The sequence below is a fragment of the Microbacterium sp. CGR1 genome (genome assembly GCF_051062835.1).
In the GTDB taxonomy this organism is placed as follows: Bacteria; Actinomycetota; Actinomycetes; order Actinomycetales; family Microbacteriaceae; genus Microbacterium.
Genome location: NZ_JAOTPG010000002.1, coordinates 57672 through 170633, shown reverse-complemented (window position 1 = coordinate 170633; position 112962 = coordinate 57672). Strand labels below are relative to the sequence as shown.

Sequence of the window (112962 nt, the reverse complement as noted above, 5' to 3'; positions counted from 1 at the left end):
GCGCTGAGATCAGATCGGTCACGAACATCACCCCCCGGTTTCTCGCGTGTCCTTAGCGATATGCTACGCGATCGCAGGTAACGGGGAGGCAACGGTCCACAGCTCGGGGGTGAATCCCCCCGTCGATCAGTCCGAGACGACCGCGAGCCCGTCGATCTCGACCAGCATCTCTTCACGGGGCAGACCTGTGAAGACCGTGGTCCGCGAGGGCAGCGGCACGCCGCTGGTGGTGTGCGCCGTGACGAACTCGCCGTACGCATCGTTCATGATCGAGAAGTCCTCCCGCTTGGTGAGGTACACGCGCAGCATCACGACGTCGTCGAACGTCGCGCCGGAGGCCTCGACGATCGCCTTGACGTTCTCGAGGGTGCGAGTGGTCTGCGCGGCGACGTCGCCGGGGAAGAGATACTCGTTGGTCTGGGGGTCGACGGGCCCCTGGCCGGAGACCTGCACGATCGGACCCTTGCGGATGCCCTGGGAGAACGTGTGGGCGGGAGCGGGGGCGGCGTCGGTCGAAACGCGGATCTTCGCAGTCATGTGACCAGCCTAGTAGCCTTGTTAGATGCCTCTACAAATCCCGGATCCTGTTCTCGGCCCCTGGACCAAAGGTTTTCCCGCGCACGCCTCGGGCCTGCGTCTCTCGGAGGTGCCGGGGGCGGATCTGCACCTGTCGGACCTCGTGACCCCTGTGCTGACCGTGCATGAGGCGGCGCTCGCCCACAACGAGTCGACCGTGTTCGGCTGGGCGGCGGCGCAGGGGGTGCTGCTGGCCCCGCACGGCAAGACCACCATGGCGCCGGCGCTCTGGCAACGACTGCTCGATGCGGGGGCGTGGGGCATCTCGGTCGCGACGCCGTGGCAGGCCGAGGTTGCCGTCGACGCCGGGGTCAGAACCGTCCTGATCGCGAATGCCGTCACCGATGCTGCGGCGGCGCGCCACCTCGGCGACCTGCTCGCCGAAGACGACGGCCTCCGCATCCTCTGCTGGGCGGACTCAGAGGTGACCGTCGGCATCCTCGCCGGCGCGCTCGTTGACGCACCGCGTCCCCTCGACGTCCTCGTCGAGCTCGGCGGGGCCGGAGGCCGCACGGGAGCGCGCACCCTGGAGGAGGGGGAGCGCATCGCGCGGGCGATCACCGCCTCACCGGGCCTCCGACTCGCCGGAGTCACGGGCTACGAGGGGCCGTTCGGTCCGGATCGTAGTGACGCGTCAGTCGCATCCGTCGATGCGTATCTGTCGACGCTCGTGCAGCTGCACGAGCGCCTCACCTACCCGAGCGGCATCCGCCCCGTGCTCAGCGCCGGCGGAAGCTCGTTCCCCGATCGCGCTGCCGCGATCCTGGCCCCTCACCGCGACGACGCCGACATCGTGCTGCGGTCGGGGGCGTTCCAGATCCACGACGACGGCTTCTACTCGCGGATGTCCCCGTTCGGCGCGCTGACGTCGACGGATCCGCTCCGCTCGGCCATGCATGCCTGGTCGAGGGTCGTGTCTCAGCCCGAGGACGGGCTCGCCCTGCTCGACGCCGGGCGCCGCGATGTGCCGTTCGATCTCGACCTGCCGGTGCCGCAGAGCGTCGAGGGCGAGATCACGGCGCTCAACGACCAGCACGCCTTCCTGAGCCTCGCGCCCGGGGCATCGGCCTCGCAGGGCGACGTGGTGCGACTCGGGCTCTCGCACCCGTGCACCGCCTTCGACAAATGGCGGGTCGTCGCGGTCATCGATGACCCGGATGCGGCGGATCCGCGTGTCATCGGAGCGGTGGCGACATGCTTCTGAGCAGCGAGAAGCCGGTGAGGATCTACCGAGGCGCCACAGTGGTGGACGGCACCGGGGCGGACCGCTTCATCGCCGACGTCGTGGTCGAGGGCGCGCGCGTCGTCGCCGTCCTTCCTCAGGGAGACGAGCGCCCGCTCGAGCTCCCGGCCGATGCCGTCGAGATCGTCGCCACGGGGCTGGTGCTCGCACCCGGGTTCATCGACATGCACGCCCACAGTGAACTGGCGGTCCTCCGGGGCGCGAGTCACGAGGCGAAGATCCGCCAGGGGGTGACTACCGAAGTGCTCGGGCAGGACGGCCTGGGCTACGCACCACTCGACGACGCGACCGCGGCCGTCATCCCGGCGCAGATCGCAGGCTGGAACGGCGTTCCCGACGACGTCCCGTGGCGCTCGATGGACGACCTGCTCGCGGCGATCGACACCGTCTCCGTCGCCAACGCCGCGGTGCTGGTTCCCCAGGGCAACCTCCGGATGATGGTCGTCGGGCACGAGAACCGCGCGGCGACCGCAGGCGAGATCACCGAGATGTCAGACATCCTGGGCGCGGCGATGGACGCCGGCGCGTTCGGGATGTCGAGCGGATTGACCTACACGCCGGGGATGTACGCCGATACCGCTGAACTCGAGGCGCTCTGCCGGATCGTCGCCGAGCGGGGCGGATACTGGGCGCCTCACACTCGCAGCTACGGCGGGGCGGCGCTCGACGCCTACCGCGAGGCGCTCGACATCGGACGACGGACCGGATGCCCCATCCACCTCACGCACGCGACGATGAACTTCGCGCCGAACCGCGGCCGCGCGGCCGAGCTGCTTGCCCTCGTCGACGCGGCCGTCGACGACGGGGTGGACGTCACTCTCGACACCTATCCGTACCTCCCCGGTGCCACGACCCTCGCGGCGCTGCTGCCGAGCAGGCTCGCGGAGAGCGGCGATCTGCTCGGCACGATCGCCGCGCTCGACGACGCCGCGCGAGAGGACGTGCGCGTCGAGCTGGAAGAGATCGGATGCGACGGATTCCACGGCGAGCGTGCTGACTGGGACGCCATCCAGATCTCCGGAACCGCCGATGCGGGCCTCGCGGACCTGGTGGGCCGCACCGTCTCCGAGATCGCCTCGTCGTCGGGACGGCGTGCCGTGGACGTGGTGCTCGACACGATTCTCGCGGATGCCGGGGCGACGGGCATCCTGATGCACATCGGCGACGAGGACAACGTCCGTGCCATCATGCGGCACCCCCGACACAGCGGCGGCAGCGACGGGATCCTGATCGGCGCGCGGCCTCATCCCCGAGGTCGGGGCACCTTCCCCCGCTACCTCGGGCACTACGTGAGAGAGCTCGGAGTACTCACCCTCGAAGAGGCGGTCCGGCACCTGTCCGGCACACCGGCTTCGCGTCTCGGCCTCGACCGGGGCGATGCGCCGCGGGGGATCATCCGCGAAGGAGCGACCGCCGATCTGGTGCTGTTCGACCCGGAGACCATCGCGGCCGGGGCGACCTTCGAATCACCGCACGACGCTCCACTCGGGATAGTCGAAGTGCTCGTCGACGGAGTGCCGGTGGTCACGGACGATTCGGTCACAGGATCGACGCCGGGTCGTGCTCTGCGCATGATCCCGCCCGCGCACCGCGCCACCGTTCCCCTCGCGTCGTTCGAGATCGACGCGACCGCACCACCGTTCCGCTGGACGGCGCGCACTCCGGTCGTCGCGCCGGTGTCGCTCGCTGCGACCGCTGCTCGCCTGAGCGATCCTCAGGAGAACGAGAGATCGGGTCCCGCGATCGCACTCCGCGTGGATGAGTCCCTGGCAGGGGAGCCGTTCGCGAGCGGACGCATCGGCGACGAGGCCTTCCGGGTGGAGGTCTCCGCGTCAGGGATCGAGGTCAGCGGCGCGAGCCCTGCGGGAGTCTTCCGGGGCGTCACGGTGCTGCGGCAGCTGCGCGAACCCGGTGCGGAGCAGTCGCGCATCCCCGCAGGAACGTGGCAGGGCGCTCCGGCCCATCGCTGGCGCGGCGTCATGCTCGACGTCGCCAGGCACTTCCGCCCGGCCGACGACCTGCGCCGGCTGGTGGACCTGCTCGCCGACCACCACCTCACCGTGCTGCACCTGCATCTGACCGATGATCAGGGCTGGCGCTTCGAGGTGCCCGGATTCCCGAGGCTGACCGAGATCGGCGCTCGCCGCGAGTCGACGCAGCGGGGGCACGGCCCGCTCGCCACCGTCGAACCCGGCGTGCACGAGGGGCATTACACGGATGCCGAGTTGCGCGAGCTGGTCGCGTACGCCGCCGAGCGCTTCGTCACGATCGTGCCGGAGGTCGAGCTGCCGGGGCACATCCAGGCGGGCTTGGCCGCCTACCCGGAGCTCGGCAACACCGACGTGGGCGAAGCGGTGACGGCGCCGTGGGAGCGGTTCGGCGTGAATCCTCGGACCCTCGCTCCGACGGAGGATGCTCTCGCGTTCGGACGAGCCGCGATCGACGCGCTGTGCGACCTGTTCGACTCGTCGTGGATCGGGATCGGCGGTGACGAGGTGCCGGTGACCGAGTGGGCGCAGAGCGCGGCCGCGGGGAAGCGGATGCGCGAGCTGGGTCTTGCGACACCGCACGACGTCCAACCGTGGTTCACGTCGCACTTCGTCGCACACGTGCGAGCTCGTGGCCGCACGGCGCTGGCGTGGGACGAAGTGCTGGAGGGTGACGTTCCCGACGGCGTCGAGATCCTCGCCTGGCGCGGTCCGGTCGCGATGCGCGCAGCGCTGCGGCGCGGCATCCCGGTCATCGCGTGTCCCGACCTCGAGGTGTACCTCGACTACCCCCAGTCCGATTCGGCCGAGGAGCCGATCCGGGTCGGGCCGCCGCTTTCGATCGAACGCGCATACGCGCTGCGCATCGAGGATGGCGCCTCCGGTGGCCAGGCCAACGTCTGGACCGAGCATCTGCCGACCAGGGACCGCGTCGACTTCGCGATGTTCCCGAGACTCGCGGCGATCGCGGAGCGACTCTGGGACGGTGGTGATCCGCCTCCGTTCGAGGGCTTCGCCCGACGGCTGCCCGCACACCTCCGCCGCCTCGCCGACACAGGGGTGCGGTATCGTCCTCTCGACGGGCCGACGCCTGTGCAACGGCGTCCCGGAGTGCCGGGGAAGCCGCTCACGCGGGAGGCACGGGAGGAGATCGTGGCAGGTCTCGTGGCTCGTCTGAATGACCCGTCCGCAAGTGCCGACGAGCCGCTCTCGGCATAATGTAACGTTTCCGTAACCCTCCCTGTGCTACACGAGGCAGGGGTTGCACAATTTTTGTTCGTAAGGTCTACTAACAAACATGTCCGTATCGGATGATCCTCGTCCATCGACGTCGTCAGACTACGTCGCTGCGAGCGCACACGCCTTCGGCCCCGGGCGCCACCTGCGCTCGCGCTCGAAGGTGCTCCCGGAGCACGCGCGCGGCCACAATCGCGCGCTCGTCCTGCAGACGCTCTACCACTCCGGTGCCATGAGCAGGGCGGACCTCTCGCGGGAGACCGGGCTGACGAGAGTCACCATCTCCGACCTCGTCGCCGAGTTCATCGCCGACGGCATCGTGATCGAGATGGGAGTGCGCGAGACCGTCGGTCCGGGCAAGCCTCCGATCCTGATCGACATCGACCGCGTGGGGCACCAGATCATCGGCCTCGATCTGTCTGGTCCGAGCGCCTTCGTGGGCGCGCTGCTCAGCCTCGACGGCGATGTGCTCGAACGCCGAGAGGTTCCTCGTCCGGAGACCGCAGACGGCGATGCCGCCTACGCCGCCACGCTCGAGCTCGCGCGCGCCCTGGCCGCGACCGCGACCCAGCCGATCCTCGGCGTCGGCATCGGCTCGCCGGGTGTCGTCCGCCCTGACGGCGTCGTGCTCAGCTCCCCGAACCTCGGGTGGAGCAACCTCCCGCTCGAGGCCAAGCTCGGGATCGACCTCGATCTTCCGGTGCTCGTCCGCAACGACGCCAACGCCGCCGTTCTCGCCGAGTACACGTTCGGCGAAGCGAAGGCCGACTTCATGCTCATCAAGATCGGTCGAGGAGTGGGTGCCGGTGTCATCACGGGCAGCCAGCCTCTCCTCGGCAGCCGGTTCGCCGCGGGGGAGATCGGTCACGTGGTGGTCGGAACCGATGGCGGGCCTCGCTGTGCCTGCGGCAAGGACGGCTGCCTCGAAGCCTGGCTCAGTGAGACACGACTCCGCCCGGCCATCGACGCCTCTCCCGGATCGCGCGACGAGATCCTCCGCGACGCCGGCACCCGCATGGGCATCGCGATCGCACCGATCGTCGCGGCTCTCGACCTGTCGGAGGTCGTGCTCTCGGGGCCCGGCGACCTGCTCGACGGCGTGCTGATCGATGCCGCCGTCGAGACCCTCCACGCCCGCACGCTCGAGGGCGTCTTCGAAGACGCGCTCATCCGCCGCACGCAGCAGGACGACATCGTTCTGCGAGGCGCGGCTGTGATGGTGCTGTCCAGTCAGCTGGGCGTCTCGTGATGCGCGTGGGCGACTCGAAGACGAGCAGGAGCGACATCCGATGACGGATGCGATCGCCGTCGACCTCTCCGGTCGGCGGATTCGAGTGGGCCTGGATGTCGGCGGAACCAAGATCGACGCGGTGGCGGTGTCTCCCGAGGGGGACATCCTCGCGCGCCTCCGCCGTGCGACGGGATGGGGCGAGGACGCGGTCGTCGTCAGCATCGTCGACGCCGTCGACGCGCTGGCCGCGGAAGGCGGCTTCGCACGCTCCGCCGTCGAATCGGTGGGTGTCGGCATCCCCGGACTCGTCGATGCCGAGACGGGACGCGTGCTGCACGCCGTGAACCTCGGCGTCGAATCGCTCGACCTCTCAGGTCTCGCCGGCCGCCGGCTCGGCATCCCGGTCAGGGTCGAGAACGACGTGAAGGCGGCTGCACTCGGCGCCGCCGTGCTCCGCGGCATCGACGGCTCCATGGCATACCTCAATCTCGGCACGGGAGTCGCTGCGGGGATCGTCGTCGACGGCACCATCTGGCGCGGAGCACGAGGGACGGCCGGCGAGGTCGGCCATCTCTCGGTCGATCCGCACGGACGCCTGTGCGGCTGCGGCCAGCGGGGGTGCATCGAGACCTTCTGCGGGGGAGGTGCGTTGGCACGCGCCTGGGATCGTCCTGGCGCGCTCCCGGTGCGCGACATCCTGGACGCAGCGGAGGCCGGAGATGAGCGCGCCCTGGAACTTCGCGCCGATCTCTTCCACGGCGCTGCGGCCGCGGTGCGAGCGCTGGTGCTCTCGGCCGACGTCGAACGCGTGATCATCGGCGGCGGCCTCACCTCCCTCGGCGATCGCCTGTACACGGGCGTGCGCAGTGCTCTCCAGGCAGGAGCCGAGGCCTCGGCGTTCATGCGTTCACTGCACCTCGACGAGCGGATCGAGCTGCTCCCGGCGGGTTCTCCCGCTGCAGCCCTCGGTGCCGCTCTCGTCGGATCATCCACCCCCACCAAGGAGACTGTTTCCCATGGCTGAAGTCGTCATCGTCGAGAACGCCGAAGCGGCAGGCGCGCTGGTCGCCGCCGAGATCGTCGAGCTGATCGACGGTCGTCCCGATGCCGTGCTCGGACTCGCGACGGGCTCGACCCCGCTTCCCGTGTACCAGGCGCTGCGTGCCAGGCTCGCGGGTCGCGACGTGTCGCAGGTCCGCGGATTCGCCCTCGACGAGTACGTCGGCCTCGACCCGGCGCACCCCGAGAGCTACCGTTCGGTGATCACGCGGGAGGTCGTCGAGCCGCTCGGACTCGACCCCCGACGCATCCACGTGCCCAATGGGGCTCAGGCCACCATCCAGCACGCAGGCGAAGACTACGAGACCGCCATCGATGCGGCCGGAGGTGTGGACCTGCAGATCCTCGGGATCGGCACCGACGGCCACATCGGCTTCAACGAACCCGGCTCGTCCTTCGCCTCGCGCACGCGCGTGAAGACCCTCACCGAGCAGACCCGCGAGGACAACGCACGCTTCTTCGATTCGATCGACGACGTCCCGATGCACTGCATCACGCAGGGGCTGGGTACGATCCTGCGTGCGCGTCACCTTGTGCTGCTCGCGTTCGGCGAGGGCAAGGCGCAGGCCGTCGCGGATGCCGTCGAGGGGCCGCTCTCGGCCATCCTGCCCGGCTCCGCGATCCAGCTGCACCCGCACGCGACGGTCGTGGTCGACGAGGCTGCGGCCTCGCGTCTGAAGCTCGCCGACTACTACCGCTACACCTACGCGAACAAGCCCGCCTGGCAGGGCATCTGAGGCTCGGGCCTCAGCGGCGTGATGTCGGCCACGCGAGCGGGAGCAGGTGCTCCACGCTCAGCGGGGCGAGCGGAAGCGTCTCGGCGTCGGTCGGGGTGATCCAACGGAGCTCGGCGAGTTCCGCCTGAACGGTTACCTGCGCTGCCGCGATCGACACCGAGAACGCCTCGGCGACGACACGATGACCCGGTTCGTTCGCGGCCTCGGAGACGAACGTGCCCAACGGCTCGAGGTCGCCCTCGTCGAGTCGCAGCCCGAGCTCCTCATGCAGCTCGCGGATCAGCGTCTGCGACGGGGTCTCACCCGGTTCGGGCTTGCCACCGGGTTGCATGAAGCGCGTCGTACCCTGTTTGCGCACGACCAGCACCCGGCCCGCATCGTCGACGATCACCGCTGCGCTGACGTGGATGTCAGGCATCGACCGCGAAGACCTTGCCGGGGTTCAGGATGCCGAGCGGGTCGAACACGCGGGTGATCTGCCGCTGCAGCTCCCACTGGTGGTCGCCGAGCTCGTCGGCCAGCCAGCGGCTCTTCAGCGTCCCGATCCCGTGCTCGCCGGTGAGGGTGCCGCCGAGAGCGATCGCGGCGCGGAACAGCTCGTCTGCGGCCGCCCACACCTCGGCGGGAGGCTCTGCGCCGTCGAAGATGAAGTTGGGATGCAGGTTGCCGTCACCGGCATGCGCCACGGTCGGGATGCTCATCGAGTAGGCCTTCTCGATACGGGCGATCTCGTCGAACATCGCAGGCATCGCGCTGCGGGGCACTGACACGTCTTCGATGAGGGTCGTGCCGAGAGCGGACATGGCCGGATGCATGGCACGGCGGATGGCCAGCAGGCGCTCGCCCTCTTCACGGTCGTGGGAGACCTGCGTCACACCGTGGTGTGCCGAGAGGATCGCCTCGATCGTCGTGGCCTCGGCTTCGGCCGCGGGCCCGTCGGTCTGGATGGTCAGCTGGGCGCTGCCTGCAGCGGGGGAGGGGAGATCGAGCAGGGCGGCGACGGCAGCCAGGCTCGCCGCATCCATGAGCTCCATGATCGCGGGCTGCACGCCCGAAGCGGTCACGGCGGCAGAGGCGGCTGCGGCGGAGCGGACATCCGGGAAGATCGCGGTGACGGTGCAGGTCGTGCCCTCGACGAGCCGACGCAGCTTCAGGGTGGCGCCGACGACGACGCCGAGTGTGCCCTCCGAACCAATCACGAGGGAGGTGAGATCGAGTCCGGTCACGCCTTTGACGCTGCGGTGGCCGAGGTGCAGCAGGCGTCCGTCTGCGAGCACCAGGTCGAGGCCGAGCACCGCATCGCGCACCACTCCGTACTTCGCGCACAGGAGGCCGCCCGCGCCGGTGGCGATGTTGCCGCCCACGGTCGAGATCGCACGGCTCGCAGGGTCGGGCGCCCACCACAGGCCGTGCTCGGCGAGCAGGTCGTTGAGGTCGGCGTTGAGGATGCCCGGTTCGACGACGGCGAGCAGATCGTCGGGGCGGATCTCGTGGATCGCGGTCATGCGCCGGGTGGAGAGGACGATCTCGCCCTCGCCGCCGTTCGCGGCACCCGCGAGTCCGGTGCCTGCGCCGCGCACGACGACGGGTGTGCGCGTCTCGGTGGCGATGCGCATCACGCTCTGAACATGCTCGACCGTCTCGGCGTGCACGACCGCCAGCGGGCGGCCGGGAGCCGCGTGCCCGGACTTGTCGGCGCGAGCGTCGTCGAGGACGATCGGGGTCGTGTCTACGAGTTCGCCGAGAGCGGCGATCAGTCGATCGAGCGCGCTCATGCGATGCGGCGCCGGCCGCTGACGACGCCGGCCCCGACGGCGACGAGGGCGAAGGCGATGCCGATGATCGGCTGCTCCATCAGCCACCAGGCGATCGTCACTCCGACGTAGATCAGCAGCTCGACGGCCGCACGGAGGAACGGATGCAGTCGCAGCACCGGACGGGGGGAGAGGAAGAGGGCCCAGATCAGGATCACGACGACAGGAGCGCCGATGCCGATGATGATGTTCCACGGGAACGACCACAGGGCGAAACCCCACAGCGCGAGAGTGCCGACGGCGACGACCAGGATGATCGAGCGCACGATGTCGAGGGCGGTGAAGTTCGGGCGGTCGACGCCGGGCACTGAGGCGGGATCCTGGGGCATGGATCCAGTCTATTCGCCGCGGACAGCGGGTCAGAGCGCGGGTGCGGCCTCTTCTGCGGCGACGAGCTCGTCCACCCGAGCAGCGTCTTCGGGGGTGACAGCCTCGACGGGGGCGGGCGCGGGTGTTTCGACGACAGCAGGTTCCTCGACTGGTGCCTCAGCCGGCGCTTCGACCGGTTCCGGCGCTCCGGCGGGCGCGGTTTCGACCGGTGCGGGGTCTGCGGTCTGCACGGGTGCGACGGCCGCCTGCTCGACGGGTGCCGGTTCGTCAGCGGGCGTCTCGTCGAGGACCTCGTCGACCTGTCCGTCGCACGAAGGCGCGAGCAGCACCGAGTCGAGAGTCACTCCGAGCCCGGCGAGGGTCGTGTTGTGCGGCAGGACCGGCCCTGCATCGGTCACATAGTGGATCTCTACGGTCGTGCCGAGGATGATCTGACCGAGAGTCGGTCGAAGATCGACGGTGCCGGTACCTGCGTCGCTCAACGACAGGTTGTCTCCGCCGCCGCCGCGACCCAGGAACGCCTCGATCTCGGCGCCCGGCTGCCCGGCAACGGGCACTGAGACGTGCGTGACACCGTCGCCGGCATCGTCCACGCAGATGCTCGCGCCCTGCGTCTCGATCGGCGTGGTCGGAACGGCCGGATCGGTCGGATCCACGGGATCCGTCGGGTCCGTGGGATCGGTCGGGTCCGTGGGGTCGGTCGGCTCTTCCGGCGCGCCCGGTTCCACGGGCGGTGCGGGCTTCACCGTCTCGACCGGCGGGGCCGGTGCGGCAGGAGCCACGAGCGCAGGAGCCGTGTCCTCGGCGGGCTCAGGAGTCACGGGTGCCTCGACCGGCGGCAGCTCGGGCTGCTTCTCGGGCTCGGTGTCGTCGACGATCACCGGCTTCTCCTCGGCCATCGCCTCGTCAGGACCGACATCGGAGCTGATCGACGAGGAGTCGCTGTCGCCGGCGCTCGGCAGAGACGCGGCGGGGTTCGCTCCGGCGAGCCCCGGGATGATCGTGGCCGCGGCGACGACGCCTGCCACGACGAGTGCGGCGGATCCGGCTCCCACGAACGCGCCCACTCCGCTGAAGATGCCGCCGGAGGTCGCGCCGCCGGCGCCTCCTCCGGCCGAACCGCCCGCGGAGCCGCCCGCACCGCCGGCGACACCGCCGGATGCGGTTCCTCCGCCGGCGACGACTGCTGCGCCCTGGGTGATCCCCGACGGCATAGCCGCGAGCGCGACGATCGGAGTGCCGCCGCCCTGGAGGGTGGCGAGGTAACCGGCGGAGCCGGCCACACCGAGAACGAGCGGGAGCAGCACGAGTGCGAGCCGCTTCGACACGTCCTTCGCCTCAGCGGCGACGATCATGCAGCGTGCGCACTCGTCGAGGTGCAGTTCGAGTCGCTTGTGGTCGCGGGTGCTGAGGTTGCCACGCGAGTATGCGCCGAGGTGCTCGATGGTCCACTGGCAATCCGAACCGGCTGCTGCGCTGCGCAGGTGCGCCTGGATCCATGCTTCGCGGAGTCCCTCGCGTGCCCGGAAAGCGAGCTGCGACACGGCGCCGGCCTTCATGCCGAGCAGGGGGCCCGCCTCTTGCGGCTTCATCTGCTCGATCTCGGTGTACCAGAGCACCTCCTGCCAGCGGGAGGGGAGGCTGCGGAACGCCTGCGCGGTCAGGCTGCGGTCGAGGGCCTCGTTGGCCGCCTGCTCGGTGCTGTCGGGGTCGGCGACGGTATCGAGCTCGTCGATCGCCGATTCGCGGCGCGACCGTCCCCATGCGGCGGCGGTGTTGCGGATGCTCGTGAACAGGTAGGCGCGGAACGAGCCGTTCGGGCCGCCGCCCTTGATGATCGCCTGATAGATGCGGGTATACGACTCCTGCACGAGGTCGTCGGGATCGATCGACGACGTGATCGACCGCGCAACGGACATCCCGGACGGGTAGTGCCGCCTCCAGAGTTCTCCGAACGCCGCCGCGTCACCCGAACGGGTGCGCAGGACGAGATCGGCGTCTGCGATCGATTCCTCGTGCGAAGTGCTGTCCTGGTCCACTGTCATCCATCTGTCGTGGAGCGCGAGCGCGCCTCCACATGAAGAGACGCGTGAACCCCATTTTCATCACGCGTCTTCTCCATTCTCTCTCCAATCTCCCAGGGTCGCCACCCCTTGGGAGAAACTTCGCCCGAGTGAGTTATTCCGTGGAAACCCCAGATCAGAGTCGTATACGGCTTCCGGCGGAGAGAATCTCGAAAAAAAATCTGAGAAGTCGCGTAATGAATCCGGGTCGCCTTCGTCTCATCACATAGAGACAGCCATGGAGCTCCACCGGGGGGCGGAGCTCAGGCGCTGGTGCAAGGGGTAAGTGCACCGGCATGGCGGGTCGGGCACCTCGGGGGAGGAGCGCTCGGCCCGCCAGCTCTCGACGTGGGGGAATGTGACGGGGCCGCCGCTCTGGGGAACGGCGGCCCCTCACCCACGAGGGGCACGACCGGAGAATGCTGAGCTGCGCGTCGATGCGCGCGCGGCGTCCGCCTACGGTCGGTCGCCCACCCACACGCGCACGACGCGCAGCTGCGCATCCAGCAGCACCGCGTCTCCCACGAAGCCGTCGACGAGGCGTCCGAGCCGGTCGCCGTGGCCGATCGCCCGGGCGGGGGTCGCGGTCAATGCCCGCACCGCCTCGGGAAGCGCGACACCGGCGGCGATCGCCCTGCGCAGCGCGACGTCCTGCGTGAGGGTCGAACCTGCGATCGAGCCGGTGTCGTCGGCGCGTGCGATGCCGTCCTTCACCGTCACGCTGACCGCACCCAGTTCGTAGTGGCCGTCGGCGCTTCCGGCCGCTGCCATCGCGTCGGTGATGAGCGCGACGCGCCCCGGCGCGGAGTCGAAGACGAGCTTGATCACGTGGGGATCGAGGTGCACGTCGTCGGCGATAGCCTCGAGCACCACGCGGTGGTCGGCGGCCGCGGCGAGCACAGGCCCAGGGGCACGATGGTGGATGCCGGGCATCGCGTTGAACGCGTGGGTGAGTACGGACGCGCCGGCCTCGAACGCCGCCACCGCGGTCGCGGCATCCGCGTTCGTGTGGCCGACGGCGGCTGCAGCGCCCGCGTCGACGATCAGCCGGATCGCATCGAGGCCCCCAGGGAGCTCGGGAGCGATCGTGACCTGTCGGATGGTGCCTCGGCCTGCCGTGAGCAGTCGGGCGACATCGGAGCCGACGGGATCCCGGAGCAGCGTCGGCTCGTGGGCGCCGTGGTGAGCGGGGTCGAGGAACGGGCCCTCGAGGTGCGACCCGAGGATGTCGGCATCCGTCTGCATGAGGTCCGCGATCTCGCCGACCCGCACCGCGAGGTCGTCGAGTGGCGCGGTCACCAACGAGACGACCGCACGCGTGGTGCCGTGCTCACGATGCAGGGCCCGAGCGGTGCGGATCGCCTCGATGCCGTCGTCGAACGACGCACCCGCACCTCCGTGGCCGTGGATGTCGACGAACCCGGGGGTGAGCACGGCATCCGGCCCGGCGACGGCAGTCGCATCGACGACCTGATCCGCAGGCGCCCAGGTGTCGCCGACGCCGCGGCCCGTGACCAGTCCGTGCTCGATCCGAATCCAGGCGTCCTCGAGGATCGCGCCATCGTCCACCAGCCGGGCCGAGTGGATGACGAGCGAACCGGTCGCGGAGGAATCGGGTGTCATCGCGTGCTCCAAGGGATCTCTTCTGCGGGGTGGAAGTCGACGTTCCCAGCCTTCCACAGGGGCGCCATCGACCCGAGGCGCACCCGGAACGATTCCCAGTCGCGCTCGGCGGCGTCGCGCGGGGACCACGCGACCTCGGCCTGTGCGGCCGCGCGAGGGAACACCAGCCGTTCGACCTCATCGAAAGTCCGTGTGGTCTCGCTCCAGAGAGGGGCCTCGATGCCGAGGATCGCGGAGTCGGGAACATCCAGCACCTCGGTGGGCTCCCACTCGTATGCGGAGCGGACATCGATGATCGCTGCCCATGTGAGTCCGAGCGGGTAGTCGGCTGAGTACTTCATGTCGAGGTAGGCGACGTCGGCTGCCGACATGATGAGCGCGCCGCCGCGCTCGACGAAGTGCGCGGCCTCTGCGGCATGCGTGCCTTCCGGGGTGGTCTTGCCCCAGTACTGGCCCACGGTGCCCTCGGCGATCTTGTCGGCGGCACCAACCTCGTGCCAGGCGAGGGGGATCTTGCCCTCCTCCACGACGATCGCCGTCGCGCGCTCCACGAACAGGTCGAAGTCCGCCTGCGGTGTGCCCAGCGACTCGTCTCCGCCGATGTGGATGTACGGGCCAGGGGTCAGCTCGGCCAGTTCGCGCACGACATCCCGCACGAACTCGTAGGTGCGCTCCTCGTGGATGCGGACGCTCGAATGCCCGACTCCCCACCCGAGGTAGGGCTCACCGGCGACCGGCAGCGGCTGCCCGAGACGCTCCGACTCCGCGAGCAGACTGTCGTTCATGACCGGGGCCTCGACGAGTTCGGGGTAGGCGACGCCGATCGCGTGCGTGTGCCCGGGCAGATCGATCTCGGGGATCACGAGCATGTGGTGCTCCGCGGCGTAGGCGACGATCTCGCGATAGTCGTCCTTCGAGTAGAAGCCGCCGCGGTCGCCGAGCGACGCGGTCGAGGAGGCGAGCTCCGTGAGCTTGGGCCAGGAGTCGATGTGGATGCGCCAGCCCTGATCGTCGGTGAGGTGCAGGTGCAGGTGATTGAACTTGAGGGCGCTCGTGCTGTCGATGAACTTCTTGACCTCGTCGACGGAGAAGAAATGACGGGTGACGTCGAGCATCACGCCGCGTCGTGCGAATCGGGGGGCATCGGTGATCTCGGCGCGGAGGAACCCCCAGCCGTCGGCGTCCTCGCGGAGCATCTGCAGCAGTGTCTGCACGCCGTAGAACATACCGGCCTCGTCGCCGCCGACGATCTCGACGGAATCCGCGATCGTGAGGGTGTAGCCCTCGGGTGCTGCGACCTCCGCGTCGATGCGGAGGAGGATCTCTCCTGTCGCGTCGGAGGATCGGGTGAGGTGGATGCCGCTGCGCCGAGCGACGGCGTCGATCAGGTGAGCGACGACAGGGGAGTCGCCGACGACTCGAACTGTCTGGGAGAGGGGTGTCCGGCCATCGCCGACGATGACGGAAACGGGCAGGGGGACGAGAGGCATGGAATGGGGAAGGACCATGAACAAAACCTACCCTGCGTCGCGCCGGGAGCACAGGGAAATCGGCTATGCTTTCACACGTCGCGACTGGCGTCTGGGTGGACTACCACCGGGGAGCGACTGACCACGGAATTCGACCGCGCGCCTGGGCCGATAGGTATACCCCTTCGAATCCGTTGTCAGAGGAGCAAGTCATGACCGACCGTTACTTCAACGCCCCACTCGCCGAGGTCGACCCCGAGATCGCTCAGGTCCTCGATCGTGAGCTCGCGCGCCAGCAGACGTTCCTCGAGATGATCGCATCCGAGAACTTCGTCCCCGTCTCGGTGCTGCAGGCGCAGGGCTCCGTGCTCACCAACAAGTATGCCGAGGGCTACCCCGGCCGTCGCTACTACGGCGGCTGCGAAGAGGTCGACGTCGCGGAAGAGCTCGCGATCCAGCGTGCGAAGGACCTGTTCGGCTCGGAGTTCGCCAACGTCCAGCCGCACTCGGGTGCATCGGCCAACGCCGCCGTCCTGCACGCGATCGCGCGCCCCGGCGACACCCTCCTCGGACTCGCCCTCGACCAGGGCGGTCACCTGACGCACGGCATGAAGATCAACTTCTCGGGCCGTCTCTACGACATCGTCGCCTATGGTGTCGACCCCGAGACCTCGACCATCGACATGGACGAGGTGCGTCGCCTCGCGATCGAGCACAAGCCGAAGGTCATCATCGCCGGCTGGTCGGCGTACCCCCGCACCCTCGACTTCGCCGCCTTCCGCGCGATCGCCGACGAAGTCGGCGCGCTGCTGTGGGTCGACATGGCGCACTTCGCCGGCCTCGTCGCCGCGGGTCTGCACCCGAACCCGGTGCCGCACGCACACGTCGTCTCCTCGACCGTGCACAAGACGATCGGCGGCCCCCGTTCGGGCTTCATCCTGACGAACGATGCCGACCTCGCGAAGAAGATCAACACGGCGGTCTTCCCGGGGCAGCAGGGCGGCCCCCTCATGCACGTGATCGCCGCCAAGGCGACCGCGTTCAAGCTCGCGGGCACCTCCGAGTTCAAGGAGCGTCAGGAGCGTACCCTGCGCGGCGCATCGATCCTCGCCGAGCGTCTCTCGCAGCAGGACGTGAAGGACGCGGGCATCGGAGTGCGCTCGGGCGGCACGGATGTGCACCTCGTGCTGGTCGACCTGCGTGACGCCGACATCGACGGCAAGCAGGCCGAAGACCTCCTCCACGACATCCACATCACCGTCAACCGCAACGCCGTGCCGAACGACCCGCGTCCGCCGATGGTCACCTCGGGTCTGCGCATCGGAACCCCGGCGCTCGCGACCCGCGGATTCGGCGACGCCGAGTTCACCGAGGTTGCCGACGTGATCGCCCTCGCACTGCTTCCCGGTGCCGACGTCGACGCACTCCGTGCTCGCGTCGACGCGCTCGCCGCAGGCTTCCCGCTCTACCCGGACCTGCAGCAGTGACCGCTGCGATCCTCGACGGCAAGGCGGCGTCGGCCGCGATCAAGGCCGAGCTGACCGAGCGTGTCGCCGCGCTGAAGGTCAAGGGCATCGTCCCCGGCATCGCGACCGTGCTCGTCGGTGCCGACCCGGCATCCCAGCTCTACGTCGGCATGAAGCACCGCCAGTCCGAGGCGATCGGGATGAACTCGATCCAGCGCGAGCTGCCCGCCGACGCGACCCAGGCCGACGTCGAGGCGCTGATCGACGAGCTCAACGCCGACCCCGACTGCCACGGCTACATCGTGCAGCTGCCGCTGCCGAAGCACATCGACACCGACGCGATCCTCGAGCGGATCGACCCGGCGAAGGATGCGGACGGTCTGCACCCGACCAACCTCGGCCGACTCGTGCTCAACGTCAACAACCCGATCCACACTCCGCTGCCGTGCACGCCGCGGGGTGTGATCGAGCTGCTGCTGCGCAACGGCTACGATTTCGCGGGCAAGCACGTGGTGGTGGTCGGGCGCGGCGTGACGATCGGTCGCTCCATCGGGCTGCTGCTGACCCGCCGCGACCTGAACGCCACGGTCACGCTCACGCACACCGGCACGGTGGACATGCCGCGCTACCTGCGCGAGGCCGATGTCATCGTCGCCGCAGCCGGCGTGAAGCACCTCATCCGTGCCGGGGACGTCAAGCCCGGAGCCGCCGTGCTCGATGTGGGCGTGACGCGTGAGACCGATCCCGAGACGGGCAAGAGCCTGGTCTTCGGAGACGTGCACCCGGACGTTTCCGAGGTCGCGGGCTGGGTCTCTCCCAACCCCGGCGGCGTCGGCCCCATGACGGTGGCGCTGCTCATGACCAACGTCGTCGAGGCGGCCGAACGCCTCGTCTGACCCTCGTCGGTCCCGATCTGCGCATCCGGTCCCGATCCGCTGATTTCTCCCGCCGATTCGTCCGCGAATCGGGGCGAGGTCCGCAGATCGGGACCGTCTGCGTTCAGCCGAGCTCGTCGAGCATCCGTCGCTGCTCGGGGGTCAGACCGTCGTGGAGCTCCTCGCGCGCCTCGGCGGTGGCGGGCGCCTGTGCGGCGGGGGCTGCAGAGCCCGGGGCGGCCTTCCTGCCCGACACCTTGCCCTGCACCACGTCGTACAGCTCGCCGGCCTTCGCCCGCAGCTTGTCGTCGACCTGGTCGTAGATCATCCAGCCGAAGAGCAGGAACAGCGGAGGAAGCGCGTAGCTCCAGAAGCCGGAGGCGCGGACGCCGCTCAGCCACACGACGGCCACCCAGATGAGGAGCTCGACGAGGTAGACGAGGACGTACTGCACGACCTTCTCACCGGTCTTGGTGCGGTCGGCTGCGGACTTGGCTGCCGCCTTGCGGAACGCGCCGGTGAGCAGCGGCTTCACGAACAGCGCCGCGAGAGTCAGGATGACCGCGGCCCAGAGCGCGTGGAACCCGACGGAGACACCCGCTGACAGCAGGCCGATGAGGAGCAGCACCGCGACGTTGAACACGTAGAGGGCGGCGAACCGGACGATTCCGTTCTTCATGCGACCAGAATTCCACACTCCCGGATGCGGTGGCACCTCTCGGGCGAGACGGGAGTGTTCAGCGGGCGGGGAAGGCCCGCTCGACCGCATCCACCACCGCGTCGTAGACGGAGTCCCAGGGGACGAGCGGGGGAGTGACTCCGGCGAGCTCGAGGCTCACGGCGCCATGCACCTGCGCCCAGACGGTGAGGGCTGCGGCCATCACCTCGGGCTCGTCGACTCGCGCGGCGAGTGCGCGCACGAGGGGCGCCATGGCCGTGCTCATGGTCGCGTCGTCCGGGCGGCAGTCGTCGGTGGCCACCCCGCCGCCGAACATGAGGCGATAGAGCGCCGGGTTGGCCATGGCCCACGACCGGTACGCGAGCCCGAGAGCGCGCAGCCCCTGTGGCTCGGCCGCTGCCTGCGTATCGCCGAACGACGCGAAGCCATGCTCGATGACGGCCACGAGCAGCTCGGTCTTGCCGCCGAACAGCGCGTAGACCGCCGAGGTCGAGGTGCCCGCGTTCTGCGCGATGTCGCGCAGGCTGATCCGCTCAGGACCCTTGTCGTCGACCATCTCGGCTGTCGCCTCCAGGAGGCGGCCGCGCAGTGCGTCGTCGTACAGAGGAGGTCTTGCCATGGAGTCGAGCTTACCGTAACGTTGTTGCATAACGCAGTTACATAACAACGTTCCAAGGAGAATCCCATGGCTCAGCAGGTCTTCCCCGGTCGGTTCACGGCCTCGCCGGAACGCTCGGACGTCACGGTCTTCCTGATCGGGATGCGGGCGAATCGGTGGTGGCAACTGGGGCGCGTGATGCGCACGGCCAGCAAGATGCCGCCGATGCTGCGGCATCTTGCGACGCATGAGGATGCGGGGATGCTCGGAGCCCACAGCTGGTTCGGTCGCACGACCATCCTGTTGTCGTACTGGGAGAGCCCCGAGCACCTGCAGCGCTTCGCCGCCGACCGCGACGCGCCGCACCTGCAGCCGTGGCGCGACTTCATGCGCACGCTGCAGGGGAGCGGAAGCGTCGGGGTCTGGCACGAGACCTATCAGGTGCCGGTGGCGGACCTCGAGGCTGTGTACGTCGACATGCCGGTGTTCGGACTCGCGGCGGCCACCGCGCATGCACCGATCGGCCCCGGAACGAAGACAGCGCGTCAGCGGCTGGGCCGCTGACGCGCTGTTCTCGTTGGGAGATCAGCCCTGCGGGTGCAGGCTGCTCTCGATGTTGGTGATGCGCGCCTGCTCATCGAAGCGGAACGTCGCCGTGCCGGTGCTGTCGGCGATCGTGGCGCCGCTGAACGACTCATCGGTCCAGGTGAGAGTCCATCCGGCCAGGCGGACGGCGTCCCAGACCGCGGTGCGAGCATCGGACATCGCGAGGCCCGCCAGGATGCGGGGAAGCACGATCGCCGCGGATGCGACGGTGAGCGGGGGGAGCGGGGCGTCGAGAAGGAACACCGCGTACGTGCCGCCGCCGACCGGAGCGAGGTAGTACGGCGCCCGGCCGGTGAGCTCGACGGCCACGCCGCCGACCGTGTGGGCCGCCTGCGTGATCCACTCGGCATCGCCGGCGGCGTCTTCGGGGAAGGGCAGCTCGGTCTGGCTCAGCTCGGCGATGCCGTGCTCGGTGCCGTAGTCGCGCAGCTGCGCGGCGACACCGGCGGAGTCTCCCTGCGGGTGCGCCCACGCCCAGAGCAGTGAGCGGGGTCCTGGTGCGATCGTCGCGACGAGGTGCGCGCGCGTCACGATCTGACGGGAGGCGTCGTCATTCGAGGTGAACGTGAGGGTGCCTGCCGCCATATCGGCGTCCCAGCGATTGTCGCCGAGGCTCTCGAGTGCGGTGGCCAGGGCATCCTGGCGGAGAGCGGTGAACAGTGCGGCACGGTCTGCGAGCGGCTGGAGCGCGGCGAAGGTCATTCCCCCAGTCTCACCCGGATTGCTATGAATCCGCCAACTCCTCGCGCGGCGACACCGCATCCGCAGGGCGCCCCATGCGCCAGACGCTGGGCACCAGCAGGGTCACCACCGCGATCGATGCGTACAGGATCCCCGAGGTGATCAGGACCGTCTCGACGTCGCTGTGCGTGATGAGCCAGCCGTACACGAGGGTGCCGATGGGCATCACGACGTAGCTTCCGAGCATGTCGTAGCTCGAGACACGCGACAGCTTGTCGCCGGGCACGTTCTCCATCATCGCGAGGTTCCACCCGGTGCTGAACACCTCGGCTCCCGCACCGGCGATGAACGCGGCGATGGCCAGCAGGATCACGGCGGGGTGGATGCCGAGCACCGTCAGCGGGATCGCGAACGCGGCCATGCCGATCATCCCGTAGCGCAGTGGACGCCTCAGCGGGAACCACATCAGGATGAGCGTCATCAACAGGATGCCGACGCCTTCGGCGCTGACCACCCACCCCCACCCGGCGATCCCGAGCCGTTCGTCGTTCTTCGCGATGTACGGACCGACGACTCCCCAGGCGCCGATGTGGATCGCGTTCATCACCATGAAAGCGAGCACGATCACCCACAGCCACGTGCGACCCCAGAACTCCTGCCAACCGACTCGGAGGTCGTGGAACATCGTGGTTCCGCCCGCATGACCAGGCGGTGGGAGCCTGACCATGGCCAGGACGGGGATCGCGATGACCCAGCCGATCCCCTGCACGACCATGGCCCAGGCGGGGCCTGCGGCAGCGACCACGATGCCGGCGATGATCGGGCCGCCGATCGTGGTCGCAGAGCGTACGAACGACAGCATCGCGTTCGCCTGCTGCAGGTGCTCGGGGGAGGTGAGCTGCGGGATGATCCCCTGCATCGCCGGCAGCACGAACGCGGTGGAGGCTCCGTTCACGACCGACAGCAGCGCGAGCAGGGGAACCGTGGCGGTGCCGCTGAACAGGAGCGCCGCCATCGCGCCGACGGTGAGGATGTCGATGACGTAGCAGGACTGGATGATGAGCGCGCGCGGCAGTCGGTCGGCGATCACTCCGCCGAACAGCAGGAAGACGATGTTGCTGACGGTGAAGGCGGCGAGCACGAGCGACAGGGACCGCGCGTCGTTGTCGATCTCGAGCACCGCGAAGGCCAGGGCTATCGACGACATCGACCCGGCGATCAGCGTGATCGCGCGGGCGAGGAAGAACCAGCGGAATCCCTTGTCCTGCATCGCGGCGAGAGCACGGATCATGACGGCGCCTCGCTTCTCTGCATCCGTCGATCCTCCCACGTCGGTGAGGCGCGGCGAGGGTGTCAGTAGCTGGCGCGGGTCGCGTCGTCGGATGCCGGGATGAAGCGGGCGGCGAGCGCCTCGGACGCCCGCGCGAGCATCGCCACGTCGGCGCCGACTGCCACGAAGTCCGCACCAGCGGCGATGTAGGCATCGGCAGCGCTCGGGTCGAAGGCGTTGACGCCCACAGGCTTGCCCGCATCCTTCACCGCGGCGAAGACCTGCTCGACCGCGCTGACCACGTCGGAGTGGGTCTGCTGTCCGAGCAGTCCCATCGACGCCGAGAGGTCGGAGGGCCCCACGAACACCGCATCCACGCCGTCGATGGCCGCGATCTCGGCGGCGGCCTCGACCCCCGCGGCCGTCTCGATCTGCACGGTCAGTGACGTGTGCCGAGCCGAGTCCTGCAGGTACCGATCAACGCGGTTCCAGCGGGCGCTGCGCGCGAGCGCACTGCCGACACCGCGCACACCCTCGGGCGGATAACGGGTCGCGGCGACGGCTGCACGCGCCTCATCGACCGACGAGACCATCGGCACGATGAGGTTCTGCGCGCCGAGATCGAGGACCTGCTTGATCGCCACCGCGTCGTTCGACGGGACGCGCACCACCGGGGTGATCGGATAGGCGGCGACGACCTGCAGCTGCAGGAGGGTGGACTCCAGCGTGTTCGCAGAGTGCTCCATGTCGATCAGCATCCAGTCGAGGCCGGATCCTGCGGCCACCTCGGTCACGAGCGGGCTGCCGGAACACGCCCACATGCCGATCAGTGCACGGTCGGAGGCGGCGAGCTGCTCGCGAAAGGAGGGGCTCAGATGAAGCGGCATTCGATCGTTCCCATCGGTCCGTAGTCGCACAGCACCTGATCGCCGCGCGACACCCACATCGGGCGTGTGAACGATCCTGCCAGGATGATCTCCCCGGCCTCCAGACGCGCGCCGTGCTGGTGGAACTTGTTCGCGAGCCACGCGACACCGGTGGCGGGGTGACCCAGCACGCCGGCTGCGACGCCGGTCTCCTCGATCTCGCCGTTGCGCGACAGCACGCCGGGCACCCAGCGGAGGTCGATCTCGTCCGGGCGCTTGCGAACGGTTCCGAGCACCATCGCGCCGTATGCGGCGTTGTCGCTGATCGTGTCCACGATCGTGCGCCCCTCGAGCTCGATATGCGAGTTCAGCACCTCGAGCGCCGGCACCGCGTAGTCGATCGCCGCGAGTGCGTCGTCGAGAGTGCAGTCGGGGCCCTCCAGCGGATGCTTCAGCACGAAGGCGAGTTCGACCTCGATGCGCACGTTCGAGAAGTGGTCGACCGGGATCTCGGCGCCGGATTCGTAGACCGTGTCATCGAACATCACGCCGTAGTCGGGCTCGGTGATGCCCGTGGCCTGCTGCATCGCCTTGGATGTCAGACCGATCTTCCGACCCACGAGGCGACGCCCGGCGGCGATCTGCGAGTCGCGCCACACGCCCTGGATCGCGTACGAGTCCTCGACCGTCGCCTCCGGATACCGTGCGGTGATGCGCTGGATCACGGAGTGGTTCCGGTCGGCCTCGGCGAGTTCCGCGGCGATCTGCGTGACGGTGTCTGCGGACAGCATCCGTTCCTGCTTCCTGTATCTGAACCTGCGGGCGAATCGATCAGAGCTGGTGGCCGAGCTTGTACTCGCCCTGCTTGTACTCGGGCATGTCCTTCTCGTCGTCGGGCCGCGTGTACGAGAACCCGTCGGCGCCGATCGTGACGGCCATCTCGGAGCTGTCGGTGCGGGCGACGACCGGCTGCGGGTTGCCGTCGAGGTCGAGCACGAGCGAGGCCTCGGTGTACCAGGAGGGCACGACCGGGTTGCCCCACCAGTCACGACGCTGGTTGTCGTGCACGTCCCACGTGATCACCGGGTTGTCGGGGTCGCCCGTGTAGTAGTCCTGCGTGTAGACCTCGACGCGGTGACCGTCGGGGTCGCGCAGGTACAGGTAGAACGCGTTCGAGACGCCGTGACGGCCTGGGCCGCGTTCGATGGCGTCGGAACGGCGGAGAGCGCCGAGCTTGTCGCAGATCGCGAGGATGTTGTGCTTCTCGTGCGTCGCGAAGCACACGTGGTGCATGCGGGGCCCGTCGCCGCCGGTCATCGCCGTGTCGTGCACGGTGGGCTTGCGGCGCATCCAGGCGGCGTACACGGTGCCCTCGTCGTCCTGGATGTCCTCCGTCACGCGGAACCCGAGGTCCTGCATGAACTTGACGGCGCGGGGCACGTCCGGGGTGACCTGGTTGAAGTGGTCGAGACGCACGAGCTCGCCGGGGATGTGCAGGTCGTAGCGCCACGACATCCGCTCGACGTGATCCGACTGGTGGAAGAACTCGATGGGGAAGCCCAGCGGGTCGACCACGCGCACGGAGTCGCCGACGCCCTTGACGAAGCCGTCGGGGTTGCGGCGCACGTCGCAGCCGAGCTCGGTGTAGAACGCCACGGCCCGGTCGAGGTCCGAGGCGTCGCGGACGCGGTACGAGAACGCGGCGACCGCGGCGATCGGACCCTTGCGCAGCACGAGGTTGTGGTGGATGAACTCCTCGGTCGAGCGGAGGTAGATCGCCTCATCGTCCTCCTCCGTGACGTACAGGCCGAGCACGTCGACGTAGAACACCCGGGAGGCCGCGAGGTCGGTGACGACCAGTTCCATGTAGGCGCAGCGCAGCACGTCCGGCGGCGTGCTCTCGGGGGTCGGGACGGGGTTGTCGGTCTGGATCGGAGCCTCCTGGCTCACGTAGTAGCCCGATGAGGTCAGCGTCTTCGCAGTCTTGTCGGTCATCGCAGGGTCCTTGCTCAGTTCTTGCCGAAGGTCGGGTTGTGGGCGCCGCCGAGCGTGATGTGCACGCTCTGCTGGTCGGTGTAGAAGTCGATCGAGCGGTAGCCGCCCTCATGGCCGAGGCCCGAGGCCTTGACGCCGCCGAACGGGGTGCGGAGGTCGCGCACGTTGTTGCTGTTCAGCCACACCATTCCGGCCTCGACGGACTGAGCGAAGTTGTGTGCGCGCTTCAGGTCGTTCGTCCAGATGTAGGCGGCGAGGCCGTACTTCGTGTTGTTCGCGAGCGCGAGCGCCTCCTCATCGGAGTCGAACGGCGTGATCGCGACGACCGGACCGAAGATCTCCTCCTGGAAGATGCGGGCGTCGGGGGAGACGTCGGCGAACACGGTCGGGGCGACGAAGTTGCCCGTATCGAACCCCTCGGGGCGTCCGCCGCCGGCGACGAGACGGCCCTCGGTCTTGCCGATCTCGACGTAGCTCATCACCTTGTCGTAGTGCTCGGGGTGCACGAGCGCGCCGACTTCGGTCGCCGGCTCGTGCGGGTAGCCCACCGTGACGCGCTTCGCCTGCGCCGCGTAGCGCTCGACGAACTCCTCGTAGATCGAGCGCTCGACGAGGATGCGGGAGCCTGCGGTGCAGCGCTCACCGTTGAGCGAGAACACTCCGAAGATCGTCGCGTCGACCGCGGCCTCGAGGTCGGCGTCGGCGAACACGACGGCGGGCGACTTGCCGCCGAGCTCCATCGACAGGCCCTTGAGGAACGGAGCCGCGTTGCCGAAGATCAGCTGCCCGGTCGAGCTCTCGCCCGTGAACGAGATGAGTGGCACGTCCGGATGCTTCACGAGCGCGTCTCCGGCATCCTCGCCGAGTCCGTTCACGAGGTTGAAGACACCGGCAGGCAGCCCTGCCTCCTCGAAGATTCCTGCCCACAGCGAGGCGGAGAGCGGCGTGAACTCGGCGGGCTTCAGGACCACCGTGTTTCCGGTCGCGAGCGCGGGGCCGAGCTTCCACGACTCCAGCATGAACGGCGTGTTCCACGGCGTGATGAGGCCCGCGACGCCGATCGGCTTGCGGTTGACGTAGTTCATCTGCTTGCCCGGAACCTTGAAGGCGTCGTCGGACTGGGCGACGATCAGATCGGCGAAGAAGCGGAAGTTCTCGGCGGCGCGGCGGGCCTGGCCGAGGGCCTGCGTGATCGGGAGGCCGGAGTCGTAGGACTCGAGCTCGGCGAGGCGGGCGTCGCGCGACTCGACGATGTCGGCGATCCTGTGCAGCACGCGCGAGCGCTCCCGGGGGAGCATCCGCGGCCAGGGCCCCTCGTCGAACGCGCGCTTCGCTGCCGCGACGGCGAGCTCGATGTCGGCCTTCTTGCCGGCGGCGGCGGTCGTGTAGGTCTTGTTCGTCACAGGGTCGAGCACATCGAAGGTGTCGCCGTCGACCGAGTCGACGAATGCGCCGTCGATGTAGTGCTGAATGTGGTCGGGCAGGTCGGCGGGGATGCGGGAATCGGTCATGACTCGTCTCCTGGGTTGTGGTGAGAACGTGCGTGGAGGGCATCGAGGAAGGCATCCCTCGTGCGAAGGCGGTGGTTGCGGGCAGCGAGCTCGATCTCGAGCGGGTCCGCACCCGAGCGGATCAGCTCGAGGATCTCGGCATGCTCTTCGACCGAGTGCTGGGCGCGCCCCGGCACATACGCGAAGGTCGAATCGCGGATGCCGGAGAGCCGAGCCCACCCTCGGTGCACCAGATCGAGCAGGTGCGGGTTCGGGCACGGCTCGAAGAGCAGCGAGTGGAACTGTCGGTTGAGCTCGGTGAACGCGTGCGCGTCGAGATGACCGAGCATCTGGATCATCCGCTCGTTGACCGCTTCTGCCGCGTCGAGCGCCTCGGCGCCGAGCAGCGGAGCGGACAGTGCAGTGGCCGCACCCTCGACGAGACCCAGCGTCTGCATGGTGTGCGCGTACTCGCTCTCGTCGACGAGGGTCACCCTGGCGCCGACATTGCGCTCGAATGTCACGAGGCCCTCGGCTTCGAGGCGCCGGATGGCCTCGCGCACAGGCACGACGCTCATGCCGAGTTCCTCGGCCAACGACCCGAGCACGAGCCGGTAACCGGGTCCGAAGACATGTCCGGAGATCCGCATGCGGATCCAGTCGTAGGCCTGCTCCGACTTGCTGGAGCTCGCGACGGTGGTCATGACCGGGACCCGCCGTCGGATGCCGAACCGGTCGCCGCCTCGTACTTCTCACGCCAGGCGGCGTTCAGGGGGAACAGCCCGTCGACGGGGTGGCCGGCCACGACCTGCTCGGCGATCCAGGCGTCTTCGATCTCCTGGGCGAGAGCGTCGTCCGCCACCTGCTCGGCGAGGGCCGGCGGGATCACGATCACGCCGTCGCCGTCGCCCACGATGATGTCGCCCGGCTGCACCGTGGCGCCTCCGCAGGAGATCGTGATGTCGGAATCCCACGGCACGTGCTTGCGTCCGAGGACCGAGGGGTGTGCACCCTGAGAGAAGACCGGAAGTCCGATCTCGGCGACCGCATCGAAGTCGCGCACGCCGCCGTCGGTGACGACTCCGGCCGCGCCACGGGCGCGAGCACGCAGCGCGAGGATGTCGCCCAGCGTCCCGGTCGTCGCGTCGCCTCTGGCCTCGATGACGATGATCTCGCCCTCGTCGACGGCGTCGAAGGTGCGCTTCTGCGCGTTGTAACCGCCGCCATGGGTCTTGAACAGGTCTTCACGGAAGGGGACGAAGCGCAGAGTCTTGGCGGTGCCGACGATCTTGCTGCCCGGGATGTTCGCGGCCACGCCGTCGATGAAGCACGAATGATGCCCCCGCTTGCGCAGCTGGGCCGACAGGCCGGCGTTCGGCGCCTCCATCAGCTTCGCGCGCAGCTCGGGGGAGAGCGCGGGCGTGGTCGACTCGGCAGGGAGGCCTGCCTCTTCGCGAGAGCCCCAGGCCTCGGTCCTCTGCAGGTCGTCGACGGAGGGGAGGGATCCGATGTCACCGTCGAACGGGACCTCGCCCTGGGTGACCGTGGTCACGAGTCGGCCGGAAGAGGGGGAGCCGGCGGCATCCGGAGCATCGACCTCGACCTCGACCACGTCGCCCGGCACGATCACCGATGATCCGGCGGGAGTGCCGGTGAGGATGACGTCACCGGGTTCGAGCGTGAAGTGCTGGGAGAGGTCGGCGACCAGCTGCGCGAGCGGGAAGATCAGCCCGGCGGTCGTGTCGTCCTGCCGCAGCTCTCCGTTGACCCAGGCGCGGACGCGAAGAGCGGCCGGGTCGACGGTGCGTGCGTCGATGAGCTCGGGGCCGAGAGGGGTGTACCCGTCGCCGCCCTTCGAGCGGACGTTGGAGCCCTTGTCGTTGGCGCGCAGGTCGTAGAGTCCGAGGTCGTTCGACGCGGTGACACCGCCGACGTGGGTCCACGCGTCCTCGAGGGACACGTTCCGCGCTGCGGTGCCGATGACGAGAGCGATCTCGCCCTCGAACGCGAGCAGCTCGGTGCCGGCGGGACGCTCGACCGTACCGCCGGATACGCCGACGGAGCTCGACGGCTTGAAGAAGTAGGAGGGGGCTGCGGGCCTGCGGCCACGCTGATCGGCACGTGAGGCGTAGCTCAGGTGGATCGCGATGATCTTGCCGGGGCGGGTGATGGATGCCGTCACGGTGCGCCTCCTCGCGCTTTCGACGACGCCTTGTGCGTCGTATTCGAAATCATATATCATCGTGTCACCCCTCGGCAAGCAACTCGAATCACCTCGTGAGCGAGCCGTGACAATGCGGTCACAATCAAAGGAGACACCCCTATGAGCGGGCAGTCACAGGCGGGTTTCACCCCCACCGGAACCATCGCGACGGCAGCCGACAGGCGCCGCGTCGTCTTCGCTACAGTCGTCGGAACCACCGTCGAGTGGTACGACTTCTTCATCTATGCCACGGCCGTCGGTCTGGTCTTCGGTCAGCTGTTCTTCGAGCCGCTGGGTGCGAACAGCGCCATCATCGCCTTCGCGACGGTGGGCGTCAGCTTCCTCTTCCGGCCGCTCGGGGCCTTCCTCGCGGGGCACTTCGGCGACAAGCTCGGACGCAAGACCGTGTTGATGTGGACGCTGATCCTGATGGGGGCGGCGACCGCGCTCATCGGAATCCTGCCCACGTACGATGCGATCGGCATCACCGCGCCGATCCTGCTGGTGCTGCTGCGCATCATCCAGGGCATCTCGGCCGGTGGGGAGTGGGGCGGCGCTGTGCTGATGGCCGTCGAGCACGCCCCGCGCGCCAAGCGAGGGATCTTCGGTGCCTCACCTCAGATCGGCGTGCCGCTCGGTCTGCTGCTCGCGTCGGGCGTCATGGCGCTCATGACGGCGATCGCACCCGGTGACCAGTTCGCGATCTGGGGCTGGCGCATTCCGTTCCTGCTCAGCGTCGTGCTGATCCTCGTCGGCTACTACGTGCGTCGCAAGGTCGAGGAGAGCCCCGTCTTCACCGAGCTCGCCGAGCGCAAGGAGAAGGCGACGATGCCGATCGTGCAGCTGTTCCGCAAGCACCTGCTGCTCGTGATCATCGCGGCGTTCGTGTTCGCCGGCAACAACGCCGTCGGCTACATGACGACGGGCGGCTACATCCAGGGGTACGCCACGAACCCGGAGGGCCCGATCGGTCTCGACCGGGGAGCCGTGCTCTGGGCGGTCGCCGGATCTGCGGTGACCTGGCTGCTCACGACGCTGCTCGCCGGATGGATCTCCGACCGGATCGGTCGCCGTACCACCTACATCCTCGGCTGGGCCATGCAGCTCGTCGGCGTCTTCACGCTGTTCCCGCTGGTCAACACAGGCGAGATCGGCCTGCTGTTCGCGGGTCTCGCGATCCTCACGATCGGCCTCGGGTTCACCTACGGGCCGCAGGCGGCGCTGTACGCCGAGCTCTTCCCCGCCAGCATCCGCTTCTCGGGGGTCTCGATCTCGTACGCGATCGGCGCGATCGCCGGCGGTGCGTTCGCGCCCACCATCGCGACCGCGATCGTGCAGGCGACAGGGTCGACGCAGGCGGTCACCTGGTATCTCGCGGGTATGACGGTGCTCGGCCTGATCGCCACACTGCTGCTGCGCGACCGCTCCGGCATCCCTCTGGGCCCGGACCACGAGGAGGAGCAGTCCGTGAGCCCGATTCGTGGGCTCGCCAAGGTCTGATCTCGGCCAGCCGTTCACCTTCAGCATCGACGATGGTGCAGGCGATGCGTCGCTCCGGTCTATCGGGGCGACGCATCCGCCGTCTCCCGCTCACGCTGAATTGTGAACGGCGTCAGCCCTCGAGTGCGTCGCGGATCGCGGATGCCGAGAGCCGGAGGCGGTCGGCGATCTCGGCGTCGTCGAGATCGGTCGCGACGTGCACCACGGCGATCGCCGCAGGGCGTTGACCGCGGAGAACGAGCGGGACCGCGACCGACTGCACGGTGGGGATGACCTCGTCGTGGCTCGTGGCGTACCCGCGCATGCGCGCCTCGTCGACGTCGGCGCGCAGTGAGCTGCTCGCGTGGTCGGGCCACTCCGACGCGGCGAGCTGCGTCAGGATCGCCTTGCCCGGCGCGCCGACGGTCACGGAGTGGCGGGCGCCCGGGCGCTGGGCGACGCTTGCGATCGCGTGCCGGGGTTCGATGCTCGCGAGTGTGATGCAGTCATCGCCGTCGAGCACTCCGAGAAAGCAGGTCATGCCGAGTTCGTTCGCGATCGCGGTGAGTTCGGGGAGCGCCTCGGCTTGCAGGTCGTGGGCGACGCCGGCCGCGAGGGCGGCCATGCGGGGGCCCAGGGTGACGGAGCCCGATGCGTCGCGCCCGATGAGCCGGTGGTCTTCCAGCGTGCGCAGCAGTCGGTAGGCGATCGAGCGATGCACGTCGAGCCGCGCGGCGATCTCGTCGATCGTGAGGGGTGTGCGTGCATCGGCCAGCACTTCGAGGATGCGGATGCCGCGGCTGAGGGTCTGCGAGGCCGGAGTGCCTTCGGGCATGCGTGCGCTCCCTTGCGTTCGTCGACGGGTGGCTTTAGAGTGTGTTCAATAGTAGAACGGTGTGTTCGAATATAGAACAAAACTCGTTCGATGGCAACACCTGACAGAGAAGTCCGGAAGGAATCGACGACGATGCAGTTCCACCACCACGGCTATGTCTCCGGAGACCCGCGTGTGAAAGATGCCGTGGGCATCGGCACCGACCGCCCCGCAGACCTGCCAGACGAGATCGACGTCCTCATCGTCGGCTCCGGCCCCGCCGGCATGCTGCTCGCCGCACAGATGTCGCAGTACCCCGACGTCTCCACGCGCATCATCGAGAAGCGTGAGGGCCGTCTGGTGCTCGGCCAGGCCGACGGCATCCAGCCGCGCAGCGTCGAGACGTTCCAGGCCTTCGGCTTCGCCGAGCGGATCATCGCCGAGGCCTACAACATCGGGTGGATGAACTTCTGGGGCCCGAACCCCGACGAGCCGAGCGAGATCGTGCGCACCTCACGCACCGCCGACTACGCCTACGACATCTGCGAGTTCCCGCACCTGATCGTCAACCAGGCGCGCGTGCTCGACTACTTCGCAGAGGCCGCGGCGAACGGCCCCGGTCGCATCGCCCCCGACTACGGCATCGAGTTCGTGGGGCTGAACGTGCACGACGAGGGCGAGTACCCGGTCGAGGTCGCGCTGCGGTACGTCGCGGGGGAGCGGGCGGGCGAGGAGCGCACGATCCGAGCCAAGTACGTCGTGGGCTGCGACGGCGCGCGCAGCGGTGTGCGCCAGGCCATCGGACGCACGCACGTCGGCGGGAGCGCCGCACACGCCTGGGGTGTCATGGACGTTCTCGTGAACACGGACTTCCCGGACTGGCGCACCAAGTGCGCGATCAACTCGGAAGCGGGCAACATCCTGCACATCCCGCGCGAGGGCGGATACCTCAGCCGGATGTACATCGACCTCGGCGAGGTCGCAGAGGATGACGACCACCGAGTGCGGCAGACCCCGATCGAGGAGATCATCCGCAAGGCGAACGCGATCCTGAGCCCCTACACGCTGGACGTGAAGGAGGTCGCCTGGCACAGCGTCTACGAGGTCGGGCACCGGGTGACCGACGGGTTCGACGACGTGATCGACGGGTCGGGCCGCACGCCGCGAGTGTTCCTCACCGGTGATGCCTGCCACACGCACAGCGCGAAGGCCGGGCAGGGCATGAACGTCTCTATGCAGGACGGCTTCAACCTCGGGTGGAAGCTCGGATCCGTGCTCACCGGGCGGGCGCCCGAGGCGCTGCTCGCGACGTACGGTGCCGAGCGTCGACCAGTGGCCCAGCAGCTCATCGACTTCGACCGCGAGTGGTCGACCCTGATGGCGCGCAAGCCCTCGGAGATCACCGATCCCAACGATCTCGCGACCTACTATCTCGCGACAGCGGAATTCCCCTCCGGGTTCATGACGCAGTACACCTCGTCGATGATCACCGGCTCCGACGCGTACCAGGCGCTCGCCGCGGGGTTCCCGCTCGGCAAGCGATTCAAGTCGGCGGAGGTCGTGCGGGTGGGTGACGGCAACGCGATCCACCTGGGACACCACGCCAAGGCGGACGGGCGCTGGCGCGTCTACGCCTTCGCCGGCCGCGACACGGCGAGCCTCGACGCATGGGCAGCAGACGCTGCGCCGGTGTTCGAGCGGTTCACGCCCGCGGATGCCGACACCGACGCGGTGTTCGACGTGAAGGCGATCTACCAGCAGCCGTATGAAGAGGTCGAGGTCACGTCGGCTCCCGCGCTCTTCCAGCCGAAGACCGGTCCGCTCGGACTCACAGACTGGGAGAAGGTCTACGCCGCGGGGCCGTCGAAGTGGACCGAGACCGACATCTTCGAGGCACGTGAGCTGTCGCGGGACGGTGTCGTGGTGGTGGTGCGCCCCGATCAGTACGTCGCGGCCATCCTGCCGTTGGATGCCGTCGATGAGCTGACGTCGTTCTTCGAGGGAGCACTGCTGCCGGCATCCTGAGGGGCGGCAGCATGGTTTGGATCTGACGCTCATCCCTCCGCAGCGGATGCGGTGCGCGCCCGCTGCGCCGCTGCCTGCTTCTGCCGGGCGAGCCAGGTGTGGTCGGCGATCGCAGCTCGGAGTTCGGTCGAGTAGTCCCTTCCGTCGTCGGGGTATCGACGGAGGTTCCGCAGATGGAAGGGGGATTCTTCGCGATGGGGTCCGCTGCGGTCGATGCGCCGGGCGAGCTCGGTGAGGGTGTCGCGGCCCGCTTCGCGGTACTGGCGGCGCTCGGCGTCATCCAAGCGGATCAGGCACGAGTCGTCGAGCATCGAGCTGATCGTGTACCGGGAGTCGAGGTACAGGTCGCCGTGCTGTTCGACCAGGAACCACGATCCGGGCTCATGGTCGACGTAGCGCATCGCCTCTCGTGCCGCGGCGATGCGAGCGGCGTCGCCCCATCGTTCGACGGGAGGGACCGCTTCGTGGGGTCGTCGCAGTGCGGCATCCAGAGGGTGATGGCTGAACGTCGGTGAGGAGTCGCGATACAGGGTGAGACATGCGACCCGACCGCACGCGGTGCAGGTGACCTGGCTCTCCACCCGCTCCAAGAGGGCGGAGGCGTGCAGGGGGCGGAGATCGGCGAGGGGCACCGGCCCGTCCTTGCTCGTGAGTACTCCTGCCTCGAGGCCGTGGACGAGACGGTGGATCGTGCCGTCCAGATCGAAAAGACCGTCCTCGGCGCGTGCGATCAGCTCGCGGCACACGGGGCAGCCGTCGTGGGCCGGACGGCACGTGTCCTTCGGGTCATCCACGGAGAAGGCAACCCGCTGCAGGTCACCGGCTCTGCGGCCTCCGTACTTCACGAACTCCGGGCGCAGATACGCGGCCTCGAGCACGAAGTAGCGGTCGCCCTCTGCGAACCTCCACGGGACGTCGAAGCTCGCTCTGAAGTCGGCGAACGTCGCGCTGTTGCCGATCCCGGGGATCCACTCGGCCACGTCGAGTCCCCGCGGGGCGAACGACGTGGGTGTGAGGTGCAGGACCACGGCGATGACCACGTCGTCATGCAGCACGATCTCCCCACCGGATCCGAATCGCAGGTGCTGCGAGAGCACGACCGGCTCCCCGATCCGATACGCGGCGGTCTCTGCAGGTGCGGTGCCGAACGCGGCGATCAGATCTCTCACGGCGAGGTCGCCCTGCGGCTTGCCGAGTGCCTCGATGATCAGCTGCATCCGGTCATGCTCTCGTCGTCGCGTCACCGGACCAGTATCCGTCACCGATGAGCACGCGCGCGGCCAGTCATCGGGGTTCGGGAGCGCCACCGCTCTGGCGGGTGTCGGAAGCCCCGCGTAGCCTGAGGGCCGATGGGCGCCGACGCCCACAGCGAGGAGCGCATGATGACTTGGAAGATCGAGCTCATCTTCGTGCCGGTGACCGACGTCGACCGCTCGAAGGAGTTCTACACGAAGATCGGATTCAACCCCGACCACGACCAGGTTCCGTACGAGGGCCTGCGCTTCGTGCAGATGACTCCGCCGGGGTCCGCCTGCTCGATAGCCTTCGGCACGGGGCTCGATATTCCTCTCGAGCCGGGGCAGCAGAAGACGATCCAGGTGGTGGTGCCGAACGCCGATGAGGCGAAGGCACAGCTCGAAGCCGTGGGCGTGACGACCAAGGGCGTCGAAGACCTGGGCTGGGGGCGCTTCGTCTGGTTCGACGACCCGGACGGCAACACCTGGACTCTTCAGGAACTGCCCGACTACAGCGCGCAGGCCTGACGCGGCGGGAGACCCGAGGTCAGCGTGCGGAGATCGTGCGCAGGGCCTCTGGCGCGCCCTCCGGAAAGAGCACGCGGACGCCGGACTCGATGTCCGCGAGGGGCACCCAGCGCACAGGACTGCCCTCATCGAGGATGCGGAGCTCTGCGTCGAGAGGCACGGCATCGAGCGCTGCGGACGACACTGCGAAGACGTGGGCGATCTCGTGCCCGGGTTCGCCCTCGTACGTGAAGATGTTCTCGAAGACGCCGAGCGGATCGGCGCCCTCGAGCTCGACGCCGAGCTCTTCCATGAACTCTCGCCGCAGCGCCTCCACCGCCGTCTCACCGAACTCGATCCCCCCGCCGATCGCACGGAGGAAGTCGAGTCCGCGTGAGCGGTCGTGTCCTTCGAGGGCGAGCAGATGCCCGTCCTTCACGGGGAGGCCGACGGCGATGTTGCGGATGGCAGGCATCCCGGAAGGCTAACGCAGGAGCACAGGCACGGGGCTCATGACAGGCGGAACGCGCCGCCGGACACCACGATGCCGCCGGTCGGCGGGATCGTCACGGTGAGCAGGCTCGGCCTGCGCACGTGCGCGCCCTGATGGATCCGGACGCTGTGCTCCTGGTGCCCCAGGTCCCGCAGGTACGCGCCGACGGATGCCGCCGCTGATCCCGTCGCCGGGTCTTCGGTGATGCGACCGACCGGGAACAGGTTGCGCGCGTCGAAGTCCGCAGGACCCACCGCGTGCAGCACCGTCACGGTGCCGAGCCATCCCTGTTCCCGCATGAGCGCGGCGACGTCGGCGGGAGAGAAGCGGAACTGATCGAACAGCTCTCGGTCGCGGAGAGTGATGACCGGATGCCAGTTGCCGGCGAACGCCTCCTTCGGAGGGAAGCGCTCGTCGAGATCCGCGACGTCGACGCCCAACAGGCTCAGGAGTCTCTCGAGCACCGATGGATCGAGATCGCGCACCTGGGGCTCGACGCTCGTGAACGACACGATGATCCGTCCGTCTGCGTCGGCGACCGATCGCAGCGTGACGGCCCTGGCATCGGTGTCGAAGACCACGTCGCCGGTGCCGTCGCGCTCGGCGAGGGCGACGGCGGTGGCGACCGTCGCGTGACCGCAGAACGGCACTTCCGCCGCAGGCGACCAATAGCGCACACGATAACGAGGAATCGGTGCATCCGCGGCCCGGCCGACGATGAACGCGGTCTCCGAGTATCCGACGTCGGCGGCGATGCGCTGCATCCGCTCGTCGTTCATGCCGCCTGCGTCGAGGACGACCCCTGCCGGATTCCCTCCAGCGGGGGTCGCCGCGAAGGCGCTGTAGCGCAGGACGTCGAGATCATCGGTCATGACGAGGAGCCTAGTGATCAGACGACGCTCACGAGTTCACGCGGATGATCTCCTGCTGGTACGGCGCGATGACGTCGCCCGAGATGCGGAGGTCGAGCAGGAGGAAGCGTCGAGTCGCGGCATCCTCTTGCGCCCAAGCGGCGAGTCGATCGAGGTCTGCAAGGGACTTCACGACGACGCCCTCGGCACCGACAGCGGCGCCGAACGCGGCGAAGTCGACCTCGGGGATGCGCATCGGGCCGTCGGCAAGTCCCTTGAGACCGTACAGGTTGACCTCGGCGCCGTAGGCGGCGTCGTTCCAGATCACCGCGATGCCGCGGCCCTGGGCGGCGCGCACGGCGGACTCGAGGTCAGCGATCGCCATCAGGCCTCCGCCATCGCCCGACGTCAGTACGACGGTCGACTCGCGGCGGGCGAGGGCCGCGCCGACCACACTCGGCCAGCCCTGTCCGATCGACTGGAACGCGGTGCCGACCATCATCATGCGGTCGGGGGCCTCGACCGGCCAGTACATGTTCGCCCAGCCGATGAAGTGCCCGCCGTCGGAGACGACGACGCGGTCGCTCGGCAGCAGCTCGGCGATGCGGCGTGCGGCGGATCGGGGGTCGAGGCGTCCGTCGGCGGCGAGGTCGTCGCCCTCGTCGTATGCGCGGGCGGCGGCGACGTCGACGGTCTCGCGCCACGGTGCCGACGGCGAGGCGGAGCCGACCCGGGCGACGAGCTCCTCGGCGGCGAGGCGGGCGTCCGCACGGACGAAGCCGCCGACATGAGGATGCGTGGCAGCCGGGGCGATGTCGACCTGGAACACGCGGGTGCCCGGAGCGAAGAGCTCGCCGAAGCGCATCGTGAACTGGTTGAGGGAGGCCCCGAACACGACGGCGACGTCGGCGCTGCGCACGAGCTCCATGGCGCCGTCGGCACCGAAGCCCCCGGTCACTCCGAGGTCGTACTGCGTCTCGGGGAACACGCCGCGACCGAGTGCCGACGATGCGGTGAGTGCGCCGGTCAATCGGGCGAGCTCGCCCAGCGCATCACCGGCACCTGCCAGCCAGGCGCCGCGGCCGGCGAGCAGGAACGGGCGGGATGCTCCGGCCAGCGCTGCGGCGATCTCACCCAGCGTGCCCTCGGCGAACTCGCCGCGAGGGGCGAGCGGTGCGGGGAGCCGCGGCGCCGGTGCCTCGGGCACGACGCCGGCCTCGAGGGCGGCCACGTCGTAGGGGATGGCCAGCACGACCGGCACGCGGTAGGTCAGCGCGTGCTCGATCGCGATCACGGTGGTCGCGGCGGCATCGGCGCGACCGACCGTATACGTGCGGGCGCCGACGGCCGAGGCGAGCGCGATCTGATCGACATCCCACGGACGAGGGCCCGAGGTCGGCTCATCGCCGACCACGAGCACGAGCGGCACATGAGCCTGCACCGCCTCGGCGAGAGCCGTGAGCGTGTTGGTGAACCCCGCGCCGTAGGTCGAGGTGCCGGCGGCGATGCGTCCGGAGGCCCGGAAGTGCGCGTCGGCGGCGACGACCGCGCCCTGCTCGTGGCGGACGGCGGTGAAGACCGCATCCGTCTGCGTCTCGATCGCGTCGAGGAAGTAGGCGTTGCCGTTGCCCATCACACCGAAGACGGCGTCGATGTGCTGGGCGAGGGTGTGAGCGACGTGCGCGGAGACAGTGGGCATGGGGAAGCCTTTCGAGACAGGGACGGAGAACGTTCGATTCCGTATGTGTCTCGCCCCCGCATCATCGTGGGGTGCTTCGTGCCTCTTTTTCAGGCACCGGCGGCAGAGAGCGCCGGACCAGTCGATCCTACAGCCGCGGTCGCTGTCGCGGCTCCGTCTCGTGCACGTAACACCGCCGAAACGGTGGCAGGGAAACATGCGGTCATGGAGTCGCTGTTCAACGGATACACCTCGCGTCGATCACCCCACCGGGCGGGGGCCGCTCCGTGGGACGAGATGTTCCCCGCGGATGCCGCACCGGGCGGCGAGGGAGTCCGCATTCCCTACAAGGACATGTACCCGGCGCTCGCGCGCATGGATGACGCGGAGCTCCGGGCTCGTACGGATGCACTCGCGAGCTCGTATCTCGCGCAGGGAGTGACGTTCGACTTCGCCGGCGAGGAGCGTCCGTTCCCGCTCGACGTGGTTCCTCGGGTGATCGCCGCCGACGACTGGACGCTGGTCGAATCCGGCGTGAAGCAGCGCGTCCGGGCGCTCGAGGCATTCCTCGCTGACGCCTACGGGCCGCAGCTGGCGGTGCAGGACGGGGTGATCCCCGCGCCGCTGATCAGCTCGTCCTCGCACTTCCATCGTCAGGCGGCGGGGATCGTGGGGGCCAACGGCGTCCGCATCCACGTCGCTGGCATCGATGTCATCCGCGATGAGGCAGGCGCCTGGCGTGTGCTCGAGGACAACGTGCGCGTGCCCAGCGGCGTCAGCTACGTGCTCGCCAACCGTCGGGTGATGGCCCAGACGCTCCCCGAGCTGTTCACCAGCCTGCGGGTCCGACCGGTCGTCGACTATCCCGGCCACCTCCTGCAGGCGCTGCGCGCGGCAGCTCCCGCGGGGGTCGACGATCCGACGGTGGTGGTGCTGACCCCCGGTGTGCACAACTCCGCGTACTACGAGCACACGCTGCTGGCCCGCATGATGGGCATCGAGCTGGTCGAGGGACGTGACCTGTTCTGCTCGGCAGGTCGCGTGTGGATGCACACCACGGCAGGCCCCACCCGCGTCGATGTGATCTACCGACGCGTGGATGACGAGTTCCTCGACCCGCAGCAGTTCCGACCGGATTCCGTGCTCGGAGCCCCGGGATTGATGCTCGCCGCCAGGCTCGGCAACGTGACGCTGGCGAATGCCGTCGGCAACGGCGTCGCCGACGACAAGCTCGTCTACACGTATGTGCCGGACCTGATCCGCTACTACCTGGGGGAGGAGCCGGTGCTCCCGAACGTCGACACCTGGCGGCTCGAGGAGCCGGACGCTCTCGAGGAGGTGCTCGATCGGCTCGACGAACTCGTCGTGAAGCCGGTCGACGGCTCGGGCGGCAAAGGCCTCGTCGTCGGACCGGATGCATCGCGCGAGACGCTCGACGAGCTTCGCAAGACGCTGCTCGCTGATCCGCGAGGGTGGATCGCGCAGCCGGTGGTGCAGCTGTCGACGATCCCGACGCTCGTCGAAGACGGGTTCCGCCCTCGGCATGTCGACCTGCGACCGTTCGCGGTCAACGACGGACAGGACATCTGGGTTCTCCCCGGCGGACTCACGAGGGTGGCGCTGCCCGAGGGGCAGCTCGTCGTGAACTCCAGTCAGGGTGGGGGATCGAAGGACACCTGGGTGCTGGACCCGTCTCTGTTCACCGGGCCGACGGCGACCGTGGCGGGAGAGCCCGACCCCGCCGCCGACGAGGTGTCTCTCGCCACCGGGGCCATCGCGATCGTGTCGCCGCATCGCGAGGAGTCTCATCAGCCGTTCCTCTCGTCGCCGCAGGACGAGGACCTCGAACTGCGTCACCACCAGCAACAGCAGCAGCAACAACAGCAGCAGGGGGGTGCGACGTGCTGAGTCGGATCGCGGAGGCGCTGTTCTGGATCGGACGATACGTCGAGCGGGCTGACGGCACCGCGCGGATCCTCGATGTGCATCTGCAGCTGCTGCTCGAGGATCCGTGGGTCGAGGAGGACACCGCCTGCCGCGCGCTCCTCTCGGTCATGGGCACGACCGCCGATGATGACACGGTGCTGAGCCGTGACGACGTGGTGCGGCTGCTCGCGCTCGATCGCGACCACTCCGCCTCGATCGCCCACTCGATCGCCTCCGCGAGGGAGAACGCGCGCCGTGCACGCGAGATCATCTCGACGGATCTCTGGGAGACGCTGAACGAGTCGAACGCGCGGATGCCACGGCGGATCGCCTCCGACAAGACGCACCCCTTCTTCCGATGGGTGCGCGATCGGTCGGCGCTCGCCTTCGGGGTCGTGGACTCGTCGACGAGCAGGGACGAGGCCTGGCACTTCTTCGTGCTCGGCCGCTCGATCGAGCGCGCCGACATGACTGCGCGTCTGCTGGCGACGCGGTCGCTCACGGAGGCGGGCGGACCCAGCTGGACGACGTTGCTGCGCAGCTGCGGTGCGTACGAGGCCCACCTGCGCAGCCATCGGGCCGTGCCGACCGGGGCCTCCGCGGTGGAGTTCCTGCTCGTCGATCGGCTGTTCCCGCGGTCGGTGCTCTCGAGCATCCTCCAGGCCGAGGACTGCCTGCGCGGGATCGATCCCGCTGGCGCCTTCGGAACCCCCGATCGCGCCCACAGGGTGCTGGGTCGCATGCGATCCGAGCTGGAATACCGACCGATCGGCGACACCGTGCATCGTCTGTCCGAGAGCATGGAGGAGGTCCAGGCGGGGATGTCGATGGCGAGTGATGCGATCAGAGAGCGGTACTTCCCGTCGATCGCGATGCCGGTGTGGATCGGAGAGGCGCTGTGAGCCGGCTGCGGATCGTGCACCGCACGGGATTCCGCTACGAGCAGCCGGCCACGGCGTCATACAACGAGGCGCGGATGCTGCCGCACTCGCGTGACGGGCAGTTCGTGCTGCAGGCGGCTCTCGACATCTCGCCGACGGCGACGCAGCACTCGTATTCGGACTACTGGGACACGCGCGTCTCGACCTTCGAGGTGCTCACCCCGCACCAGGAGCTCTCGGTCACGGCGACCAGCGTGGTGGACGTCAGGCCGCTGCCCCTCGCAGGTGCCGGCATCGACTGGGACGAGCTCGCCGCTCGCATCCCGCTGTCGCTCGCCCTCGCGGAATGCGTGACGCAGACGCCGGCGACCGAGCCGGACGAGGAGATGCGTGAGCTCGCGCTGCGGATCGAAGCCGAGGGCGGAGGGGTCGATGAGACGGCCTTCGAGATCTGCAGGACCGTGGGAGAGGCGATGGAGTATCGCAGCGGCGTGACCGGGGTGAGCTCCACGGCGCGCGACGCCTGGCCCGCGCGATCGGGCGTCTGCCAGGACATCGCGCACGTCGCGCTCGGGGTGCTCCGGGCGGCAGGGATCCCGGCCCGGTACGTCTCGGGGTACCTCCACCCCGACCCGGCCGCGGCGATCGGACAGTCGGTGACGGGGGAGTCGCACGCCTGGGTGGAGTGGTACTCCGGCGAATGGCGCGGCTACGACCCGACCAACCTCGTCGACGTCGGGGAGTCGCACGTCTACGTCGGACACGGGCGCGACTACGCCGACGTCGCTCCGCTGCGCGGCGTGTACGCCGGGCCCAGTGCATCCGAGCTGTTCGTCTCGGTCGAGATCACCCGCCTGGGGTGAGCAGGTTCATGGTCGGACAGCGTGCGGCGGTGGGGAAGAATGAGACGATGACGGATGCTTCGATCGAGCGCGAGACGCTCACCTGGGACGGCTTCGGATCGGCGACGCGAGACCTCGCGCGCAGCATCCTCGACAGCGGCTTCATGCCCGAGGTCGTCGTGGCGATCGCCCGAGGCGGTCTGCTGCCAGCCGGCGCGATCGCCTATGGCCTCGGCGCGAAGAACTGCGGGGCGATCAACGTCGAGTTCTACACCGGTATCGGCACGGTGCTCGATGCGCCGGAGGTGCTGCCTCCCGAGCTCGACATGGCATACCTCGACGGCCGGCGCGTGCTTCTGGTCGACGACGTCGCCGACTCCGGGCGCACCCTCGCCCTGGCCGTGCAGTTGCTGAAGGACAAGGGCGCCGATGTGCGCTCTGTCACGATCTACACGAAGCCGTCGACCATCATCCAGCCCGACTACGCCTGGAAGGACACGGATCTCTGGATCAACTTCCCGTGGTCGTTCCAGGGCACCGTCCGCGAAGAGGACCTCGGGCTCGCGCCGAGCGCCTGACCCCCAGACCATGCACGCACTCTCCGCACCGATGGCGGCGGACGTCGACGCGTCCGGCCGAGCGGGTTCGCGGGCTTCGCGTCTGCGAACCCTCGGCTCGATCGCGCTGATCGTCAGCGGGATCCTGCTCGGTGTCGTGCCGCTCATCAGCAACGAGACCACGGGCGGTTTTTGGGTCGGTCTTCTGGGCGATCTGCTCGGGTTCGCGCTGCTGCTCGCGGGCGTCATCCTGATCAGCGCCGGGACGGCGCTGGCCGGGCGGATCATCCTGATCGCGGGAGCGGCGGTGGCCCTGTTCGGATTCACTTGGTTCCTGCACCTGGGGCTGGTCGTCCAGGTGCCGATCTGGGGGTGGTCTGCCGCGACGGCCCTCGCATTCTTCTGTGCTGGTGCCGCCTATGCCGTCGAAAGACAGGCGGGGCTCAGCATCGCCAGCCTGCTGCTGTGCGGCGGTTCACTGTGGACCGGGGTCATCGTGTTCGGCTCCCCGATCTGGGCGCCGCCCTACACATACCTCCCCACGAGTGTCGCGGCGATCATCGTGGGGCTCGCCCTCTGGACTCTCGACGCAAGCGCGCATCGCGCCGCGACAGAGCCTCAGGGTGTGCCGTCGAACCTGTCGTCCCACTGACCATGCCTTCGTCGACGTGCCGCCGATCACCCTCGCAGCAGCGCGCGCAGCGTCTGGATCGTGTCGGCACCTGACGGCGTCTTGTCGGGTCGATAGCCCTTGACTCTGGCGAAGCGCAGGGCGATGCCACCGGGGTAGCGGGGCGATCGCTGCACGCCGTCGATGGCGATCTCGACCACGAACTCGGGGCGCAGGAACACCGTGCTCTGGGTGCGCCGTGTCTCGAGTGGCGGAAAGTTCTCGGTCTGCCAGCGCAGCAGTTCGTCGGTGAGTCCCTTGAAGGTCTTGCCGACCATCACCAGGCCGCCCGGATCACCGAACTCGCCACTCGGATCGAGCGCGCCGAGGTGGAGGTTCGACAGCCACCCCTGGCGGCGCCCCGAACCCCACTCGGCGGCGAGCACGACGAGGTCGTAGGTCAGTACGGGTTTGACCTTCACCCAGGACTTGCCGCGGCGGCCGGCCGAATAGGGAGCGTCGATGCCCTTGACGAGCACTCCCTCGTGCCCGGCTGCCAGAGCCTCACGCGACAGCTGCTCGGCGGCCACGGGATCGTCGGTAACGATGCCCGGCATGCGCCATTCGCCCACGACCCTCTCCAGCTCGGTCAGGCGGGTGGAGAGCGGTTCGTCGAGCAGGTCGCGACCGTCGACGTGCAGCACGTCGAAGAACCAGGGGCGCAGCACGAGATCGCGCGAGACGTCGGCCCCGAACCGCGACATGGTCTCCTGGAACGGGCGGGGGCCGCCGTCCTCATCGAGGGAGAGCGTCTCGCCGTCGAGGATCAGGTCATCAGCGGGGAGGCTTCGCACGATCTCGACGATCTCGGGCACACGGTGCGTGATGTCGGCGAGGCTGCGGGTGTAGACGCTCACGTCGTCGCCGTGGCGGTGCACCTGGATGCGCGCACCGTCGAGCTTGTACTCCACCGAGGCGCGCCCCGTGACCTCGAGCGCAGCAGTCGGAGTGGCGGCGGTCGAGGCGAGCATCGGCAGCACCGGGCGACCGACCTGCAGGCCGACGGCCGCGAGAGCATCGGCGCTTCCGTGGAGGGCGAGCACGGCGGTCTCGCCCAGGTCACCGGACAGCATCGCCGCCCGCCGCACGGTGCCGACCGGACGATCGGAGGCGCGTGCTATCGCGTCGAGCAGGACACCGCCGAGTGCACCGGTGCGCAGCTCCCCGAGCATCGCGCGCGACAGGAAATCCCATTCGCAGGTGGTGGCGCGGCTGGCGAGCACGGAGAGGAGGCCGCTCCGTGCGGACGCAGATCCTGAGCCCGACGCATGGGTCAGGGTCTCGAACGCCTCGTCGACATCGCTGATCGACAGCGACGGTGCATCGGCGTGCTGCACGTCGAGAGCTGCGATCCCGCGCCAGCCCACGCCGAGGCGCCCCTGACGAGGCGTCGCGAGAAGCAGTCCGACCAGGGCGGGGACGTCCTCCGCGTCAGCGCGCGCGAGCAGCTGCGACAGTGCATCGATCTTGGCGAGCCGCGATGAGGTCGCGGTGACGGTGTCTGCGGTGGTGACGAGCTCCGAGAGCAACATGCATGCAGTCTCGCATCGGCATCCGACATCGACGACGGCCTTGCTTTCGCCTGTCCAGCCGCAGTAAGAACGTCGGGTCAGCGCCCGCGGAACTCCGGTTTCCGCTTCTCCTGGAACGCCGAGAAGCCCTCGCGATAGTCATCGGTGTCGCAGAGGGCTGCCTGCGCGGCGTTCTCGATCTCGATCGAGTCCCAGAGAGCGAGGCGCTCGTCGCGAATCCGGGCGACCAGCTGCTTGCTCGCGAGGAAGGCCGCGGTGGCGCCTCGTGCGGCGGTCGCCGCGGCATCCGTCGTCGCCCCGAGCACCTCGTCGTCGGGCAGGACGCGTGAGAACAGCCCCGACGTCACAGCCTCTGCGCCGGTCATCAGTCGCCCCGTATAGATGAGGTCGAGCGTCTTGTGCGCTCCGAGCCGCTCGACGAAGAGCGCATGGCCTCCGGAATCGAGCGTGGCTCCGAGCGCGGCGAACGGCGAGCCGATCTTCGCCGACTCCGCCACGTAGACGACGTCGGTGGCGATCAGGAGTCCGAGTCCGACACCCAGGCAGGCGCCGTGCGCGACCGCGAAGGTCGGCGAGGGGAAGCGCGCCATCCTCTGCAGCAGGGGCGTGACGAGGCCGCCGAGATAGCCCATGACGTCATCGTCGCGCGGGTCCACCGCCGAGATGTCACGGCCGGCGCAGAACGCTCGGCCCTCACCGCGCAGCACGAGCGCGCGCACGCCTGCGGCATCCGCCTCGTCGTAGGCTCGTCCGAGATCGTGGAGCGCCTGCTCGTCGAGCGAGTTCAGCTTCGACGGCGCGTTCAGGACGACTGTCGCGACGTCGTCCTCGATGGTGAGATCGATCATCTGATGCTCCTCAGACGTCGTAGTCGACGACGACGCGGTCGCTCGTCGGGTGGGACTGGCAGGTCAGCACGTAGCCGCGGTCGAGTTCGTCGGGCTCGAGGGCGTAGTTCTCGGTCATGGTCACGCTGCCTTCGAGGACTCGTGCGCGGCACGTACCGCAGACGCCGCCTGCGCATGCGAAGGGGGCGTCGGGGCGCACCCGCAGTGCGGCGTTCAGCACCGACTCATGCGCATCGACGGGGCTCTCGACGGTCGAGGAGACGCCGTCGAGGTTGACCTCGATCCGGATCGTCTTCTCTCCGGCTCGCATTTGGACCGGGCGTGCTGCACGCACCGGCTCATCCCCGGTCGTGAAGAGCTCGAACCGGATGTGCTCCCGCGGCACCCCCACATCGGCGAGCACCTCCCGGCACAGGTCGACGAGCGAGAGCGGTCCGCACAGGAACCACTCGTCGACGTCGGTCGGGTCGATCAGTATGCCCAGGATCGTCCGCAGCTTCTCCTCGTCGATGCGACCGGACAGCACCGGTGCCGTGCGCTGCTCGCGCGAGAGGACGTGGTGCAGGGTCAGGCGCGTCGGATAGCGGTCCTTCAGGTCGGCGAGGTCCTCGAGGAACATCACGTCGAGCGTCGAGCGGTTCGTGTAGAGGAGCGTGAAGCGCGAGGTGTCGGAGCGCGTCAGCACCGTGTGCGCGAGAGCCATCAGCGGTGTGATGCCTGAGCCTGCCGCTATGCCCACGACGTGGCGCTGATCGAGATCGTCGAGGCCCGAGGTGAATGTGCCCTGCGGACTCATCACGTCGATCTCGAATCCCGGGTGCAGGCCCGTCTGCGCCCACGTGGAGAACAGGCCACCCTCGTCGCGCTTCACGGCGACGCTGAGGCGGGTCGGCATCCCGGCGGCGATCTGCTCGTCGGTGCGATGCTCGGGTGCGCGACACAGCGAGTACGACCGGCGCACCTCGGTGCCGTCGAGCGTCGTTCGCAGCGCCACGTACTGGCCGGGCTGGTGGTCGTAGTCATCGGCCAGCTCGGCCGGAACGGTGAAGGTCACCTCGACCGAGTCGTCGGTGAGCGGCCGCACCTCTTCTACCGAGAGCGTGTGAAAGCGGGCGCGCTTCTTCGTGGCCGTCGACGCGGGGCGATGCGCGGCGGCCGCGGGAGCGATGCCGGGAGAGGCGAACAGCGACATCAGTGCACCTTGAAGTGGTCGAAGGGCTCGAGGCAGGCACGGCATTCGAACAGCGCCTTGCACGAGGTGGATCCGAAGCGCGAGACCTCGCGGGTGTCGAGCGATCCGCACCTCGGGCAGCGCACGCTGATCGCCAGGCGGATCGGGCCGGACGATATCGCTGAGCGGCCGGAGGGAGGCGCGATGCCGTACTGCGACAGCTTCTGCTTGCCGGCATCCGACATCCAGTCCGTCGTCCAGGCGGGGGAGAGCACGAGGCGTACCTCGACCTTCTCGTAGCCGGCCACAGTCAGGGCCAAGATGACGTCGTCGCGGATCGTGTCCATCGCCGGGCATCCGCTGTAGGTCGGCGTGATGTCGACCGTGACGGTCGACCCGTCGACGGCGACGGCACGGAGCACACCGAGATCCTCGATCGTGAGCACCGGCACCTCGGGGTCGGCCACGGCCGCGGCGATCCGCCAGGCCGCCGCCTGCGCATCGGTCTGCAGCGTGCCGGTCACCATGACGCTCCCGGATGGCGCCTGGCGAGCACCTGCATCTCGGCGAGCAGATGGCCGAGCGGTGTGGCGTGCGCGCCCCGTCGGCCGCCGGCGGACGATGCCGAGACGACAGGCGTCTCCAGCTCCGCCTCGGTGAACACGGTGTCGACGACCGCGTCGAAACCGGGGCGCAGAGTCGACGGCCGCACCGCGGCAGCGCCGAGTCGATCGATGAGGGGCTCGTCGCGGAAGAGCTCGTCGACGTAGGGCCAGACGTCGCCGAGCGCGCGGATGATCCGTCGTCTCGATTCGTCGGTGCCGCCGGCCAGGCGAAGCACCCATTGCACGGCGTGGTCGCGGTGGTAGTCGACCTCTTTGAGGGACTTCTCGGCGATCGCGGCGAACGTCTCGTCCGTGCTCGCCCGGAGGGCGGAGTAGAGCTCGAACATGTAGGTCGATACGACGAACTGACGTGCGATGGTCTGCGCGAAGTCGCCGTTGGGTTGCTCGACGATCCACGCGCTGCGGAAGTCCGGCTCGTCGCGGAAGTACGCGAGATCGTCTTCGGAACGTCCGTCGTACGACCCCGCGAAGTGCAGGAACGAGCGGGCGTGGCCGAGCAGATCGAGGGCGATGTTGCCGAGCGCGACGTCCTCTTCGAGCTCCGGCGCGCGGGCGATCCACTCGCCGAGCTGCTGAGAGAGGATCAGGGCGTCGTCCCCGAGCCACAGTGCGTACTCGGCGATGTCGGCGGATGCTGCGGCGGAGCCTGTTCCGGTGAGTTCCTCGCTCAGCCGCAGCTCGTCGACCGAGACATCGCCGTGCAGGTCGCCATGCAGGTCTGCGTGGATGTCGTTCACAGGTGCGGCACTCCTTCGGAAGCCGTGTAGTAGACGGCATGCCGGTAGTTCTTGCCCGCGGGGCTCTCGAAGTAGGCGCCCTTCGCGTCGGGGTCGCTGGTGGTGATCGCACCCGCCGGAACGGCCCAGATCGAGACGCCCTCGCCCCGGCGTGTGTACAGGTCACGGGCGTTGCGGATCGCCATGTCGGCATCCGGGGCATGCAGGGATCCGACGTGCACGTGGCTCAGACCGCGGTTGGCGCGGACGAAGACCTCCCAGAGGGGCCACGGTTCGCGTTCGTCGGCCCCCGGCGTCGCCATCATGCCACCGCCTTCGTCTTCAGCGCCTGCTTGCGGGCATACTCGGCCGCGGCCTCGCGCACCCACGCGCCCTCCTCGTGTGCCGTGCGGCGGCGCTCGAGACGCTCGGCGTTGCACGGACCGTTGCCGCGCAGCACCTCGAAGAACTCGTCCCAGTCGATCTCGCCGATCACGTACTGGCCGGTCTCGTCATCGAAGCGCAGTTCGGGGTCGGGAAGGGTGACCCCGAGGATCTCGGCCTGCGGCACCAGCATCCCGACGAACCGCTGGCGCAGCTCGTCGTTGGTGAAGCGCTTGATCTTCCACTTCATCGACTGGGCGGAGTTGGGGGACTGGTCATCGGGAGGACCGAACATCGCCAGGCTCGGCCAGTACCAGCGGTTCACGGCATCCTGTGCCATCTGCCTCTGCTCGTCGGTGCCCTGCATCAGGGAGAGCAGGATCTCGAAACCCTGGCGCTGGTGGAACGACTCCTCTTTGCAGACGCGCACCATCGCGCGGCCGTACGGCCCGTACGACGCGCGGCACAGCGGCACCTGGTTGCAGATCGCGGCACCGTCGACGAGCCATCCGATCGCGCCCATGTCGGCCCACGTGGGGGTCGGGTAGTTGAAGATCGACGAGTACTTGGCCTTGCCGCTGATGAGCTGGTCCATCATCTCGTCACGCGTGATCCCGAGAGTCTGCGCGGCGGAGTAGAGGTAGAGGCCGTGCCCGGCCTCGTCCTGCACCTTCGCCATCAGGATCGCCTTGCGCTTGAGGCTCGGCGCCCGGGTGATCCAATTGCCCTCCGGCTGCATGCCGATGATCTCGGAGTGCGCGTGCTGCGAGATCTGACGGATCAGCGTCTTGCGGTATGCGTCGGGCATCCAGTCGCGAGGCTCGATGCGCTGCTCGTTCGCGATGAGCTCGTCGAACAGGCGCTCGTCATCGGAGAGCTCGTCTGCGACGAGGGAGAGATCTGCGGGGCTGGTCATCGTCGACTCCTCGGTGTCCCACCGGCTTTACTGACCGGTCGTTAGGTAATTCTGACATGGAGGTCCGCTGCGCGCAAGGCGAGGCGCTCAGAGAGAGCGCGAGACGAGGTCGAGAAGGGCTCGACCGTATGCCTCGGAGGGGTCCGGATGCTCGAATCTCAACGTCTCGCCGGCGATCTCCACCTCGACGACGAACGCATCGGAAATGCGGGTCAGGGCGCGGAAGGTGCCCCGCAGCAGCTCGCGCAGCTGGTCCTCGCGGGGGAGCCAGACCGCGTCGGCGAGGGTGACGGCATCGAGAGCCCACTCGGTCGTGCCGTTGAAGGCCAGATCGGTGCCGCTGGGCGTCTGGCGGGCCTCGATCGTCATATCGCTGACCGTGAAGACGTCGGCCTCGGCCTCGAGCTCGACCTCGTCCGGCAGATCGAGCTGAAAACGATCACCCTCGGTCGGATGCCACACGAGACCGGCGTCGCGCAGGGATACGGCCAGTTCTCGGGTGATCATCGTTCCACGCTAGACGACGCGATCGGGTGCGGGGCCGTTCCGTCAGTGCATGAAAGTTCCCCGGTGATCGGCGGCCTGGACTCCTGACGTCGGTGGCATGCGGCACAGTGGAGACATGACTTCCCCCGCCGCTGTCGACACCCGCACCGCTGCGCTCTCGGCGCTCCGCGAGCTGGTCGGTCGTCCCGATGCCGACTTCCACGACGGCCAGTACGAGGCGATCGAGGCCCTCGTCGAGGGGCGACGCCGCGCGCTCGTCGTGCAGCGCACGGGGTGGGGCAAGTCGGCCGTGTACTTCGTCGCGACCCTCCTGCTGAGGCGGCAGGGCGCCGGCCCCACCGTGCTCGTCTCGCCGCTGCTGGCGCTGATGCGCGACCAGATCGCCGCCGCCGAACGGGCGGGCGTGCGCGCCGTCGCGATCAACTCGACCAACGCGCACGAGTGGTCCGAGGTCATGGAACAGCTCGACCGCGACGAGGTCGACGTGCTGCTCGTGTCTCCCGAGCGACTGAACAACCCTGCGTTCCGCGAGCAGCAGCTGCCGGCGCTCGTGCGAAGGATCGGGATGCTGGTGGTCGACGAGGCGCACTGCATCAGCGATTGGGGGCATGATTTCCGCCCCGACTATCGGCGGCTGCGCGATCTGATCGAGCAGATGCCGCCTCAGGTGCCTGTGCTCGCCACCACGGCGACCGCGAACAGCAGGGTCGTCGCAGACGTCGCCGAGCAGCTCGGCACCGGTGGGGTCGAATCCGGCGACGACCGACCCGAGGTCCTCACGATTCGGGGCCCGCTCGCCCGCACCTCGCTGCGGCTGGGCGTGCTGCGGCTGCGCGATTCGGCGAGCCGGCTGGCGTGGTTGCTGAGCCACATCGACGACCTCCCCGGCTCCGGCATCATCTACACCCTCACGGTCGCCGCCGCGGTCGACACCGCGCGGCTGCTGCGCGATCACGGCCACGAGGTGCGTGCGTACACGGGGCAGACCGACACCGACGAGCGCACCGAGTCCGAGGGCATGCTCAAGCGCAACGAGGTCAAGGCGCTCGTCGCGACGAGTGCACTCGGCATGGGGTTCGACAAGCCCGACCTCGGATTCGTGCTGCACCTCGGTGCGCCGTCCTCACCGGTCGCGTACTACCAGCAGGTCGGCCGTGCCGGTCGTGCGAGCGAGAGCGCCGACGTCCTGCTGCTGCCGGGCGTCGAGGATCGCGACATCTGGCACTACTTCGCGACGGCGTCGATGCCCGATCGCGAGCGGGCCGAGCGGGTGATCGGGGCGCTCGGCGACCAGCCGATCTCGACTCCCGCTCTCGAGGCGATGGTCGACATCCGGCGCACACCCCTCGAACTGCTGCTCAAGGTGCTCGACGTCGACGGTGCGGTGCGCCGGGTGCAGGGCGGGTGGGTAGCGACCGGTCAACCGTGGACGTACGACGCCGAGCGCTACGAACGCATCGCGGGTGAGCGCCGCGCCGAGCAGCAGCACATGATCGACTACGAGCAGACCGATGGCTGCCGGATGGAGTTCCTGCAGCGCTCTCTCGATGATGACACCGCTGCACCGTGTGGCAGATGCGACAACTGCGCGGGCATCTGGTTTCCGAACGAGATCGGGGAGGCTGCGACAACCCAGGCTGCGGAGTCGCTCGATCGGGTCGGCGTCCCGATCGAACCGCGACGCGCCTGGCCGACGGGGGCCGACAAGCTCGACGTGCCGGTCAAGGGCCGCATTCCAGCGGGAGAGCAGGCGGGCGAGGGGCGCGCTCTCGCCCGATTGACCGATCTCGGCTGGGGTGGCACCCTGCGGGAGCTCTTCGCCGCGGGGGCGCCCGACGCAGCGGTGACCCCGCAGGTTCTCGGTGGTTGTGTGCGGGTCCTCGCCGGCTGGGGGTGGGCAGAGCGCCCGGTCGCAGTCGTGGACATGCCGTCGCGTTCGCATCCGCTGCTCGTCGATTCGCTCGCCCGCGGGATCTCGGAGATCGGGCGACTTCCGTACCTCGGCGCGCTCGACCTGGTGAACGGGGGGCCCGCGGGACAGCCCGGCGGCAACAGCGTCTTCCGTCTCGCCGGTCTGTGGGACCGGTTCAGCGCGCAGGCCCTTGACATCCCTGAGGGCCCGGTGCTCCTCGTCGACGACATGGCCGACAGTCGATGGACTCTGACCGTTGCCGCACGCACCTTGCGTCAGGCCGGCGCCACGGACGTGCTGCCGTTCGTGCTTGCGCTCCGCGGCTGACGACGGCGTCAGCCGCATCGATCAGCGCTTCGTCGATGCGTCCCGTTCTCTCGACCGCATCCTCTGAACAGCTGCGGCAAGCAGGGGAAGCCTCTCGGACGTGTGCCGGTTCACAACGTGACGGCTTCACGTTCGACTGCCTCTGCCACCGCGGGTTTGAGGCCGTCGAAGGGGACGAGGTCGACGGGCCCTCCGAGTATCCGCCCAGCCTCCCGCCTCATCCGCAGCAGATCGAACACGCCGACGGTCGGCGCGACATCGACGGCCAGGTCGATGTCACTCGACCGCGCCTCATCGCCGCGAGCTACGCTGCCGAAGAGGCGGATGCGCTGCGCCCCGAGCGGCAGGAGCACGCGTCGGAGTTCACCGGAAAGTGCGATCACTCGGGTCGCGCGCGCTCTGCTCCTCCGCAGTGCGCGGAGCGACCTCGACGACCAGTCCGGCAGCCGAGACCAGCCTGTCGACCGCGTCGAACGACGGTTCGCGCCTGCCGTTCTCGTACTCGCTGACGACGCTCTGCGTCACGCCGGCGAGCCGGGCCAGCGCGGATTGCGTCAGCCCACTCTGGCGGCGGGCGTCGCGGATCAACTCGGCGGCGCGACTCATGCAGCGATTGATCTCTCAGCGCAGGTCGTACACGCGCTTGTACTTGCCCTCACTGCGGGGCAGCGTGCCGGGCTCTTCGACCTGGACGTCGACGCTGGTGCCGATGTGCATCTTGATGCGGTGGTGGAGCACCGCCGCCGCGGCGTCGCACTCCTCGGCGCTCAACGACGGGTGCCGCTCGATACGCACGGTCATGGTGTCGAGCTGCGCGACATGGTGCAGTTCGAGCACGAAGTGCGGCGTCAGGGTCTCGATGCCCATCACGAGCTCCTCGATCTGCGTGGGGAACAGGTTCACGCCGCGCAGAATGATCATGTCGTCGTTGCGTCCGGTGATCTTCTCCATGCGGCGCAGAGCGGGGTAGGTCGTGCCGGGAAGAAGTCGCGTCAGGTCGCGTGTGCGGTAGCGGATGACAGGGAACGCCTCCTTGGTGAGAGACGTGAACACCAGTTCGCCCAGCGCGCCGTCCGGCAGGCGATCGCCTGTGTCGCCGTCGATGATCTCGGGCAGGAAGTGGTCCTCCCAGATGTGCGGCCCGTCTTTCGTGAGCACACTCTCGCTCGCGACGCCCGGTCCCATGACCTCGCTGAGCCCGTAGATGTCGACTGCGTCGATGTTCAGTCGTCGCTCGATCTCCCGCCGCATCTCGTTCGTCCAGGGCTCTGCGCCGAGCACCGCCACCCGCAGCGACGTCTTCGTCGGATCGATCCCCGCCGCATCCATCGCGTCCGCGATCGTGAGCAGGTAGCTGGGGGTGCAGAGGATCGCGTCCGGCTCGAAATCGGTGATCAGCTGCACCTGCCGCGCGGTCTGTCCTCCCGACACGGGGATCACCGTGGCGCCGAGCCGCTCGATTCCCGCATGCGCGCCGAGCCCGCCGGTGAAGAGTCCGTAGCCGTACGCGTTGTGGACCTTCATCCCCGCCCGGATGCCGGCGGCGTGCAGCGACCTCGCGATCAGATCGCTCCACCGGTCGAGATCGCCCTCGGTGTAGCCGACCACGGTCGGACGCCCCGTCGTGCCGGAGGACGCGTGGATTCGCCGGACATCGGGCATGGGAACGGCGAACATCCCGAACGGGTAGCTCTCGCGCAGATCGGCTTTGGTGGTGAACGGCAGCTTCTGCACGTCGTCGAGCGTGCGGATGTCGTCGGGATGCACGCCGTGCTCATCGAACTTGCGTCGATAGACGGCGACATTCTCATAGGCGTGGTGCACCGTCCACTGCAGACGCTCCAGCTGCAGGCGGGCGAGAGCCTCGGGCGCGTGCAGCTCCGGTTCGGTTCCGATCTCAGCACGGAGTTCGGTCTCAGCACGGAGTTCGGTCTCGGTGCGGTGTGCGGTCATCGTCGACTCCTTCGTCGCAGGGGGGGTATTCCATCAGATCGTGGATCGGGAGGGCTCGATCTGCCCGAGGCGTACGACCCTGTGCCGCGTGTGCACGAAGGGCCGCAGGGCCTGTACCGGCCGGAGTCGGCGCTCGTAGGCTCCGGATACCGGACGGAGCAGTCCGCGATCAAGGAGGATGCTGTGACCACGACGACGACGATCCTGGAGTCCATCACCGCGCCGGAGGGCGTCGGACGCCCCATCCCGGACGCCGCGACGCGCGGGGTGATCGGCCATGCGCCCGTGCACTCGGTCGACGACCTGAACCGCGCCATCGCGGACGCTCGAGCCGCGCAGCCGGCGTGGGCCGCTCTGGGGCACGCCGAACGCAGCCGCATCCTCAATGCGATCGCCGACGACCTCGACGCGAACGCCGAGGAGCTGGCAGTGCTGCTCTCGCGCGAGCAGGGCAAGCCGCTGAACGGTCCGAACGCCCGCTTCGAGGTCGGGGCGTGCTCGGCATGGACGCGCACTGCCGCAGACACCCCGCTCGAACCGGAGGTCGTCTTCGAGGCCGGCGAATCCCGTGCGGAGGTCCACTACGACCCGCTCGGAGTGGTCGGCGCGATCGGCCCGTGGAACTGGCCGATGATGATCACGGTCTGGCAGATCGCCCCGTCGCTGCGCATGGGCAACACGGTTGTCGTCAAGCCGAGCGAGTTCACGCCGCTGTCGGTGCTCGCGCTCGCGGCGATCTTCAACCGGCACCTGCCCGAGGGTGTGCTGACCGTGATCTCGGGGGATCGGGAGGTGGGAGCGGCGATCGCCGCGCATCCCGACCTCGACAAGATCATGTTCACCGGGTCGACGGCCACGGGTCGCAGGATCGTCGAGGCGTCTGCGAACAGCCTCGCCCGACTGACCCTCGAGCTCGGCGGCAACGACGCCGGCATCATCCTGCCGGGTACCGACATCGACGCGATCGCCGAGAACCTGTTCTGGGGCATCTTCATCAACACAGGTCAGACCTGCGCCGCGCTCAAGCGGCTGTACGTGCACGAGTCGCAGTACGAGCAGGTCGTCGAGACGCTCGCGAAGCTCGCCGACGCCATGCCGCTCGGCAACGGCCTCGATGAGGCGAACGTCCTCGGGCCGCTGCAGAACGAGAAGCAGTTCGACATCGTGTCCCGCCTCGTCGACGACGCGAGGGCACAGGGTGCGCGGATCGTCACCGGAGGCGAGCCCGCACCCGAGCACGGACCCCTTTTCTACCGCACCACGGTCGTCGCCGACATCGATGACGGAGCCGCACTCGTCGACGAGGAGCAGTTCGGTCCGGTCATTCCGGTCGTCCGTTACACCGACGTCGATGACGCCGTCCGTCGGGCCAACGACTCGACCCAGGGGCTCGGCGCGTCGGTCTGGTCGGACGACCCGGATGCCGCGAGTGAGGTCGCGCGCCGCGTGCAGGCCGGCACCGTGTGGATCAACCAGCACGGGGCGATCAACCCTCACGTGCCTTTCGGGGGCATCAAGGCGAGCGGCTACGGGCAGGAGTTCGGCGTGGCCGGGCTCAAGGCGGTCGCAGCCCCCAAGGTCATCCAGCGCTGAGGGCTGACCGCAGCGCGGCACCAGGCCGGGGCCGGAATCGTGACGACACCGATTCCGGCCCTCACCATGCAGGGGGCCGCGCACCGTCTCACCCCGCCTGAGAACGGTTCGTCGTGAGCGAGCGGCCACGGACCTCGGCGACGACGTCGCCTGACTCGTCGGTGACCGACACGTCGTAGAGCCCGTTCCGGCCGCTGACGACCCGGCGAACGGCACGTGCGGTCAGGCGCTGGCCCGCGGTCGTCGACTTCAGGAAGGTGATGTCGGCGCCACCGGCGACGGTGACCCGCTCGTCTTCATTGCAGGCGATCGCGAAGGCGGTGTCGGCGAGAGTGAAGACCAGCCCGCCGTGCGTGATCGCGAAGCCGTTCAGCATGTCGTCGCGCACCGTCATCGACACCACAGCCTCGCCGGGTTCGTCGAGTTCGACGACCATGCCCAGCATGGCCGAGGCGGCGTCGCGCTGCATCATCGGCCTCATGCGGCGACGACCTCGGATGCCGGCTCCTTGTTGACCAGGGTGAGCACATCATAGGTCGCGACGAGCTCGTCGCTCTGGTTGCGGATGACGGCATCCCACCGCACCTCGCCGTACTCGTCGGTCTCGCGCGGGGTGATCTGCTTGGCGGTGAGCTCGACCCTGATCGTGTCGCCCGGGGAGACGGGCGTGATGAAACGCAGGTTCTCGAGCCCGTAGTTCGCGAGCACGGGCCCTGGTTCCGGGTCGACGAAGAGACCGGCCGCCCACGAGACGAGCAGGTAGCCGTGGGCCACGCGCCCGGGGAAGAACGGATTCGCCGCAGCGGCCGCCTCGTCCATGTGCGCATAGAAGGTGTCGCCCGTGAAGTGTGCGAACGTCTCGATGTCGGCGAGCGTGACCTCTCGCGATGCCGAGACGATCTGGTCGCCGATGCGGAGCTCGGCGAGCGACTTGCGGAACGGATGCCGGCCATCGCTGTGCGCGGCGGCTCCCGCATGCCACACACCCGTCAACGCCGTGAGCATCTCTGGCGAGCCCTGCACCGCTGTGCGCTGCATGTGGTGCAGCACCGCACGGATGCCGCCGAGCTCCTCGCCGCCGCCGGCCCGGCCGGGACCGCCGTGCACGAGGTTCGGGAGCGGAGAGCCGTGACCGGTCGACGATCGCGCGTCGTCGCGGTCGAGCAGCAGCATCCTGCCGTTGAAGGGGGCGATGCGCGCGGCCAGGTCCACCGCCTGCACCGGGTCGTGCGTCGCGATGCTGGTGACCAGTGACCCGCCGCCCCGCGCCACGAGTGCCGCGGCGTCGGCGGTGGTGTCGTACGTGAGCAGCGAGGACACGGGGCCGAAGGCCTCGATCGAGTGCGCGGCGTCGGTCTGCGGGTCATCGAAGCGCAGCAGCAGCGGCGACACGAACGCCCCGTCGGGAGAGAGGCCCGTGCTGCCGTCGGTGAGCCGCACCTCGGGAGCATCCGTCGATCCCACGACGATCTGCCCTCCCGCTGCCTGCAGTCTGCCCACCTGTCGCAGCACCTCGTCGCGCTGCGCGGTCGAGGCGAGAGGGCCCATGGTGACGCCCTCGGCGCGCGGGTCGCCCAGCACTGTCTTGTCGGAGATGCGCGCCTGCACGGCGGCGATCACGGCATCCGCGGCCCCGGTCGGAACGATCGCGCGGCGGATTGCCGTGCACTTCTGGCCGGCTTTCGTCGTCATCTCGGTGACGAGCTGGCGCACGTAGGCGTCGAACTCCGGCGTGCCCTCGACCGCGTCGGTGCCGAGTACCGAGGCGTTGATCGAGTCGGTCTCGGCGGTGAATCGCACACCGCCGGTCTGCACTGCGGGGTGGGCCTTGAGGCTCTCCGCCGTCGATGCGCTGCCGGTGAAGCCGACGATGTCGCCGAGTCGCAGGTTCTCGAACAGATCGGGCACGCTTCCGCTGACGAGCTGGAGCGATCCGCCGGGCAGCAGTCCGGACTCGACGAGGATGCGCACCATGGCCTCCGCGAGATAGCCCGTGGGGGTAGCGGGTTTCACGACGGTCGGCATGCCGGCCAGGAATGCGGGAGCGAATTTCTCCAGCGATCCCCACACCGGGAAGTTGAAGGCGTTGATCTGCACGGCGACGCCGGGAAGCGTCGTATAGACGTGGCGTCCGAGGAACGACCCGTCCTTCGAGAGCGGCTCGACCGGGCCGTCGACGTGCACATGGCTGTTCGGCAGCTCGCGGCGGCCCTTGCCGGAATAGGAGAAGAGCACCCCGATGCCGCCGTCGATGTCGACCCACGAGTCGTTCTTCGTGGCACCGGTGCGAGAGGACAGCGCATACAGCTCGTCCTTGCGCTCGGTGAGGGCGAGGGCGAACTGCTTGAGGAGCACGGCGCGCTGGTGGAACGTAAGCGCTCCGAGGCTCTTCTGCCCTGTAGTGCGGGCGTGCTCCAGCGCCCCGGCGAGATCGAGGCCCTCGGAGGACACGAGCGTGACGACGTCGCCGGTCGATGCGTCGAGAACCTCGGCGGAGCGCGCGGGCGCCGACGGCGTCCACCACTCGCCCTGGACGTAACTCGGCAGATACTCGGTCATCTCTCCTCGTTCCATGCGTAGAACCCTTCGCCGCTCTTGCGGCCGAGCTTTCCTTCGGCGACCATCCGTCGCAGCAGATCCGGCGGGGCGAACCGCGCGCCGAGCGTGCGTTCCAACTCCTCGGCGATACCCAGGCGCACATCCAGGCCGACCACGTCGGTCGTGCGCAGCGGCCCCATCGGGTGTCGGTATCCCAGAGTCATGGCCGCATCGATGTCGGCCGCGGACGCGACGCCCTCCTCGAGCATCCGGATCGCCTCCAGGCCGAGCATGACGCCGAGTCGAGACGATGCGAACCCGGGGGAGTCGCTGACGACGATCGGTGTCTTGCCGAGAGCGGTCACCCAACCCGTCGCGCTCTCGACGATCGCTGCATCGGTCGCTGCGCTGCGCACGATCTCAACGAGCGCCGATGCGGGCACGGGGTTGAAGAAATGAAGACCGAGGAACCGCTCGGGGCGCAGGCGGCCCGAGGCCAGATCACCGATCGAGATCGACGAGGTGTTGCTCGCCAGCGTCGCGTGCTCGGGCATCGCCGCCTCGGCGCGGGCGAGCGCATCATCCTTGAGAGTGCGGTCTTCGGGGACCGCCTCGATCGCCAGGTCGACCTCGGCGAAGGCCGCGAGATCGTCGCCGGTCGTGAGGTGGTCGCTGAGTTCGCTCTCATCCAGGGATGAGTCACGCTCGATCGATCTGCGGATGCTGTCGCTGATGCGGGTCCGTGCCGCGTCGGCGCTCGCCGCATCGCGTTCGACCACGCTGACGTGCGATCCCGCGAGCAGGAACGCGTGAGCGATGCCGGCGCCCATGCGCCCACCGCCCAGCACTCCGACCCTGCGTGGTGCCTCGGGGGTCTCGCTCATCGGCTCTTCCTCTCCAGGAACGCGGTCATGCGGCGGTGCTTCTCGGGCGACTCGAAGAGCTCGGCCTGCAACTCGAGCTCGATCGCCGGATGCTGCGCCCTCGGGGCACGCAGTGCGCGCTTCGTGTACTGCGTCGCCAGCGGGTCGTTCGCCGCGATCCGGTCGACGATCCCGTGCGCGGCGGCGAGCAGTTCCTCGGCCGGATGCAGAGACGAGACCAGTCCCCAGCGCAGCGCCTCCTCGGCATCGAGCGCTCGCCCTGTGAGCAGCAGCTCGCTCGCGCGGGCATCGCCGACGATCTCGGGAAGCCGCCAGGTCGCACCGGCCGCCGCGATGATGCCGAGCCCCGTCTCGGGGTTGCCGATGCGGAGCGACGGCGTCGCGATGCGGATGTCCGCGGCGTACGCGAGCTCGGCCCCTCCTCCGAGCGCATAGCCGTCGATCGCCGCGATCACGGGCATCGGGAGTTGGTGGATGCGGATGAACGCGGTCGCGTTGATGCCGCGCCTGGCATCGTCCGCGGTGCGATCGCGCAGCTGAGCGATGTCGGCTCCGGCGGCGAAGACCCCGCCCGACCCCGCGAGGATCAGCGTGCGCGGAGCCTCTTCGAGCATCGCGCACAGCTCGTGCAGCGCATCGACCGTCGCCTGGTCGATGGCGTTGCGCTTCTCGGGGCGGTCGAGCGTGGCGACGACCCGGTCGTCGCGCTCCTCGATGTGCAGGGTCACGTCAGACGCTCCACGATCATGGCCGTGCCCTGTCCGACGCCGACGCACATCGTGGCCAGTCCGTAGCGGGCGTTCTCGCGCTCGAGTCGACCGAGCAGCGTCACGATCAGACGCGACCCGCTGGATCCGAGGGGGTGGCCGAGCGCGATGGCTCCGCCGTCGGCATTGACCATCGCCGGGTCGAGTCCGAGTCGGCGGATGCAGGCGAGGGACTGCGACGCGAACGCTTCGTTCAGTTCGACAGCGCCGAGATCCCCGATCTGCAGGCCCGCCTTCGCGAGCGCCTTCTGCGTGGCCGGTACGGGGCCGAGGCCCATGATCTCGGGAGCGAGCGCGGCTGTCGCGGACGCGACGATCCGGGCCCGCGGCCGCAGGCCGTGCCGCGCGACGGCATCGGCGCTCGCCACGACGATCGCGGAGGCTCCGTCGTTCAGCGAACTCGAGTTCCCCGCCGTGACCACCTCGCCGCCGGCCACGACGGCGCGGAGCTTCGCGAGGGCTTCGAGGGTGGTGTCGCGTCGTGGTCCCTCGTCGATATCGACGATGCCGCGGCCCGTGTCGACCCCGACGATCTCAGGGGCGAAGCGCCCGGCGTCGATCGCCGCGATCGCTCGTCGGTGGCTCAGGAGGGCGAAGTCATCGGCATCCGCTCGGCTGATCCCGTCCAGGCGTGCGACCTCCTCCGCCGTCTCCGGCATCGAGAACGTCGCCTTGTCGCGCTCGCTCAGCAGGGGGTTCGTGAAACGCCAGCCGATCGACGTGTCGAAGGCCGCACCGGGCTTGGCCCATGCCCTCTCGGGCTTCGCCTGCACCCAGGGGGCACGAGTCATGGACTCGACCCCGCCGGCGACGATGAGGTCGGCGTCTCCTGCGCGCACGGCGTTCGAGGCGAGGGCGATGGCCGACATGCCCGAAGCGCAGAGCCGGTTGACGGTCAATCCGGGGATCGAATCGGGCAGGCCTGCGAGCAGCACGGCCATCCGTGCCACGTTGCGATTGTCCTCACCGGCCTGGTTGGCGGCGCCGAGGATCACCTCGTCGATCTCGTCGACGGGGATCGCGGATCTGCGGGCCGTCTCGCCGACCACGAGAGCTGCGAGATCGTCGGGGCGGACGGACGCGAGTGCGCCTCCATAGCGGCCGACGGGGGTGCGGACGCCATCGACGAGATAGGCCTCGGACATCATCATCCTCTCGATCACCAACGCTGGCGATAATTTCAGACCGATCGGTCAGGAATACGATCTCAGATCGGCGGAGGAATGGCAACTCATCGGGAATGACAGACTGGGCCCATGGCGCAGCCCGGATTCGACGCGCCGGCCCCCAAGCGCGGCCGGCCAGGTTATGACCGCGAGCAGGTGCTCGCGGTCGCCGTGAAGGTCTTCAACGAGCAGGGATACGACGCGACGAGCGTCGCCGACCTCAGTGCGACCCTCGGACTCACCAAGTCGGCGCTCTACCACCACTTCGAATCCAAGTCGGCGATCCTCGAGCTCGCGCTGAACGATGCCCTCGACGCTCTCGAGGCCGTCGTGGACGACGCCACGTCGCGGCATCCGCTCGCCTCCGACCGTCTGCGATCGATCATCCGCGGAGCGGTGCGTGTGCTCACCGAGAAGCTCCCGTCGGTCACGCTGCTGCTGCGGGTCCGAGGCAACGGCGATGTCGAGACGGCGGCACTCGTGCGCCGCCGCGCCTTCGACCAGCGGGTCACCGCGATCGTCACCGAGGCTCAGACCGAAGGGCTGATCCGCGACGACGTCGATGCCGCGGTCGCGACCAGGCTGATCTTCGGCATGATCAACTCGGTCGTCGAGTGGTATCGGCCCGGTGGACCGGTCGATCCTGACGAGCTGGGCGAAGACATCCTGCGGGTGAGCCTGGACGGTCTGCAGTCGCGCTGACCCCCTCCACGCCGAGGTGATGCGCGTATGCTGTCCGACACGCGATGAAGCGAGGAGTGACGAATGGACGATCGCACACCCGAGGCGGTCGCCGGCAGAGTCGTCGTCGACTGCGGTGCGGTTCCTTCCGCCGAGCGGTTCGACATGTGGACGGATGCCGTGAACCGCAGCTTCGTTCCGCTGCGCGCCTGGTCGACCGACGGTGCCGTGCGGTCGGGGTTCGAAGGCAAACTGGTCGCTCAACCCGTGGGGCCGCTGTCGGTATCGAGCGTCGCGGGGTCTGCCGTGCGGGTGAGCCGGACGAAGGCCGAGATCGCCCGAGACGACCCAGGCCACATCAAGCTGGGCGTGCAGCTGCAGGGGCGCAGCGTGATCAGCCAGGACGGCCGGGATGCGATCCTGATGCCCGGCGACTTCGCCGTCTACGACACCACGCGGCCGTACGCACTCGACTTCGACGGGCCCTTCCGCATGCTCGTGGTGATGTTCCCCCTCGAGACGCTGCGCATCGATCGGGCACGCCTGCGCGCACTCACGGCTTCGCGGTTCTCGGGGCGCGAGGGCGTCGGTGCGATCGCGTCGTCGATGCTGCGGGCCTATGACACGACGCTCGAGAACGGCACGCTGCAGAATCGGATGCCGCTGTCCGACGCCGTGCTCGACCTGCTCACCGCCGCACTGGGCGAGCGGCTCGAACTGGAGCTGGACGGCGGTGAGGAGGTCGGCCGCCGCGCACTGCTCACGCGGATCGAGCTGTACATCGCCGCGCATCTCGGCGACGCGGAGCTCACCGTCACGCAGATCGCGGTCGCCCACCACATCTCGGTGCGGTACCTGCAGAAGCTGTTCGAGGGCAAGAACGACACCGTCAGCGCCTGGATCAGGCACCGCCGGCTCGACGCCACGCGGCGCGACCTGAGCAACCCGACACAGAGCGGACAGCAGATCTCGTCGATCGGCGCGCGCTGGGGATTCACCGACGCGACCGAGCTGGTCAGGGCGATCGGCGGTCGCGACGAGTTCGCGCCCTTCCGCGCGTCCGAGTTCGCTCCGGGGGAGGGCGTCACGACCCGCGACGAGCTGCGCGATTTCGCCCGTCGGACCGTCGGGACCTATCACCACCAGGTCGGGACGTGCCGGATGGGCGTCGACGAGCTCGCGGTCGTCGACCCGCAGCTCCGGGTCCCGGGCATCGCAGGGCTCCGGGTCGCGGACGCATCGGTGATGCCGTTCGTGCCGAGCGCCAACACGAACGCCCCCTCGATCATGATCGGCGAGCGCGCGGCCGACCTGCTGCTCGCCGAGTAGGTCAGTCGTCCGCAGGGGCGACGCGCGGCGGCCACGACGTCGCGCCGAGCTCCCGCGAGATGTTCCGCGCCGTCTCGCGCAGTGCGTGGAGGACGGCATCGGAGGCGGGAGCCTGAGAGGTGGGCATCACGACGGCGACCGCCGCGACGATGTCGTTCGAGGAGTCGGCCACCGGAGCCGCGATCGAGGACTCGCCGAGGACGGCCTCGTCGACCTCGGTGGCGCTGCCGCGTTCGGCGATGGCCGGCAGCTCCAGGATCAGACGGGCGACGTCGGTGATCGTGTCTCCGGTGAGGCTGGGCAGCGGCCGCTCGAAGACCGTGCGCTGGAAGCCGAGATCGTGCGCGAGCAGCACCTTTCCCATCGCCGAGGCGTGAGCGGGGATCGCGACGCCGGTCTCGAGCATCTGCTGGCTGTCGTCGGGGCGCAGGTCGTGGTGGATGACGAGGACCTCGTGGAAGTGCGGCGCCCCGAGTCGCACGGGAAGATTCGTGCGGCGAGCGAGCTCCTGCGTCCACCTCATGGCCCTGGCCCTGACATCGAGTGTGTCGAGGTACACGTTGCTGAGGCGCAGCAGTGTCGGGCCGAGCATGTATCGCTGGCCGCCGCGCTCCTTGGCGACCAGTCCGTGCTCACGCAGGGACTTCACGATCCCGTGCACGGTCGACGGCGGAAGGCTCAACGCGAGCGACAGGTCGGTGATGCCGAGGTGGCGGGCGCCCTGCAGCAGTTCGAGCACCTTCGCTGCGCGATCGATGGCCTGGATCACAGCGGCTCCTCCCTCCGGTTCGTCGTCGAGCCGGGCGGTCTCATCGGCCGCCAGGTAGATCTTGACAACTCGACTGCGCCCGAGCATATTCGACATTGACGAATAACTTTCCAATATTGCGAAAGATCGCCGCCGCAGAGATCAAGGGAGATCGAACGATGAAGAAGCTCATCAACAACCCCGCCGACGTGCTGGCCGAATCGTTGCGGGGCGTCGCCCTCGCGCATCCGGAGCTGTCGGTGGACTTCGAGAACAGCGTGATCACCCGGGCCACGCCGAAGGACGCGGGCAAGGTGGCGGTGGTCTCGGGCGGAGGGTCAGGGCACGAGCCGCTGCACGGCGGCTACGTGGGCGTCGGGATGCTCGACGCAGCCGTCGCGGGCGAGGTCTTCACCTCGCCGACTCCCGACCGCGTGCAGGCCGCGACCAAGGCCGTGGACCGCGGCGCGGGAGTGCTGCACATCGTGAAGAACTACACGGGAGACGTGCTGAACTTCGAGATGGCTGCCGAGCTCGCCGAGATGGAGGGCATCGAGGTCGGCACGGTCATCGTCGACGATGACGTCGCAGTGCAGGACTCGCTCTACACGGCCGGTCGCCGAGGCGTCGGACTCACCGTGCTGCTCGAGAAGCTCGTCGGAGCGGCAGCCGAGGAAGGGCAGGACCTCGCCTCGATCGTCGAGCTCGCGAAGCGCATCAACGGCCAGGGGCGCTCGATGGGCATGGCACTCACGAGCTGCACCGTGCCCGCCGCAGGCAAGCCCACGTTCGACCTCCCCGAGGACCAGATGGAGATCGGCATCGGCATCCATGGCGAACCCGGTCGTCATCGTGAGCCGCTGGCGCCCGCATCCGAGATCGCCCGTCAGCTCGTGGAGCCGATCCTCGCCGACCTCGACGCCGCAGGACCCGCGATCGTGATGCTCAACGGCATGGGCGGATCGCCCCTGATCGAGCTGTATCTCATGTACGGCGAGGTCGTCCCTCTGCTCGAGAAGGCGGGAGTGCAGATCGCCCGCAACCTGGTCGGCGACTACATCACCTCGCTCGACATGGCCGGATGCTCGCTCACGGTGCTGAAGGCCGACGACGAGCTGCTGCGGCTGTGGGACGCCCCGGTGAACACGCCCGGCCTGCGGTGGGGAGCATGATGACGAGCGTCGATACGGCAGCACTCGTCGACTGGATCCACCGCTTCCGTGACGTGATCGCCGAGAAGCGCGAATGGCTCACCGAACTGGATTCGGCGATCGGTGACGCCGACCACGGCGCGAACATGTCGAGGGGCATGGATGCGGTCGTCGCGAAGCTCGACACCGGTGCGCCGGCCACCGTCGACGAGCTGCTGAAGACCGTCGGCATGACCCTGGTGAGCTCGGTCGGCGGCGCCAGCGGTCCGCTCTACGGAACACTGTTCCTGCGCATGGGGATGGCCGCCGGCCCCGTCACCGAGCTCGACGCCGCGGCGCTCGCCGCATCGCTGCGGGCCGGACTCGACGGGATCGTCGCTCGCGGCAAGGCCGAAGCGGGGGACAAGACCATGTTCGATGCGATGGCTCCGGCGGTCGACGCACTCGATCAGGCGATCGCCGGCGGAGCGGATCTCGGCGCGGCGACGGCTGCGGGTGCAACCGCCGCGGCATCCGGTCGCGATGCCACCGAGCCTCTGGTCGCCCGCAAGGGACGCGCGAGCTACCTCGGTGAGCGCAGCGCCGGTCACCTCGACCCCGGCGCCGCATCGACCACGCTGCTGTTCGAGACGCTCGCGCAGGCCACCGCGGAATCGTCCTGATGATCGGCATCGTCGCCGTCTCCCACAGCGCACGACTCGGGGAGGCGGCGCTGGAGCTCGCCCTGCAGATGGTGCAGGGCGGGGGAGCGCGCGTGAAGGTCGCCGCGGGTGCGGGATCGGATGCCGACGGCGCACCCATCCTCGGCACAGATGCGGTCGCAGTGGCCGCGGCGATCGACGAGCTCGCGGCGGACTGCGACGGGGTGCTCGTGCTGATGGACCTGGGGTCTGCGGTGCTGAGCGCCGAACTCGCACTCGAGCTGCGGATGAGCGACGTGCCCGTGCGCCTTGCGCCTGCGCCCTTCGTGGAAGGACTGCTCGCGGCGGTCGTCTCGGCTGCGGCGGGAGGCTCGCTCGACGTCGTCGCGGAGGAGGCCTCGGCCGCCCTGGGCGCGAAGACCGGTCAGCTCGGCGACGTGAACGTCGGCGATCCCCGTCCCGATGGACCCGCTCCCGACGAGAATCCCTCTGTCCGTCCCGACGCCGTCGTGCGTGCGGTGACCGTGCGGAATCCTCTCGGCATCCACGCGCGTCCTGCCGCGCTCATCGCCGAGACGTCGGCGGGGGCCGATGTGCGACTTCGGAAGCTGCCGGACGGACCCGATGCCTCGGCGGCGAGTCTCTCGCGACTGCTGATCCTCGGTGCTCGGCAGGGCGACCAGGTCGAGCTGTCCGTGACCGGCGTCGACGCGGAGGGTGTCGTCGAGCGACTCGCGGCTCTCTTCGACGACGGTTTCGGGGAGGCAACGACCGAGGTCACGGGCTCTCCGGTGGCTGCGGCAACGCCGTCGGTCGCTACGGAGACGCCGGCTCCCTCGCCGATCGCGGCGGGAACCGTGCTACGCGGGAGGGGAGTGAGCGGCGGACGGGTTGCGGCCCCGGCGGTGATCCTCGCCGCTCCACTCGATGAGCCGGATGCGAGCGCGGTCGTCGCGCCGGATGATCGCGAGAGCGAGGTGTCTGCGATCGAGTGGGCTGCCGTGGCGGTGGCCGATCAGCTCCGTGCGCGTACTTCGGCAGCGACCGGGGAGGCGCGGGCGATCCTCGATGCGTCGCGTCTGCTCGCCTCCGACCCGGAGCTCGTGGCCGAGGCCTCAGCGCTCGTCCGGATCGAGGGGCGCACAGCCGCGCGCGCGGTGTGGGAGACCGCGGTCGCGCACGAGCAGGGCCTCGCGGCACTCGGCGGACGGATGGCCGAGCGGGTGGCGGACATCCGCGACGTCCGTGATCGCATCGTCGCGGAGATCCTCGAGGTCGACATGCCCGGCGTCCCTGCGCGCGATGAGCCGTTCGTGCTGGTGGCCGTCGATCTCGCGCCGGCCGACACCGCCGCCCTCGAGGGCGGCAGCTGCGTCGGCCTGGTGACCGAACAGGGCGGGCCGACGTCCCACACCGCGATCATCGCCCGATCTCTCGGCATCCCGGCAGTGGTCGGAGCCGTCGGGGCGACCGGGATCTCGCCCGACGTCGTCGTACTCGTCGACGGTGACCGCGGCAGCGTGGAGGTCGAACCTGACGCGACGCGCGCCGACGCGGCGAAGGCCGAATCGGTCGTCGTGCCCTTCGGCGGAGAGGGCGTTCTCGCCGACGGGCATCGCATCCGTCTGCTCGCGAACGTCGGGGGAGCGGCGGAGGCGGCGTCCGCGGCGGACGCCGGAGCGGAGGGCGTCGGGCTCTTCCGCACTGAATTCTGCTTCCTCGACCGGATCGATGCGCCGTCGATCGACGAACAGGTGGCGGCCTACCGTGGTGTCCTCGCAGCCTTCCCCGGTCGCCGGGTCGTCGTGCGCACGCTCGATGCGGGAAGCGACAAGCCGCTGCCGTTCGCGAACGCGGATCACGAGGACAATCCCGCTCTGGGAGTTCGGGGCCTGCGCATCGCCCGACGGTCGCCCGCGCTGCTCGACGATCAGCTGCGGGCGCTGGCTCTGGCAGCCGACGCGGAGTCGGCGATCGTCGAGGTGATGGCTCCGATGGTGGCCACGGTCGACGAAGCACGTGCCTTCGCCGAGAGTGCTCGCGCGGTCGGGCTCATGACCGTGGGTGTCATGATCGAGACGCCCTCGGCGGCGCTGCTCGCCTCGGAGATGCTCGAGGTCGTCGATTTCGTCAGCCTCGGCACCAACGACCTCGCGCAGTACACCCTGGCGGCGGATCGCCTGCTCGCCGAACTCGGTGAACTGAACGATCCATGGCAGCCCGCCGTCCTCCGCCTGATCGGAGCGGTGGGTGCAGCCGGGCGCACGTGGGATCTCCCGGTCGGAGTGTGCGGCGAGGCCGCTGCAGACCCCTCTCTCGCGCCGGTGCTCGTGGGCCTCGGCGTCACCTCGCTCTCGATGACGCCGCGGGCGCTCGGTCGTGTGGCTGCCGCACTCGAGGCCGTCACCGAAGCGCAGTGTCGAGCGGCGGCGGAGGCCGTGCTGAAGGCGGCGACCACTGCGGATGCCCGTGCGGCGGCGGTCGCGATCCTCGGGCCTGAGAGCGTCAGCGGACCGGTCGCGTGAACGACCGGTCCGCTGACGGGATCTCTCAGGATGCCGCTCAGGCGTGCAGGTCGACGCCCTTCGTCTCCTTGACCATCGACACGCCGATCAGCGAGATGATCGCCGCGACGGCGATGTAGACGCCGATCGTCCAGGCTGCCTGGAACTGGTTCATCAGCGCCTCCGCGATCATCGGTGCGAACGCCCCACCGAGGATGGCGCCCAGTGCGTAACCGATCGAGACCCCCGAGTAGCGGACGTTGGCCGGGAACATCTCGGCATAGAGCGCCGCTTGCGGCCCGTACGAGAGGCCGAGCGCGAACGTCATCACGAACAGTGCGACGAAGTACCAGAAGATGTTCGCCGTGTCGATCAGGAACCACATCGGCACCGCCCAGAGGGCGAGCGCGATGTACCCGATCTGGAACGTGCGCACGCGCCCGAGACGATCGGAGAGATGACCGCCCCAGAGGGTGAAGATGAGCCATCCGAACGAGGCGAGGGTCGTGGCCAGCAGCACGGGCGGGCGTTCCATGCCGAGGGCTGTGACCGCGTACGTGGCGAAGAACGCGATGAGCAGGTAGCCGGCGGCGTTGTTGCCGATGAAGATGAGTGCGGTGAGCACGACCTGCTTGGTGTTCTTGCGGAACAGGCGGCCGAGCGGGGCCGAGGCCTCCTGACGGCGACGACGCAGGTCTTCGAAGACCGGGCTCTCGTCGACCGCGCGCCTGATCACGTAGCCGACGGCGATCAGCACGATCGACATCAGGAACGGGATGCGCCAGCCCCACTCGAGGAAAGCCTCCGGTGACATCGAGCTCGTCAGGACCCAGAGCGTGGCCGTGGCGAGGATCATGCCGATCGGGACGCCGATCTGCGGGAACGCGCCGAAGAGGCCTCGTCGGTTCGTCGGCGCATGCTCGACGGCCATCAGCGCGGCTCCGCCCCACTCTCCGCCGGCCGAGAATCCCTGCAGGATGCGGAGCACGATGAGCAGGATCGGGGCGGCGACGCCGATCGCCGCATAGGTCGGCAGCAGGCCGATCAGGGAGGTGGAGAGCCCCATCATCACGAGGGTGAACACCAGCATCTTCTTACGGCCGAGCTTGTCGCCGAGGTGCCCGGCCACGATGGCTCCGAGGGGACGGAAGAGGAAGGAGATTCCGATGGTGGCGAACGACAGGATCTGCGCGAAGCCCTTGTTCTCTTCGGCGATCGGCGCGAGGAACAGGGGCGCGAGCACGAGGCCGGCGGCTTGCGCGTAGATGAAGAAGTCGTACCACTCGATCGAGGTACCGACGAGTGTGCTGGCGAGGACTCGCCGTTCCTCGGCGGGCATCCGGGTCGAGCTGCGTGCGGATACTGCTGACGTCATGCGAACTCCGTTGTTCTGCGGTGGGGGAAGAGCGACGCGTCGTCGCCCGAGACACTTACCGAATGATCGGTCAGTAAAGCGAGAGTAGCGCACACGGAGAGGCAGTCCAAGGGCAGGATCCACGGCACTGCTTCCGGTTCTCGGTGCTGGGTGATCGTACCTGGAGCCTGGGGCATCGACGTATGCAGCGTGCGGCATGTGATTCTTCACATTCTGATATCGACATGCATGCGTCGCTCGTCAGGGTGATCGGAGCACCTCTAGGCTCCTCGCAGGGGCATCGATTCTCGATGTGAAGAGCCAAACGGAGGGTGTGTCATGCGTGTTTTGAACAGAGGCCGGGGGCGCGTCGCTATCGGATTCGTCAGTGTCGCAGCGCTCCTCGCCGCGCTGACCGCCTGTGCGCCCTCGCCAGGGCCTTCATCGTCGTCATCACCGACGCCCGAGGCCTCGTCGCCGGAGCCGTACTCGGGGCCCGTCGCGTTCGTCGGTGACGAGCTCTCGTGGCTCCTGCCCTCCGCGGGCGACATCACCGCCTTGATCCCGTCGGCGAGCGAGGTGAGCGCCCCCTCCGATGCCCTCGAGCAGACCTCCGACGGCGGTGGCCCCGAGTTCTCTCCGGCGATCTGCGGTGTGCTCTTCATGGAGCAGACGCTGGATTCTCTGGGTGCGCGGACGTCGTCGTGGTCGATGCCGAGCGACACCGAGTACTCGTTCAACAGCGTCATCGCCATGCAGTTCGCCGATGAGGCGCACGTCGCCGCGCGCATGGATCAGCTCGAGCGCGCAGCGGCGGAGTGCGGAGAGTTCGACTACGACGGGCTCAACACCTTCGAAGCGAAGGTCGTGGAGGAGGAGGACGGCGTGCGTGCGCTGGCGGGAACGGTGAACGCCGACCCGGCCTCTGACGGGTGGCGGGTCTTCCACGGGTTCGCCGCAGTCGGCAACACGCTCGTGCACCTGAGGACGTCGCTCCCCGATGCCGCGCCGATCGACGCGGCGGCCGCGGCCGAGCTGCTGCAGGCGACCGCGATCGATGCGAAGTCCGAGCTCATCGAGAGTCTGACCGAGACCCCTCCGACAGGGGCCGCCGAGCCGGTCGGCGAAGCGTCCACTCCCTGGGGTCAGTGGTCGATCACGGGGCAGGGCGTCGGCCCGATCCGCCTCGGTGAGACGAATGACGACATCGTGGCGACACTACCGGATGCTGCGGTGACACCGCCCGCGTACGACGGCGGGCCTTGGGTCTTCGCGAGCCCCGACGGTGCCTCGTCCTTCTCCGCGACGGCTGCCGAGGGTGCGGCGATCTCCGAGATCACCGTCGGGGCCGTATCGGACGAAGAGGATGCCGGAGCGGACGGTGCGACGTCGCCCCACGCGCTCGATGTGCGGATCGGCGACCCGGTCTCCTCGGCCGTCGCCGCGTTCCCCTCCGGAACCCGGGTGCACGTCGTCTCCTCCGGGCAATGGGCCTACTTCGTCGCCGACCGAGAGGGTCGGCTCCTGATCTTCCACACCACGCGGGAGGACACCGACTCCACGGAGGCTCGGATCATCGGGATCACGACCGCAGACACCACCCTGCGAGGAGACCTCACCGTGGAGTGAGGTGCGCGGGGCGGCCGATTCGGGCGGCCCTCACACCCTCCCGAATGCGCGCAGCGGATGCTCGATGAGCTCCGTCACACGGCGCAGGAAGCTCGCCGCGTAGCCTCCGTCGCACACCCGGTGGTCGAACACCAGTGACAGCTGCACGATGCGGCGTGCGACGATCTGCCCGTCGACCACCCAGGGGCGCTCGATGATGCGTCCGATTCCGAGGATCGCCACGTCGGGGTGGTTGATGATCGCCGCGGAGCCGTCGACGCCGAGCCCGCCGTAGTTGTTCAGCGTGAAGGTCGAGCCGCGCAGGCGCTCTGGTGGCATGGACCCGGATCGCGCCGTCGCCGACAGCTCACGCAGGGTCGTGTCGAGCTGCTCGATGCTGAGGTCGTGCGCCCGCGGGATGACCGGAACCATCAGTCCGCGCGCGGTGTCGGCAGCGACCCCCAGATTGACGCCCTCGAAGGAGATGATCTCCGAGGCATCGTCGCTCAGTCTCGACGCGAGCACCGGGTGATCCTCGAGCGCGAGCAGCACGAAGCGCGCGAGGAGTGCGGTGACCGACGGCGCCTTGCCTCCGTCGGGAGCCATCTGCGAGCGCAGGTTCCACAGTTCTGTCGCATCGACATCGACCCAGACGGTCGCCTCGGGGATCTCGGAGCGGCTGCGAGCGAGCTTCGCGCTGACGGCCTTTCGCAGCGGGGACATGCGTTCGCGGGAGGCGACGGACAGACCGTCGACGACGTCGCCGCCGCCGCTCTCGCGTGCGCCCGCGCTCGTTACTGCACCGCGATGCTGGGCGGTGACGCCGTCGACCGCGACGTCGACGGCCGCGGCGAGGACGTCGGCGCGGGTCACGGCACCGTCGTGTCCTGTCGGGACGATCGTGTGGACGTCGAGTCCGAGGTCGCGTGCCAGACGTCGCACGAGGGGTGAGCGGACCGCCACGGGGCGTCGTACCGAGGCATCCGATCCGGGTGCGGCCGGTGCCTGCGAGGCCGTCGTGGGCTGCGCCGGTGGCGAATCGATCTGCGAACCGGCCCGGGGTCTTCTCCGGCCGGACGTGGCGCGCTCGGACGTTCCATAGCCGATCAGCACGTTGCCGGATCCCGCGCGTTCCTCCTCGCGGTAGGCATCGTGCTCGACGGACCCGGAGGCAACGGGGCTGGAACCTGCGCCTGCGCCGTCGGCCACTTCGAGCACCGGGGCTCCGACGTCGATGGTCTCGCCCGGCTCTCCGTGCAGTGCGGTCACGACGCCGGCGAACGGCGAAGGCAGCTCGACGACGCTCTTGGCCGTCTCGACCTCGGCGATCGCCTGATCCGTGACGATGGTGTCGCCGACCGCGACGAGCCACTGCACGAGGCCCGCCTCGGTCAGCCCCTCACCGAGGTCGGGCAGGCGGAAGACCCGTGTGGTCAGGGCGGTCATGACTCGTCCTCCCAGTGCAGCGAGTCGATCGCGTCGAGGACGCGGTCGACATCGGGCAGGTACCAGTGCTCGAGCTTCGGCGGTGCGAAGGGGGTGTCGAAACCGGTAACGCGGCGAACAGGTGCTTCGAGGTACTCGAAGCAGCGCTCGAAGACCCGCGCCTGGATCTCCGACGCCACGCTGGTGTAACCGGGTGCCTCGGCGATCACGACGGCACGACCGGTCGCGCGCACGGCTGCGGTCACCGTCGCGTCATCGAAGGGCGAGAGCGAGCGGATGTCGACGACCTGAACGCTGCGGCCCTCGGATGCCGCGACCTCTGCCGCCTGCAGCGCGAGCGGCACGGAGGCGCCGTAGGCGAGGAGCGTGACATCGGTGCCGTCGCGAGCGATGCGGGCCGTGCCGATCTCGGCCGTGACGGAGGTGTCGACCTCGCCCTTGGTCCAATACAGCTTCTTCGGCTCGAGGAAGATCACCGGGTCAGGCGAGGCGATGGCTGCGCGGAGCATCGAGTACGCGTCCTGCGGCGTGGAGGGGCTGAGGACCGTGAGCCCTGGTGTATGCGCGTAGTACGCCTCGGACGAGTCGCAGTGATGCTCGACCCCGCCGATCCCGCCGCCGAACGGGATGCGGATCACCAGCGGCATCCGCACCGCGCCGCGCGTGCGGTTGCCGAGCTTCGCCACATGGCTGACGATCTGTTCGAATGCCGGCAGGGCGAACGCGTCGAACTGCAGCTCGACGACCGGGCGCATGCCGTTCATGGCCATGCCGACCGCGGTGCCCACGATGCCGGACTCGGCGAGCGGGGTGTCGAAGCAGCGCTCCTCGCCGAACCGTGCGGTGAGCCCGTCGGTGATGCGGAAGACTCCGCCGAGGGCGCCGACGTCCTCGCCGAAGACCACGACCTCGGGGTCTGACTGGATGGCGTCTGCGAGGGCGAGATTCAACGCCGCCGCCATGCTCATGGTCGACACGCTCGTCGAGCGCTCATCGATGCGGATGTCGTCGTGTGCGATGGTCATCGGGCACCTCCTGGGGTCGCCTGCGCGGTCGGTGCGGCCTCTGCGGCACGGGTCTGCTCGATCTCGCCCCGAAGCAGCTGCCACTGCTCCTCGAGCTGCGGCGAGCGCGTGTCGGTCACGAAACGGAAGAGATCCTCCGGGTCTATGTCGGTGTCGGTGTTCAGCGCCTCTCGCATCGCCGCCGCGATCTGCTCGGCCCCCGTCGCGAACTCGGTCTCGAGTTCGGGCGTGAGCGCGCCGGTCTCGGTCAGATGCGCCCGCAGACGCGTCAGCGGGTCTCGAGCGACCCAGGCCTGCACCTCGGCGCGTTCGCGGTAGCGGGTGTCGTCGTCGGCGTTCGTGTGCGCCTGCATCCGATACGTGTGGGCCTCGACCAGAGTGGGGCCTCCCGCCGAGCGGGCGCGATCGACGGCCTCGCCGAGCACGGCCAGCACCGCGGCGACGTCATTGCCGTCGACGCGCCGGCCCGGCATGCCGTAGCCGATCGCCTTATGCGCGAGAGAGGGGGCGGCGGTCTGGCGGCTGAGGGGCACGGAGATCGCGAACTCGTTGTTCTGCACGAAGAAGACGACAGGCACGTGGAACACCGCGGCGAAGTTCATGGCCTCGTGGAAGTCGCCCTCGCTGGTTGCGCCGTCTCCGCACAGGGCGATGACGACGGTGTCCTCTCCTCGCTGTTTCGCGGCGTACGCGAAGCCCACGGCATGCAGTAGCTGCGTCGCCAGGGGAGTGGCCTGCGGAGCGACGCGGTGGGCGCGCACGTCGTAGCCCGAGTGCCAATCGCCCTTCAGCAGCACCATCGCCTCGGCAGGGGCCACGCCCCGGGCGATCACGGCCACGGAGTCCCGGTATGTCGGGAAGAGCCAGTCATCGGCGTCGATGGCGAGTGCGGCGCCGATCTGACAAGCCTCCTGGCCGTGCGACGACGGGTAGACCGCGAGGCGCCCCTGGCGTACGAGTGCGCTCGCCTGGTCGTTGATGCGGCGTCCTTCGACGAGTCCCCGGTACGCAGCCAGCAGCGTGTCTGTGCGGGGCATCGTGTAGTGCTCATCGGCGACGGTCCTGCCGTCGGCGTCGATGAGCTGCACCGCCGCGTCGCGCGGAAGCAGATCTGCATGTTCCATCCGTTCGCCCTCCTTGCCGAACTCGGTGAGGCCAGCTTGCCCCGCACGCGACACTCGTCCAAGAGCATTCATGCGATCGTGGACGAATGCGCATGGCTTGCCGTTCTTCGTGCCAAAATGTCAGAATTCCGTGACCGGACGAAGGGGTGCCATGATCACGCTGGACGAGACCGATGACGCCATCCTCGGCGAGCTGAGACGCGACGCCCGCGCCTCGATGACGGCCATCGCCGAGGCGGTGCACATCTCGCGAGCAGGAGCCCACGCGCGCATCAAGCGCCTCACCGATGCGGGCATCATCACGGGATACTCGGTGCGCACCGATCCGGTGCTGCTCGGGCACCACGCGAGCGCGTACGTCACGCTGGCGATCGAGCAGGCCACGTGGCAGGAGGTGAGCGCGCGACTGCGGGCGATCCCCGAGATCGAGCACATGGCGCTCGTCGGCGGCGACTTCGATGTGATCCTGCTCGTCCGGGCGAGCGACGCCAGGGACCTCCGACGCATCGTCCTCGAGGACATCCAGGCGATCCCCTCGATCCGCTCGACGCGGACGACCCTGATCTTCGAGGACTTCACCCTGATCTGAGCGTCTGCGGGAGCATCCCTTCGCACTCGGACATCTGCGGCGCACTCCTCGACAAGTGCGCCGCCGCGAGCCATTCGACAATGAGACGAGCGCGCCGGATCCTTGGCACGCATCCGCTCGAAGGAGAGTCCCGATGTCCGAATCCGCCGCATCCGCAGCCGCCGCGCTGCTCGACCGCATCCAGGCACCGGAGGGTGGTGGGCGAGAGATCCCGGATGCCGCGACGCGTGACGTCATCGGTCGCGCACCCGTGCACTCGGTGAGCGATCTGGACGACGCGATCGCGCGGGCGAAGGCTGCCCAGCCGGGCTGGGAGGCGCTCGGCCACGAGAAGCGCAGCGCATTGCTCGTCGCCGCGGCTGACGCGATCGACGCCAACGCGGAAGGCCTGGCGTACCTGCTCTCGCGTGAGCAGGGCAAGCCCCTGAACGGCCCCAACGCACGCTTCGAGCTGGGCGCCTGCTCGGCCTGGCTGCGCACGAACGCGGCGACCGTGCTCGATCCGCAGGTGCTGGTCGACGACGAGACGCTGCATGCCGAGCTCGTCTACAAGGCGGCGGGCGTCGTCGGGGCGATTGGTCCCTGGAACTGGCCGCTGATGATCACGATCTGGCAGATCGGGCCGTCGCTGCGCATGGGCAACACGGTGGTCGCGAAGCCGAGTGAGTACACCCCGCTGAGCGTGCTCGCGCTGCTGGCGGTGATGAACGACGTGCTCCCGGCCGATGTGCTGATCGGGGTCTCGGGAGACCGCGAGGTCGGGGCTCGCCTGGCATCCCACCCCGACATCGACAAGATCATGTTCACCGGATCGACGGCTACCGGTCGCCGGATCATCGAGAGCTCGGCCGGCAACCTCGCGCGCCTGACGCTCGAGCTCGGCGGCAACGACGCCGGAATCGTGCTCCCTGGCACCGATGTGGCAGCGATCGCCGAGGACCTCTTCTGGGGCGCCTTCATCAACACCGGTCAGACGTGTGCGGCGCTGAAGCGCCTCTACGTGCACGACTCCGTCTACGACGAGGTGGTGGAAGCGCTCGCCGGGATCGCGGCATCCGTGCCGATAGGCAACGGGCTCGACGAGGACAACGTGCTCGGACCGCTGCAGAACCGGGCGCAGTTCGACATCGTGTCGCGGCTCGTCGAAGAGGCGAAGAGCCGCGGTGCTCGCGTCGTGACCGGTGGTGAAGCGGCTCCCGAACTCGGCGAGCTGTTCTATCGCCCGACGATCGTCGCCGACATCGACAACGACGCCGCCCTCGTGCAGGAGGAGCAGTTCGGCCCTGCGCTGCCGGTGATCCGCTACAGCGACGTCGACGAGGCCTTCGCCTTCGCCAACGCGGTCGACGTCGGTCTCGGGGCCTCGGTCTGGTCGAGCGATCCGGATGCCGCGCGCGAGGCGGCGACCCGCATGCAGTCGGGAACCGTATGGATCAACTCGCATGGAGGCCTGCACCCGATGGTGCCCTTCGGCGGGGTGAAGAGCTCGGGGTACGGCCTGGAGTTCGGAGTCGAGGGGCTCAAGTCCGTCGCCGTGTCGCAGGTCGTGTCCGGCCCCGGACGGAAGGCTCAGGCATGAAGACCGCGATCGTCGTCGGTGCCGGTACCTCGGGTGCGATCGTCGCGCGGCGGCTGGCGGATGCCGGTGTCGAGGTGACGCTGATCGAGGCCGGCGGCTACGACTCGAACCCCGCGATCCACGATCCGTCGAGGGCGGGGGAGCTGTGGCACTCGGCCGACGATTGGGACTTCTTCACCGTGCCCCAGGAGCACGCGGCCGGTCGACGACTGCATCTGCCTCGCGGCAAGGTCACCGGTGGATCGCATGCGCTGAACGCGATGATCTGGGTGCGGGGCGCCGCGTCCGACTACGACTCGTGGGAGCGCGCCGGCGCGACGGGGTGGGGGTGGGATGCCGTCGAGCCCGTCTACGACGCGATCGAGAACGATCTGCTGCCGGTGACCGACGACTACGCGCTGTCTCCGATCCAGGCATCGATCATCGACGCGGCGGTCGAAGAGGGGCTGCCGCACAACCCGGACTACAACGGGGGCACGCTCGACGGCGTCTCGCAGCAGCAGGTGACGATCCGAGACGGGAGGCGCGTGAACACGTGGATGACGTATGCGCAGCCGATCGCCGACCGGCTCACCATCGTCACCGGTCGCGAGGTGCACTCGGTGATCGTCGAGAGCGGTCGCGCAGTGGGGGTGCGCCTCGGAGAGGGGGCGGATGCCGAGGAGTTGCGGGCCGACGAGGTCATCCTCTCCGCCGGTGCGATCGGTTCCCCCGTGATCCTGCTGCGCTCCGGCATCGGCCCGGCCGATGAACTTTCGGCGCTCGGCATCCCGGTCGTCGTCGATTCGCCCTCGGTGGGCAAGAACCTGCACGACCACCTGCTCTCGCCGGTGATCTTCACCACCGAACGTCCGGTGGGTCCGCCGCAGACCGGTGTCTCGGTGACGCAGTCGCATCTGTTCTGGCGCAGCCGTGACGAACTCGCGGAGCCCGATACGCAGCCGATCCATTTCTCGGTGCCGATGTGGGGCGACCTCGAGCCGCGAGGCGATGACGGGTTCACGCTCATGGCCGGACTCGTCACCCCGCACAGCCGTGGTGCGCTGACCCTCTCCGGCCCGGATCTGACGGACCCGCCCCTGATCGACCTCGCCGCTCTCGAGGACGACCGGGACGTGGCGGCGCTCGCTGCATCCGTGCGGCAGTGCCGCCGGATCGGCGCGCAGCCCGCGCTCGCGGAGCGGTGGGGCGCGATGGAGGTGTACCCCGGACCCGAGGTGTCGGATGCCGACGTCGAGGACTGGGTGCGCCGCACCGCCATCACTTATCACCACCAGGTCGGCACCTGCCGGATGGGATCGGATGCCGAGGCAGTGGTCGATCCGACGCTGCGGGTGCGAGGCGTCGAGGGATTGAGCGTGATCGACGCCTCGGTGATCCCGACCGTCCCGACCGGCAACACGAACGCGCCGGCTGCGATGATCGGCGAGCGGGGAGCGAGCTTCCTGCTCGGTCGCTGAATTCGGGCCGAATCGCCTCGATCGCTGAAGCCCCCTCCTGCAGACCTTCGCAGGAGGGGGCTTCGGCATCCGCCGGCGATCACCTCGCCGTGTACACCTCGCGGCCTTCGAACCAGGTCGAGAGCACGGGCGTGTGCACGATCTCGTCAGCGGGGCCGGCGATCGCATCGCGGGCGAGCACGACGAAGTCCGCGGACTTGCCGGGCGTGAGAGAGCCTGTCTCGACGCCGAGGCCCATGGCCGTGGCGGCGTTGATGGTGAAGACCTCTAATGCCTCCTCCGCCGTGATCGCCTGCTCCGGCCACAGCACTCCCGGAGCGCGCCCCAGCGGGTCGGCACGGGTCACGAGTCCCTGCAGGCCCTCGAGCGTGTTCGGCGACTCGCTGACCGGCCAGTCCGATCCGCCGGCGACGAGCGCGCCGGCGTCGAGCAGGGCGCGGTTGGGCTGCGAGTGCTCGGCCCGGTCGCCGAGCACCTCGGCCAGCGCCTGCGGGATGACCCCGGGGAACCAGATGAACGGTGAGATATCGGCCGACACATCCAGCGCACGCAGACGCGGGATGTCGTCGTCGGCGAGGAACTGGCCGTGCGCGATCTGGATCGGCGTCGAGAAGCCGTCGGCGCGGATGCTCTCGGCGACATCGAGCACGAGTCGCGCCGAGCCGTCACCGGTGCAGTGCACCTTGGCTCCGAGCCCCCGTTCGGCCACCGAGCGCAGCCAGGCGTAGAGCTCATCGAATGTCATCGTCGTCTCGCCGTGGAAGTGCGCGCCGTGCACGGCATCCGCCAGGTACGGCTCGAGGAACGACGCGGTGCGCGCCGGCGGCACACCGTCGAGGAAGATCTTCACGAAGTCGGGTCGGTGATGGCGGGTGCGGAACTCCTCGCCGCGTGCGATGAGCGGTTCTCCGATCGGATCGAATCCGAAGATCTCGTCGTTGATCAGGAGCGACGAGACGACCCAGGCGTTCAGCTCCTGCGCGCGGTCGAGCGCGGCCAGGGCGCCGAGGATGTCCGTCGACACCCCGGCATCCTGGAAGGTCGTGATGCCGAACGAGTTCAGGATCTCGACCCCGCGGCGGGAGGCGGCGACGTGCTGCTCGTTCGTCAGTCCACCGCTGCGGTCGTACGCCTCCTGCACCGGGATGCCGGCCGCTTCCAGCAGCACTCCGGTCGGCGTCCCGTCGTCGGGGTCGAGCACCGTGACCCCACCGGACGGGATGCTGTCGGCGGTGATACCCGCGAGCTCGAGCGCGCGCGTGTTCGCCCACCGGTTGTGGCGTGAGTCCTCGACGAGGACCACGGGGCGTCCGCCTGCCGCCTCGTCGAGTCGCCGCCTGCTCGCCGAGTTCGCCAGCGTGGGAAGCAGCGTGGTCGACACCGAGCCGCCGACGATCCACGCATCGTCAGGCAGAGCCGACGCCTTGTCTCGAACGAGGTCGAGGATGTCGTCGAGGGGGAGTGACGGAGGCAGCGAGAGCTCGAACAGCTCGGTGCGACCGGCCATCGCATGGTGGTTGTGCACGTCGACGAAGCCGGGGTAGACCGCGGCATCTCCGACGTCCAGCACTCGCGTGCGCGGCCCTCGATGAGCATCCACCTCGTCCCTGGTGCCGACGGCGAGGATCCGCCCGGCACGCACCGCGAACGACTCGATGACCGGATGCCGACGATCCGCGGTGCGGATCACCGACCCCGTGATGATCAGATCGGCCTCGGCCGCCACCATGTCAGAGCGCTCCGAACAGAGCGGGCTCGAGTCCGGCCGCGTGGTGGGTCGTGGAGAGCAGGCGGCCGTGAGCGCCGAACGTGAAGTGCGTCGGCACCTCGCCCGACTCGTCGAGGCCGAAGAGCACGCCGTGCGAGCGGATCGCGTTCACGTCGCGGTGGTCGGCGATGGTCACGGATGCGCAGGGGATGACCTTCTCTCGCCACGCGAAGATGTAGATGCCGGGGCGCACCTCCCACACGCTGTTCTCGTCGGTGTCGGCGAGCCCTCGTTCGGGGCCAGCGAGGCACTGCCACGAGTACCAGCGCTCCGAGAGGTAGACGTGCTCGTAGGCGTGCTCCTCGCTGTACACCCACTCGACCCGGCGGCCGATGAGGGTCGTGGTCGGTGCAGGCTCGGCTCCGGTCACAGCGGCGCCCTCGATCACCGACGGGGCGAAGATGTGCTGCACGCGGGTGCGGCCCTGCTCGGGTGCAGGCAGGATCACCGAGATGATCGCGAGCGCCCGACCGTGACGCAGGTCGACGACCAGCGACACGGCCTCGTTCGGCAGGTAGTCGTGATGGAACTGCACGAAGTACAGGTCGTCATCGACCTCGAAAGCCTCGTAGTCGTCGGTGTCGGTGGTGGCTTCCGTGGGGTCCTCCGCGCCCGGGTGGTAGTCCCAGGTCACCGTGGTGTCGGCGAACCGGTGCGAGATGCGGGTTCCTCTCGCATCGACGACCGTGATCTCCCGGCCGCTGAGTGCGGTGGAGTGCGGTGCCTTGTTCGCGTCGAAACCGGGCGCGAGACCCTCGAGGGGCAGCCAGGTGGAGGTGTCTGCGGGGTTCAGAGTCGTCATGTCTCTCCTTGGATATGAGTGGCCGTGGTGTGTGCGTGGGGTGTCAGCGGTCGCTGAACCGCTCGAGGTCGGACGAGAGCCCCTCGTAGACGGCGGGCTTCGAACGCTTCAGGTAGGCGCCGTAGACGATGCCGCCGATCACTGCGAGCACGAGGAGCAGCGGCATGAGCCGGATCGCGAGCTCTTCGGAGCCGGCGACGATGTTGAAGTTCACGATCGCGAGCACCGAGATCGCGGCGATCCCCAGGAACCCGATCCCGGGAGCGATGAAGGTGCTCCACCAGCGGGGGTCGCCCTTGCGCCGGAAGTACACGACGATCGAGATCGCCGCGAGTCCCTGCAGGATCAGCACGCTCAGGGTTCCGAACCCCAGCATCGCGGGCACCAGTGTGAGGATCGGGTCGGCACCGGCGAGCGCGAAGATGATCGCGACGAGCGCGGCGAACGAGGCCTGCACGATGCCGGCGAGCTGCGGGGCGCCGTTGGCGCGCGTGCGGGCGAGGGCGCGAGGCAGGATGCGCGAGCGGCCGAGGGAGTAGAGGTAACGCGTGGCGGAGTTGTGGAACGCGAGCATGGCCGCGAACAGGCTGACCAGCAGCAGGACCATCATGACCGTGGTGAGCGGGCCGCCGAGGTACTGCTGCGACAGCATGAAGATCAGGTCGCCGGTGGGCAGGTGCTCGAGAGCCGTGGCCTGTGCCTGCGCGACGCCGGTCGCGCTGACGACGGCCCAGGTGGTGACACCCAGGATCACGCCGATCGCGATGATCGAGGTGTAAGTGGCGCGGGGGATGGTGCGCAGCGGCTGCTTCGCCTCCTCGCTGAACAGCGCGGTCGCCTCGAAGCCGAGGAACCCGGTGGCGGCGAGCAGCAGGCCGATCGGCAACGAGCCGGAGAACACCGCCTCGGGGCTGAAGGCGCCGAGGTCGTACCCGGTCTGCACGAGGACCGACACGTCGAAGACGACCAGCATGAGCACCTCCAGCACGAGGCAGACGCCGAGGATCTTCGACGAGAAGTCGACGCCGACCCTCGCGAGCACGAAGCAGACGGCGATCGACAGCAGGCCCCAGACCAGCCAGTTCACGTCGAGACCGGTGAGGTCGCGGATGATGTTCTGCATGAAGAAGCCGCTGGTGCCGATGGTGCCGACGACGAAGAAGTTGTAGCCGAGGGTCGCGATCAGCCCGGCGATCAGTCCGCCCGTGCGGCCGAGACCCTTCACGACGAAGGCGTAGAAGCCACCGGCATTGACGAGCTGCTTCGACATCTGCGCATAGCCCACCGCGAACAGCAGCAGGATGACGGCCACGAGGAAGAACGACATCGGTGTGCCGCCGCCGTTGCCGAGCGCGATCGCGAGGGAGGCGACCACCACGATGCCGGTCAGAGGCGCGACGGCCGCGAGGACGAGGAAGACGATCCCGGCGACGCCCAGTGCGCCGGGTCGGAGAGAAGTGTGGTCATGCTGCGTCGTGGACGCAGACGTCGGGTCTGCCACGTCGGCTCCTTTGCTCGGTGACGGCCGTGGGTGACGGCCTCGACGACGAGAGACGTCGCCGATAGAGCGATTCTGCTCGGGTGGTGCCCGTGGCGGTTGACGCTGAACGAAGGACGATGGTTCCAGCGCGCACAGCACCCTTCATCGCATTCACGGAGCCGAGGAGCGGGAGCAGGATGACGGTGAAGACACCGCCGTCCTCACCGCGCCACCGGCGCAGCGGCGGAGTCTCGAGGAGACCATGGAGCTGCAGCTGAACGGCACCAGCGCCCTGATCACGGGTGCGGCGAGCGGCATCGGCCGTGCGACCGCCCTCGCGCTCGCCGCGGAAGGAGTCCGCGTCGCGCTGCTCGATCGCGATGGTGCATCTCTCGCCGAGGTGGCCGGCGCCATCAGTGGCGCTGTCGTGCTCGTAGCCGACGCCACAGACGAGGTGCAGGTGGCTCGTGCCGTCGAAAGGGCGGTGGACGCATTCGGCGGGCTGGACGCGGTCGTGTGCTGCGCGGGGATCTCAGGACCTGTGGGATCACCGATCGATGAGATCTCACTGGCTGAGTGGAACGCGGTGTTCGCGGTCAACGTCACGGGGGCGTTCCTCGTGGTGTCGTCGGCGCTCCCTGCGCTGCGCGCCGCCGGCGCAGCATCCGTCGTCCTTCTGTCGAGCGATTCAGCGTTCGTCGCCTCCGCCGGCATGGTGCCGTACTGCGCAGCGAAGGCGGCGCTCGTCCAGTTCGGTCGCGCTCTGTCGGTCGATCTGGCAGGCGACGGCATCCGGGTGAACACGCTCGCGCCGTCGATCGTCGACACACCGATGAGTCGAGGCGACCTCGGAGATGATGCGTTCGCAGCGCCGCGCTTTCCCGTGCAGACGGCCGACGAGGTGGCCTCGCACGTGCTCTATCTGGTGTCACCGCGCAGCCGCGCCATCAACGGCACGACCGTCGTCAGTGACTTCGGATACTCAGCCCGGTCAGGCTTCCCCGCCTGATCCCCATCGACCGGACGATCGCGCGGGAGCGCAGGGAATCGCGCGAGAGCGCGGAGGAACAGGAGCAGAAATGGGACTTGCAGTCGGATCCACCGTCTCGGGGCGGGTCGTCGTCATCACCGGAGGAGGCACGGGCATCGGCGCGGCGATCGCCGAGCGGTACGCCGCCGAGGGCGCGCATGTCGTCGTCGTCGGGCGCCGCGCCGAACCCCTGCGCGCGGTGGAAGCCGCGGTGGGGGCGCACCCGATCGTGGCGGATGCCGCCGACACGGCGTCCGCGAAGGCCGCCGTCGCCGAGGTGCTCGCCACCTTCGGACGCCTCGACGTGCTCGTCGCCAACGCCGGAGGGCACGGGTTCTCGCCCGTCGCCGACACCGATGACGACAGCTGGGATGCTGCCATCCGGGCCAACCTCACGACGGCGTTCATCATGGCCAGGGAGGCGCTCCCCGCGCTGATCGAGTCCAAGGGGCAGATCGTGATCGTGTCGTCGTTGGCGGGTTTGTTCGCGGGGCCGTCTGTGGCCGGCTACACCGTGGGAAAGCACGCGCTCATCGGGCTCACGCGAACCCTGGCTCGCGACTACGGACGCCAGGGTGTGCGGGTCAACGCGATCTGCCCCGGATGGGTGCAGACGCCGATGGCCGACGACGAGATGGACGAATTCGCCACCCACGCCGGGCTCGGATCTCGTGAGGAGGCGTATGCGACCGTCACGGCCGACGTGCCGCTGCGTCGACCGGCACGGCCCGCCGAGATCGCCTCGGTCGTGCGGTTCCTCGGATCGGGCGAGTCGTCGTACGTCACCGGAGCCGTGATCGTGGCTGACGGCGGATCGCACGTCGTGGATGTGCCGACCATCGCCTTCGACCACGCGGGTATGTAGGGGGCGTTCGGTCGCGGGTGGCTCTGGGTCGCTGTTGGCTCTCGGTCGTGGTGAGGCCGATCGGTCGCTGTTTTCCGGTGATCGTTGTCGACCCTCCCGTCGTTCCTCGTGCCGTTCCTGCCGCGGCGCCTCCTGCAGCCCTTCCGGATCCCTCCTGCGGTCCGTTCCGTGTTTCTCCTGTGGTTCTTTCCGTGTTCCTCCTGCGGTTCCTTCCGGTGCGCTTCCTTCGGTTCTTTCCGGTGCGCTTCCTGCGGTTCTTTCCGGTGTTTCTCCTGTGGTTCTTTCCGTGCTCCTCCTGTGGTTCCTTCTGCGGTTCGTTCCGGTGCCCTTCCTGGGGTTCTGTCCGTGTCCTTCTGCGGTTCCTTCCGGTGCTCCTTCCTGCGGTTCCGTCCGTGTCCGTCTGCGGTTCCTTCCGGTGCCCCTTCCTGCGGTTCCGTCCGTGTCCTTCTGCGGTTCCTTCCGGTGTTCCTTCCGGTGTCTCTTCCGCAGTCTCCTCCGCCGTCCCGTCCGTCGTTCATGTGCAGCATTCCGGGAGATTGGAATACGCCTCTGAACTGGGGTAATTCGGGGCGGTTTGAGGTCTTCAATGTCGGTGGTCCCGTGTTGACTGACGGGTATGAACAGCACCGCCGAGCTTCTGGATCGGGTCATCGCCGACCTCGATGCGGTGCTGTCCGACGATGCACTCGCCGGGCTGACCGATGCGGATCGGGTCACGGTGTTGCAGGGTGCGGGGGCCGCATTCCGACGGGTCGAAGCGGTGATCGTGGAGACGGTCGCGACGGGTGATGCGGTGGATTTCCCGCATTCGGCGGGGTGTCGGGGTCTGAACGAGTTGTTGCAGCGGACGGTGCGGGTGGATGTGCGGGGAGCGTCTCGGGTCGACACGGTCGTCGATCTGGTGCGACGGCCGGTGAGTCTGGCGGGGGAGCGGATGCCGGCCCGCTGGTCCGAGATGCGGCTCGCGCTGCTGGATGGGGTGGTCGGGGTGGCGGGGTTCCTCGCGGCGACGGGGCCGATCGAGCGGGTGTGGGATCGCCTCACGGTCGATCAACGACTGGCGGCGGATGTCGCGTTGGCAGGGTGCGCGCGCGGGCACGGCCTCGTCGATGATGATGATGCGGATGCTGAGGATCTCGAGGCGGATGCGTCGGGCCCTGCGCCGACGGTGCAGGACTTGAAAACTCTCGCGGAGGATCTCGCGTCGATGTTCGACCCCGACGGGGAAGAGCCCAAGGACGAGGACTCCCGGCGTCGCCGCGGGATCACGATCGGTCGGTTGAAGGACGGTGTGCACGCGATCCGGGGGTATCTGACCCCGGACGTCGCCGCCCAGTTGCAGTTGATCCTGGACGCGATCCTCAACCCCAAGGGCGATGGCCCTCTCATGCCCGGGGTGCACTTCGCGCCCAGCGACGGTGCGGATGCCGACACGGATGCAGACGCGGGTGCAGGTTCCGAGTCGGAGGAAACCTCCGAGGGTGCCGATGCTGACTCTGATGTCCAAGTCGACTCTGAGGTCGGTGCGGATGCACGTGCTGGCGCAGCCCGAGACGATGCGGATCCGTTCAACTCGGATCCGCGGTGCGTGCTCGATGACCGCACCTCGGCGCAGAAACGCCACGACGCCCTCGCGATGGTCTTCCAGATCGCCGCCCGCCACAAGAACATGCCCACCCTCGGTGGTTCGTCACCGGTACTCGTCGTGAACGTCGATGCGAAAGACCTCGCCGTCCACGGTCATGGCGCTGGCGATGCCTTCGGGGCTTCTGTCTCTGGAAGGAGTGGGGGCCATGGCAACGGCGGGTGGGCGACGATCCCCGGATCCGGTGCCCACGTGCCCGTCTCGGTCGCTGCGCACATTGGATGCGGCGGCACGATCCAACGGGTTCTGATGGACGAGGGTCGGATCATCGGGATCACCACCACCGACCGCATCTTCACCGTGCATCAACGGCGGGCGATCGTCGCCCGCGACAAGGAATGTCTGATTCCTGGCTGTCATGTGCCGGCGTCATGGTGCGAGATCCACCACGTGACAGAGCATGCGAGGGGTGGGCCGACGCATACGGACAACGGTGTGCCGTTGTGCTGGTGGCATCACCGATCTCTCGGAGCCTCCGGGTGGGAGATCCGGATGGATGCCGGTCTTCCGCAGGTGCGGGGACCGCGGTGGTGGGACCCCGACCAACGATGGCGCACCCCACGACTCAGCGCTGCCCGACTGAAACTCCCCGCGCAGCTCGCCCGCGCTGGATGACCTGGGCGCGCCTGATCGAAACGACCCCGTCACTCGATCATCGACGTGACGGCTGCCGCATCATCAACGCGGCGCGTGCCGCATTGAGGACCCAACGGCTCTCGCATCACCGACGCGACGTCTGTCGCATCACCGCATCACCGGACAGTGAGCTCGAATCCGTCGGCCGTCGGCACGACGGCCACCTGCGTGAGGTCATCGACATGGAAGGTCGGTTCATGGGAGACCGCGTGAGATCCGACGCCGATCACGCGCATTCCCGCGGCGTGAGCGGCCTGGATGCCTGCGCCCGAGTCCTCGAACACGACGCAGTCGGCAGGATCGACGCCGAGCAACTTCGCGCCCAGCAGGAAGCCCTCAGGATCCGGCTTCGAGGCCGACACGTTCTCCGCGGTCACAGTCAGCGAGGGAACGGCGAGACCCGCCTGCCCCATGCGCGCATTCATCAACGTGAGATCGGCCGAGGTCACGATCGCGTGCGGGTAGGGGAGCAGCGCGGAAAGGAGCACATCGGCGCCCTCGATCGCGACGACTCCGTCGACGTCCTGGCTCTCGTTCGCCAGCATCACGGCGTTCTCCCGGATGTTGATCTCGTGATCGCGCTCCGGCAGCATGATCGCCATGCTCTGATGACCCTGGCGGCCGTGCACGACGCTCAGCACGGTCGCGGGGTCGATCTCATGCGGAGCAGCCCACGCCAGCCACAGCCGCTCCACGACGGCCGTCGAATCGACGAGAGTGCCGTCCATGTCGAGCAGGACGGCGCGGGCGCTGATGGTCTCGGTCATCCCCCCAGGCTAATGCCGCTGCAACCTGTACTCGACTGTACTGCGACTGGAGCGCTGGCGAAACCCCCTGTTAGTGTGGCGAATCATCGTCGAGAACCGGGGGGATCTCTTGTCCAGCACACCGACCCGTCGCGGACGCGGCTTTCTGATCGGCGCAGGCGTCATTCTCGTCGCGGTATTCCTCGGCTGGCTCGTCCTCCGAAACCACGGAGGTGGGGGAGTTGACGTCGGGATGGGGAGCATCCTCGGGTGGGTGACGCACGGCATCGCGCTGCTCGTGCTGCTCGGCGGCGTCGCCCTCATCGCCCGAGGGACGACCAGACCCCCGAGTTCGGACTCGGACGCGGACGACTGACGCCGCTCAGGGCACCTCAGCCGCCGAGATACGCGCGATGCAGCAGCTGCGGGTCCTCCTGCAACGCCCCAGAGGTCCCCTGGAAGGACACCTGCCCGCCGGCAACCACGACCGCCTCGCGCGCGAGTCCGAGGGCGAGCTGTGTGAACTGCTCGACGAGAAGCACACCGACGCCTGAGTCCGCGATCGAGGTCACGATCGGCATCAGCCGCATGAACACCACAGGCGCGAGCCCGAGCGACATCTCGTCGATCAGCAGGATCCTCGGCTTCGCGGCGAACGCCCGCGCGAGCACCACCATCTGCTGCTCGCCACCCGACAGCAGCGCGGTCGGTGAATCGATGCGCTTCTCGAGCTCAGGGAACTGCTCGAGCGCAGCATCCACCTCCGCCGGGGTCCGTGCGGTCAGCGAGATGTTCTCGCGCACGGTCAGCGAGGGGAACACCGCGCGACCCTGTTCGATGTGCACGATGCCGCGGCGCGCCCTGGCCACTCTCGAGAGCTTGTCGAGTGGCTCGCCGTCGAGCGTGAGCGTGCCCGCCGAATGCGGCGTCACCCCCGACACCGATTCGATCAGGCTCGTCTTGCCGGCGCCGTTCGGGCCCACGAGCGCCAGCACCTCGCCACCTCTGACGGTCAACGACACGTCGGAGATCACGGGACCCGCTCCACGGCTGACCGTCACCGCATCCAGTACGAGTTCGCTCACTTCAGCAGCTCCGTCTCTCCCATGTAGGCCTTCACGACGGCCGGGTTCGCGAGCACCTCGGCCTGTGGCCCCGACGCCAGCACCCGACCGAAATCGAGCACGGTGAGCGTCGGGCAGACCGAGCGCACCAGATCCAGATCGTGCTCGATGATGATCAGCGCCACCCCGTATCGAGTGGGCAGTTCGCGCAACCGCGCCGCGAGCGCCAGATGCTCCTCGTGCGACAGCCCTGCCGCGGGCTCATCGAGGATCAGCAGCCGCGGACGAGCGACCACGTTCGCCGCCACCTCCACGAGCCTGCGGGTGCCGACATCGACGCTCGACAGGCGGGAGCGCGCGGACGGGCATCCGAAGAACTCCAGCACCTCGTCGATGTCGGATGCCGCGAGTCGACGTCGAGCGACGAACCGCACATACGCGCCGACCGTGAGCGCGGGTGGCACCCTGTCCTGCTGGAAGGTCCGTCGCAGCCCCAGCCTCGCGCGACGAGTGGGCGACAGGCCGGCGAGATCTCGGTCGCCGAGAAGCACACGCCCGCCGTGCTTCGGTAGGAAGCCGCTGATCGCGTCGACGAACGTCGACTTCCCGGCACCGTTCGGTCCGATGAGACCCATGATCGACGCGGCGGGAACCTGGAAGGACACATCGTCCAGCGCCTTGAGCGCGCCGAACTGCACGGTGAGTCCCTCGACTCTGAGCACGGGTGCGCCATCCAGTGCTCGTTCGTCGACAGTCGCGGTCGTCGTGGTGGTGATCGCGGCGGCGTCGGCGTCGGCATCCGGAGGCAGTGCCGTCAGCGTCGCCGTCGCGGTCCTGCGATCCGCGCGCTTCCAGATCACGTTGCGGATCCCCTGCCCGAGATTGGTGCCGCTGGTGAGAGCCTGCACACCCAGCACACCGAAGACGACGAAGGCCCAGTCCTGCGGAACACCCCAGCGCTTGAGCAGCTCGGGGACGAGCACCCAGAGGATGCCGCCGAAGATCGCCATGTCGATCAGGTGCGCCCCCGACATGATCGCGAGCACGTACAGCGCAAGGGACTGCAGAGGTGTGAAGCTCGACGCGAACGGCAGCTGCACCTGGCCTGCGAGCAGCCCGCCGGCGATACCGCCGAGCGCGGCCGAGACCGCGAAGGCCGTGAGCTTGGCGGTCTGCACGCTCTGCCCCGCCGCGGCCGTACCCCGCTCGGAGAACGCGACGGCCTTCCAGCTCGAGCCCCACCGGCCCCGCTGCAGGAAGAACACGCCGAGAGCGCAGACGGCGAGCACGACGATCGACAGGAAGAAGAACTCCCGATCGTTCGAGAAGAGTGCCGGTCGCTCGATCGCGGTGCCGTCGGCCGAGCCGGGGAACTGGATCTGCACCAGGGTCACGTCTGCCGCTGCCGCGAACCCGAGAGTGACGACCGCGAGGTTGACGCCCCGCAGCCGAAGCGCGGGCAATCCCACGAGGATGCCGACGAGACCCGCCGCGATGCCGCCGAACACCAGCCAGACGACGAAGCCGCCGGGAGCTTGCATGACGTTGAGCAGCGACACGATCCAGGCGCCGACGGCCGCGAACGTGAGCTGGCACAGGGCGATCATTCCCGCGGATCCCGTGACGATGCCGAGACCGAGGATCGCGATCGACGCGATGACCGCGCTGATCGCGAGGAAGACGAAGTAGCCGGGCAGTGCCGTGCTCAGGATGGCGCCCACTCCTATCGCGGCGGCGGCGACGGCGAAGGGCCAGGACAGACGGAACCAGGGACGGTCAGCGAGCGGCATCCCACACCTCCTTGCGCTGCGTCCACAGGAGCAGGACGACGATGAACAGGAACGGGAGGAAGTTGCGTACCAGCGCGACCTCGTCGATCTGCGCGACGAGACCGCTGAGCACGCCGAGCACGACGCCGCCGATGACGGCGAGGTCGAGGCGGCGGAAGCCTCCGAGAAGGGCGGAGGCCGCCGCGGGAACGATGAGCATGGCGAGGCTGGTCGCGTCATTCGATTGCGAGGGCGCCACGATGATGATCGCGATCGCGCTGATCACACCCGTGACGAACCACACGGCGATCGAGAGCGGGCGTGAGCGGATGCCGAGCAACTCCGCAGTGGTCGGACGCTCGGAGAGCGCGCGCAGCTGCGTGCCGACCCTCGTGCGGCGCAGGACGATCCGCACGGCGACCGCGGTGACGACGGCCATGACGACCGTCGCGACCGTGACCTGGCTGATCACGACGCCACCGAACGAGAACGCGGGGCCGGCGATGATCGGGGTGAACGGCTGCGGCTTGTTGCCGAACAGGATGAACGACAGGGAGATCAGCAGGAGCAGCGGCCCGACGGTCATCGCCGAGCGGGTCGTCGTGGATGCCTCGGAGAGCCACGTCGCCGCGATCCATCCGATGGCGGCGGAGAGGAACCCGCCGACGAGCACGCCCAGTACGGATGCGAGCCAGATCGGCACCCCGAGCTCGCTGACGAACCACACCGCACTGAACGCACCGAACATCGCAGTGGCGGCCTGTGCGAAGTTGACGACCCGCACGAGGCGGGACATCAAGGTCAGGCATACGCCGAGAACGGCGTAGAGACCGCCGGCGGCGAGACCGGCTATGGCGCCTTGCAGCATGAGGCGTCCTTTCTCGTCTGAGAGCTTCTGCTCCGAGAGCTTCTGTTCCGAGGCGAGCTCGGAACCGGGAGGGGAGGGCCTGCCGCCGAGAATGCGCTCGGCGGCAGGCGGGGTGGCTACTCGCCGATGCGCAGCCAGTCGTCGGCGACCTTCTCCCAGGAGTTCGTGCCGGATTCGAGGACGATGGGCCAGCCCGCGGTGTTCTGCGTGCCGAAGACGTACGGCGTTCCGACCATCGGGTTCTCGATCGGATCCATTCCCCGCAGCGCTTCGGTGACGCTCTCACGGGTGATGTCGCCGTCCATGCCCTCGAGCACCTCGATGAAGTACTTCGCCGCGAGGTATCCGCCCTGGCTGAAGGACGTGAGCGGAATGTCGTTGGCCTCCATCAGCTCGCGCCAGTCGGAGTTGATCTCGTCGTCGTCGGTGAACGGGTAGAACTCGGCGGGGACGTAGATCCCCGCACCCGCGTTGTCGATCGCTCCGGCGAAGTTCTCGCTGTACACGCTGGTCAGGTACAGCCAGGTGACGTCATCCCAGCCCTGGGCGTTCGCGGCCTTGACCTGTCCGATCGCGTCGGGCTCGACAGGGTTGATCGCGAGCGCCTTGCAGCCCTGCTCGCGCGCCTTCACGATGTACGGCGTGTAATCCGAGGCGCCGTACGGCACGGTGTCGTCGACGTACTTCGGCTCTTTGCCGGTGATCTCGGTCCACTTGTCGATCGCGGCCTGGTAGGTCGGACGTGTGGATCCTGCGATCTCGAGCAGGATGCAGATGTCGTCGAGCCCGAGCACCTCGGAGCCGTACTGCAGAGTGAGGGTCATGTCGTTGAACGGACCGACGTTCGCGGGCGAGATGTTGTCGCTCGCGAAGCATCCGGTGTCGACGCCGATGCCGGGCATCGAGAGGATGTCCTCCTGCTCGTAGTATTTGGCGTTGATCTCGCATTCGATGAGGCTGGCCGAGCCGACGAGCGCCACTGCTCCGTCGCTCCCGACGAGCTCGCGGGCGGATGCGGTGGCGGTCGCCGGGTCTCCCTTGTCGTCGAGGGTCTTGTACTCGATGGTTCGGCCGTCCAGACCGCCGGCCTCATTGAACGCGTCGAAGACCGCGGCTGCCGCCTGCGACGCCTCGGGGAAGGTCGCCGGGCCGCTGATCGTGTTCACGGAGCCGACCACGATCGGGGCTCCTTCGCCTCCGCTGCTTCCGTTGCCGCCGGCGCAGCCGGCCAGGGTGAGGGCTGCCACGGCGATGAGCGCCGCGGTGCCGGATACTCGCTTGTTCATGTGGTTCCTGCCTCTCGAGTTCGGGTGATGCTGTGTGTTCGGGTGATGCTGTGTGATCGGGTGATGCTGTGTGATCGGGTGATGCTGTGATCGGGATGCCGTGTGGGCGTGCGGGTCGTGCCCTCAATCGCGCAGTGCGCGGTTGACGAGCTCGGTGTCGGTGAACTGCTCGAAGGCGACGACCTTGCCGTCGCTCAGCCGCCAGACGTGCGCGACGCGGGCAGCGAAGAACCGCCCGGTCGAGCGATACGTGCCCGAGTAGGTGCCGATGCCCACGACCACGTCGCCGCCGTCGATGACCTCGTCGATCGTGACGGTGTAGTCATCCCACTCCTCCTGGATCCGCGCGAAGACGTGGGCTGTCACCGCATCCGGCCCGATGTACGTGCCGGCGTAGGGGAAGCCTGCCGCCTCGGTCCAGCGCACGTCGTCGGCGAACGACTCGAGCATGCCGTCGAGGTCTCCGCGGTCGTTGGCCGCGTAGTGCGCCGTGATGATGTCCGCGTTGCTCATGAGGGATCCCTTCGTCCTCGAAGAATCGGTGCTGCGTCAGACCGGCTGCGCGTCGGGGTAGTCGACGGAGCCGAGAGGGTAGATGTGTCCGCCGCCTCGTGAGTGCTCGGCGTCGCCGTCACCGTTCAGGCCGAGGAAGATGCCGGTGGTCATCAGCTGATAGCCGAGGTCGTGCAGCCAGACGCTGGCGACCGCGATGCGGAACTCGCGGAAGCAGAAGAGGTAGAGGCCGTCGGCGAACTTCCAGACCGTCGACAGGTCCATGTCGCCGTGGCCCCGCTGCACGCCCTCGAGGCACTGCCATGCATAGCGCCGGCTCGAGATGTACACGTGCTCGTAGAGATGGTGAGGGCTGTAACGATAGATGTTGCGCTTGCCGATGAGATCGCGGCTCGGGCCGGGCACCTCTCCGGTGGCCGCGCCCCGATCAGTGGTCGCCGCCCAGAAGTCCTGCCCGACCTGCGGTGTTCCCTCGACGGCCTCGGCGGCGATACGCGATCGCACGACCGTGGCGCGATGCGTCGTGGTCGAGTAGACGACCGTGATCGCCTCCCGTTCGCGGCTCTCGAGCGGGATGTTGACGAACACGACGTCATCGCGCACCGCGACGGCGTCGTAGGGGTCGGTACCTGACTCGTCGAGACCCGACCAGGTGACAGCCACAGCGTCGAACGAGAGCGAGAGCGTGGAATCGTCGTCGAGGGTCAGCGTGATCTCGGTGCCCGAGAGCGAGGCGTTCGGCAGCCGGAACGTGTCGATCCCCGCGGCGAACTCGTCGTAGGTGCGCCATTCGTCGAGCGCTGGGTCGGTCGTGACAGGGGCGGTCATGGGGGTCCTGACGTCGCATGCGGCGGAGCATCCTCGCTCCGGGCACCGCATCCTCGCGGTGTGCTTGCCTCATGCTCCGGCGGGGCACGGCATCCGTTCAAGGGATGCGGAGCCATCGCGCGCCGAGAGTCAACCGGCGTGCCCTCCGGGGCAAGGGCGTGCCCGGCTGGTCGATCGACGACGGAGCGAGCGCGCGTCGGAACGCGGGATCAGCGCGCGTCGGAACACGGGATCAGCGCGCGTCGGAACGCGTGCTCAGCGTGCCTCGGAACGCGCGATCAGTGCGCCGCGCGGTACTCGCTGGGGGAGATGCCGAAGGCCGTCTTGAACGCGCGGCTGAAGTGCGCGGCGTCCACGAACCCCCAGCGTGCGGCGATGGCCGCGACGGGGCGGTCGGCAAGCATCGGGTCGAGCAGGTCGCGGCGGCACTGCTCGAGTCGCCGCGTGCGGATCCAGGTCGAGACCGTCACACCCTGCTCCTGGAACAGCCCGTGCAGGTGCCTCGTCGAGATGAAGTGCGCCGACGCGATCGAGGCGGGCCCGAGGTCGGTGGAGGCGAGGTTGCGGTCGATGTACGAGCGGATGCGTTGCACGAGCGCGCGGTGCGGGTCGGCAGACACCTCGTCGAGCCCGAGCTCACGCGTGAACACTGTCGTGACGAGGTCGAGGGCGCTGTGCGCCAGTCGTGCCCCGGTGGTTCCGGCGAGCTGATCGAGATTGCCGGCGAGCTGCGTGAGGTAGGGCACGACCATTGCGCCGAGTCCGCCCTGCCCTGAGATCCGCACGGCCGTGAGCTGACCGACCATGTCGGCCGGGAGGCTGATGAGGTGCTTGGGGAACATCACGACCATGGTGCGGAAGTCGTCGTCGAACACGAGGGAGTACGGGCGATCGGTGTCGTACACGGCCAGGTCGCCCGCCTGCAGCACCGCTTCCCGGTCGTCCTGGATGAGCATCCCGGTTCCGGCGAGCATCAGGCTGAGCTTGAAGTACGACCTGTCGCTGCGGGCGATGAGCTCGGGGGTGCGCTCGACGACATGCGAGGTCGCGCGCACCTCGTTCACGTGCACCTCGTCGACGGAGGCACCGCGGATCACTCCTCGGAAGTGGTCGGGACCCGACGTCGACACTTGCAGCGGAACGAACGACTCCGAGACGGCCGCTCTGAACTCGCTGATGTTGCGCGCGATGAGCGTGGATACCGATTCGGCGGGGGCTGCGGGCACACCGTTCATGACTGACTACCTCGGGTGGTGGAACGACGACGTTGTATACGATCCGTGTCGTGATGCTACCACCGGCTCGTTCGGAACCGCGAGGCTTCTATGATGTCGACGGAGGACGGCTATGAGGAATATCGGTGACAGGGTCATGCAGGTCCTGAGACAGCTGCGAGGACCCGATACCTCGGACGCAGTCTTCGAGGCGACCGCGCTCATCGTCGGCGCCGTCTTTCTGCTGCTGGGCTTCGCGATCGGATTCCCCGTCTTCTGGGGGGCGGGAGATGGCGATCAGCGGCGCGGGGTCGATCGGCTCGTTCGCGGCGTACGGCGGCGCGGTCACCGCGGTGCTCGCGTTCGCCCTCGGTCGTGTCGTCTCGCGACCTGCGACGGTGGCGCCTGACGGCACACGTGACGGCTTCAGCGTTCCCGGCGACCGGCTGCGCTGGTACGACCTCGTCGCGATCGCCTTCGCTCACGCGGCGATCGCGTATCTCGGCTGGCTCGGCATCGCCGAGCTGCTCGAGCGGAGCTTCACGGATGCTCCGGTGTTCCCGTTCCCCGGAGCTGTGCTCGTCGCGGTGGCGTTCGCCCTCACCGCCTATGTGACGTTCCTCAGCGCCGTCGCGCTCACACCGACGGTGCTGTCGCTCGTACTCGCGGTGTTCCTCGTCGTGGGCGCTTTCGCGGCGATGCTCGCCTCGAGCGACGTGCACTGGTGGCGAGACAACCTCTCAGCCCTGGGCATGAGCACGAACAGTGCCTCGTTGGCCTTCAACGCCACGCTGATCATCGCCGGCGTGCTCGTCACGACGATCGCACGATATGCGACGGCCGGCCTGCCCGTCGATGATCCCGTCGATCGACGCGGCCGATTCGTCGTGCGCGGCGGCCTGATCCTGATCGGCGTCTTCCTCGCGTGCGTCGGCGTCTTCCCCGTCGACGAGTTCTTCCTCGTGCACAACACCGTCGCCACCGGCATGACGGTCGCCTTCGCGGTGATCGTCATCGGGCTGCCGTGGTTCCTCCGCACGATCCCTCGGGTCTTCGTGGTGTTCGGCTGGGTCTACGTGCTCGTGATCATCCTGCTCGCGGCGTTCTTCGCGGTCGGCTACTACAACCTCACGGCGGTCGAGCTGATCGCCGCCGTGCTGATCTTCAGTTGGATCATCGTGTTCCTGCGCACCGCGGGTTCGGTCGGCTCGGCCGGTTCGGCCAGCATTGAGCGCAGCAGCGATCCCGTGGCCGCCTGAGCAGCCGGCGGGGTGCGGAGCGCGCGGTTCAGCGCAGCGTCTGCGTGGCCTCGGCCGTGCGCTGCAGAGCGTGCACGGAGTGGGCGTGGCGCTTCTGGGCGACCCCCACGAAGAGGCAGTCGACCAGGGCGAGCTGCGCGATCCTGCTGACCATGGCGCCGGCGCGCAGGCGCGGTTCGCGGGCGTGACTGAGCAGTGCGTGGTCCGCCTCTGAGGCGAGAGGGGAGCCGGATGCGCCGGTGACGCCGATCGTGGTGCTCGCCGCCGACCGCGCGGTCTGCAGGAAGTGCAGCGTCTCGCGGGTCGTGCCCGAGTGGGAGAAGCCGATCGCCACGGTCTTCTTGGCGCCGAGCGCGGCCGCGGCGCTCGCCTCGTGTGCGTCGGTGAGGACGATCGCCGCATGGCCGATGCGCAGGAGCTTGTGGCCGAGGTCCGCCGCGACGAGACCACTCGCGCCGATGCCGAAGAGCAGGATGCGGTCGGCGTCGTCGATCGCATCGACCGCTGCGGCGAGCACTTCGTAGTCGACTCCGGCGATCGTCTCCTCGATGGCGAGCAGCTCCAGCGCTGCCACCTTCGCGGTAGCCTCCTGCAGCGAGTCCGCCGCAGAGATCTCGGCGCCGAAACCGGTCGACGCGGGGAACTGCACGGATTCTCGCCCGAGTTCTGCGGCCAGGGCCATCCGCAGCGCCGCATACCCGTTCACGCCGATCGCGCGGCAGAAGCGCACGACGGAGGCGACCGAGGTGGCGCAGGTCGCGGCGATCTCGGTGATCGTGCTGTCGACGACGATCGTCGGATCATCGGAGATGGTGCGGGCGATGCGCGCGAGCGACGGCGGAAGCTTCTCGGCCGCTGTCGCGATCGTCGTCTGGATGCTCATCGCTCTCCTGTGTTCGGCGATTCAGGACACTGCTGAACAATTATTTCATGTCGGGCGCTCAGTGCGTAGACTATTTCCATGTCTTCACCGTCCGCCGTCGTCGCCGTCGATCTCGGCAAGTCACGGTGCCGCGTGGTCGTCTCGGAACCGGATGCCGTCACCGGCAGGCGGTCCACCCGCCGCTCCCTTCGCGATGGCGTCGGTGCTCCGGGCCTGGCCGCAGCCGGTGGTGTCAGCGCCGCGCTCGACTCGATCCTTCCGCTGACGGCCCATCTCGACGTGCCGATCTCGTCGATCTCGGTCGGCGCCGCCGGCGCGTGGACGTCACCGACCGCGGCATCCGAACTCGCTCGGCGCCTCGCCGACACGATGGGCGTCCCCGCCGCGGTGACCTCCGACGTCGTGTCGGCGCACGCAGGTGCCCTGGACGGCGACGCAGGCGTGCTCCTCGTCGCGGGCACCGGCGCGGCGGCCCTCGGCATCGACGGGGTCGAGGGCGGTCGAGCCACCCTCGTCGACGGCTGGGGCCCTGAGCTCGGCGACTTCGGCAGCGGGTCGTGGTTCGGGCGCGAGACTCTGCGCGCGGTGCTGCGGGCATCCGTCGGCCTCGGGCCGAGCACCGCTCTCACGGACGCCGTGGCCATGCCGATCGGGGCACCGTCGGCGTTCCAGGCCTGGCTCGCCCAGGAAGGCTCCCTGCCTCGACGCCTCGCGACCCTGGCGCCGCTCGTGCTCGATGCCGCGGAGTCGGGTGACAGCATCGCCGCCGAGATCGCCGCAGAGGGCATCCGCCTGCTCACCGCGTCAGCGGTCGCCGCATCGTCGCGCAGTGATCGGGTGGCACTCCATGGTGGTCTCACCGAGCACGTCTGGTTCCGCGCCGGGATCGAAGAGGCCCTGCGCGCTGCCGACCGGACGGTCGTCGTCCCCGCCGGTGATGCTCTCGACGGCGCGCTGCTGCTCGCAGACCGCACCGATCTTCCCCATGAAAGGTTCGTCCATCGTGCCGAATGAACACGCCAGGTTGACCACGCTCCTCGACGTCCTGTCGACCCTCGGAACCGAGGCCTCGACGACCGAGCGCGGCGATCTCGACCTGCTCGACACGATCGAGCTCGTGGACAGGATGAACGCCGAGGACCGCCGCGTCCCTGAGGCTGTCGCCGAACGCGGCGCTGAGATCGCGGCCGCCGTAGACGGCATCACCGCGCGCTTCCGCGAAGGCGGGCGCCTGATCTACATCGGAGCCGGCACCGCCGGACGCGTCGGCGTGCTCGACGCGAGCGAGTGCCCTCCCACCTTCGGCACGGATCCGTCGATGGTCATCGGGCTCATCGCCGGGGGCGAGACGGCGATCCGCTCCGCGGTCGAGAACGCCGAGGACGACGCCGAGGCCGCGGGCCTGTCCCTGCGTGAGATCGGGCTGACGGAGCGGGACACGGTCGTCGGGATCTCCGCTTCCGGGCGCACACCGTATGTCGTGGGAGGACTGGAATTCGCCCGGGGGGTCGGCGCGCTCACCGTCGCGATCGCCTCGAACGCGGCATCCGACATCGGCGCGGTGGCGGACATCGCGATCGAGGTGGTCACGGGACCCGAGTTCATCTCGGGGTCGACGCGACTGAAGTCTGGCACCGCGCAGAAGCTCGTCGTGAACATGCTGACCACGCTGTCGATGATCAAGCTCGGCAAGACGCATCGCGGCGTGATGGTCGACCTCCTCGCGACGAACGAGAAGCTCCACGCCCGTTCGATCCGCACGGTCACAGAACTCACCGGCGCCACCGTCGACGAGGCCGCGGCCGCGCTGACCTCGGCGGACGGGTCGGTCAAACTCGCGATCCTGATGCTCTCGACCGGGGCGTCGGCGGACCGCTCGACTCAGGCGCTCCGGGATGCGGACGGCATCCTGCGCGTCGCGATCGCCGACCTCTCGTGAGAGGGACCTTCGACGCGTGCTTCCGCCGGGGAGCGCCCGACGAGAGCGATGCGGCGAACGCAGGCTCGGGTCAGTGGCCGCAGGTGCAGGATTCGCCACCGCCGCAGCATCCGGCCTCCGCGGAGCCGTGCGCTTGAGATGACGGGGGCACGTCCATGGCGGGGTTCTGGTCGAGGAAGCCGTTCGGCTTGAACCAGAATCCGGCGTAGTCGACGGGCATGATCGGCCAGTCCTCGGTGCGGGGGAAATGGGTCAGCCCGAACGTGTGCCACAGCACGATGTCCTCGCCGTCGAGCGACCGGTCACCCGCGGAGTACTCGGGCAGACCGGATCCGCCCTGATGGGCATTGGGGTATCGACCGGCCGGCCAGTTCTGCCCCTGCTCGTGCTGCGTCGCCCACAGATGCTTGGTCGCGAAGGTCGCGCGAGCGGCGACGGACGACGCCGGGTCCGCCATCAGCAGCGCCGTCGGCTCGGGGATCAGGTGGTACGCGGTGGGGCGTCCGACGTGGTTCGTGCGGGTCGTGCTCTGCACCTCCCAGGCGCGGGCGACCGAGGTGTCGGCCTCGCGCTGCGCCTCGAGCTCCGTACGGAGCTGCGTCTCGGACCACGTGAACGCGTTGCCGAACGGGTTCTCCGGACCCATCGGGATGCGCTGCGCGTCGATCTCGAACAGACGGTTCTCGTCGCCGTCGATCGCGACGTCGAGCCGCGCGCAGAAGAGATGCTGATGCACGGGGGCGAACACCCCGGGCGCGAGCTCGGTCGCGTGCTTCTGGCGCACGCCGGGCTCGCCGGCTCCGGCGAACACGATGCCGGTCGCCTTGGCCACGACCTCGATCGAGCCGTCGAGCGAGAAGTTCCAGTAGAAGCCGTAGTCGTAGTTGCCGATGGTCGAGAAATACGAGATCACGAAGCGGCGCGAGCGTCGCACGTCCGAGCGTCCGGCGAGATCGGTGTGCTTCCAGAGGATGCCGTAGTCCTCCTCATGCATGCAGACCACGTTCGGGATGCGCACGGGGTTGCCGTGATCGTCGGCGACATATCCGTCGAGATAGCGGATCACGCCCAGGCAGTCGCATCCGAGTTCGAGGTGGTTCGCGTTCTTGCCGAGCAGGTACTCGCCCGCGTCGAAGTAGCTGATCCAGAATCTGCCGGGGGCGGTGTCACCGTAGGGCACGACCATCTCGGGCACGCTCGCGCGGCTGAGCACCGAGCGTCCGTCGAAGGCGACGTCGTGCAGCACGAGACCCTCACGGGCGTTGAAGCTCACGCGCATCGACCAGTTCTCCCATTCGACGAGCGATCCGGTGACCGCGAAGCTCGGCCCTTCCGGCTGGGTGATCTCGATCGGCTTGAGGGTCGTGCGTGCCGCGCCCTGCACCTCGGAGTAGTAGTTGCCGTGGCCGGCGGGAACCGGCACGTCGCCCTCGTCGTCGATGCGGATCACGCTGCCCGCGGTCAGGTCGATGTGCACTACGAGGCCTTCGACCGGATGCGCCCAGGGCGAGTCGTTCTCGTCGTACTTCAGGAAGGTGAGCGAGCGGATCACGCGGCGTCCCACTTCGTCTGCCCGGCCGGTGTAGCCGGGAGCGAGTGGCCCGCAGAAGGCAAGTTCCATGTGCTCTGCGAGACCGCGCCGCGTCATCGCGGCCTGCCACTCGGGGGAGGCTTTGACGATCTCCTCGGCACGGCCGTACTCCTCGAACAGGTACTGCGGCTGTCCGTAGGGCGGGGCGTCGTTCGGCACCCGCTCGGTGCGCAGCACTGCGCCGCGGGTGATCGAGACGATGACCTCGGTCGCTGTGCCCGTCGCCGTGTCGAGCAGTGTGGCGTCGATGCGTCGGTCGATCGGCGCGCCGGGCTTCCAGGTCGCGAGCTCCTGCTTGGTGGGCTCGTCGGGTAGGAGCATCGGCACACGCACGGTCTCACCGAGCAGGCCGGCGGATTCGAGCACGGCTCGGGCTGCGGCGATCTCCTCGCCGGTGAGCGGATCGAGCGGGTGCGGCGTGGCGATCCGGTCGATCGTGACGGGCTGGGGGTGGGACATCGTCGTACCTCACTATTTCGAGCGAGTGCTCAATAAACGGATTGGCATGATGGTACGCCGATGCGGCCGATGCGCACAAGAGTGTCGGGGGAGGGGATTCCGGAGCCGGCGGCGGGGCTGAGGGGAGAGGGCCGCGTGCTCAGATCCGCCAGGGGGAGAGGATGCTGTCGAGCACCGCGAGGTGCGCCTCGGCGCCGTGAGGTTCGGTGACCTCGAGCACCTGCTGCCCGTAGGTGATCGAACGCAGCAGCGACATGAGCGCGTGCTTCGGCGTCGCGGGCGACAGGTCGCCGTCGGCGACGGCTTCGTCGAGGGACTCGCTGATGCCGTCCTGCCAGGTCGCGAAGGTCGGTGATCCCGCATCCGGGCTGGAGGCGAGTGCGGCCAGCCGGCCCCAGAAGCCGACCACCACATAGGCCTCGGTGCGCGTGCCGTCGTCGACGGGAAGGACCTCGCGCATGAGGGCGTCGAGTCGTGCCAGGCCGCGCAGCCCGGTGGTCGCCGACCTGATCCGCTCGTCGGTGCGGCGGGTGATCTCGGCCGCCGCGGCGCGCACGACGTCGTCGAATCCGTCGAAGTAATGCCAGAGCGCCCCCGTCGCCACACCGAGCTCTTTGGCCACGGCGCGAGACGACACCGCGTCATGGCCGTCGCGTGCCGCCACGGCGAGCAGCGCCTCGGCGATCTGCCGGCGGCGCTCATCGTGATCTACGACGCGGGGCACCAGCCCATCCTGTCGCATCGCACGGGGGTCTGGCTATTTTGAGCGAGTGATCAATATGATGCCGGTGTGGATCCGCTCCTCCCCGCAGCACCGTGGCTGATGGCACTCGCCGCCGTCGTCTCGGCCGCGGCGTGCGTGGCCGCCTGGCGGGCGGTGCCGTGGCAGGGGAGGCAGAGCGCCCTGATCATGGCGGCGGCGATGATCGTGATCGCGGCCACCGCGGGTGACGCCATGGTCGGTCTCGCGCTCGGGATCGTCCTCCTCGTGTCCGCGATGCTCGGCACCGCCGGTGTGCGGGGAACGCCGGCCGCAGCGACGTGCTGCCACCGCGCTCTGGTGTCGCTCGTGATGGCGATCTGCTCGTTCGAGAGCCTGTCGACGGGGGAATCCCTGGCCGAGGCAGGCGGCCACGGCGGGCACGGGCTCGACGGGTTGCTGTCTGCCCTCGTCATCGTCGGGGTCATCGGGGTCATCGGGGTCGTGCTCTGGACGGTCGTCTCCGAATGGGTTCTCGTTCCCGTGCATCAGGGGCGTACCGCCCGCCTGCTCACCGTCGAGTCCTGGGCGATGGCCGCCGGAGTCACCGTGATGTGCCTGGGGCTCTGATCTCGCGCGGCCCAACACGCATCGCGCGGCGCCGTGTTGACCACGCGTCAGTGTGCACCGCCGAACTCGATGAGCACGACGCCGAGAGCGATCAGCGCGACGCCGATCGCCATCATGACGGAGAAATGATCCTTGAAGAGCACCCGGCCGAGGATCGCCGTGATCGCGACTCCGGCGGCGGCCCACACGCCGTAGGCGACTCCCACCGGCATCCCCATCGCGAGGATCGTGCCGAGCAGGGTGAACGCGGCGAGGTACCCGATCACGATCACCGGGATCCACCGCTTGCGCCGGAGGCCCTCGGATGCCCGAAGGCTGAGGGTCGCGGTCACTTCGCTCGCGATCGCGAGCACGAGGAGCAGCCAGGTCACGACGTCGCCTCCGCTCTCGCTTCGCGGCTGTGGGATCCGAGCTCGACGAGCAGCACGCCGACCACGATCGCGCCGATCCCGATGACCTGCACCGTCCCGAGCAGCTCGCCGAAGAGCACCGTGCCCATGATCGCGGTGAGCACGACGCCGATGGCCGACCAGATGCCGTAAGCCACGCCCACCGGCATCCCGCGGTCGAGCACGATCGAGAGCAGCCACAACGAGCCCGTGTAGCCGATCACGACGGGGATCAGCCACAGCGGATGCGCGAAGCCCTCGGCGGCGCGCAACGACAGGGTGGCGCTGACCTCGAGAACGATCGCGATCAGCAGCGGCGGCCAGGCCGACGGGCGGGAGGGGTCAGTCATCGGGGCCTTTCGAGGGGTGTGCGCGGGGTGTGCGCGGTGTGCCTGGGAGAGAACGCGTCGGATGCTCGCACGATTCCCTGTCGCGCAGGTGAACGGCGGGCGGGAGGCCGCGATTTCGAAAGACTCGCGCGCGGCGCGTACCCTGGATGCATCCCCCGAAGCTCACCCGGCAACCTCGCGCGCCGGCGACCTCGGCGCGCTCACACATGCAAGGACGCAGATGAACGTAACCGCCGCACCCCACGACGACTGGACGGCGAGAGAAGAGCTGGCAGAGCGGATGATCCCACTCATCGGCGCACTCAAGCGCGAACGTGACGTGGTCACCTCTCTCCACGGGCACCGACTGCTGGGCCTCTCGGCCACGGGCATCGTCGAGGTGCACGATCGGGTCGCGCAGCTCGGGCACGAGCAGCTCGCCGTCGATGACACCCTCGCCGTACTGGAGGCCGTGCACGTGCTCGCGCCGGGTGCGTCGTCCCTCGACCTCGCCCGACTCGTCGAGGGCCAGGCCGAGAGCGACCTGCCGCTCGACGCCTACCTGGCCGAGGCCCTCGCACCGGCGGTCGGGGCCGTCGCCGCCGAGCCCACCGACGTCGTGCTCTACGGCTTCGGCCGCATCGGCCGGCTGCTCGCACGCATCCTCATCGCCCACAACGGCGGGGGCAGCGGTCTGCGTCTGCGGGCGATCGTCGTGCGCCGAGGCTCGGACAACGACCTCGTCAAGCGAGCCTCGCTGCTGCTGCGCGACTCGGTGCACGGCCGGTTCGCCGGCTCCGTCACGGTCGATGAGGACGCCGAGCAGATCATCGCGAACGGCACCCGCATCCAGGTCATCTACTCCGATGACCCCTCGGTGATCGATTACACCGCGTACGGCATCCATGACGCGATCGTGGTCGACAACACCGGACGCTGGCGCGACGAGGCGGGACTCAGTCGCCACCTCGAGGCGACCGGCGTCGCCCGCGTGCTTCTCACCGCCCCGGGCAAGGGCGCGCTGAAGAACATCGTGCACGGCATCAACGACCACACCATCGCGCCCGACGACCGGATCATCACCGCAGCGTCGTGCACCACGAACGCGATCACGCCCGTGCTCAAGGCGGTCGACGAGGCGTACGGAATCGTCCGAGGGCACGTCGAGACGGTGCACTCGTTCACCAACGATCAGAACCTGATCGACAATTTCCACAGCGGTGACCGCCGTGGCCGGTCGGCCGTGCTGAACATGGTGATCACCGAGACCGGAGCAGCGAAGGCCGTCGCGCGAGCGCTCCCGGAGCTGGAGGGAAAGCTCACCGGTTCCGCGATCCGGGTGCCCACGCCCGATGTCTCGCTGGCCGTGCTGCACCTGAGCCTCGAGCGCCCTGCGGTCAAGGACGAGCTCAACGACTACCTCCGCCGCGTCTCGCTGCACTCGAAGCTACGGCAGCAGATCGACTACGTCGAGAGCCCGGAGGTGGTCTCGACGGACTTCGTCGGCTCGCACCGCGCCGGGATCGTCGACGGGCTCGCGACCATCGCGAACGACACGGATGTCGTGCTCTACGTCTGGTACGACAACGAGTACGGATACTCCTGCCAGGTCATCCGGGTGCTCGAGGTCATGGCGGGGTCGCACCCCGTCGTGCTCCCAGAGCGTCGTGAGGTCACCCTGCACGGATGAGTGCGCGGTGTCGGTCCTGCCCGGCATGATGAGGGCATGAAGACCTCTGCTCTGCTCGCCGAGCGGCTCCGTTCGCATCGGCTCAGTGCGCCGGCGCGCACGGTGACGGATGCCGCGGACCACATGCTCGCGGTGCAGAGCCAGGACTTCACGGCGGGGCGGTGGGCGCTCGCCGCACGTACCCGCGGCGAGCCGACGCTGAGTGCGGTGGACCGCGTCTTAGACCGGGGCGACCTGGTGCGAGCGTGGACCATGCGCGGCACGCTGCACATCATTCCGGCGCGGGACCTCCGCTGGGTGCTGTCGGTGACCGCCGCGAGGCAGCGTCAACAGGCGGCGGGCCGACGGCGCGACCTCGGAATCGACGGCGCGATGGTCGACGCGGTCGTCGCGGCAGCGGTGCCGCGTCTGCGTGACGGTGGCCTCACGCGTACCGAGATGTTCGAGGTCTTCACCGTCATCGGCATCGACCCCGGTGGGCAACGCGGCATCCATCTGCTCAGCGAGCTGACTCTCGACGGTCTCATCTGTCAGGGTCCGGTGGTCGTTCGGGAGGGTGTGAGCCGCGATCAGCGTTTCGTCCTGGTCGACGAGCACATCGTGGAGCATGCGACGCCCGACGATCCGCTCGCAGAGCTCTTCGTGCGGTACATCGACGGGCACGGGCCGGCGGGGGCCGCCGACTTCGCGTGGTGGTCGGGGCTCACCCTCGGGCAGTCGCGTGAGGCGCTCAGCCGCGCCCGAGCGAGAGTCACAGAAGTCGACGAGGGGATGTTCGTCTCGAGCATCCGCCCCCGACGGACTCCGAGCGCTCCCGAGGTCTTCGCGCTCGGGGCCTTCGACGAGTACTACATCTCGTATGCCGACCGCACGGCGGTCTGCGCTCCCGAGCACCTCGCGCTCGTGGGGCCGGGAAAGAACGGCATGGTGCGAGCGACGATCGTCGTGGGCGGGCGAGTTATCGGATGCTGGACGCACGCGAGCGCCTCGCTGGGGTCTCCGCCGGAGCTGTTCGCGCCGGGAGCGGACGAGGAAGTCGTTCGCAGCGCTCTCGCGCGATTCGCACGCTTCCTCGACGGCTGACGGCTGACGGCTGCCAGTCCACGACTGAATCCCTGACGCCTGGACGTCAGCGGGTGGTCCGCTGTGGTTCAGGCGACTGCGACGGGGGAGGTAAGCGCCGCGAGCTCCGGCGCCAGCTTCACGAGTAAATCGTTCGCCTCTCGTTCGGCGATCGTGACACGGAAGCCCTCGCCCGCAAACGGACGCACCAGAAGGCCGTGGCGCTCGAGCAGATCCGCGGCGGCCGTGGTGGCGTCGCCGAAGGGCACCCAGGCGAAGTTCGCCTGGGTCTCTGGCAGCGAGATTCCGGCTGCCAGGAAAGCAGCGACGACGCGCTCGCGCTCGGTGACGAGATCGGCGACGCGCGCCGAGAGCTCCTCTTCGGCGTGGAGCGAGGCGACGGCTGCTGCTTGGGCGAGGTCTGTCACGCCGAACGGGATCGCGACCTTTCGCAGCGCGTTCGCGAGACGCTCCGGAGCGATCGCGTAACCGATCCGCAGGCCCGCCAGGCCGTATGCCTTCGAGAACGTGTGAGCGACGGCGACGTTCGCGTAGCGGCGGAAGTACTCGATTCCCGAGGGCGAATCGGCTCGCTCATTGAAGTGCACGTAGGCCTCGTCGATCACGACGGTGATGTCGTCGGGTACCGCGTCGAGGAACGTGGTCAGCTCCTCGGCTCCGATGGTCGTGCCCGTCGGGTTGTTCGGGTTGCAGACGATGATGAGTCGAGTGCGATCGGTGATCGCCGCATGCATGGCGTCCAGGTCGTGCCGGTGGTCGGCGGTGAGAGGCACAGCGACCGGAGTCGCGCCGGCGGCGCGGACGAGCATCGGGTACGCCTCGAACGACCTCCACGCGAACATGACCTCGTCGCCCTCGCCGGCGGTGGCGCGCATCAGCTGGGACACGACCTCGACCGATCCGCTGCCGAGCACCACGTTCGCCGATGAGACCTCGAATCGGGCGCAGAGCATCGAGGTGAGCGCAGTGGCGGCGGTCTCGGGATAGCGGTTGATGACGCCGATCCGGTCCGCGATGGCGGCGGCGACGGACGGCAGCGGCGGGTAGGGATTCTCGTTCGACGACACCTTGTACACGGGCACCTCCGGCGCGGTCTGCGCCGTTGCCTTGCCCGGCTTATAGTCCGGGATCGCGCTCAGATCCTCGCGCAGCCTCAACTCCGACATCCGTTCCGCCTTTCTCTCTTCGCCCGTTTGACAGTCCGGGGCAGGATTCATAGTATCGCAATTGACTATATCCATTGTTGTCAATTCGATCAGGGGTGATCGGAACGAAGAAAGGAGCGGAACGACGGTGTCTCAGTTCGCGCCCGAGCTCTCCCCGCTGACCCTCGACCTGCGAGTCCGGGCGATGCGCTGGGAGGCGCACGATGTGCTTTCTCTCGAGCTCGATGATCCGACCGGGGCGCTCTTGCCGGCCTGGACCCCGGGCGCTCACATCGATCTGCGCTTCGCCAACGGCGTCGAGCGTCAGTACTCGCTGTGCTCCGACCCGGCCGAGCGACGATTCTGGCGGGTCGCGGTGCTGTCCGAGACTCCGAGCCGCGGAGGCTCGCGTTACGTGCATCAGACGCTGCGCACCGGCGACCCGGTCACGGCGTCGGCACCCATCAACCACTTCGAACTCGGCGATGCGGCCTCCTACGTGTTCGTCGCCGGCGGCATCGGCATCACGCCGATCCTGCCGATGATCGCCGAGGCCGAGCGCCGCGGCACGCCCTGGCGTCTGGCCTACCTGGGCACCCGCGCCGACGGCATGGCCTTCGCCGCCACGCCCCATCTGACGGCTGCGAGCGCGCTGCTGGTCAGCCGAGATCGTGATGACCGGCTCGACCTCGCGGCGTGGATCGGCAGTGTGTCCGACGGCACCGGCGTGTACGCGTGCGGCCCCGCCCGCATGCTCGACGAGCTCGAATCCCTCAGCGTCACCTGGCCGCAGGGTGCGCTCCACCTCGAGCGCTTCCAGGCCAAGGTCTTCGGGGAATCCCAGGGCGCCGACACTTTCGAGGTGGAGGCGAGCGCCTCGGGACTCATCGTCACCGTCGAGCGCGGCTGCAGCATCCTCGAGATGCTCGAGCAGGCGGGCATCGGCGTGCCGAGCTCGTGCCTCGAGGGCGTCTGCGGCACCTGCGAGACCGCCGTGATCGACGGCGCCCCCGAGCACCGCGACTCGATCTTGACCCCCGACGAGCGGGAGAGCAACGAGACCATGATGATCTGCGTCTCCCGATCGCTCGACCGCAAGCTCGTCCTCGACATCTGACATCCGAAACGGAGAGACCATGGACACCGGCACCGCATACGGCCTTCGCCTGGGCCAGCCCCTGAATGAGCTCGCCCAGGTGGGGCCCGGCACCCCCTATGGCGAGGTGCTGCGCCGTTACTGGCATCCGGTGGCGAAGGTCGAGGACGCGACGACGCGCCCGATCTCGCTGCGTGTGCTCGGCGAGGAGCTCGTACTGTTCCGCACGAGGAAGGGAAAGCCCGGCCTGCTGCACCCCCGCTGCATCCACCGCGGAGCCTCGCTGTTCTACGGCGGGGTCGAAGACGAGGGCATCCGCTGCTGCTATCACGGCTGGGTCTTCGACACCGAGGGGCACTGCCTCGAGCAGCCCTGCGAACCCGATCTGGGGCTGCACCGCGATCGCGTGCGGCAGCCCTGGTACCCCGTCGAGGAGCAGTACGGACTGCTCTGGGCCTACATGGGGCCGGCCGATAAGAAACCGGTCCTCCCGCGCTACGACACGCTCGAAGAGCTCGCACCCGGAGAGCAGCTGATCGTGAACGACCAGGGCGTCGGCGGCGGAGGCCCCGCGCAGCTCGACTTCAACTGGCTGCAGCACTGGGAGAACGTCATGGACCCCTTCCACGTGCCGATCCTGCACGCGCGCTTCAGTGGAAACCAGTTCACTCCTGAGATGGCGTTGATTCCCGAGGTCAGCTACGAGTACACCCCGCTGGGTGTGAGGTCGATCCAGATGCGCGACCTCGGCGACGGGCGTCAGCTGCGACGGGTCACCGAGGTGATCTTCCCGAACCTGCGCGTGGTGGCGAGCCCGAAGCTCAGCTCGGGGCAGACCAACATGATCGGATGGGTCGTGCCGATGGACGACACGAACTTCCGCATCTTCACGGTGGCTCGGGACGAGGACTCCGACTTCCTCGCGAAACTGCGATCCACCCACGAGGGAAAGCCCTGGAAGGAGCTCACGGATCTCGAGCACCAGCGACTGCCCGGCGACTACGAGGCTCAGAAGTCGCAGGGCTCGATCTCGCTGCACTCCGAGGACCACCTCACGACGACCGATCAGGGCATCGCGATGATCCGCCGGATGATGGCGAAGCAGCACCGAGCGGTCGCCGGTGGTGGCGACCCGGTCGGCGTGGTCTTCGACGAGTCCGAGCGCCTGGTGCGCATCGAGGGAGGTAACTACTTCGAGGGCGAGGCGGACGCCCCGCTGCTCGCCGAGGCTGTGGACGACTGAGGTGGCCAAGTACACGGCGCGCCCTCCGCGAGGCGATCGACCGCTGCTCGTGCTCGGCATCAGCGGCGTCGTGGTGCTCGAAGGCGAGGCTGCCGTGCCCGTCTCGACGCATCATCTCTCGGCGTGGGGTCGCTGGGTGCGCGATGTCGAGATCCCGGACGCAGCCTCCGAGCGTCTGGCCGAACTCGCCGAGCGATTCGAGATCGTCTGGGCCTCGGAATGGGGGCACAACGCGCACACGGCTTTTCGCGAGGCCCTCGATCTGCCGGAGGAGCCCTGGCCGTTCCTGCCGGTGCAGTTCGACAAGCTGCGGATGATCCGCGAATACGCTCGGACGCTGCCCTGGGTGTGGGTCGATGACCCGATAGTCGACCTGCACGGCACGCCCGAGTGCGTGGACGGTGTGATCGTGCGAGTGGACCCCGCCGTCGGAATCGTCGGGGTCGACCCCGACGATCTGTGGGAACGGGTCGCGCAGCTGCCGCAATGCGGCGCTGCTGTGTCCGAAGGCGCTGCTGTCGTCGGAGACACTGATACGAGAGGACGCGCATGACCGCGGACGTGGCGATCATCGGTGGGAGGGTCGTCACCGGGCTCGGCGACGACATCGAGGGTGCGACCGTGCTCGTGCAGGGCGGGCTCATCACCGCGCTCGGCGTCGGCATCGAGGTGCCGGACGATGTGCCCACGATCGACGCCTCCGGCGCCTGGGTGCTCCCCGGGCTCATCGATGCGCACAGTCACATCGGTGCGCACGAGGAGGCGAACGGGGCCGCGGGGTTCGACGGCAGCGAGGTGACGTCGCCCAACACGGCGGGAGTGCGAGCGATCGATGCGATCAACATCGAGGACATCGCCTTCCGTGATGCTCTGGCCGGCGGAGTGACGACCGTGGTCGTCAAACCGGGGTCGGGCAATCCGATCGGCGGGCAGAGCGTGGCGATCAAGACCGGCGGCGGTTCGACCGTCGATGCGCGCGTGGTGCGTGCCGACGTCAGTGTGAAGTCTGCTCTCGGTGAGAACCCGAAAGAGACCTACGGCAAGCGCTCGCAGATGCCGGCGACCCGACTCGGTATCGCCTACGTCATTCGTCAGGCCCTCCTGGATGCCCAGGACTATGCGGTGCGCCGTGCGAAAGCCGACGACGACGGCACGCCGTTCGCCCGCGATCTCGGCAAGGAGGCGCTGGTGCGCGCGCTGTCGGGCGAGCTCAGCTGGGATCAGCACGTGCATCGTCATGACGACATCGCGACGGCGCTGCGGATCGCCGACGAGTTCGGGCTCCGGCTCGTGCTCAACCACGGTACCGAGGCGCACAAGCTCGCCGATCTGCTCGCCGAGCGCGACGTGCCGGTGATCTTCGGCCCGATCCTGTCGAGCCGATCGAAGGTCGAGGTGCGCGAGGCAGATCCCGCGAACCTCGCCACGATCGCCGCAGCTGGCGTGCGCATCGCGTTGACCACGGATCATCCTGTGGTGCCGATCGGACACCTCGCACTGCAGGCCGCCGTCGCGGTGCGGGCCGGTCTTCCGCGGGACGCGGCGATCGCGGCGATGACGTCGTCTGCCGCTGAGATCGTGCGCGTCGACGACCGCATCGGAGCGCTCGACATCGGCCGCGACGGCGACGTCGTCATCTGGTCGGGTGACCCGTTGCAGGTGGCATCGCGAGTGCTGCGGGTATTCATCGACGGCATCGAGGTGCACGCCGCGGAGGCCGGCTGATGAGCTCACTTCGAGAGGATGCCGCGGTGCTCCAGCCGGATCTCGTCGCGCTGCGGCGCCGACTGCACGCGCGCCCAGAGGTGGGCTTCGCGTTGCCCGAGACACAGCGGACCATTCTCGAGGCACTCGCGCCGCTGGGCCTGGAGGTGGCCACCGGCAATGACCTCGGGTCGGTCACGGCCGTGCTGCACGGCGCGTCGGACGGGCCGTCGGTGCTTCTGCGCGGTGACATGGATGCGCTCGCCATCGTCGAGCAGACCGGACTGTCCTACGCGTCGACGAACGGTGCCATGCACGCATGCGGGCACGATCTGCACATCGCGGGTCTCGTCGGCGCCGCACGACTGTTGGCGAGCAGACGCGAGCAGATCGCCGGGTCGGTGGTCTTCATGTTCCAACCCGGCGAGGAGGCGGGCGGTGGCGCGCCGCTCATGATCCGCGACGGAGTGCTCGATGCTGCGGGGCCGCGTGTCGAGGCCGCCTACGGCATCCACGTCATGCCCGGGGTGCCCGGTGTCTTCCAGACGAGGGCCGGAGCGCTGATGGCGAGTGCGAACTCGGTGCGCATCCGCGTCCGCGGCCAGGGGGGCCACGGATCTCGGCCCTATCAGGCTGTGGACCCGGTGCCGGTCGTCGCCGAGATCGTCCTCGCACTGCAGGCGTGGGTGACGCGCGGCTTCGACGTATTCGATCCGGTCGTGCTCACGGTGACGCAGTTGCACGCGAGCGAGGTGATCAACGTGATTCCCGATGAGGCGGGGCTGGGCGCCACACTGCGAACCGTCTCGGACGACGCCGTGGCGAAGGCCCAGCGCGAGATCCCGCTGCTGGCGTCGCGCATCGCAGCGGCGCACGGATGCTCAGCAGAGACCGAGGTCGTCGTGGGCTATCCGGTGACCGTCAACAGTGCTCCGGAGACTGCGGGCGCGATCCAAGCTCTCGGCGCCGAGTTCGGGCACGTCCGCGTCGAGCGATTGGCCGCTGCGGTCATGGCCTCGGAGGACTTCTCATTCGTGCTCGCCGAGGTGCCGGGAGCATTCGTGTTCCTGGGGGCGACGCCCGCGGGGATCGATCCTGCCACCGCCGAGATGAACCACTCGCCACGAGCGGTGTTCGACGACGGGGTGCTGGGCGATCAGGCCGCCGCGCTCGCCGCTCTGGCGTTGCGCCACGTCGGCACCGAGGCGCAGTAGCGAGCGGTCAGCGCCCGAGTGTGCGGTGGTCGAGCACGGCCTTGCGCCCTGCTTCGACATCGCCCGAGCGGATGGCCTCGATCAGCGCGGTGTGGATGTGCAGACGCTCGTCGGTGTCGGGACGGAATCCCGGAACCGAGAGGTCGGCGTCGTCGGTGCTTCCGCTGGTCTCGCCTTCGATGTAGTCGACGAGGTTGAGGTAGAACGTGCGGAGCACCGCGTTCGGGGAGATCTCCGCGATGCGTCGGTGCAGGCGCCAGTTGCCGTGCAGGCCCTCGACCGGGTCGTGCCAATGGTCGGCGATCTCGGCCATCAGCGCATCGAGGTCGGCGATGTCGGCGTCGGTGCGATGCACGACGGCGTCTCCCATGACGGCCTCGTCGAGCGCATCGAGCACCTTGACGACGTCGTGCACGGGGGCGCCTGTCTGGCGGAGCCGCAGCACGCTGTGGGCGAGTCGGATGAGCGGCGACTGGTCGGCGACGAAGATGCCGCCGCCGGGGCCGGGGCGGAGGTCGACCGAACCGCGGGCGCGGAGCACGCGGAGGGCCTCTCCGAGGGTGGCGGGCGCGACACCGAACTGCTCGCACAGCTCCTGCCTCGTGCCGATCCGATGGCCGGGGGTGAGCTCTTCGGCCTTGATCATGGCCTCGACCTCGCTCACGACCCTGTCTGCCACGGACTGTGCCGGCGCGACACGCTGGAAGGTGCGTGCATCGTCCTGGGTGTTGGCCACGGTTGTCCTTCGGTCGAGATCGGGGATGTGGAGCGGATCCTTCACATCCTAGGGAGCGCGTGACGCGGCGAGGACGTGACACGGGGGAAATCTCTTATTTGCAGTAATTGAATGTATCTAATACAGTCAATCTCGCAATGCTGCTCATGAGAGGAACCAGATGACCGACCCCACCGGTGGCGATCTGCTCGCCGACTCCCTGATCAACCAGGGTGTCTCGACGATCTTCGGCATTCCGGGCGTGCAGCTCGATGCCGCCGCAGACGCGCTCCAGTCCCGTACCGATCAGGTCGACTTCATCTGCGCACGCAACGAGCAGGCGACGACCTATATGGCAGACGGCTATGCGCGCAGCACCGGAGAGGTCGGCGTCGCGATGGTCGTCCCCGGCCCCGGAGTGCTCAACGCCCTGTCGGGTGTCGCCACCGGGTACTCGGCGAACTCGCCGATGCTGCTGATCGCCGGACAGATCGACTCGAAGGCGATCGGCCGAGGACTCGGTGCCCTGCACGAGCTGCCGGACCAGACCGGCATCCTCGAGCGCCTGACCAAGTGGACGGGGACCGCCCGGTCGGCCGACGAGATCCCCGGACTCGTGCGTGAGGCGTTCGTGCAGCTGCGCAGCGGCCGCCCGCGTCCCGTCGCGATCGAGGTGCCGCCGGATGTGCTCGCCGCCACGTCGAGGGCCGTCGCCGCCGAGAACGTCGTCGCCGCCCCGCTCGTGCCCGACGAGCAGCAGATCAGGGCTGCCGCGGCCCTGCTCGCCGCCGCCGAGCGTCCGATGATCGTGGTCGGAGGCGGAGTGCTCGCCTCGAACGCGTCCGTCGCGCTGCAGGCGCTCGCCGAAGCGCTCGAGGCTCCGGTGCTCATGACTGAGAACGGACGTGGTGCGCTCGATGCCCGTCACCGTCTCGCCTTCGACTCGCTCGCACTCCGCGCCTTCCGTGAGGACGCAGACCTCGTGCTCGCCGTCGGCACGCGCTTCGTCTCGACATTTGGCACCAAGGTCGACACCAACGGTGCTCCGGTGATCCTCGTCAACGCCGAGGAGGCCGATCTCGGCGCTCCTCGCGCCGCCGTGCAGAAGCTCCATGCCGATGCCCGCCTCGCACTCTCGGCGCTCGCCGCGGAGGTCGGGCGCGCGACCCGCGGCTCTCGCGAGAGCGAGTTCGCCCGGGTGCGTGCATGGGTCGGTGAGCAGTTCGACGACATCGCTCCGCAGC

The 112962-nt window shown here is 68.8% G+C and carries 105 protein-coding genes and 1 riboswitch (2 of these 106 running past the window's edge); of the genes, 43 read left to right on the top strand and 62 right to left on the bottom strand.

All coding sequences use genetic code 11. The annotated features are described in order from the left end of the window. Together OD997_RS15760 and OD997_RS15755 are read right to left on the bottom strand one after the other, a co-directional pair. A protein-coding gene (locus OD997_RS15760) for a L,D-transpeptidase family protein (RefSeq protein ID WP_434332942.1) crosses the window boundary here: on the bottom strand, nt 1–28 show its 5' end (the start). It extends 1496 nt beyond the left edge of the window; only the first 28 of its 1524 coding nucleotides appear in the window; it begins with the start codon at nt 26–28; its stop codon lies beyond the left edge, outside the window. 98 nt (nt 29–126) lie between these two features. Further along, a complete protein-coding gene (locus OD997_RS15755; protein WP_431074007.1) occupies nt 127–537 on the bottom strand; it encodes a RidA family protein in 411 nt (136 codons plus the stop codon). 25 nt (nt 538–562) lie between these two features. Here OD997_RS15755 and OD997_RS15750 point away from each other — a divergent pair, with 25 nt between their 5' ends. From OD997_RS15750 to nagB, 5 genes are all read left to right on the top strand, one after another. Further along, nucleotides 563–1780: an alanine racemase gene (locus OD997_RS15750; protein ID WP_434332530.1), complete on the top strand. Its 1218-nt coding sequence runs from the start codon at nt 563–565 to the stop codon at nt 1778–1780. Further along, nucleotides 1771–5025, top strand: a complete 3255-nt coding sequence (locus OD997_RS15745) for a family 20 glycosylhydrolase (RefSeq protein WP_434332529.1) — start codon at nt 1771–1773, stop codon at nt 5023–5025. Before OD997_RS15750 ends, OD997_RS15745 begins: the two co-directional genes overlap by 10 nt. Before the next feature lie 79 nt (nt 5026–5104). After that, nucleotides 5105–6292 (top strand): ROK family transcriptional regulator, encoded by a 1188-nt coding sequence (locus OD997_RS15740; RefSeq protein ID WP_434332528.1) that lies wholly within the window; start codon nt 5105–5107, stop codon nt 6290–6292. 40 nt (nt 6293–6332) lie between these two features. After that, a complete protein-coding gene (locus tag OD997_RS15735; protein WP_434332527.1) occupies nt 6333–7298 on the top strand; it encodes an ROK family protein in 966 nt (321 codons plus the stop codon). Further along, nucleotides 7291–8070, top strand: coding sequence for a glucosamine-6-phosphate deaminase (nagB, locus tag OD997_RS15730; RefSeq protein WP_434332526.1), 780 nt, complete (start codon nt 7291–7293; stop codon nt 8068–8070). The genes OD997_RS15735 and nagB overlap by 8 nt, the downstream gene beginning before the upstream one ends. A 10-nt stretch (nt 8071–8080) precedes the next feature. Here the strand turns inward: nagB and OD997_RS15725 are convergent, their stop codons facing one another. The 6 genes from OD997_RS15725 to OD997_RS15700 form a co-directional block, all read right to left on the bottom strand. Then, complete coding sequence (locus OD997_RS15725) at nt 8081–8488, bottom strand: NUDIX hydrolase (RefSeq protein WP_434332525.1); 408 nt, start codon at nt 8486–8488, stop codon at nt 8081–8083. After that, nucleotides 8481–9845 carry an FAD-binding oxidoreductase gene (locus tag OD997_RS15720; RefSeq protein ID WP_434332524.1) on the bottom strand — a complete coding sequence of 455 codons (1365 nt, stop codon included), beginning with the start codon at nt 9843–9845 and terminating at the stop codon, nt 8481–8483. The genes OD997_RS15725 and OD997_RS15720 overlap by 8 nt, the downstream gene beginning before the upstream one ends. Next, nucleotides 9842–10213 carry a YrdB family protein gene (locus OD997_RS15715; RefSeq protein ID WP_434332523.1) on the bottom strand — a complete coding sequence of 124 codons (372 nt, stop codon included), beginning with the start codon at nt 10211–10213 and terminating at the stop codon, nt 9842–9844. The genes OD997_RS15720 and OD997_RS15715 overlap by 4 nt, the downstream gene beginning before the upstream one ends. A gap of 30 nt (nt 10214–10243) precedes the next feature. Further along, nucleotides 10244–12259, bottom strand: coding sequence for a sigma-70 family RNA polymerase sigma factor (locus tag OD997_RS15710; protein ID WP_434332522.1), 2016 nt, complete (start codon nt 12257–12259; stop codon nt 10244–10246). A 474-nt stretch (nt 12260–12733) separates the two neighbouring features. Further along, entirely contained in the window at nt 12734–13900 is a 1167-nt protein-coding gene (locus OD997_RS15705; protein WP_434332521.1) for an N-acetylglucosamine-6-phosphate deacetylase, read from the bottom strand. Further along, nucleotides 13897–15408, bottom strand: coding sequence for a beta-N-acetylhexosaminidase (locus tag OD997_RS15700; RefSeq protein ID WP_434332520.1), 1512 nt, complete (start codon nt 15406–15408; stop codon nt 13897–13899). Before OD997_RS15700 ends, OD997_RS15705 begins: the two co-directional genes overlap by 4 nt. A gap of 52 nt (nt 15409–15460) precedes the next feature. After that, a riboswitch (ZMP/ZTP riboswitch) is annotated at nt 15461–15545 on the top strand. A gap of 36 nt (nt 15546–15581) precedes the next feature. Here OD997_RS15700 and glyA point away from each other — a divergent pair. Then, nucleotides 15582–16856 (top strand): serine hydroxymethyltransferase, encoded by a 1275-nt coding sequence (gene glyA / locus OD997_RS15695; protein WP_434332519.1) that lies wholly within the window; start codon nt 15582–15584, stop codon nt 16854–16856. Beyond that, nucleotides 16853–17731, top strand: coding sequence for a bifunctional methylenetetrahydrofolate dehydrogenase/methenyltetrahydrofolate cyclohydrolase (locus OD997_RS15690; RefSeq protein WP_434332518.1), 879 nt, complete (start codon nt 16853–16855; stop codon nt 17729–17731). Before glyA ends, OD997_RS15690 begins: the two co-directional genes overlap by 4 nt. A 103-nt stretch (nt 17732–17834) precedes the next feature. Here OD997_RS15690 and OD997_RS15685 read toward each other — a convergent pair whose 3' ends face one another. Beyond that, nucleotides 17835–18389, bottom strand: a complete 555-nt coding sequence (locus OD997_RS15685; protein ID WP_434332517.1) for a hypothetical protein — start codon at nt 18387–18389, stop codon at nt 17835–17837. Between the two features lie 58 nt (nt 18390–18447). Continuing rightward, complete coding sequence (locus OD997_RS15680; protein ID WP_434332516.1) at nt 18448–19008, bottom strand: TetR/AcrR family transcriptional regulator; 561 nt, start codon at nt 19006–19008, stop codon at nt 18448–18450. A 66-nt stretch (nt 19009–19074) separates the two neighbouring features. On the opposite strand from OD997_RS15680, the gene OD997_RS15675 reads away from it, so the two are divergent. Beyond that, complete coding sequence (locus tag OD997_RS15675) at nt 19075–19551, top strand: DUF4188 domain-containing protein (protein WP_434332515.1); 477 nt, start codon at nt 19075–19077, stop codon at nt 19549–19551. A gap of 21 nt (nt 19552–19572) precedes the next feature. Here the strand turns inward: OD997_RS15675 and OD997_RS15670 are convergent, their stop codons facing one another. The 8 genes from OD997_RS15670 to OD997_RS15635 all read right to left on the bottom strand — a co-directional run bounded on the left by OD997_RS15670 (nt 19573) and on the right by OD997_RS15635 (nt 28077). Then, nucleotides 19573–20295, bottom strand: coding sequence for a DUF6882 domain-containing protein (locus OD997_RS15670; RefSeq protein WP_434332514.1), 723 nt, complete (start codon nt 20293–20295; stop codon nt 19573–19575). A gap of 22 nt (nt 20296–20317) precedes the next feature. Then, nucleotides 20318–21565: an MFS transporter gene (locus OD997_RS15665; protein WP_434332513.1), complete on the bottom strand. Its 1248-nt coding sequence runs from the start codon at nt 21563–21565 to the stop codon at nt 20318–20320. 62 nt (nt 21566–21627) lie between these two features. Continuing rightward, nucleotides 21628–22431, bottom strand: a complete 804-nt coding sequence (locus OD997_RS15660; protein WP_434332512.1) for an HpcH/HpaI aldolase family protein — start codon at nt 22429–22431, stop codon at nt 21628–21630. Then, entirely contained in the window at nt 22416–23201 is a 786-nt protein-coding gene (locus OD997_RS15655) for a fumarylacetoacetate hydrolase family protein (RefSeq protein ID WP_434332511.1), read from the bottom strand. The genes OD997_RS15660 and OD997_RS15655 overlap by 16 nt, the downstream gene beginning before the upstream one ends. A gap of 40 nt (nt 23202–23241) precedes the next feature. Beyond that, complete coding sequence (gene hpaD / locus OD997_RS15650; protein WP_434332510.1) at nt 23242–24405, bottom strand: 3,4-dihydroxyphenylacetate 2,3-dioxygenase; 1164 nt, start codon at nt 24403–24405, stop codon at nt 23242–23244. A 14-nt stretch (nt 24406–24419) separates the two neighbouring features. Then, nucleotides 24420–25916, bottom strand: coding sequence for a 5-carboxymethyl-2-hydroxymuconate semialdehyde dehydrogenase (gene hpaE / locus OD997_RS15645; protein ID WP_434332509.1), 1497 nt, complete (start codon nt 25914–25916; stop codon nt 24420–24422). Next, complete coding sequence (locus OD997_RS15640; protein ID WP_434332508.1) at nt 25913–26599, bottom strand: GntR family transcriptional regulator; 687 nt, start codon at nt 26597–26599, stop codon at nt 25913–25915. The genes hpaE and OD997_RS15640 overlap by 4 nt, the downstream gene beginning before the upstream one ends. After that, nucleotides 26596–28077 carry a fumarylacetoacetate hydrolase family protein gene (locus OD997_RS15635; RefSeq protein ID WP_434332507.1) on the bottom strand — a complete coding sequence of 494 codons (1482 nt, stop codon included), beginning with the start codon at nt 28075–28077 and terminating at the stop codon, nt 26596–26598. Before OD997_RS15635 ends, OD997_RS15640 begins: the two co-directional genes overlap by 4 nt. Nucleotides 28078–28218: 141 nt before the next feature. On the opposite strand from OD997_RS15635, the gene OD997_RS15630 reads away from it, so the two are divergent. Continuing rightward, nucleotides 28219–29598: an MFS transporter gene (locus tag OD997_RS15630; RefSeq protein WP_434332506.1), complete on the top strand. Its 1380-nt coding sequence runs from the start codon at nt 28219–28221 to the stop codon at nt 29596–29598. Nucleotides 29599–29710: 112 nt separating this feature from the next. On the opposite strand, the gene OD997_RS15625 is transcribed toward OD997_RS15630, so the two are convergent. Further along, nucleotides 29711–30412, bottom strand: a complete 702-nt coding sequence (locus tag OD997_RS15625) for an IclR family transcriptional regulator (protein WP_434332505.1) — start codon at nt 30410–30412, stop codon at nt 29711–29713. Between the two features lie 132 nt (nt 30413–30544). On the opposite strand from OD997_RS15625, the gene OD997_RS15620 reads away from it, so the two are divergent. Beyond that, nucleotides 30545–32416 (top strand): FAD-dependent monooxygenase, encoded by a 1872-nt coding sequence (locus OD997_RS15620; RefSeq protein WP_434332941.1) that lies wholly within the window; start codon nt 30545–30547, stop codon nt 32414–32416. Nucleotides 32417–32445: 29 nt separating this feature from the next. On the opposite strand, the gene OD997_RS15615 is transcribed toward OD997_RS15620, so the two are convergent. Next, nucleotides 32446–33660 (bottom strand): hypothetical protein, encoded by a 1215-nt coding sequence (locus tag OD997_RS15615; protein WP_434332504.1) that lies wholly within the window; start codon nt 33658–33660, stop codon nt 32446–32448. A gap of 138 nt (nt 33661–33798) precedes the next feature. Between OD997_RS15615 and OD997_RS15610 the strand changes: the two genes are divergently transcribed. Then, entirely contained in the window at nt 33799–34179 is a 381-nt protein-coding gene (locus tag OD997_RS15610) for a VOC family protein (protein WP_434332503.1), read from the top strand. Nucleotides 34180–34198: 19 nt separating this feature from the next. Here OD997_RS15610 and OD997_RS15605 read toward each other — a convergent pair whose 3' ends face one another. From OD997_RS15605 to OD997_RS15595, 3 genes are read right to left on the bottom strand one after another with little or no spacing between them, the layout of a single operon-like run. Further along, a complete protein-coding gene (locus tag OD997_RS15605) occupies nt 34199–34633 on the bottom strand; it encodes an NUDIX hydrolase (protein ID WP_434332502.1) in 435 nt (144 codons plus the stop codon). A gap of 35 nt (nt 34634–34668) precedes the next feature. Continuing rightward, nucleotides 34669–35523 (bottom strand): PhzF family phenazine biosynthesis protein, encoded by an 855-nt coding sequence (locus OD997_RS15600; protein ID WP_434332501.1) that lies wholly within the window; start codon nt 35521–35523, stop codon nt 34669–34671. 28 nt (nt 35524–35551) lie between these two features. Next, on the bottom strand, nt 35552–37201 hold the full coding sequence (locus OD997_RS15595) for a thiamine pyrophosphate-binding protein (protein ID WP_434332500.1): 1650 nt from the start codon (nt 37199–37201) through the stop codon (nt 35552–35554). Between the two features lie 204 nt (nt 37202–37405). Between OD997_RS15595 and OD997_RS15590 the strand changes: the two genes are divergently transcribed. From OD997_RS15590 to OD997_RS15570, 5 genes are read left to right on the top strand one after another with little or no spacing between them, the layout of a single operon-like run. Beyond that, nucleotides 37406–39088 (top strand): circularly permuted type 2 ATP-grasp protein, encoded by a 1683-nt coding sequence (locus OD997_RS15590; protein ID WP_434332499.1) that lies wholly within the window; start codon nt 37406–37408, stop codon nt 39086–39088. Next, on the top strand, nt 39082–40008 hold the full coding sequence (locus tag OD997_RS15585; RefSeq protein ID WP_434332498.1) for an alpha-E domain-containing protein: 927 nt from the start codon (nt 39082–39084) through the stop codon (nt 40006–40008). Before OD997_RS15590 ends, OD997_RS15585 begins: the two co-directional genes overlap by 7 nt. Next, nucleotides 40005–40850 (top strand): transglutaminase family protein, encoded by an 846-nt coding sequence (locus OD997_RS15580; RefSeq protein ID WP_434332497.1) that lies wholly within the window; start codon nt 40005–40007, stop codon nt 40848–40850. The genes OD997_RS15585 and OD997_RS15580 overlap by 4 nt, the downstream gene beginning before the upstream one ends. Nucleotides 40851–40897: 47 nt before the next feature. Then, nucleotides 40898–41407: a phosphoribosyltransferase gene (locus OD997_RS15575; protein WP_210097298.1), complete on the top strand. Its 510-nt coding sequence runs from the start codon at nt 40898–40900 to the stop codon at nt 41405–41407. Between the two features lie 10 nt (nt 41408–41417). Then, nucleotides 41418–42038, top strand: a complete 621-nt coding sequence (locus OD997_RS15570; RefSeq protein ID WP_434332496.1) for a hypothetical protein — start codon at nt 41418–41420, stop codon at nt 42036–42038. A gap of 26 nt (nt 42039–42064) precedes the next feature. Here the strand turns inward: OD997_RS15570 and OD997_RS15565 are convergent, their stop codons facing one another. The 8 genes from OD997_RS15565 to OD997_RS15530 form a co-directional block, all read right to left on the bottom strand. Continuing rightward, entirely contained in the window at nt 42065–43588 is a 1524-nt protein-coding gene (locus tag OD997_RS15565; RefSeq protein ID WP_434332495.1) for an ATP-dependent DNA ligase, read from the bottom strand. A 77-nt stretch (nt 43589–43665) separates the two neighbouring features. Next, nucleotides 43666–44436: an enoyl-CoA hydratase/isomerase family protein gene (locus OD997_RS15560; RefSeq protein WP_434332494.1), complete on the bottom strand. Its 771-nt coding sequence runs from the start codon at nt 44434–44436 to the stop codon at nt 43666–43668. Between the two features lie 10 nt (nt 44437–44446). Next, nucleotides 44447–45628: a 1,2-phenylacetyl-CoA epoxidase subunit PaaE gene (gene paaE / locus OD997_RS15555; protein ID WP_434332493.1), complete on the bottom strand. Its 1182-nt coding sequence runs from the start codon at nt 45626–45628 to the stop codon at nt 44447–44449. After that, on the bottom strand, nt 45628–46134 hold the full coding sequence (paaD, locus tag OD997_RS15550; protein WP_434332492.1) for a 1,2-phenylacetyl-CoA epoxidase subunit PaaD: 507 nt from the start codon (nt 46132–46134) through the stop codon (nt 45628–45630). Before paaD ends, paaE begins: the two co-directional genes overlap by 1 nt. After that, a complete protein-coding gene (gene paaC, locus OD997_RS15545) occupies nt 46128–46970 on the bottom strand; it encodes a 1,2-phenylacetyl-CoA epoxidase subunit PaaC (protein WP_434332491.1) in 843 nt (280 codons plus the stop codon). The genes paaD and paaC overlap by 7 nt, the downstream gene beginning before the upstream one ends. Then, on the bottom strand, nt 46967–47272 hold the full coding sequence (paaB, locus tag OD997_RS15540) for a 1,2-phenylacetyl-CoA epoxidase subunit PaaB (RefSeq protein WP_434332940.1): 306 nt from the start codon (nt 47270–47272) through the stop codon (nt 46967–46969). Before paaB ends, paaC begins: the two co-directional genes overlap by 4 nt. Next, the gene (gene paaA / locus OD997_RS15535) at nt 47272–48249 is read right to left on the bottom strand and encodes a 1,2-phenylacetyl-CoA epoxidase subunit PaaA (protein ID WP_434332490.1); all 978 of its coding nucleotides are present in this window, start codon (nt 48247–48249) and stop codon (nt 47272–47274) included. The genes paaB and paaA overlap by 1 nt, the downstream gene beginning before the upstream one ends. Nucleotides 48250–48336: 87 nt before the next feature. After that, nucleotides 48337–48756, bottom strand: coding sequence for a pilus assembly protein CpaE (locus OD997_RS15530; protein ID WP_434332489.1), 420 nt, complete (start codon nt 48754–48756; stop codon nt 48337–48339). Between the two features lie 115 nt (nt 48757–48871). On the opposite strand from OD997_RS15530, the gene OD997_RS15525 reads away from it, so the two are divergent. After that, nucleotides 48872–50995: a RecQ family ATP-dependent DNA helicase gene (locus OD997_RS15525; RefSeq protein ID WP_434332488.1), complete on the top strand. Its 2124-nt coding sequence runs from the start codon at nt 48872–48874 to the stop codon at nt 50993–50995. A 110-nt stretch (nt 50996–51105) separates the two neighbouring features. Here OD997_RS15525 and OD997_RS15520 read toward each other — a convergent pair whose 3' ends face one another. From OD997_RS15520 to paaK, 3 genes are read right to left on the bottom strand one after another with little or no spacing between them, the layout of a single operon-like run. Next, nucleotides 51106–51348, bottom strand: coding sequence for a nucleotidyltransferase family protein (locus OD997_RS15520; protein ID WP_434332487.1), 243 nt, complete (start codon nt 51346–51348; stop codon nt 51106–51108). A 10-nt stretch (nt 51349–51358) separates the two neighbouring features. After that, a complete protein-coding gene (locus OD997_RS15515) occupies nt 51359–51601 on the bottom strand; it encodes a helix-turn-helix domain-containing protein (RefSeq protein ID WP_434332486.1) in 243 nt (80 codons plus the stop codon). Nucleotides 51602–51616: 15 nt separating this feature from the next. Next, complete coding sequence (paaK, locus tag OD997_RS15510) at nt 51617–52948, bottom strand: phenylacetate--CoA ligase PaaK (protein ID WP_434332485.1); 1332 nt, start codon at nt 52946–52948, stop codon at nt 51617–51619. A 183-nt stretch (nt 52949–53131) separates the two neighbouring features. Between paaK and OD997_RS15505 the strand changes: the two genes are divergently transcribed. Continuing rightward, a complete protein-coding gene (locus tag OD997_RS15505) occupies nt 53132–54541 on the top strand; it encodes an aldehyde dehydrogenase family protein (RefSeq protein WP_434332484.1) in 1410 nt (469 codons plus the stop codon). A gap of 88 nt (nt 54542–54629) precedes the next feature. Here the strand turns inward: OD997_RS15505 and paaI are convergent, their stop codons facing one another. The 5 genes from paaI to OD997_RS15480 are packed head-to-tail and all read right to left on the bottom strand — an operon-like array spanning nt 54630 to nt 59875. After that, complete coding sequence (gene paaI / locus OD997_RS15500) at nt 54630–55013, bottom strand: hydroxyphenylacetyl-CoA thioesterase PaaI (RefSeq protein ID WP_434332483.1); 384 nt, start codon at nt 55011–55013, stop codon at nt 54630–54632. A gap of 5 nt (nt 55014–55018) precedes the next feature. Continuing rightward, nucleotides 55019–57100: a phenylacetic acid degradation bifunctional protein PaaZ gene (paaZ, locus tag OD997_RS15495; RefSeq protein ID WP_434332482.1), complete on the bottom strand. Its 2082-nt coding sequence runs from the start codon at nt 57098–57100 to the stop codon at nt 55019–55021. Further along, nucleotides 57097–57963, bottom strand: a complete 867-nt coding sequence (locus OD997_RS15490; protein ID WP_434332481.1) for a 3-hydroxyacyl-CoA dehydrogenase family protein — start codon at nt 57961–57963, stop codon at nt 57097–57099. The genes paaZ and OD997_RS15490 overlap by 4 nt, the downstream gene beginning before the upstream one ends. After that, the gene (locus tag OD997_RS15485; RefSeq protein WP_434332480.1) at nt 57960–58691 is read right to left on the bottom strand and encodes an enoyl-CoA hydratase/isomerase family protein; all 732 of its coding nucleotides are present in this window, start codon (nt 58689–58691) and stop codon (nt 57960–57962) included. The genes OD997_RS15490 and OD997_RS15485 overlap by 4 nt, the downstream gene beginning before the upstream one ends. Further along, nucleotides 58688–59875: a thiolase family protein gene (locus tag OD997_RS15480; protein ID WP_434332479.1), complete on the bottom strand. Its 1188-nt coding sequence runs from the start codon at nt 59873–59875 to the stop codon at nt 58688–58690. The genes OD997_RS15485 and OD997_RS15480 overlap by 4 nt, the downstream gene beginning before the upstream one ends. Nucleotides 59876–59986: 111 nt before the next feature. Here OD997_RS15480 and OD997_RS15475 point away from each other — a divergent pair, with 111 nt between their 5' ends. Both OD997_RS15475 and OD997_RS15470 read left to right on the top strand, forming a co-directional pair. After that, nucleotides 59987–60598, top strand: a complete 612-nt coding sequence (locus OD997_RS15475; RefSeq protein ID WP_434332478.1) for a TetR/AcrR family transcriptional regulator — start codon at nt 59987–59989, stop codon at nt 60596–60598. Between the two features lie 63 nt (nt 60599–60661). Beyond that, the gene (locus OD997_RS15470) at nt 60662–61906 is read left to right on the top strand and encodes a GMC oxidoreductase (protein WP_434332476.1); all 1245 of its coding nucleotides are present in this window, start codon (nt 60662–60664) and stop codon (nt 61904–61906) included. 1 nt (nt 61907) lies between these two features. Here OD997_RS15470 and OD997_RS15465 read toward each other — a convergent pair whose 3' ends face one another. Further along, entirely contained in the window at nt 61908–62771 is an 864-nt protein-coding gene (locus OD997_RS15465) for an IclR family transcriptional regulator (protein WP_434332475.1), read from the bottom strand. A gap of 62 nt (nt 62772–62833) precedes the next feature. Between OD997_RS15465 and dhaK the strand changes: the two genes are divergently transcribed. The 3 genes from dhaK to ptsP are packed head-to-tail and all read left to right on the top strand — an operon-like array spanning nt 62834 to nt 66971. Next, a complete protein-coding gene (gene dhaK, locus OD997_RS15460) occupies nt 62834–63826 on the top strand; it encodes a dihydroxyacetone kinase subunit DhaK (RefSeq protein WP_434332474.1) in 993 nt (330 codons plus the stop codon). After that, the gene (gene dhaL / locus OD997_RS15455; RefSeq protein WP_434332473.1) at nt 63826–64467 is read left to right on the top strand and encodes a dihydroxyacetone kinase subunit DhaL; all 642 of its coding nucleotides are present in this window, start codon (nt 63826–63828) and stop codon (nt 64465–64467) included. The genes dhaK and dhaL overlap by 1 nt, the downstream gene beginning before the upstream one ends. Continuing rightward, nucleotides 64467–66971, top strand: coding sequence for a phosphoenolpyruvate--protein phosphotransferase (ptsP, locus tag OD997_RS15450; RefSeq protein ID WP_434332472.1), 2505 nt, complete (start codon nt 64467–64469; stop codon nt 66969–66971). The genes dhaL and ptsP overlap by 1 nt, the downstream gene beginning before the upstream one ends. A gap of 37 nt (nt 66972–67008) precedes the next feature. Here the strand turns inward: ptsP and OD997_RS15445 are convergent, their stop codons facing one another. After that, entirely contained in the window at nt 67009–68325 is a 1317-nt protein-coding gene (locus tag OD997_RS15445; protein ID WP_434332471.1) for an MFS transporter, read from the bottom strand. A 318-nt stretch (nt 68326–68643) separates the two neighbouring features. On the opposite strand from OD997_RS15445, the gene OD997_RS15440 reads away from it, so the two are divergent. Next, entirely contained in the window at nt 68644–69933 is a 1290-nt protein-coding gene (locus tag OD997_RS15440; protein ID WP_434332470.1) for a hypothetical protein, read from the top strand. A gap of 30 nt (nt 69934–69963) precedes the next feature. Here the strand turns inward: OD997_RS15440 and OD997_RS15435 are convergent, their stop codons facing one another. The 3 genes from OD997_RS15435 to pdhA are packed head-to-tail and all read right to left on the bottom strand — an operon-like array spanning nt 69964 to nt 73507. Next, entirely contained in the window at nt 69964–71358 is a 1395-nt protein-coding gene (locus OD997_RS15435) for a dihydrolipoamide acetyltransferase family protein (RefSeq protein ID WP_434332469.1), read from the bottom strand. Next, nucleotides 71355–72383, bottom strand: a complete 1029-nt coding sequence (locus tag OD997_RS15430) for an alpha-ketoacid dehydrogenase subunit beta (RefSeq protein ID WP_434332468.1) — start codon at nt 72381–72383, stop codon at nt 71355–71357. Before OD997_RS15430 ends, OD997_RS15435 begins: the two co-directional genes overlap by 4 nt. Next, complete coding sequence (gene pdhA, locus OD997_RS15425) at nt 72380–73507, bottom strand: pyruvate dehydrogenase (acetyl-transferring) E1 component subunit alpha (RefSeq protein ID WP_434332467.1); 1128 nt, start codon at nt 73505–73507, stop codon at nt 72380–72382. The genes OD997_RS15430 and pdhA overlap by 4 nt, the downstream gene beginning before the upstream one ends. Before the next feature lie 151 nt (nt 73508–73658). Here pdhA and OD997_RS15420 point away from each other — a divergent pair, with 151 nt between their 5' ends. The 3 genes from OD997_RS15420 (at nt 73659) to OD997_RS15410 (ending at nt 77135) form a co-directional block, all read left to right on the top strand. Then, nucleotides 73659–74096: an Lrp/AsnC family transcriptional regulator gene (locus tag OD997_RS15420; protein WP_434332466.1), complete on the top strand. Its 438-nt coding sequence runs from the start codon at nt 73659–73661 to the stop codon at nt 74094–74096. A gap of 133 nt (nt 74097–74229) precedes the next feature. After that, nucleotides 74230–75675: an aldehyde dehydrogenase family protein gene (locus OD997_RS15415; RefSeq protein ID WP_434332465.1), complete on the top strand. Its 1446-nt coding sequence runs from the start codon at nt 74230–74232 to the stop codon at nt 75673–75675. Beyond that, the gene (locus OD997_RS15410; protein ID WP_434332464.1) at nt 75672–77135 is read left to right on the top strand and encodes a GMC family oxidoreductase; all 1464 of its coding nucleotides are present in this window, start codon (nt 75672–75674) and stop codon (nt 77133–77135) included. Before OD997_RS15415 ends, OD997_RS15410 begins: the two co-directional genes overlap by 4 nt. 79 nt (nt 77136–77214) lie before the next feature. Here OD997_RS15410 and OD997_RS15405 read toward each other — a convergent pair whose 3' ends face one another. The 3 genes from OD997_RS15405 to OD997_RS15395 are packed head-to-tail and all read right to left on the bottom strand — an operon-like array spanning nt 77215 to nt 81206. Continuing rightward, nucleotides 77215–78864, bottom strand: coding sequence for an amidohydrolase (locus OD997_RS15405; RefSeq protein WP_434332463.1), 1650 nt, complete (start codon nt 78862–78864; stop codon nt 77215–77217). Nucleotide 78865: 1 nt separating this feature from the next. Next, nucleotides 78866–79705 carry a molybdenum cofactor biosynthesis F family protein gene (locus tag OD997_RS15400; protein WP_434332462.1) on the bottom strand — a complete coding sequence of 280 codons (840 nt, stop codon included), beginning with the start codon at nt 79703–79705 and terminating at the stop codon, nt 78866–78868. A 43-nt stretch (nt 79706–79748) separates the two neighbouring features. Further along, nucleotides 79749–81206: an APC family permease gene (locus OD997_RS15395; protein WP_434332461.1), complete on the bottom strand. Its 1458-nt coding sequence runs from the start codon at nt 81204–81206 to the stop codon at nt 79749–79751. A gap of 241 nt (nt 81207–81447) precedes the next feature. Between OD997_RS15395 and OD997_RS15390 the strand changes: the two genes are divergently transcribed. From OD997_RS15390 to OD997_RS15380, 3 genes are all read left to right on the top strand, one after another. Then, nucleotides 81448–82194: an SDR family NAD(P)-dependent oxidoreductase gene (locus OD997_RS15390; RefSeq protein ID WP_434332460.1), complete on the top strand. Its 747-nt coding sequence runs from the start codon at nt 81448–81450 to the stop codon at nt 82192–82194. A 70-nt stretch (nt 82195–82264) separates the two neighbouring features. Further along, nucleotides 82265–83080, top strand: coding sequence for an SDR family NAD(P)-dependent oxidoreductase (locus OD997_RS15385; RefSeq protein WP_434332459.1), 816 nt, complete (start codon nt 82265–82267; stop codon nt 83078–83080). Nucleotides 83081–83696: 616 nt separating this feature from the next. Then, on the top strand, nt 83697–85340 hold the full coding sequence (locus OD997_RS15380) for an HNH endonuclease signature motif containing protein (RefSeq protein WP_434332458.1): 1644 nt from the start codon (nt 83697–83699) through the stop codon (nt 85338–85340). A 137-nt stretch (nt 85341–85477) separates the two neighbouring features. Here the strand turns inward: OD997_RS15380 and OD997_RS15375 are convergent, their stop codons facing one another. Further along, nucleotides 85478–86128, bottom strand: a complete 651-nt coding sequence (locus OD997_RS15375) for an HAD-IA family hydrolase (RefSeq protein ID WP_434332457.1) — start codon at nt 86126–86128, stop codon at nt 85478–85480. 109 nt (nt 86129–86237) lie between these two features. Between OD997_RS15375 and OD997_RS15370 the strand changes: the two genes are divergently transcribed. Beyond that, entirely contained in the window at nt 86238–86483 is a 246-nt protein-coding gene (locus tag OD997_RS15370) for a hypothetical protein (RefSeq protein ID WP_434332456.1), read from the top strand. A 16-nt stretch (nt 86484–86499) separates the two neighbouring features. Here the strand turns inward: OD997_RS15370 and OD997_RS15365 are convergent, their stop codons facing one another. The 7 genes from OD997_RS15365 to OD997_RS15335 form a co-directional block, all read right to left on the bottom strand. After that, nucleotides 86500–87192, bottom strand: a complete 693-nt coding sequence (locus OD997_RS15365; protein WP_434332455.1) for an ABC transporter ATP-binding protein — start codon at nt 87190–87192, stop codon at nt 86500–86502. Beyond that, entirely contained in the window at nt 87189–88961 is a 1773-nt protein-coding gene (locus OD997_RS15360; protein ID WP_434332454.1) for a branched-chain amino acid ABC transporter ATP-binding protein/permease, read from the bottom strand. Before OD997_RS15360 ends, OD997_RS15365 begins: the two co-directional genes overlap by 4 nt. Further along, nucleotides 88948–89808 (bottom strand): branched-chain amino acid ABC transporter permease, encoded by an 861-nt coding sequence (locus OD997_RS15355; protein WP_434332453.1) that lies wholly within the window; start codon nt 89806–89808, stop codon nt 88948–88950. Before OD997_RS15355 ends, OD997_RS15360 begins: the two co-directional genes overlap by 14 nt. Before the next feature lie 116 nt (nt 89809–89924). Next, nucleotides 89925–91094: an ABC transporter substrate-binding protein gene (locus tag OD997_RS15350; RefSeq protein WP_434332452.1), complete on the bottom strand. Its 1170-nt coding sequence runs from the start codon at nt 91092–91094 to the stop codon at nt 89925–89927. 123 nt (nt 91095–91217) lie between these two features. Further along, nucleotides 91218–91607 (bottom strand): nuclear transport factor 2 family protein, encoded by a 390-nt coding sequence (locus OD997_RS15345; RefSeq protein ID WP_434332451.1) that lies wholly within the window; start codon nt 91605–91607, stop codon nt 91218–91220. 36 nt (nt 91608–91643) lie between these two features. Beyond that, nucleotides 91644–92435 (bottom strand): MoaF C-terminal domain-containing protein, encoded by a 792-nt coding sequence (locus tag OD997_RS15340; protein ID WP_434332450.1) that lies wholly within the window; start codon nt 92433–92435, stop codon nt 91644–91646. Between the two features lie 278 nt (nt 92436–92713). Continuing rightward, nucleotides 92714–93670 (bottom strand): helix-turn-helix domain-containing protein, encoded by a 957-nt coding sequence (locus tag OD997_RS15335; protein WP_434332449.1) that lies wholly within the window; start codon nt 93668–93670, stop codon nt 92714–92716. 269 nt (nt 93671–93939) lie between these two features. Here OD997_RS15335 and OD997_RS15330 point away from each other — a divergent pair, with 269 nt between their 5' ends. Next, entirely contained in the window at nt 93940–94908 is a 969-nt protein-coding gene (locus OD997_RS15330; RefSeq protein ID WP_434332448.1) for a DUF998 domain-containing protein, read from the top strand. Between the two features lie 28 nt (nt 94909–94936). Here OD997_RS15330 and OD997_RS15325 read toward each other — a convergent pair whose 3' ends face one another. Next, on the bottom strand, nt 94937–95791 hold the full coding sequence (locus OD997_RS15325) for a MurR/RpiR family transcriptional regulator (protein ID WP_434332447.1): 855 nt from the start codon (nt 95789–95791) through the stop codon (nt 94937–94939). Nucleotides 95792–95869: 78 nt separating this feature from the next. Here OD997_RS15325 and OD997_RS15320 point away from each other — a divergent pair, with 78 nt between their 5' ends. Continuing rightward, entirely contained in the window at nt 95870–96805 is a 936-nt protein-coding gene (locus OD997_RS15320; RefSeq protein WP_434332446.1) for an N-acetylglucosamine kinase, read from the top strand. Beyond that, nucleotides 96795–97730: an N-acetylmuramic acid 6-phosphate etherase gene (murQ, locus tag OD997_RS15315; RefSeq protein WP_434332445.1), complete on the top strand. Its 936-nt coding sequence runs from the start codon at nt 96795–96797 to the stop codon at nt 97728–97730. Before OD997_RS15320 ends, murQ begins: the two co-directional genes overlap by 11 nt. Nucleotides 97731–97800: 70 nt before the next feature. Here murQ and OD997_RS15310 read toward each other — a convergent pair whose 3' ends face one another. Together OD997_RS15310 and OD997_RS15305 are read right to left on the bottom strand one after the other, a co-directional pair. After that, on the bottom strand, nt 97801–99780 hold the full coding sequence (locus OD997_RS15310; protein WP_434332444.1) for a primary-amine oxidase: 1980 nt from the start codon (nt 99778–99780) through the stop codon (nt 97801–97803). Nucleotides 99781–99919: 139 nt separating this feature from the next. Beyond that, nucleotides 99920–100504 (bottom strand): TetR/AcrR family transcriptional regulator, encoded by a 585-nt coding sequence (locus OD997_RS15305; protein WP_434332443.1) that lies wholly within the window; start codon nt 100502–100504, stop codon nt 99920–99922. Between the two features lie 66 nt (nt 100505–100570). Here OD997_RS15305 and OD997_RS15300 point away from each other — a divergent pair, with 66 nt between their 5' ends. Then, nucleotides 100571–101110, top strand: coding sequence for a hypothetical protein (locus OD997_RS15300; protein WP_434332442.1), 540 nt, complete (start codon nt 100571–100573; stop codon nt 101108–101110). 47 nt (nt 101111–101157) lie between these two features. Here the strand turns inward: OD997_RS15300 and OD997_RS15295 are convergent, their stop codons facing one another. Both OD997_RS15295 and OD997_RS15290 read right to left on the bottom strand, forming a co-directional pair. Continuing rightward, nucleotides 101158–101481 (bottom strand): DMT family transporter, encoded by a 324-nt coding sequence (locus tag OD997_RS15295; protein WP_434332441.1) that lies wholly within the window; start codon nt 101479–101481, stop codon nt 101158–101160. After that, nucleotides 101478–101849 (bottom strand): DMT family transporter, encoded by a 372-nt coding sequence (locus tag OD997_RS15290; protein WP_434332440.1) that lies wholly within the window; start codon nt 101847–101849, stop codon nt 101478–101480. Before OD997_RS15290 ends, OD997_RS15295 begins: the two co-directional genes overlap by 4 nt. A gap of 220 nt (nt 101850–102069) precedes the next feature. Between OD997_RS15290 and OD997_RS15285 the strand changes: the two genes are divergently transcribed. Both OD997_RS15285 and OD997_RS15280 read left to right on the top strand, forming a co-directional pair. Further along, entirely contained in the window at nt 102070–103518 is a 1449-nt protein-coding gene (locus tag OD997_RS15285; RefSeq protein WP_434332439.1) for a glyceraldehyde-3-phosphate dehydrogenase, read from the top strand. 36 nt (nt 103519–103554) lie between these two features. Then, nucleotides 103555–104601 carry a winged helix DNA-binding domain-containing protein gene (locus OD997_RS15280; protein ID WP_434332438.1) on the top strand — a complete coding sequence of 349 codons (1047 nt, stop codon included), beginning with the start codon at nt 103555–103557 and terminating at the stop codon, nt 104599–104601. A gap of 68 nt (nt 104602–104669) precedes the next feature. On the opposite strand, the gene hisC is transcribed toward OD997_RS15280, so the two are convergent. Continuing rightward, nucleotides 104670–105767 (bottom strand): histidinol-phosphate transaminase, encoded by a 1098-nt coding sequence (hisC, locus tag OD997_RS15275; RefSeq protein WP_434332437.1) that lies wholly within the window; start codon nt 105765–105767, stop codon nt 104670–104672. Between the two features lie 127 nt (nt 105768–105894). Here hisC and OD997_RS15270 point away from each other — a divergent pair, with 127 nt between their 5' ends. From OD997_RS15270 to OD997_RS15250, 5 genes are read left to right on the top strand one after another with little or no spacing between them, the layout of a single operon-like run. Then, nucleotides 105895–106863, top strand: a complete 969-nt coding sequence (locus OD997_RS15270) for a PDR/VanB family oxidoreductase (protein ID WP_434332436.1) — start codon at nt 105895–105897, stop codon at nt 106861–106863. A 19-nt stretch (nt 106864–106882) separates the two neighbouring features. After that, entirely contained in the window at nt 106883–108085 is a 1203-nt protein-coding gene (locus OD997_RS15265; protein WP_434332435.1) for a Rieske 2Fe-2S domain-containing protein, read from the top strand. Between the two features lies 1 nt (nt 108086). After that, nucleotides 108087–108638, top strand: a complete 552-nt coding sequence (locus tag OD997_RS15260; RefSeq protein ID WP_434332434.1) for a hypothetical protein — start codon at nt 108087–108089, stop codon at nt 108636–108638. Further along, nucleotides 108635–109810 carry an amidohydrolase gene (locus tag OD997_RS15255; RefSeq protein ID WP_434332433.1) on the top strand — a complete coding sequence of 392 codons (1176 nt, stop codon included), beginning with the start codon at nt 108635–108637 and terminating at the stop codon, nt 109808–109810. Before OD997_RS15260 ends, OD997_RS15255 begins: the two co-directional genes overlap by 4 nt. Further along, entirely contained in the window at nt 109810–111003 is a 1194-nt protein-coding gene (locus OD997_RS15250; protein WP_434332432.1) for a M20 metallopeptidase family protein, read from the top strand. Before OD997_RS15255 ends, OD997_RS15250 begins: the two co-directional genes overlap by 1 nt. 7 nt (nt 111004–111010) lie before the next feature. On the opposite strand, the gene OD997_RS15245 is transcribed toward OD997_RS15250, so the two are convergent. Further along, a complete protein-coding gene (locus tag OD997_RS15245; RefSeq protein ID WP_434332431.1) occupies nt 111011–111739 on the bottom strand; it encodes a FadR/GntR family transcriptional regulator in 729 nt (242 codons plus the stop codon). Between the two features lie 160 nt (nt 111740–111899). Here OD997_RS15245 and OD997_RS15240 point away from each other — a divergent pair, with 160 nt between their 5' ends. Further along, nucleotides 111900–112962 carry the 5' portion of a thiamine pyrophosphate-dependent enzyme gene (locus OD997_RS15240; RefSeq protein WP_434332430.1) on the top strand. 605 nt of this gene lie beyond the right edge of the window, so the window shows 1063 of its 1668 coding nt (coding positions 1–1063); its start codon is at nt 111900–111902; the stop codon falls past the right edge of the window.

What these genes read in the sequence shown, in the direction of transcription:
- OD997_RS15475 (WP_434332478.1), top strand. Translation starts at nt 59,987, where the DNA reads ATGGCGCAGCCCGGATTCGACGCGCCGGCCCCCAAGCGCGGCCGGCCA.
- OD997_RS15310 (WP_434332444.1), bottom strand. Translation starts at nt 99,780, where the DNA reads ATGTCCCACCCCCAGCCCGTCACGATCGACCGGATCGCCACGCCGCAC.
- OD997_RS15755 (WP_431074007.1), bottom strand. Translation starts at nt 537, where the DNA reads ATGACTGCGAAGATCCGCGTTTCGACCGACGCCGCCCCCGCTCCCGCC.
- OD997_RS15715 (WP_434332523.1), bottom strand. Translation starts at nt 10,213, where the DNA reads ATGCCCCAGGATCCCGCCTCAGTGCCCGGCGTCGACCGCCCGAACTTC.
- paaK (WP_434332485.1), bottom strand. Translation starts at nt 52,948, where the DNA reads ATGACCGCACACCGCACCGAGACCGAACTCCGTGCTGAGACCGAACTC.
- paaB (WP_434332940.1), bottom strand. Translation starts at nt 47,272, where the DNA reads ATGGCGACGCCGGGGGCCGACGAACGCGAACCGTGGCCCCTCTGGGAG.
- OD997_RS15255 (WP_434332433.1), top strand. Translation starts at nt 108,635, where the DNA reads ATGACCGCGGACGTGGCGATCATCGGTGGGAGGGTCGTCACCGGGCTC.
- OD997_RS15430 (WP_434332468.1), bottom strand. Translation starts at nt 72,383, where the DNA reads ATGACCATCGCACACGACGACATCCGCATCGATGAGCGCTCGACGAGC.
- OD997_RS15630 (WP_434332506.1), top strand. Translation starts at nt 28,219, where the DNA reads ATGAGCGGGCAGTCACAGGCGGGTTTCACCCCCACCGGAACCATCGCG.
- OD997_RS15335 (WP_434332449.1), bottom strand. Translation starts at nt 93,670, where the DNA reads ATGAACGGTGTGCCCGCAGCCCCCGCCGAATCGGTATCCACGCTCATC.
- OD997_RS15655 (WP_434332511.1), bottom strand. Translation starts at nt 23,201, where the DNA reads ATGCTGTCCGCAGACACCGTCACGCAGATCGCCGCGGAACTCGCCGAG.
- OD997_RS15740 (WP_434332528.1), top strand. Translation starts at nt 5,105, where the DNA reads ATGTCCGTATCGGATGATCCTCGTCCATCGACGTCGTCAGACTACGTC.
- paaE (WP_434332493.1), bottom strand. Translation starts at nt 45,628, where the DNA reads ATGTCGCTGTTCGCCTCTCCCGGCATCGCTCCCGCGGCCGCCGCGCAT.
- OD997_RS15665 (WP_434332513.1), bottom strand. Translation starts at nt 21,565, where the DNA reads ATGATCCGTGCTCTCGCCGCGATGCAGGACAAGGGATTCCGCTGGTTC.
- OD997_RS15735 (WP_434332527.1), top strand. Translation starts at nt 6,333, where the DNA reads ATGACGGATGCGATCGCCGTCGACCTCTCCGGTCGGCGGATTCGAGTG.
- hpaE (WP_434332509.1), bottom strand. Translation starts at nt 25,916, where the DNA reads ATGACCGATTCCCGCATCCCCGCCGACCTGCCCGACCACATTCAGCAC.
- OD997_RS15675 (WP_434332515.1), top strand. Translation starts at nt 19,075, where the DNA reads ATGGCTCAGCAGGTCTTCCCCGGTCGGTTCACGGCCTCGCCGGAACGC.
- hisC (WP_434332437.1), bottom strand. Translation starts at nt 105,767, where the DNA reads ATGTCGGAGTTGAGGCTGCGCGAGGATCTGAGCGCGATCCCGGACTAT.
- OD997_RS15375 (WP_434332457.1), bottom strand. Translation starts at nt 86,128, where the DNA reads ATGACCGAGACCATCAGCGCCCGCGCCGTCCTGCTCGACATGGACGGC.
- OD997_RS15700 (WP_434332520.1), bottom strand. Translation starts at nt 15,408, where the DNA reads ATGGTCCTTCCCCATTCCATGCCTCTCGTCCCCCTGCCCGTTTCCGTC.
- OD997_RS15680 (WP_434332516.1), bottom strand. Translation starts at nt 19,008, where the DNA reads ATGGCAAGACCTCCTCTGTACGACGACGCACTGCGCGGCCGCCTCCTG.
- OD997_RS15745 (WP_434332529.1), top strand. Translation starts at nt 1,771, where the DNA reads ATGCTTCTGAGCAGCGAGAAGCCGGTGAGGATCTACCGAGGCGCCACA.
- OD997_RS15340 (WP_434332450.1), bottom strand. Translation starts at nt 92,435, where the DNA reads ATGACCGCCCCTGTCACGACCGACCCAGCGCTCGACGAATGGCGCACC.
- OD997_RS15360 (WP_434332454.1), bottom strand. Translation starts at nt 88,961, where the DNA reads ATGCCGCTCGCTGACCGTCCCTGGTTCCGTCTGTCCTGGCCCTTCGCC.
- OD997_RS15280 (WP_434332438.1), top strand. Translation starts at nt 103,555, where the DNA reads ATGAAGACCTCTGCTCTGCTCGCCGAGCGGCTCCGTTCGCATCGGCTC.
- nagB (WP_434332526.1), top strand. Translation starts at nt 7,291, where the DNA reads ATGGCTGAAGTCGTCATCGTCGAGAACGCCGAAGCGGCAGGCGCGCTG.
- OD997_RS15385 (WP_434332459.1), top strand. Translation starts at nt 82,265, where the DNA reads ATGGGACTTGCAGTCGGATCCACCGTCTCGGGGCGGGTCGTCGTCATC.
- OD997_RS15470 (WP_434332476.1), top strand. Translation starts at nt 60,662, where the DNA reads ATGGACGATCGCACACCCGAGGCGGTCGCCGGCAGAGTCGTCGTCGAC.
- paaD (WP_434332492.1), bottom strand. Translation starts at nt 46,134, where the DNA reads ATGGTGACCGGCACGCTGCAGACCGATGCGCAGGCGGCGGCCTGGCGG.
- OD997_RS15530 (WP_434332489.1), bottom strand. Translation starts at nt 48,756, where the DNA reads ATGATCACCCGAGAACTGGCCGTATCCCTGCGCGACGCCGGTCTCGTG.
- OD997_RS15405 (WP_434332463.1), bottom strand. Translation starts at nt 78,864, where the DNA reads ATGGTGGCGGCCGAGGCCGATCTGATCATCACGGGGTCGGTGATCCGC.
- OD997_RS15380 (WP_434332458.1), top strand. Translation starts at nt 83,697, where the DNA reads ATGAACAGCACCGCCGAGCTTCTGGATCGGGTCATCGCCGACCTCGAT.
- OD997_RS15345 (WP_434332451.1), bottom strand. Translation starts at nt 91,607, where the DNA reads ATGAGCAACGCGGACATCATCACGGCGCACTACGCGGCCAACGACCGC.
- OD997_RS15560 (WP_434332494.1), bottom strand. Translation starts at nt 44,436, where the DNA reads ATGATCGATCTCACCATCGAGGACGACGTCGCGACAGTCGTCCTGAAC.
- OD997_RS15355 (WP_434332453.1), bottom strand. Translation starts at nt 89,808, where the DNA reads ATGCTGCAAGGCGCCATAGCCGGTCTCGCCGCCGGCGGTCTCTACGCC.
- OD997_RS15440 (WP_434332470.1), top strand. Translation starts at nt 68,644, where the DNA reads ATGCGTGTTTTGAACAGAGGCCGGGGGCGCGTCGCTATCGGATTCGTC.
- OD997_RS15605 (WP_434332502.1), bottom strand. Translation starts at nt 34,633, where the DNA reads ATGCCTGCCATCCGCAACATCGCCGTCGGCCTCCCCGTGAAGGACGGG.
- OD997_RS15480 (WP_434332479.1), bottom strand. Translation starts at nt 59,875, where the DNA reads ATGTCCGAGGCCTATCTCGTCGATGGCGTCCGCACCCCCGTCGGCCGC.
- OD997_RS15285 (WP_434332439.1), top strand. Translation starts at nt 102,070, where the DNA reads ATGAACGTAACCGCCGCACCCCACGACGACTGGACGGCGAGAGAAGAG.
- hpaD (WP_434332510.1), bottom strand. Translation starts at nt 24,405, where the DNA reads ATGACCGACAAGACTGCGAAGACGCTGACCTCATCGGGCTACTACGTG.
- OD997_RS15410 (WP_434332464.1), top strand. Translation starts at nt 75,672, where the DNA reads ATGAAGACCGCGATCGTCGTCGGTGCCGGTACCTCGGGTGCGATCGTC.
- OD997_RS15600 (WP_434332501.1), bottom strand. Translation starts at nt 35,523, where the DNA reads ATGACCGATGATCTCGACGTCCTGCGCTACAGCGCCTTCGCGGCGACC.
- OD997_RS15250 (WP_434332432.1), top strand. Translation starts at nt 109,810, where the DNA reads ATGAGCTCACTTCGAGAGGATGCCGCGGTGCTCCAGCCGGATCTCGTC.
- OD997_RS15565 (WP_434332495.1), bottom strand. Translation starts at nt 43,588, where the DNA reads ATGTTGCTCTCGGAGCTCGTCACCACCGCAGACACCGTCACCGCGACC.
- OD997_RS15325 (WP_434332447.1), bottom strand. Translation starts at nt 95,791, where the DNA reads ATGAGCATCCAGACGACGATCGCGACAGCGGCCGAGAAGCTTCCGCCG.
- paaZ (WP_434332482.1), bottom strand. Translation starts at nt 57,100, where the DNA reads ATGACCGAGTATCTGCCGAGTTACGTCCAGGGCGAGTGGTGGACGCCG.
- pdhA (WP_434332467.1), bottom strand. Translation starts at nt 73,507, where the DNA reads ATGGAACATGCAGATCTGCTTCCGCGCGACGCGGCGGTGCAGCTCATC.
- OD997_RS15725 (WP_434332525.1), bottom strand. Translation starts at nt 8,488, where the DNA reads ATGCCTGACATCCACGTCAGCGCAGCGGTGATCGTCGACGATGCGGGC.
- OD997_RS15320 (WP_434332446.1), top strand. Translation starts at nt 95,870, where the DNA reads ATGTCTTCACCGTCCGCCGTCGTCGCCGTCGATCTCGGCAAGTCACGG.
- OD997_RS15590 (WP_434332499.1), top strand. Translation starts at nt 37,406, where the DNA reads ATGGAGTCGCTGTTCAACGGATACACCTCGCGTCGATCACCCCACCGG.
- OD997_RS15640 (WP_434332508.1), bottom strand. Translation starts at nt 26,599, where the DNA reads ATGACCACCGTCGCGAGCTCCAGCAAGTCGGAGCAGGCCTACGACTGG.
- OD997_RS15575 (WP_210097298.1), top strand. Translation starts at nt 40,898, where the DNA reads ATGACGGATGCTTCGATCGAGCGCGAGACGCTCACCTGGGACGGCTTC.
- OD997_RS15595 (WP_434332500.1), bottom strand. Translation starts at nt 37,201, where the DNA reads ATGCCCACTGTCTCCGCGCACGTCGCTCACACCCTCGCCCAGCACATC.
- OD997_RS15525 (WP_434332488.1), top strand. Translation starts at nt 48,872, where the DNA reads ATGACTTCCCCCGCCGCTGTCGACACCCGCACCGCTGCGCTCTCGGCG.
- OD997_RS15265 (WP_434332435.1), top strand. Translation starts at nt 106,883, where the DNA reads ATGGACACCGGCACCGCATACGGCCTTCGCCTGGGCCAGCCCCTGAAT.
- OD997_RS15400 (WP_434332462.1), bottom strand. Translation starts at nt 79,705, where the DNA reads ATGACGACTCTGAACCCCGCAGACACCTCCACCTGGCTGCCCCTCGAG.
- OD997_RS15705 (WP_434332521.1), bottom strand. Translation starts at nt 13,900, where the DNA reads ATGACACCCGATTCCTCCGCGACCGGTTCGCTCGTCATCCACTCGGCC.
- glyA (WP_434332519.1), top strand. Translation starts at nt 15,582, where the DNA reads ATGACCGACCGTTACTTCAACGCCCCACTCGCCGAGGTCGACCCCGAG.
- OD997_RS15620 (WP_434332941.1), top strand. Translation starts at nt 30,545, where the DNA reads ATGCAGTTCCACCACCACGGCTATGTCTCCGGAGACCCGCGTGTGAAA.
- OD997_RS15710 (WP_434332522.1), bottom strand. Translation starts at nt 12,259, where the DNA reads ATGACAGTGGACCAGGACAGCACTTCGCACGAGGAATCGATCGCAGAC.
- OD997_RS15490 (WP_434332481.1), bottom strand. Translation starts at nt 57,963, where the DNA reads ATGAGCGAGACCCCCGAGGCACCACGCAGGGTCGGAGTGCTGGGCGGT.
- OD997_RS15415 (WP_434332465.1), top strand. Translation starts at nt 74,230, where the DNA reads ATGTCCGAATCCGCCGCATCCGCAGCCGCCGCGCTGCTCGACCGCATC.
- OD997_RS15515 (WP_434332486.1), bottom strand. Translation starts at nt 51,601, where the DNA reads ATGAGTCGCGCCGCCGAGTTGATCCGCGACGCCCGCCGCCAGAGTGGG.
- ptsP (WP_434332472.1), top strand. Translation starts at nt 64,467, where the DNA reads ATGATCGGCATCGTCGCCGTCTCCCACAGCGCACGACTCGGGGAGGCG.
- OD997_RS15660 (WP_434332512.1), bottom strand. Translation starts at nt 22,431, where the DNA reads ATGCCGCTTCATCTGAGCCCCTCCTTTCGCGAGCAGCTCGCCGCCTCC.
- OD997_RS15445 (WP_434332471.1), bottom strand. Translation starts at nt 68,325, where the DNA reads ATGACGTCAGCAGTATCCGCACGCAGCTCGACCCGGATGCCCGCCGAG.
- OD997_RS15435 (WP_434332469.1), bottom strand. Translation starts at nt 71,358, where the DNA reads ATGACCGCCCTGACCACACGGGTCTTCCGCCTGCCCGACCTCGGTGAG.
- OD997_RS15330 (WP_434332448.1), top strand. Translation starts at nt 93,940, where the DNA reads ATGGCGATCAGCGGCGCGGGGTCGATCGGCTCGTTCGCGGCGTACGGC.
- OD997_RS15420 (WP_434332466.1), top strand. Translation starts at nt 73,659, where the DNA reads ATGATCACGCTGGACGAGACCGATGACGCCATCCTCGGCGAGCTGAGA.
- OD997_RS15685 (WP_434332517.1), bottom strand. Translation starts at nt 18,389, where the DNA reads ATGAAGAACGGAATCGTCCGGTTCGCCGCCCTCTACGTGTTCAACGTC.
- OD997_RS15390 (WP_434332460.1), top strand. Translation starts at nt 81,448, where the DNA reads ATGGAGCTGCAGCTGAACGGCACCAGCGCCCTGATCACGGGTGCGGCG.
- OD997_RS15570 (WP_434332496.1), top strand. Translation starts at nt 41,418, where the DNA reads ATGCACGCACTCTCCGCACCGATGGCGGCGGACGTCGACGCGTCCGGC.
- dhaL (WP_434332473.1), top strand. Translation starts at nt 63,826, where the DNA reads ATGACGAGCGTCGATACGGCAGCACTCGTCGACTGGATCCACCGCTTC.
- paaI (WP_434332483.1), bottom strand. Translation starts at nt 55,013, where the DNA reads ATGATGCAGCGCGACGCCGCCTCGGCCATGCTGGGCATGGTCGTCGAA.
- OD997_RS15625 (WP_434332505.1), bottom strand. Translation starts at nt 30,412, where the DNA reads ATGCCCGAAGGCACTCCGGCCTCGCAGACCCTCAGCCGCGGCATCCGC.
- OD997_RS15750 (WP_434332530.1), top strand. Translation starts at nt 563, where the DNA reads ATGCCTCTACAAATCCCGGATCCTGTTCTCGGCCCCTGGACCAAAGGT.
- OD997_RS15350 (WP_434332452.1), bottom strand. Translation starts at nt 91,094, where the DNA reads ATGAACAAGCGAGTATCCGGCACCGCGGCGCTCATCGCCGTGGCAGCC.
- OD997_RS15610 (WP_434332503.1), top strand. Translation starts at nt 33,799, where the DNA reads ATGACTTGGAAGATCGAGCTCATCTTCGTGCCGGTGACCGACGTCGAC.
- OD997_RS15290 (WP_434332440.1), bottom strand. Translation starts at nt 101,849, where the DNA reads ATGACTGACCCCTCCCGCCCGTCGGCCTGGCCGCCGCTGCTGATCGCG.
- OD997_RS15670 (WP_434332514.1), bottom strand. Translation starts at nt 20,295, where the DNA reads ATGACCTTCGCCGCGCTCCAGCCGCTCGCAGACCGTGCCGCACTGTTC.
- dhaK (WP_434332474.1), top strand. Translation starts at nt 62,834, where the DNA reads ATGAAGAAGCTCATCAACAACCCCGCCGACGTGCTGGCCGAATCGTTG.
- OD997_RS15465 (WP_434332475.1), bottom strand. Translation starts at nt 62,771, where the DNA reads ATGTCGAATATGCTCGGGCGCAGTCGAGTTGTCAAGATCTACCTGGCG.
- paaA (WP_434332490.1), bottom strand. Translation starts at nt 48,249, where the DNA reads ATGACCAGCCCCGCAGATCTCTCCCTCGTCGCAGACGAGCTCTCCGAT.
- OD997_RS15720 (WP_434332524.1), bottom strand. Translation starts at nt 9,845, where the DNA reads ATGAGCGCGCTCGATCGACTGATCGCCGCTCTCGGCGAACTCGTAGAC.